At 73.4% G+C, this 115,343-nt stretch carries 79 protein-coding genes and 2 pseudogenes (1 of these 81 running past the window's edge); 31 read left to right on the top strand and 50 right to left on the bottom strand.

Translation table 11 applies throughout. From position 1 onward, the window contains the following. The 3 genes in view from ACIOJE_RS17730 to ACIOJE_RS17720 are tightly spaced (at most 54 nt apart) and all read left to right on the top strand, a layout consistent with a single transcriptional unit that may run on beyond the window. A protein-coding gene (locus ACIOJE_RS17730; RefSeq protein WP_400777118.1) for an adenosylmethionine--8-amino-7-oxononanoate transaminase crosses the window boundary here: on the top strand, positions 1–586 show its 3' portion. Its footprint begins 719 nt before the window's first position; 586 of the gene's 1,305 nt are visible here — the last part of the coding sequence; its start codon lies beyond the left edge, outside the window; its stop codon occupies positions 584–586. Further along, the gene (bioD, locus tag ACIOJE_RS17725; protein WP_400777116.1) at positions 583–1,341 is read left to right on the top strand and encodes a dethiobiotin synthase; all 759 of its coding nucleotides are present in this window, start codon (positions 583–585) and stop codon (positions 1,339–1,341) included. The genes ACIOJE_RS17730 and bioD overlap by 4 nt, the downstream gene beginning before the upstream one ends. A gap of 54 nt (positions 1,342–1,395) precedes the next feature. Continuing rightward, positions 1,396–1,842: a hypothetical protein gene (locus ACIOJE_RS17720; protein WP_280684873.1), complete on the top strand. Its 447-nt coding sequence runs from the start codon at positions 1,396–1,398 to the stop codon at positions 1,840–1,842. Positions 1,843–1,975: 133 nt separating this feature from the next. On the opposite strand, the gene ACIOJE_RS17715 is transcribed toward ACIOJE_RS17720, so the two are convergent. From ACIOJE_RS17715 to ACIOJE_RS17685, 7 genes are all read right to left on the bottom strand, one after another. Beyond that, the gene (locus ACIOJE_RS17715) at positions 1,976–2,593 is read right to left on the bottom strand and encodes an XRE family transcriptional regulator (protein WP_280684872.1); all 618 of its coding nucleotides are present in this window, start codon (positions 2,591–2,593) and stop codon (positions 1,976–1,978) included. Between the two features lie 136 nt (positions 2,594–2,729). Further along, positions 2,730–3,866 carry an aminotransferase class I/II-fold pyridoxal phosphate-dependent enzyme gene (locus ACIOJE_RS17710; RefSeq protein WP_400777250.1) on the bottom strand — a complete coding sequence of 379 codons (1,137 nt, stop codon included), beginning with the start codon at positions 3,864–3,866 and terminating at the stop codon, positions 2,730–2,732. 21 nt (positions 3,867–3,887) lie between these two features. Further along, the gene (locus ACIOJE_RS17705) at positions 3,888–4,139 is read right to left on the bottom strand and encodes a hypothetical protein (RefSeq protein ID WP_400777114.1); all 252 of its coding nucleotides are present in this window, start codon (positions 4,137–4,139) and stop codon (positions 3,888–3,890) included. A gap of 136 nt (positions 4,140–4,275) precedes the next feature. Continuing rightward, positions 4,276–4,713, bottom strand: a complete 438-nt coding sequence (locus ACIOJE_RS17700; protein ID WP_280684792.1) for a GNAT family N-acetyltransferase — start codon at positions 4,711–4,713, stop codon at positions 4,276–4,278. Positions 4,714–4,808: 95 nt separating this feature from the next. Continuing rightward, positions 4,809–5,480, bottom strand: a complete 672-nt coding sequence (locus tag ACIOJE_RS17695; protein WP_280684791.1) for a methyltransferase — start codon at positions 5,478–5,480, stop codon at positions 4,809–4,811. Between the two features lie 188 nt (positions 5,481–5,668). Beyond that, positions 5,669–7,063 carry a sensor histidine kinase gene (locus ACIOJE_RS17690; RefSeq protein WP_400777111.1) on the bottom strand — a complete coding sequence of 465 codons (1,395 nt, stop codon included), beginning with the start codon at positions 7,061–7,063 and terminating at the stop codon, positions 5,669–5,671. A 1-nt stretch (position 7,064) separates the two neighbouring features. Next, positions 7,065–7,742 carry a response regulator transcription factor gene (locus tag ACIOJE_RS17685; RefSeq protein WP_280684789.1) on the bottom strand — a complete coding sequence of 226 codons (678 nt, stop codon included), beginning with the start codon at positions 7,740–7,742 and terminating at the stop codon, positions 7,065–7,067. 135 nt (positions 7,743–7,877) lie between these two features. Between ACIOJE_RS17685 and ACIOJE_RS17680 the strand changes: the two genes are divergently transcribed. Together ACIOJE_RS17680 and ACIOJE_RS17675 are read left to right on the top strand one after the other, a co-directional pair. After that, positions 7,878–8,567 carry a hypothetical protein gene (locus ACIOJE_RS17680; RefSeq protein WP_400777109.1) on the top strand — a complete coding sequence of 230 codons (690 nt, stop codon included), beginning with the start codon at positions 7,878–7,880 and terminating at the stop codon, positions 8,565–8,567. 121 nt (positions 8,568–8,688) lie between these two features. Next, a complete protein-coding gene (locus ACIOJE_RS17675) occupies positions 8,689–9,417 on the top strand; it encodes a hypothetical protein (RefSeq protein ID WP_400777108.1) in 729 nt (242 codons plus the stop codon). 82 nt (positions 9,418–9,499) lie between these two features. Here ACIOJE_RS17675 and paaK read toward each other — a convergent pair whose 3' ends face one another. After that, entirely contained in the window at positions 9,500–10,756 is a 1,257-nt protein-coding gene (gene paaK / locus ACIOJE_RS17670) for a phenylacetate--CoA ligase PaaK (RefSeq protein ID WP_280684892.1), read from the bottom strand. A gap of 417 nt (positions 10,757–11,173) precedes the next feature. On the opposite strand from paaK, the gene ACIOJE_RS17665 reads away from it, so the two are divergent. Both ACIOJE_RS17665 and ACIOJE_RS17660 read left to right on the top strand, forming a co-directional pair. Further along, positions 11,174–12,826 carry a hypothetical protein gene (locus tag ACIOJE_RS17665; protein ID WP_400777106.1) on the top strand — a complete coding sequence of 551 codons (1,653 nt, stop codon included), beginning with the start codon at positions 11,174–11,176 and terminating at the stop codon, positions 12,824–12,826. A gap of 406 nt (positions 12,827–13,232) precedes the next feature. After that, entirely contained in the window at positions 13,233–14,411 is a 1,179-nt protein-coding gene (locus tag ACIOJE_RS17660; protein ID WP_280684785.1) for an ROK family protein, read from the top strand. A 99-nt stretch (positions 14,412–14,510) separates the two neighbouring features. Here the strand turns inward: ACIOJE_RS17660 and ACIOJE_RS17655 are convergent, their stop codons facing one another. Further along, on the bottom strand, positions 14,511–15,284 hold the full coding sequence (locus ACIOJE_RS17655; protein ID WP_280684784.1) for a GntR family transcriptional regulator: 774 nt from the start codon (positions 15,282–15,284) through the stop codon (positions 14,511–14,513). 277 nt (positions 15,285–15,561) lie between these two features. Here ACIOJE_RS17655 and ACIOJE_RS17650 point away from each other — a divergent pair, with 277 nt between their 5' ends. Next, positions 15,562–16,365 carry an exodeoxyribonuclease III gene (locus ACIOJE_RS17650; RefSeq protein WP_280684783.1) on the top strand — a complete coding sequence of 268 codons (804 nt, stop codon included), beginning with the start codon at positions 15,562–15,564 and terminating at the stop codon, positions 16,363–16,365. A 3,249-nt stretch (positions 16,366–19,614) separates the two neighbouring features. Continuing rightward, complete coding sequence (locus ACIOJE_RS17645; RefSeq protein WP_400777104.1) at positions 19,615–20,454, top strand: IS5 family transposase; 840 nt, start codon at positions 19,615–19,617, stop codon at positions 20,452–20,454. A gap of 325 nt (positions 20,455–20,779) precedes the next feature. On the opposite strand, the gene ACIOJE_RS17640 is transcribed toward ACIOJE_RS17645, so the two are convergent. Together ACIOJE_RS17640 and ACIOJE_RS17635 are read right to left on the bottom strand one after the other, a co-directional pair. Continuing rightward, a complete protein-coding gene (locus tag ACIOJE_RS17640; protein WP_400777102.1) occupies positions 20,780–21,295 on the bottom strand; it encodes a hypothetical protein in 516 nt (171 codons plus the stop codon). 86 nt (positions 21,296–21,381) lie between these two features. Further along, on the bottom strand, positions 21,382–21,963 hold the full coding sequence (locus ACIOJE_RS17635; protein ID WP_400777100.1) for a DUF317 domain-containing protein: 582 nt from the start codon (positions 21,961–21,963) through the stop codon (positions 21,382–21,384). Positions 21,964–22,084: 121 nt separating this feature from the next. Between ACIOJE_RS17635 and ACIOJE_RS17630 the strand changes: the two genes are divergently transcribed. From ACIOJE_RS17630 to ACIOJE_RS17610, 5 genes are all read left to right on the top strand, one after another. Then, complete coding sequence (locus ACIOJE_RS17630; RefSeq protein WP_280684780.1) at positions 22,085–22,516, top strand: hypothetical protein; 432 nt, start codon at positions 22,085–22,087, stop codon at positions 22,514–22,516. Positions 22,517–22,783: 267 nt separating this feature from the next. Then, on the top strand, positions 22,784–23,797 hold the full coding sequence (locus tag ACIOJE_RS17625) for an IS110 family transposase (protein ID WP_400777098.1): 1,014 nt from the start codon (positions 22,784–22,786) through the stop codon (positions 23,795–23,797). A 690-nt stretch (positions 23,798–24,487) separates the two neighbouring features. Further along, entirely contained in the window at positions 24,488–24,898 is a 411-nt protein-coding gene (locus ACIOJE_RS17620; RefSeq protein WP_400777096.1) for a RidA family protein, read from the top strand. A gap of 108 nt (positions 24,899–25,006) precedes the next feature. Beyond that, entirely contained in the window at positions 25,007–25,603 is a 597-nt protein-coding gene (locus tag ACIOJE_RS17615) for a winged helix-turn-helix domain-containing protein (RefSeq protein ID WP_400777094.1), read from the top strand. Beyond that, a complete protein-coding gene (locus ACIOJE_RS17610) occupies positions 25,519–26,088 on the top strand; it encodes a transposase (protein ID WP_400777248.1) in 570 nt (189 codons plus the stop codon). Before ACIOJE_RS17615 ends, ACIOJE_RS17610 begins: the two co-directional genes overlap by 85 nt. A gap of 300 nt (positions 26,089–26,388) precedes the next feature. Here the strand turns inward: ACIOJE_RS17610 and ACIOJE_RS17605 are convergent, their stop codons facing one another. The 3 genes from ACIOJE_RS17605 to ACIOJE_RS17595 form a co-directional block, all read right to left on the bottom strand. Next, positions 26,389–26,910 (bottom strand): hypothetical protein, encoded by a 522-nt coding sequence (locus tag ACIOJE_RS17605; protein WP_280686455.1) that lies wholly within the window; start codon positions 26,908–26,910, stop codon positions 26,389–26,391. Positions 26,911–26,974: 64 nt separating this feature from the next. Then, the gene (locus tag ACIOJE_RS17600) at positions 26,975–27,397 is read right to left on the bottom strand and encodes a helix-turn-helix domain-containing protein (protein WP_400777092.1); all 423 of its coding nucleotides are present in this window, start codon (positions 27,395–27,397) and stop codon (positions 26,975–26,977) included. 210 nt (positions 27,398–27,607) lie between these two features. Next, positions 27,608–28,276, bottom strand: coding sequence for a class I SAM-dependent methyltransferase (locus ACIOJE_RS17595; RefSeq protein ID WP_280683031.1), 669 nt, complete (start codon positions 28,274–28,276; stop codon positions 27,608–27,610). A gap of 132 nt (positions 28,277–28,408) precedes the next feature. Here ACIOJE_RS17595 and ACIOJE_RS17590 point away from each other — a divergent pair, with 132 nt between their 5' ends. Continuing rightward, a complete protein-coding gene (locus tag ACIOJE_RS17590) occupies positions 28,409–28,981 on the top strand; it encodes a helix-turn-helix domain-containing protein (protein WP_400777090.1) in 573 nt (190 codons plus the stop codon). 438 nt (positions 28,982–29,419) lie between these two features. Here ACIOJE_RS17590 and ACIOJE_RS17585 read toward each other — a convergent pair whose 3' ends face one another. Then, entirely contained in the window at positions 29,420–32,593 is a 3,174-nt protein-coding gene (locus ACIOJE_RS17585) for a bifunctional cytochrome P450/NADPH--P450 reductase (protein WP_400777088.1), read from the bottom strand. A 197-nt stretch (positions 32,594–32,790) separates the two neighbouring features. Between ACIOJE_RS17585 and ACIOJE_RS17580 the strand changes: the two genes are divergently transcribed. After that, positions 32,791–33,477 (top strand): PAS domain-containing protein, encoded by a 687-nt coding sequence (locus ACIOJE_RS17580; RefSeq protein WP_400675177.1) that lies wholly within the window; start codon positions 32,791–32,793, stop codon positions 33,475–33,477. Between the two features lie 290 nt (positions 33,478–33,767). Continuing rightward, positions 33,768–33,866, top strand: a pseudogene (locus tag ACIOJE_RS17575) (exodeoxyribonuclease III); the annotation flags it as partial. A 253-nt stretch (positions 33,867–34,119) separates the two neighbouring features. Here the strand turns inward: ACIOJE_RS17575 and ACIOJE_RS17570 are convergent. Next, positions 34,120–34,839, bottom strand: coding sequence for a dienelactone hydrolase family protein (locus ACIOJE_RS17570; RefSeq protein WP_400777087.1), 720 nt, complete (start codon positions 34,837–34,839; stop codon positions 34,120–34,122). A gap of 395 nt (positions 34,840–35,234) precedes the next feature. Here ACIOJE_RS17570 and ACIOJE_RS17565 point away from each other — a divergent pair, with 395 nt between their 5' ends. Next, positions 35,235–35,966 (top strand): SDR family oxidoreductase, encoded by a 732-nt coding sequence (locus ACIOJE_RS17565; RefSeq protein ID WP_400777086.1) that lies wholly within the window; start codon positions 35,235–35,237, stop codon positions 35,964–35,966. 347 nt (positions 35,967–36,313) lie between these two features. On the opposite strand, the gene ACIOJE_RS17560 is transcribed toward ACIOJE_RS17565, so the two are convergent. From ACIOJE_RS17560 to ACIOJE_RS17535, 6 genes are all read right to left on the bottom strand, one after another. Next, the gene (locus ACIOJE_RS17560; RefSeq protein ID WP_400777084.1) at positions 36,314–36,760 is read right to left on the bottom strand and encodes a GNAT family N-acetyltransferase; all 447 of its coding nucleotides are present in this window, start codon (positions 36,758–36,760) and stop codon (positions 36,314–36,316) included. A gap of 150 nt (positions 36,761–36,910) precedes the next feature. Beyond that, complete coding sequence (locus tag ACIOJE_RS17555) at positions 36,911–39,109, bottom strand: NEW3 domain-containing protein (RefSeq protein ID WP_400777082.1); 2,199 nt, start codon at positions 39,107–39,109, stop codon at positions 36,911–36,913. A gap of 187 nt (positions 39,110–39,296) precedes the next feature. After that, positions 39,297–40,211, bottom strand: coding sequence for a glutathione synthase (locus ACIOJE_RS17550; protein WP_280683045.1), 915 nt, complete (start codon positions 40,209–40,211; stop codon positions 39,297–39,299). Next, entirely contained in the window at positions 40,208–40,942 is a 735-nt protein-coding gene (locus ACIOJE_RS17545; protein ID WP_280683048.1) for a hypothetical protein, read from the bottom strand. The genes ACIOJE_RS17550 and ACIOJE_RS17545 overlap by 4 nt, the downstream gene beginning before the upstream one ends. A gap of 189 nt (positions 40,943–41,131) precedes the next feature. After that, entirely contained in the window at positions 41,132–41,881 is a 750-nt protein-coding gene (locus ACIOJE_RS17540) for a DUF4232 domain-containing protein (RefSeq protein WP_400777080.1), read from the bottom strand. 363 nt (positions 41,882–42,244) lie between these two features. Continuing rightward, a complete protein-coding gene (locus tag ACIOJE_RS17535; RefSeq protein ID WP_280683051.1) occupies positions 42,245–42,607 on the bottom strand; it encodes a hypothetical protein in 363 nt (120 codons plus the stop codon). A 389-nt stretch (positions 42,608–42,996) separates the two neighbouring features. Here ACIOJE_RS17535 and ACIOJE_RS17530 point away from each other — a divergent pair, with 389 nt between their 5' ends. The 3 genes from ACIOJE_RS17530 to ACIOJE_RS17520 all read left to right on the top strand — a co-directional run bounded on the left by ACIOJE_RS17530 (position 42,997) and on the right by ACIOJE_RS17520 (position 46,418). Further along, positions 42,997–43,764 (top strand): serine/threonine protein kinase, encoded by a 768-nt coding sequence (locus ACIOJE_RS17530; RefSeq protein WP_280683052.1) that lies wholly within the window; start codon positions 42,997–42,999, stop codon positions 43,762–43,764. Between the two features lie 12 nt (positions 43,765–43,776). After that, the gene (locus tag ACIOJE_RS17525) at positions 43,777–45,129 is read left to right on the top strand and encodes a serine/threonine-protein kinase (protein WP_400777078.1); all 1,353 of its coding nucleotides are present in this window, start codon (positions 43,777–43,779) and stop codon (positions 45,127–45,129) included. Between the two features lie 218 nt (positions 45,130–45,347). Further along, a complete protein-coding gene (locus tag ACIOJE_RS17520; protein WP_400777076.1) occupies positions 45,348–46,418 on the top strand; it encodes a BTAD domain-containing putative transcriptional regulator in 1,071 nt (356 codons plus the stop codon). Between the two features lie 234 nt (positions 46,419–46,652). Here the strand turns inward: ACIOJE_RS17520 and ACIOJE_RS17515 are convergent, their stop codons facing one another. Continuing rightward, positions 46,653–47,321: a cutinase family protein gene (locus ACIOJE_RS17515; RefSeq protein ID WP_280683057.1), complete on the bottom strand. Its 669-nt coding sequence runs from the start codon at positions 47,319–47,321 to the stop codon at positions 46,653–46,655. Between the two features lie 261 nt (positions 47,322–47,582). Between ACIOJE_RS17515 and ACIOJE_RS17510 the strand changes: the two genes are divergently transcribed. After that, on the top strand, positions 47,583–48,830 hold the full coding sequence (locus ACIOJE_RS17510; protein WP_400777073.1) for an alpha/beta hydrolase family protein: 1,248 nt from the start codon (positions 47,583–47,585) through the stop codon (positions 48,828–48,830). Positions 48,831–48,875: 45 nt separating this feature from the next. Here the strand turns inward: ACIOJE_RS17510 and ACIOJE_RS17505 are convergent, their stop codons facing one another. Both ACIOJE_RS17505 and ACIOJE_RS17500 read right to left on the bottom strand, forming a co-directional pair. Beyond that, entirely contained in the window at positions 48,876–49,457 is a 582-nt protein-coding gene (locus ACIOJE_RS17505; RefSeq protein ID WP_400777072.1) for a TetR/AcrR family transcriptional regulator, read from the bottom strand. After that, positions 49,454–49,612, bottom strand: a pseudogene (locus ACIOJE_RS17500) (DUF1304 family protein); the annotation flags it as partial. The gene ACIOJE_RS17505 and the pseudogene ACIOJE_RS17500, both read right to left, overlap by 4 nt. Before the next feature lie 51 nt (positions 49,613–49,663). Between ACIOJE_RS17500 and ACIOJE_RS17495 the strand changes: the two are divergent. Then, a complete protein-coding gene (locus tag ACIOJE_RS17495) occupies positions 49,664–52,426 on the top strand; it encodes a BTAD domain-containing putative transcriptional regulator (RefSeq protein ID WP_400777070.1) in 2,763 nt (920 codons plus the stop codon). Here ACIOJE_RS17495 and ACIOJE_RS17490 read toward each other — a convergent pair. Beyond that, positions 52,423–53,004: a hypothetical protein gene (locus ACIOJE_RS17490; protein WP_280683063.1), complete on the bottom strand. Its 582-nt coding sequence runs from the start codon at positions 53,002–53,004 to the stop codon at positions 52,423–52,425. The two genes, ACIOJE_RS17495 and ACIOJE_RS17490, sit on opposite strands and share 4 nt — an antisense overlap. A gap of 209 nt (positions 53,005–53,213) precedes the next feature. Here ACIOJE_RS17490 and ACIOJE_RS17485 point away from each other — a divergent pair, with 209 nt between their 5' ends. Beyond that, complete coding sequence (locus ACIOJE_RS17485; RefSeq protein ID WP_400777069.1) at positions 53,214–53,495, top strand: hypothetical protein; 282 nt, start codon at positions 53,214–53,216, stop codon at positions 53,493–53,495. Positions 53,496–53,566: 71 nt separating this feature from the next. Next, positions 53,567–54,727, top strand: coding sequence for a hypothetical protein (locus ACIOJE_RS17480; RefSeq protein ID WP_400777067.1), 1,161 nt, complete (start codon positions 53,567–53,569; stop codon positions 54,725–54,727). Between the two features lie 281 nt (positions 54,728–55,008). Here ACIOJE_RS17480 and ACIOJE_RS17475 read toward each other — a convergent pair whose 3' ends face one another. Continuing rightward, a complete protein-coding gene (locus ACIOJE_RS17475) occupies positions 55,009–56,952 on the bottom strand; it encodes a chitinase (protein ID WP_400777066.1) in 1,944 nt (647 codons plus the stop codon). Between the two features lie 295 nt (positions 56,953–57,247). Next, positions 57,248–59,557, bottom strand: coding sequence for a BTAD domain-containing putative transcriptional regulator (locus tag ACIOJE_RS17470; protein ID WP_400777065.1), 2,310 nt, complete (start codon positions 59,555–59,557; stop codon positions 57,248–57,250). A gap of 376 nt (positions 59,558–59,933) precedes the next feature. On the opposite strand from ACIOJE_RS17470, the gene ACIOJE_RS17465 reads away from it, so the two are divergent. After that, positions 59,934–62,864: a BTAD domain-containing putative transcriptional regulator gene (locus ACIOJE_RS17465; protein WP_400777063.1), complete on the top strand. Its 2,931-nt coding sequence runs from the start codon at positions 59,934–59,936 to the stop codon at positions 62,862–62,864. Here the strand turns inward: ACIOJE_RS17465 and ACIOJE_RS17460 are convergent. The 5 genes from ACIOJE_RS17460 to ACIOJE_RS17440 form a co-directional block, all read right to left on the bottom strand. Next, positions 62,804–63,391, bottom strand: coding sequence for a sigma-70 family RNA polymerase sigma factor (locus ACIOJE_RS17460; RefSeq protein WP_280683074.1), 588 nt, complete (start codon positions 63,389–63,391; stop codon positions 62,804–62,806). The two genes, ACIOJE_RS17465 and ACIOJE_RS17460, sit on opposite strands and share 61 nt — an antisense overlap. A 274-nt stretch (positions 63,392–63,665) precedes the next feature. Then, complete coding sequence (locus ACIOJE_RS17455; RefSeq protein WP_280683076.1) at positions 63,666–64,121, bottom strand: hypothetical protein; 456 nt, start codon at positions 64,119–64,121, stop codon at positions 63,666–63,668. A 170-nt stretch (positions 64,122–64,291) separates the two neighbouring features. Next, on the bottom strand, positions 64,292–65,554 hold the full coding sequence (locus ACIOJE_RS17450; RefSeq protein WP_400777061.1) for a S8 family serine peptidase: 1,263 nt from the start codon (positions 65,552–65,554) through the stop codon (positions 64,292–64,294). Further along, complete coding sequence (locus ACIOJE_RS17445; RefSeq protein ID WP_400777060.1) at positions 65,551–68,898, bottom strand: right-handed parallel beta-helix repeat-containing protein; 3,348 nt, start codon at positions 68,896–68,898, stop codon at positions 65,551–65,553. The genes ACIOJE_RS17450 and ACIOJE_RS17445 overlap by 4 nt, the downstream gene beginning before the upstream one ends. Before the next feature lie 62 nt (positions 68,899–68,960). Then, positions 68,961–70,313 carry a hypothetical protein gene (locus ACIOJE_RS17440; protein WP_400777058.1) on the bottom strand — a complete coding sequence of 451 codons (1,353 nt, stop codon included), beginning with the start codon at positions 70,311–70,313 and terminating at the stop codon, positions 68,961–68,963. A 235-nt stretch (positions 70,314–70,548) separates the two neighbouring features. Here ACIOJE_RS17440 and ACIOJE_RS17435 point away from each other — a divergent pair, with 235 nt between their 5' ends. After that, a complete protein-coding gene (locus tag ACIOJE_RS17435) occupies positions 70,549–72,537 on the top strand; it encodes a hypothetical protein (protein ID WP_400777057.1) in 1,989 nt (662 codons plus the stop codon). An 83-nt stretch (positions 72,538–72,620) separates the two neighbouring features. Here ACIOJE_RS17435 and ACIOJE_RS17430 read toward each other — a convergent pair whose 3' ends face one another. From ACIOJE_RS17430 to eccD, 10 genes are all read right to left on the bottom strand, one after another. Continuing rightward, on the bottom strand, positions 72,621–73,058 hold the full coding sequence (locus ACIOJE_RS17430) for a hypothetical protein (protein ID WP_280683085.1): 438 nt from the start codon (positions 73,056–73,058) through the stop codon (positions 72,621–72,623). Next, on the bottom strand, positions 73,055–89,365 hold the full coding sequence (locus ACIOJE_RS17425; protein WP_400777055.1) for a toxin glutamine deamidase domain-containing protein: 16,311 nt from the start codon (positions 89,363–89,365) through the stop codon (positions 73,055–73,057). Before ACIOJE_RS17425 ends, ACIOJE_RS17430 begins: the two co-directional genes overlap by 4 nt. A gap of 11 nt (positions 89,366–89,376) precedes the next feature. After that, positions 89,377–89,694, bottom strand: a complete 318-nt coding sequence (locus tag ACIOJE_RS17420) for a hypothetical protein (protein WP_280683090.1) — start codon at positions 89,692–89,694, stop codon at positions 89,377–89,379. Continuing rightward, positions 89,687–90,169 carry a YbaB/EbfC family nucleoid-associated protein gene (locus ACIOJE_RS17415; RefSeq protein ID WP_280683092.1) on the bottom strand — a complete coding sequence of 161 codons (483 nt, stop codon included), beginning with the start codon at positions 90,167–90,169 and terminating at the stop codon, positions 89,687–89,689. The genes ACIOJE_RS17420 and ACIOJE_RS17415 overlap by 8 nt, the downstream gene beginning before the upstream one ends. Positions 90,170–90,223: 54 nt before the next feature. Further along, on the bottom strand, positions 90,224–92,398 hold the full coding sequence (locus tag ACIOJE_RS17410; protein ID WP_400777054.1) for a hypothetical protein: 2,175 nt from the start codon (positions 92,396–92,398) through the stop codon (positions 90,224–90,226). 126 nt (positions 92,399–92,524) lie between these two features. Continuing rightward, entirely contained in the window at positions 92,525–93,034 is a 510-nt protein-coding gene (locus ACIOJE_RS17405) for a hypothetical protein (RefSeq protein WP_280683096.1), read from the bottom strand. 16 nt (positions 93,035–93,050) lie between these two features. Continuing rightward, positions 93,051–93,350 (bottom strand): hypothetical protein, encoded by a 300-nt coding sequence (locus ACIOJE_RS17400; RefSeq protein WP_280683098.1) that lies wholly within the window; start codon positions 93,348–93,350, stop codon positions 93,051–93,053. An 84-nt stretch (positions 93,351–93,434) separates the two neighbouring features. Then, complete coding sequence (locus ACIOJE_RS17395) at positions 93,435–93,767, bottom strand: WXG100 family type VII secretion target (RefSeq protein WP_280683100.1); 333 nt, start codon at positions 93,765–93,767, stop codon at positions 93,435–93,437. Between the two features lie 104 nt (positions 93,768–93,871). Further along, entirely contained in the window at positions 93,872–95,368 is a 1,497-nt protein-coding gene (gene eccB, locus ACIOJE_RS17390) for a type VII secretion protein EccB (protein WP_400777053.1), read from the bottom strand. 52 nt (positions 95,369–95,420) lie between these two features. After that, complete coding sequence (gene eccD, locus ACIOJE_RS17385; RefSeq protein WP_400777052.1) at positions 95,421–96,788, bottom strand: type VII secretion integral membrane protein EccD; 1,368 nt, start codon at positions 96,786–96,788, stop codon at positions 95,421–95,423. Between the two features lie 202 nt (positions 96,789–96,990). Here eccD and eccCa point away from each other — a divergent pair, with 202 nt between their 5' ends. The 3 genes from eccCa (at position 96,991) to ACIOJE_RS17370 (ending at position 105,136) form a co-directional block, all read left to right on the top strand. Next, complete coding sequence (gene eccCa, locus ACIOJE_RS17380; protein WP_400777246.1) at positions 96,991–101,007, top strand: type VII secretion protein EccCa; 4,017 nt, start codon at positions 96,991–96,993, stop codon at positions 101,005–101,007. Positions 101,008–101,205: 198 nt separating this feature from the next. After that, the gene (locus tag ACIOJE_RS17375; protein ID WP_400777051.1) at positions 101,206–104,151 is read left to right on the top strand and encodes a hypothetical protein; all 2,946 of its coding nucleotides are present in this window, start codon (positions 101,206–101,208) and stop codon (positions 104,149–104,151) included. Positions 104,152–104,251: 100 nt separating this feature from the next. Further along, positions 104,252–105,136, top strand: coding sequence for a chitosanase (locus tag ACIOJE_RS17370; protein ID WP_400777049.1), 885 nt, complete (start codon positions 104,252–104,254; stop codon positions 105,134–105,136). A 72-nt stretch (positions 105,137–105,208) separates the two neighbouring features. Here ACIOJE_RS17370 and ACIOJE_RS17365 read toward each other — a convergent pair whose 3' ends face one another. The 3 genes from ACIOJE_RS17365 to ACIOJE_RS17355 form a co-directional block, all read right to left on the bottom strand. Further along, entirely contained in the window at positions 105,209–105,748 is a 540-nt protein-coding gene (locus ACIOJE_RS17365; RefSeq protein WP_400777047.1) for a hypothetical protein, read from the bottom strand. Positions 105,749–105,820: 72 nt separating this feature from the next. Continuing rightward, positions 105,821–106,516 carry an LPXTG cell wall anchor domain-containing protein gene (locus ACIOJE_RS17360; RefSeq protein WP_400777046.1) on the bottom strand — a complete coding sequence of 232 codons (696 nt, stop codon included), beginning with the start codon at positions 106,514–106,516 and terminating at the stop codon, positions 105,821–105,823. A gap of 362 nt (positions 106,517–106,878) precedes the next feature. Next, on the bottom strand, positions 106,879–107,961 hold the full coding sequence (locus tag ACIOJE_RS17355; protein WP_400777044.1) for a hypothetical protein: 1,083 nt from the start codon (positions 107,959–107,961) through the stop codon (positions 106,879–106,881). A 258-nt stretch (positions 107,962–108,219) separates the two neighbouring features. Here ACIOJE_RS17355 and ACIOJE_RS17350 point away from each other — a divergent pair, with 258 nt between their 5' ends. Next, on the top strand, positions 108,220–111,393 hold the full coding sequence (locus tag ACIOJE_RS17350; RefSeq protein WP_400777043.1) for an AfsR/SARP family transcriptional regulator: 3,174 nt from the start codon (positions 108,220–108,222) through the stop codon (positions 111,391–111,393). Positions 111,394–111,462: 69 nt separating this feature from the next. Here the strand turns inward: ACIOJE_RS17350 and ACIOJE_RS17345 are convergent, their stop codons facing one another. From ACIOJE_RS17345 to ACIOJE_RS17330, 4 genes are all read right to left on the bottom strand, one after another. Beyond that, complete coding sequence (locus tag ACIOJE_RS17345; RefSeq protein ID WP_400777041.1) at positions 111,463–111,678, bottom strand: hypothetical protein; 216 nt, start codon at positions 111,676–111,678, stop codon at positions 111,463–111,465. A gap of 123 nt (positions 111,679–111,801) precedes the next feature. After that, entirely contained in the window at positions 111,802–112,614 is an 813-nt protein-coding gene (gene ddaH, locus ACIOJE_RS17340) for a dimethylargininase (RefSeq protein ID WP_280683122.1), read from the bottom strand. 60 nt (positions 112,615–112,674) lie between these two features. Then, complete coding sequence (locus tag ACIOJE_RS17335; RefSeq protein WP_400777039.1) at positions 112,675–113,997, bottom strand: MFS transporter; 1,323 nt, start codon at positions 113,995–113,997, stop codon at positions 112,675–112,677. Between the two features lie 5 nt (positions 113,998–114,002). Further along, a partial coding sequence (locus ACIOJE_RS17330; RefSeq protein ID WP_400777038.1) for a thioesterase domain-containing protein occupies positions 114,003–115,343 on the bottom strand: 1,341 nt, incomplete at its 5' end.

Here is a 115,343-nt window from a genome sequence, read left to right as displayed (position 1 = left end):
GCTGCGCGAACTCTGCGACCGGTACGGGGTGTTGCTCGTCTTCGACGAGATCGCCACCGGCTTCGGCCGCAGCGGCGCACTGTTCGCCGCCGACCACGCGGACGTCTCACCGGACGTGATGTGCCTGGGCAAGGCGCTCACTGGTGGCTACCTGACGCTCGCCGCCACGCTGTGCACCGCCGAGATCGCCGACGGCATCAGCCGCGGCGAGATGCCGGTACTCGCGCACGGGCCGACCTTCATGGGCAACCCGCTGGCCTGCGCGGTCGCCAACGCCTCGCTGGGCCTGCTGCTCGGGCAGGACTGGGCGGTCGAGGTCAAGCGCATCGAGGCGGGGCTGACCGACGGGCTCGCGGCCGCCGTGGACGTCCCCGGGGTCCGGGACGTCCGGGTGCGGGGCGCGATCGGCGTTGTCCAGCTCGACCACCCGGTGGACGTCCCGGCGGCCACGGAGGCGGCCGCGCGTGCCGGCGTCTGGCTGCGGCCCTTCCGGGACCTGATCTACACCATGCCCCCCTATGTGACGGAGGACGAGGACGTGGCACGCATCGCCGCCGCCGTGACCGCCGCGGCGGTGGCGGCATGAGCGCGCGGATCCTGTTCGTGACGGGCACCAACACCGAGGTCGGCAAGACGGTCGCCACGGCGGCCGTCGCCTCGGCCGCGCTGCAGGGCGGCCTGCGGGTCGCGGTGCTCAAGCCCGGCCAGACCGGCGTCGCCCCCGACGAGCCCGGCGACGCCGCCGAAGTCGCGCGCCTGGCAGGCGAACTGACGGTGCGTGAGCTGGTCCGGTACCCGGAGCCGCTGGCGCCCGACACCGCCGCCCGGCGGGCCGGACTGCCGTTCCTCTCCCCCGCCGAGGTGGCCACCGCCGTCGCCGAGCTCGCCACCGCGCACGACCTGGTCCTGGTCGAGGGCGCGGGCGGGCTGCTCGTCCGCTACGACGACGAGGGCCGCACCCTGGCCGACCAGGCCCGGGCCGTCCGCGACGCCGGGCTGCCGGCCGAGGTGCTGCTCGTCGCCTCGGCCGGGCTGGGCACGCTGAACATCGTCGCGCTCTCGGCGGAGGCCCTGGCGGCGCGCCGGCTGCCGCTGACGGGCGTGCTCGTCGGCTCCTGGCCCACCGCCCCCGGGCTCGCCGAGCGGTGCAACCTCGCCGACCTGCCGCGCTCGGCCGGCGCCCCGCTGCTCGGCGCCCTGCCGGAACGCGCCGGCACCGCCGCGGACTTCGCCGCCCTCGCCCTCGCCTCGCTGGCCCCCGAGCTGGGCGGCACCTGGGACGCGGAGCACTTCGCGCACGCCCACCGCCCGGAACAGGCTCGGCTTCGCTCGAAGGTGTGATCTCGGCGCCCGAACCGTGGGCCGAGGCGGTACGGGCTCAATACCGTTCCTCCCATGACAGACGGGATGACGGTAGACGAGTCTCTTCGGGCCCTGGCCACCCTGGAGGCTGCGTGGAAGGACGACGACGAGGCGCTGTCCGCCCTCGCCGCGGGCGGTGCGGACGAGCGCTCGCTCCCGGCGCTGGTCGCCGCGTACGGCGAGCACGCGATGGACACCCTGCTGGCCCTGGCCTTCGGGCTGCGGTCGAGCATGAGCGACGAGGAGATCGCCGAACTCTCCGACGCGGTGAGCTCCAACATCGGCGCCCGGATGAGCGCCCTGCTCACCCAGGCCCTGAAGACCTGGGGCGCCCTCGCGGCCCCGGACGACCTGGCGGTGACCAAGGCCATCGCCCACGCGGTCATCGACGCCATGCGCGCCGTGACCGAGGACCCGAGCCGGACCGAGGTCCTGCCCCTGCTGGCGACCTTCCGCACCTACGCCCTGAACAACCCCTGAGGCGTTGGGGGCGGGGGAGTGGGGGCCTCGGGAACACCGAAGCCCACTCCTGCCCCCGCCCCCCGCCCAGGGGAGTGGGGGCCGGGGCGTATCCACCACCGGAGTTCGGTGGACCGAACGGTCGGCCCACCCGTCAGTGGCCGGGCCGCGGCGCGGCCACCTTCCGCCGCTGCGCGAGGTGCAGCCGCTGCTCCGCCCGCTGGTGCAGGAGCAGCACCGAGCGCACCGGCTCGCCGCCCAGCGCGGTGTACGCGTGCGGCAGCGAGGCGTCGAAGCCGACGTAGTCCCCCGGGCCCAGCTCCGTCTCGTACCCGTTCACCCGCACGCCCAGCCGGCCCGCCTGGACGATGGTGTGCTCGGTGCCGACGTGGCCACCGGAGTCCTGGGTACCGCCGGCACGCACCTGCTGGTCGTAGACCTCGAACACCGAGTCGCCGGACTCGATCCGGCGCAGCGGGCGCAGGTCCACGCCCTCGCCGCTGAACGACTCGACGTCGGCGGCGCGGACCACGGTCAGCTCGCCGGAGGGCCGCCCGTCGACCAGGTCGGAGATCGGCACGCCGAGGATCCGGGAGAGTCCGAAGACCGTCTCCAGGGTCGGGTTGCCGCCGCCGGACTCCAGTTGGGAGAGCGTCGCCTTGCCGACCCCGGCCTGCCGGGACAGTTCGGAGAGCGACAGCCCGCGCTGGGCCCGGACGCGCTTGAGGTTGGCGGCGAGGACGCCCCGGACGGATCCCTCGGAGACGCTCACGCTCTTCCCCTTCTCTCCGGACATTGTTCGATAAACCGTACGGTACGCATGCCAAGCAGACAGGTCAGCGTAGCGAAGCAGGTCGATACCCCGGGCCGGTCCGACCCGAACCGGCCCTCCCCACCCACGGGTCCGGCTACTTCAACCGCGCCAGCGCCGTGGCCACCCGCTTGACCGCGTCGACGACGTCCTCGGGCTGGCGGGCGGTGAAGCAGAGGCGGAAGAAGCCGGGCACCGGGTTGTGCATCACGCCACCGGGCAGCAGGGTGACCTCGGTCGGCTCGGCCATGAGGTACTTGAACAGCCACTCCTCCTTCGGGTCGAGTCCGCCCGGGCCGGCGAGCGGCAGTCCGGCCGCCTCCTCGTGGGCGTGATCGGAACGCTTGCCGAGGTACTTGGTGAGGTCGAGCCAGAAGAACTGGGCGGCGTTGTCACCGGGGCGGTGCACATAGTCGATCTTCGCGGCGTCCAGGGCGGCCTTGACCTTGTCGAAGCTCGTCTTGAGCAGTGTGCGGTACTCCCGCATCGCGTAGGTGGTGTAGAGCTCGCTGCACGGGCCGTCGGCGGGGGCGCTCAGCAGCTCCTGCATGACGTAGGTCTTCAGCGAGTCGAAGGGGCTGAACCAGGGCAGCGGATGGGTCGGCTCGGCCGGGTCGTTGTTGCCGAGCATGGTGTCGCGCACGGCGAGGTTCCGGGAGACCACGAAGCCGGTGCGGAAGCCGGACAGGCCGAAGTCCTTGGCGAAGCCCCAGACGACGTGGATCCGGTCGGCGTGCTTCCGGTAGGCATCCAGGGCCAACGCGCTGGTGAACTTAGTGGTGCCGCCTTCGAGTTGGGAGTGGCAGTAGATCTCGTCCGAGATGATGTGCATGTCGGTGTCGTTGAGCGCCCACCCGTAGATCTCGTCCTGCAGGGCCCGCGAGTAGTTGACGCCCAGCGGGTTGTGCGGGTTGGTGAGGACGAGCAGGCGCGGCGTGTGGCCCGCCGCCTTCCGGTCCTTGTAGGCCTTCTTGAGCAGGGCCAGGGTGAGCCGGTACCGCTCCTCCCCCTCGGTCGGCAGGTTCACCGGGACGCACGTGAGCCTGGGCCGTTCCTGGAAGGACCAGTTGAAGCCCTGCCAGTACGGCGCGGGGATCAGCACCTCGTCGCCGTCCTTGAGCGGCCGGCCGACCGGGTCGCTCCCCTTGAGCGCGAAGGCGATGCACTCCAGCGCGGAGGAGACCCCGGCGACGCCGTACACGTGGTCCTTGTCGACCTCGGCGCCGAGCGCCAGGGTGAGCAGCTTGGCGACCGGCTAGCGCACCTTCTCGGTGCCGGCCGAGTCGATGTACTGGATGTACCGCTCGGGGAGCAGGTGGATGTCGTTGAAGACCTTCTCCATCGAGTGGTGGTACAGCAGCACGTTCTCGGCGACGGACAGGTTGACCGCCCTGGGGGTCGCGACGTGCTGGTGGAAGTAGGCGAGGGCCTGCTCCAGGTCGGGCTGGCGGGCGAGGATGTCGGCGGCCGTCTCGGGTGAGGCCAGGGTGCGGGTGTCGTCGGTCATGGCGGTCCTTCTCCGGGTGTCGCGGGGTGGGCTGGGCGGCGTGCCGGAACCAGTCGTTCGGGCACGCACCGGCCCCAGCGGACCACGCACCGGAGACGGCCGCCAGTGCTCGGCGGCCGTCCGGACGGGGGTGGACTCAGGCGGTCAGCAGCTTGACCCAGCGGCTCCACCGCGGTTCGGGGCGGTAGCCGGCGGCCTGCCAGGTGCGGTGGCCGAGGGCGTTGTCGTCCAGCACCATGGCGTCGGCTCGGCGGCCGCCGAGCGCGGCGAAGCGCTCCTCCGCGGCGGCCAGCAGGGCGGCGCCGATGCCCTGGCGGCGGTGGTCGGGGTCGACGGCGAGGCGGTAGAGGTGGCAGCGCCAGCCGTCCCAGCCGGCGATCACCGTGCCGACGACCGTTGCCGGGTCTCCCACCGGGGTGGCGACGATCAGGCACTCCGGGTCCCGGGCGAGCAGCGCGGCCACGCCCGCCGCGTCGTCCGTGATGCTGGTGCCCTTCGCCGCCCGGGCCCAGAGGGCGAGCAGGGCGGGGATCTCGTCGGAGGTGGCGGCGCGCAGGGTGATCGTGTCGGTCATGCGGCCTGTCCAGCGGGCGCTTTCGCCCCGCCGCCGGGAATTCCGCGACGCGGACGGACGCCGCCGGCCGGCCTGCACCGCGGGCGGACGGGCCGTCAGCCCAGGCGCCACACCGTGGTGGTCTTGACCGCGGTGTCCTCCAGGTCGGCGACGACCGGCACCTGGTAGGCGGCCACCGCGGTGAACCGCTCCCGGGGCAGGTAGGCCCGGCCGGGGTCGCCGACGATGACGGTGGCGCCGCGCGCGGCGGCCCGTTCCAGGAAGGGCAGGAAGCGGGCGGCCATGGCCCGTTCGTAGAACACGTCGCCCGCGAGCACCACGTCGGCCGGGGCACCGTCGCCGTCCACCAGGTCCACCAGAGCGGCCTCCACCCGGACACCGTTGGCCTCGGCGTTGAGGTCGATGGCGGCCACCGCGTAGGCGTCGATCTCGGCCGCGCGGACGGCCGCCGCACCGCTCAGCGCGGCCGCGACGCCGACCACCCCGGACCCGGCGGCGACGTCCAGCACCGTCCGCCCGGCGACCAGCTCGGGGTGGTCCAGCACGTAGCGGGCGACGGCCACCCCGCCGGCCCAGGCGAACGCCCAGAACGGCGGCGGCAGCCCGACCTCCCCGCGCACCCGCTCGGTGGTCTCCCAGAGGGTGATCGCGTCCTCGGCCATGTGCAGGCCGACCTCGGGGACGAACGGGACGGGCTTCAGCTCGGTCTCGCGCCGGACGAAGGCGAGGTCGGTCTCCGGCTGAAGAGTGCGCAGCTCACTCGGCATCCCCGCAGCATAGGGCCTCACCGCCGGGACGGGCCTTCCCCGATCCGGCGGGGGCGCTCGCGACCGCCACCACAGCCACCGCCGCTGCTTCCGCCAGGACCTCGCGGGGCCTGGGCAGGACCGGGCCCGGTCCTGCCACCGGCCGCGCGACCGTCGTCCCGGCGGCGCCGACCGGGTCTCCGGCGCCGTCAGCCGTCGGCCGCCAAGGGGACGGTCGCCGTGAGGCGGGCCCCGGACGGCGTCGGGGTGACGACCAGGGTGCCGCCGTGGTGGCGGGCGATGTCGCGGGCGATCGGCAGGCCCAGGCCGCTGCCGCCCTCGTCCCGGCTGCGGGCGTCGTCGAGGCGGGTGAAGCGTTCGAAGACGCGCTCGCGGTCGGCGGGCGGGATGCCGGGGCCGTCGTCCTCGACGTCCAGGACGGCCAGGCCCCGGGCGCGGTCGGCGGTGAGCCGGACGTGGACGGCGCCCGCGGCGTGCCGGTCGGCGTTGTCGAGCAGGTTGGTGAGCAGTCGGCCGAGCCAGAGCGGGATGCCGTCGACGGCCACCGCGGGGGCGAGGTCCGTGGTGCGCCGGTGCGGGCCGGCGGGGCGGCCGAGCACGGTGGCGGCGACCAGCCCGGTGAGGTCCACCCGCTGCCGGGGCCGGTCCTCGGCGCCGCCGCCCGCGTCGAGGCGGGCGAGCAGCAGCAGGTCGGTGGCGAGGCTCTGCAGCCGGTCGGTGTCCTGGAGCGCGCCGTGCACCAGTTCGGCCCGGACGGACGGGTCGGGGTGGGTGTCGGCGACCTCCAGCTGGGTGCGCAACACCGCGAGCGGGCTGCGCAGTTCGTGCGAGGCGTCGGCGATGAACTGCCGCTGGCGCCGCCCGGAGGCCTCCAGCCGGTCGAGCATCGCGTTCATGGTGGCGGCGAGGCGGGCGATCTCGTCGGCGGTGCCGGGTTCGGGGACACGGCGGTGCAGATCCTGCCCGGTGATCGCGTCCACCTCGGCGCGGATGGCCTCCACCGGCCGCAGCGCGTGCCCGGTCACCCGCCAGGTGACGACCACCCCGGTGAGCAGCAGCAGCGGGCAGGCGACGGCGAGCGCGGCCTGGGTGATGTCGAGCGCCTCGTCGGCGGCGCGCAGCGAGGCGCCCGCGTAGACGGTGACCGGCCCGCTCGGGGTGTCGGCGGTGACGGCGGTGAGGCGCTGGCGGTGGTGGTCGTACAGCGGGTCGACGTCGTCGGTGGTGTGCGAGCCGGTGCGGTGGGCGGCGGTGAGGGCGGGCCGGCCGGTCAGGTTGGGGCTGGCGGCGAGGACGGTGCCGTGGGCGTCGACGGCCTGCAGGAAGTCGGTGCCGTGGCCGGCGTGCAGGACGGGCGTGAGCCGCCCCTGGACGGCGAGTTGGGCGACCGAGTCGGCCTGCTGCCTGGTGGCGGAGGCGGCGGAGGCGACCAGGTCGGCGTGCAGGGCGGCGAGCAGCCCGGCGCCGGCCAGGGCGAGGGCGGCGGCGAGCACCGTACCGGCGGCGGCGGTGGCCCGGGCGCGCACCGACCGGGGGACGAACCGCCCGAGCGGGCCGGGGAGTCGGGGAAGGCGCGGGCGCATCTCAGCCGCCGTCGGGGGCGAGCCGGTAGCCGGCGCCGCGCATGGTCTGCAGGGCGGCGCGGCCGAACGGGGCGTCGATCTTGCGCCGCAGTGCGTGGATGTGGACCTCGACGATGCTGGGGTCGGGGTCGTGGTCGGCGTCCCAGACATGGTCGAGGATCTCGCGCTTGGAGACCACCGTCCCGGCGCGCGCGGCCAGGTACTCCAGGATCGCGAACTCGCGGGCGGTCAGCTGGGTGGGGCTGCCGGCCCGGGCGCAGGTGCGGGCGTTGGCGTCGAGGACCAGGTCGCCGAGGGTGTGCAGGCGCGGGCGCTGCTGGTCGATCCGGCGGTGCAGGGCGCGCAGCCGCGCGAGCAGGACGACGAAGGAGAAGGGCTTGGACAGGTAGTCGTCGGCGCCGGTGTCCAGGGCCTCCGCCTCGTCCCATTCGCCGTCCTTGGCGGTGAGCATCAGGATTCCGGCCCGGCAGCCGTTGGCGCGCAGCCGGGCGCAGACCCGGTAGCCGTTGAGGCCGGGCAGCATGATGTCGAGGACGATCACGTCGTAGGGGTGCCGGTCGGCGAGGGCGAGGCCTTCGGGCCCGTTGTGGGCGGTGTCGACGGTGTGGCCGTCGGCCTCCAGGCCGCGGCGCAGCGCGGTGGCCATCCGGTGTTCGTCCTCGACGACGAGTAGGTGCATCCGTTCAGGGTGCCAGGTGATGCCTGGTGGTCCGTCGGCGGCTTAAGCGGAGGTTCAGGAACGGTCCGCCATGATCGCCGGGCGCGCCCCGGGGGTTCCGGGCGCGGTGAGCAGCCGAGGCAAGGAGAACGCCCGATGACCGACGCCACGTCGTCCACCCTTCCGCTCCCGGAGGGCCCGAACGGACCGGACGGCCTGCACGGACCGGACGGCCTGCACGACGCTGCGCAGGATCCGCAGCGGGCGCCGAAGCGGCCCCGGGCGGCGCGACTGCGCGGCTGGGCGGGCGGCCGGGAGCGCCGGATCGCCGCCGGGGTGGCCGCCGTCGCGCTGATCGGCGCGGGCGGGCTGGCACTGGCGGCCGCCCACGAGGAGCACGGACGCGAGGGCCACCGCGCGATGAGCCGGGCCGAGGGCGGCTCGTCCGACGAGCACGGCGAGCACGGCGGGAACAGCGAGCGCGGCGGATACGGCGAGCAGGGCGGGAACGCCCCGGGCGAGGGGCGCGCCAAGGACGGCCGCCACCACGGCGGCGGGCAGGGGCGGGACAACGGGCAGGGGAAGAACGGCGGCCAGGCCGGGGCCGACGCCCGCCTCGCCCCGGCCCCGCTCCCCTCCCTCGCCGCCTCGGCCGCGTTGGAGAAGGCCCAGGGCGCCGTCCCCGGCGGGCGGGCCGAGTCGCTGCGCCGCGTCACCCAGCAGGGCGGCGCCGCCGCCTGGGCCGTGGTGGTCGTGGGCCCGGACGGCGTGCGCCACCTGGTGACCGTCGACGGCACGAGCGGCGAGCTGACCGGGAACACCGTCGTCGACGGGTCCGGGCGCTGACATGGCCCGGCACACGACGATGCCCCGGGCCGCGGCCCGCCCCAGCACCCCGGTCGAGGCGGGAGCGGCCAGGGCCGGAACGCCCGGAGCCGGAACGCCCGGGGCAAGCAAGGTCCCGGCCGTGGACGCCTGGTTCTGGCTGGTGAAGGTGCTGACCACCGGCATGGGCGAGACCCTGTCGGACTTCCTGGCGCACACCGTCGGCCCGGTGCCGGCGGTCGCGGCGGCCGGACTGCTGCTCGCCGTGGCGCTGCTCGTCCAGCTGCGGCTGCGCCGCTGCGTGCCTGGCATGTACTGGGCGGTGGTGGTGCTGGTCAGCGTGTTCGGCACGATGGTCGCCGATGTGGCGCACGTCGCGCTGGGCGTGCCGTACGCGGTGTCGGCGGGTGGACTGGCGGTGGCGCTGGCCGCGCTGTTCCTGCTCTGGCACCGGGTGGAGGGCTCGCTGGCGATCGACCGGGTGACCGGGCTGCGCCGGGAGCTGTTCTACTGGGCAGCGGTGCTGCTGACCTTCGCGCTGGGCACCGCGCTGGGCGATCTGACGGCGGCCACGCTGCACGCCGGGTATCTGCTGGCCGGTCTGGGTTTCGCCGTGCTGATCACCGTCCCGGCGGTGGCGGCGCGGGCCCGGTGGGTCGGCCCGGTGGCCGGGTTCTGGTGGGCGTACGTGTTGACCCGCCCGCTGGGCGCTTCGTTCGCGGACTGGCTGGGCGTGGGCGCCGACCGGGGCGGCCTCGCGCTCGGCACCGGCCCGGTGAGCCTGGCCCTGGCGGTGCTGATGGCGGCCGCCCTCGTCCTGTCGACCCGGGCACACCGGCGACGGACGGCGAGTGGACGTTCCACCGCCTAAGCGTCTACATTGCTGTAGACGTCGGAGGCGTACGGCATCACCCCCCGGACAGCCGTGCGCCTCCGGCCTCCAGGCCTCACCCCTACCCCCGCTCGTCGACCACCCGCCGGATCTTCCCCACCGACCGCTCCAGCGCGTACGGCTCGACCACCTCGACCGCGACCGTCACCCCCACGCCGTCCTTCACCGCCCGGACGATCGCCGCCCGCGCCGCCACCCGCCGCTCGGCCGGAGCGTCCGGGCGCGCCTCGACCCGGACGGTCATGTGGTCCAGCCGCCCCTGCCGGGTGAGCCGTAGCTGGAAGTGCGGCGCGACGCCCGGAGTGCGCAGCAGGATCTCCTCGATCTGGGTCGGGAAGACGTTCACCCCGCGCAGGATGATCATGTCGTCGCTGCGCCCGGTGACCTTCTCCATCCGCCGGAAGGCCGGCCGCGCGGTGCCGGGCAGCAACCGGCTGAGGTCGCGGGTGCGGTAGCGGATCACCGGCAGCGCCTCCTTGGTGAGCGAGGTGAAGACCAGTTCGCCGCTCTCACTCTCGGGCAGCACCTCGTCGGTGAACGGGTCCACGACCTCCGGGTAGAAGTGGTCCTCCCAGATGTGCAGCCCGTCCTTGGTCTCCACGCACTCCTGCGCGACGCCGGGGCCGACCACCTCGGACAGACCGTAGATGTCGACGGCGTGCAGGTCGAGCCGGTCCTCGATCTCGCGCCGCATCTCCTCCGTCCACGGCTCGGCGCCGAAGATCCCGATGCGCAGCGAGGTGCTGCGCGGGTCGACGCCCTGTCGCTCGAACTCGTCCAGCAGGGTGAGCAGGTAGGAGGGAGTGACCATGATGATCTCGGGCCGGAAGTCCTGGATGATCTGCACCTGCCGGGCCGTCATGCCGCCGGAGGCCGGGATGACGGTGCAGCCGGCCCGCTCGGCGCCGTAGTGCGCGCCCAGCCCGCCGGTGAACAGCCCGTAGCCGTAGGCGATGTGCACCTTGTGCCCGGGCCTGCCGCCGGCCGCGCGGATCGACCGGGCGACCACGTCGGCCCACATCGACAGGTCGTTCTCGGTGTAGCCGACGACGGTCGGGCGCCCGGTGGTGCCGCTGGAGGCGTGGATCCGGCGGACCTGCTCCATCGGGACGGCGAACATGCCGAACGGGTAGTCCTCGCGCAGGTCGGTCTTGGTGGTGAAGGGGAAGCGGGCGAGGTCGGCGAGGGTGCGGCAGTCCTCGGGGCGGACGCCGGCCGCGTCGAACCTGCGGCGGTACAGCTCGACGTTGTCGTACGCGTGCCGCAGGGTGGCCCGGAGCCGGGTGAGCTGATGGGCGCGCAGTTCGTCGACACCCATCCGCTCGCCGGCGTCCAGCAGCGCGGACGGGATCGGCTCCCCGAGGCGCCGACCGGACTCCCCGAGCCGTCGCCCGGGCTCCCCCGGATACCGACCGGACTCCCCGGGGTGTCGGCGCGGGGCGGGTGCGCTGCCGGTCATCGTCGCTCCTTCGCAGGTCGGCCGATACGGGACGCCTACCGATCGTTCGGTCAGGGCGGGCCCACGGCCAAGTAACCCAGTGCCCGAACCACCTGTCAAGGGGTGTGCAGCGGATCCGGAATGTGAGGTTCCATCCGTTTCAGGCGGAGATCGGACGGCCACCTTGGCTGGCCGATATGAAAATCATTACGGAATTTTGACCCGTGCACGGCATCCGCCGGCCCAGCCGCATGGTTCAGTAGTGCGGTTTCTCCCCCGCACCCCGGAGTGATCACCGTGTCCACGACTCCCGCCCTGGTCAGCGCGCTGCGCGAACTCGGCGACCGACCCGCCGTCGTCGCCGACGGGCGCGCGATCAGCGGCATCGGCCTGCTGCTCGGCGTCTCCCCACCGGGCGGCCTGCCCCGGGTCCTCGCCCAACGCGTCGCGGCCCACGCCGCGCTGCCGCCCTCCGCCGCCCGCACCGCCGAACAACGGCTGCAGCACTGGGCGGGCGTCCTCGGCCCGCCGCCCATCCGGCACACCGTGCTCCACCCCGCCACCGACCTCGCCGTCGAACTCGCCCTCGCCACCCTGCTCGCCGGTGGCACCGTCCACTGCGGCGACCCCCAGCAGGACCCCGACCAGCAGCTCGCCGCCCTCGCCGCCGACGCCACCACCCACCTCAGCCTGCCCTCCGCCCTGCTCTGGCGCCTCAGCCGCCGCCCCGGCCTGGCCGCCCACGACCTCGGCGCACTGCGGCTCGTCCTGCACGTCGGTCCCGAACCCCAGCAGGAGGACGTGTACGCCGCCGTCGACGCGCTCGGCGCCGTCCTCGCCCACGTCCGCGCCCCGCACACCCACGCCGAGGCCGCCGACCACCGGCTGCGCGCCGCCGTCGACGCCGCCTCGGCCACCGCCTGGAAGCACACCATCGGCGTCACCGCCGACCAGGTCCAGGCCTTCGGCGCCCACCTCGACCAGGCCGTGCTGGCCTCGCTGCTGCTCACCCTCCAGCAGAGCGGCGTCCTCACCGACCCCGGGCGCGGGCACACCGAGGCCGAGGTCCTCGCCGCCGCCCTCGTCACCCCCGCCCAGCGGACCCGGGTCGGCCGCTGGCTCGACGCGCTCACCCGGCACGGCCTGATCACCCGGCACGAGGGCGTCCACCACGGGCGGACCGAACTCGCCGCGGCCGAGGTCCGGGAGGCCTGGCGGCCCGCCGTCGAGGCCTGGACGGACGGGCTCGGCCCGCTCGCCGCCCTGGACCGGGTCCGGCGCGGCGCACTGCGGCTGCCCCGGCTGATCACCGGCGAGGAGGCGCCCCGGCCGGCCGCCACCCCGATCCGCTGGACGGCCGCCCGCGGCTACCTCGGCGCCGCCCTCGGCGCGCTGGTCCGCGGCCTCGCCGAGACCCACCACGGGCCGGTACCGCTGCGCGTCCTCGAACTCGGCCACGACGGCGCCGACTCCGCGATCACCCGCGCCCTCGCCACCCGGCCCCGGCAGCACGCCGACCACCACCACCTGCCCGACGGCGGCCGCTACGACATCGTCGTCGCCACCGCGACCGGCCGTCCGGACCGCGCCGTCCAGGAGTTGGTCGACCAGCTCGCGCCCGGCGGGCACCTGCTGCTGCTCGCGCCCACCGGCGAACAGCTCGACCTGCTGATCACGGGCGAGGCCGAGGCCGAGGCCGACGTGCTCCCGGCCCTCGCCTGCATCGCTACTGCCGTCCGGGCCTGCCCCGTTCCCCCTGCGCCCCCGGCATCCCCGATATCCGCGACGTCCCCGGCGTCCCCGATGTCCCCAGCCTCCACGGCCTTCGCCGCCGAGCACTGGCGGGCCGCGCTCACCGCCGCCGGCTGCCCGACCGTCCTCGCGCTGCCCGAGGACGGGCACCCGATGGGGCTGCTCGGGCAACGCCTGTTCGCGGCCCGGATACCCTGAGCCACCGCGACGATCGGGCCGTGCCCGCCTCCCCGCGCTCAGCGCCCTGTCGGCCGGCTCCTGGCTCCTGGCTCAGCCTCGGCTCGGCGCTCTCCGCCCGTTTCCGCTGGTCGGTGCGGTCCCGGCGGCGCGGTCGTGGGCCTTCTGTGGCCGGGCGGTGAAGCCCGGATCACCCACCGCCACCCGATCCGTACCATTTCGATACCGAAGCCTGGATGAGCTGCAAGGATTCTCGCCCACCGGGCCCACGCCCGGGTAGGCTCCGCATGTCCTCCGGCCCTGGCGCAGGCGGCCCCGCGCCGCCGTGCCGCGTTCCGGGTGGCACACCCCCGCGGGCCACTCGGTGGGCACCGCGCACTCGACACCGCGCGCCAGGGCAGTCGCGCGAACGGCGAAGGGCATCGCATTGGCGGATCGGCTCACCGGAGGAGACTCCTCGCTGCTGCGGCGGATCAACGCGGCGGTCACGCTTCGGGCGCTGCGGACCGGCCACTCCGTGACCCTCACTCAGCTCGTCGGCGAGACCGGGCTCTCCCGCCCGACCGTCGAGGGCGTCATCGAGGGCCTGGTCGAGACCGGGCTGGTCGCCGAGGTCGACCAGCCCAAGGAGGACGGCCAGCCCGGCACCGGCCGCCGCGGCCGACCGGCCCGCTGGTTCCGCTTCCGCGCCGAGGCCGGGCACATCCTCGGCATCGAGGTCGGCGTGCACGACATCCGGGTCATCCTCGCCGACCTCACCGGCGAGGTGGTGGGCAGTCACTTCAAGCCGGTCGACGAGACCCTGGATGCCGAGGACCGGCTCGCCGCCGTCCGCACCGCCGTCGCCGAGGTGCTGCGCAAGGCCGGCGTCTCCCGTGACAACCTGTGGGCCGTCGGCATCGGCACCCCCGGCATCGTCGACCGCGACGGCACCGTCCGGCTCGGCACCGCGATGCCCGGCTGGACCGGCCTCGACCTCGGCGCCCGGCTGCGCCGCTCCTTCCGCTGCCCCGTCCTGATCGAGAACGACGCCAACCTCGCCGCCATCGCCGAACACTGGCAGGGAGCGGCCGTCGGCGCCGGCGACGTCGTCTTCGTCATGGCCGGCCTCAGCCCCGGCGCCGGCTCCCTCATCGACGGCAGGCTCCACCGCGGCTTCGGAGGCGCGGCCGGCGAGATCGGCGCCCTCCACCTGCTCGGCCAGGAGGTCACCCCCGAACGCCTCCTCTCCACCACCGGCAAGCCGCTCAACCCGCTCGACGAGGCCGCCGTCGCCCGCGTGCTACGGCTCGCGCGGGAGGGCGACGAGGTCGCGAAGGTCGCCATGGACCGCTTCCTCACCCGCCTCGTCCAGGGTGTCGCCGCGCTCGTCCTCGCCATCGACCCGCAACTCGTCGTGATCGGCGGCTGGGCGGCCGGCCTCGACGGCGTCTTGGAACCGCTGCGCGAACGCCTGGCCCAGTTCACCCTCCGCGCCCCCGAGGTGGCCCTCGCCGCGCTCGGATCCGAGGTCGTGGCGATGGGCGCGCTGCGCGTCGCCCTCGACCAGGTCGAGGACCAGCTGTTCGCCGTCGACCCGCCGACCACCGGCAACGGTCGGGCCTGACGGGGCCGGGCGGGCCGCTCACCACCCACCACACAACGGCCGAGGCCCGGACGCCACTCGGGCGTCCGGGCCTCGGCCTGAGGGTGTCGGAAAGATGGTTCAGGAGGCGGTGCGGACCTCGGCCGCAGCGCCGACCGGGGTGACCTCGACCAGGCCGGTCTCGCCGAAGGTCAGCTTGCAGGTGTCGGCCCGGTAGGTGGAGACGGCGACCGCCACCAGGCGCCCGGCCGCGGCGTACTGGGTGGTCATCACCAGCACCGGCGAACCGGGCGGGCGCTCCAGCAGGGCGGCCTCGTCGGCCTCGGCGACACCCAGCTCGACCGCGCGGGACTCGCCGTCCACCTCCAGCCGCTCCAGCTGGCGCAGCACCGAGCGGGCCCGGTCGCTCTCGGCCCGGAAACCGGGCAGGTGCGGCAGCGCCGCGGCCGGGACGTGCAACGACTCGGTGGCCATCGCCCGACCCTCCACCAGGCGGACCCGGCGGACGATGTGCACGGTGGCGCCCTCGGCGATGCCGAGGCTCTTGGCCAGCTGGGCCGACGCGGGGGCGGTGGTGCAGTCGATTGTCCGCCAGGCCTGGCTGCGGACGGCGCCGGGCCAGCCCTCCTCCTGCCGGTTGACCGGGACGCCGACCCGCGGGGCCGCAATCAGGGTGCCGATCCCCCGCCGACGCACCAGGCGCCCCTCCAGCTCCAGCTGGTCGAGGGCCTGCCGCAGGGTCGCGCGGGCGACACCGAAGCGGGCGGAGAGCTCGCGCTCGTTGGGCAGGACCTGACCGATGGAGAACTCCGAGTCGATCGCCCGGAGCAGCACCGTGCGCAGGTGCCAGTACTTCGGCTCCGGCACCGCCGAGAGCTGTCCTGTCGTCCCCACCTTGTCCTCCACCCTGTCGTCTCCGCCCTGCGGTAAGGAGGGCGGATGCCGGGCCCGCTGTCCGCTGATGCGGCAGGTGGGAGAGCGGGCTTTTATCCGTCCTTCTTTATTAAAGGTCTTTGCAGTAAGCGACCCTAGGTGCTTCATCCGAAGATGGTCAAGACCAATGGCGCGGCTTGGTGCGACCGTCGCACACATTCATGCCACGTTCACGTCATCCGGCGGGCGGTGCGCGTCACGCTTCGGACCGGCCTGCCGCACTCGGTAGGCTGCTCGGGTGATCGTGGTGACGAGTGTGAACGTGAACGGAATCCGGGCGGCGGCCAAGAAGGGCTTCATCGAGTGGCTGGCCGCCACCGAGGCGGACGTGATCTGCCTGCAGGAGGTGCGCTCCGAGCCCGGGCAACTGCCCGTCGAACTGCGCGACCTCGACGGCTGGCACGCGGTCTGGGCCCCCTCCGTCGCCAAGGGCCGGGCCGGCGTCGCCGTACTGTCCCGCCAGGAGCCGCAGCGGACCGCCATCGGATTCGGGTCGGATGAATTCGACGATTCGGGCAGGTATGTCGAAATCGACCTGCCGGGGCTGACCGTCGCCAGCCTCTACCTCCCCTCCGGCGAGGTCGGCACCGAGCGCCAGGACGAGAAGGAACGCTTCATGGCGGAATTCCTCGTCCACCTCACTGCCCTGCGCACCCGCGCCGCCGCCGACGGCCGCGAGGTCGTCGTCTGCGGCGACTGGAACATCGCCCACCGCCCCGAAGACCTCAAGAACTGGAAGGCCAACCAGAAGTCCGCCGGCTTCCTCCCCGAGGAACGCGCCTGGCTCTCCCGCGTCTACGACGAGGCCGGCTACGTCGACGTCGTCCGCAGCCTCCACCCCGACCGCACCGGCCCCTACTCCTGGTGGTCCTACCGCGGCCGCGCCTTCGACAACGACTCCGGCTGGCGAATCGACCTGCATTGTACAACGCCTGGTATCGCCGCCAAGGCGGTCGAAGCCTATGTCGAACGTGTCGCCACCCACGCGGAACGCTGGTCCGACCACGCCCCCGTCACCGTGGTCTATGACCTGGAGAGTTGAGACCAGCAGGCCGGGCTGCCCCCTCGTGGATCGGCAACCCGGCTACCGACACGGTCCACAACGACCCGCAACAGCGCCTCGCGGAGCCATACCGAGCTCGTGACCATGAAGACGCCGGACCTCACCCACGGCACGTTCACTACGATGCCCGGACCGCGCCGAGCTAGCGGGCACGGGAAGGGGAGCGGCGCGATTGCGTGACGGATTGCCTCGCTGACGATGACGCTGCGACGGTGGCCCGTCCAGGCGGGTGCGGGATTGGCGCCAGTCCGGCTGCCCAGGCCACAGCAATCCGGCGGCTGTTGCGGTGCTGCACGTTCGGGTACTGAGGTAGGACCATCCTCGTCGAACTGTGGCGGGACCGTGAGACGCTGCAACGGTGCCACACCTCGACCGCGTACGTGCTGCGATGGTGCTGTACCTCATGGGTGTGGGGACAGCGCGGTCCGGGCGCCTGGAACGCCGTCCGTGGGTACGCTGCGATGGTGCCGCACCCCGTGGGTGTGGGGACGGCGCTGCGCTGGACGCCGTCGAGCTCGTGGCCGGAAAAGCTGCGCCGGTGCCGCACCTCGCGGGCGTGGGGACGGCAGCAGGATGCGGTACACCGAGCCGAACATTCCGCGGCTGCGGCGGTACCTCATCTCGCGGGTGTGGGACAGGCGGCGTTCTCTGGCGTTGCTGGAGCTGGTGGCGGTGCTGCGACGGTGCCGCACTCACGAGTACGGGAACCGCCTGGCCGGGACCAACTCCCTACTGATCGCCGGGACGCTGCGACGGTGCCACACCTCGCAGGTACGGGGACAACCGTCCCCGCTGCCCGTCGACTTCTTGGTCAAGCTGCTGCGATGGTGCCGCACCTCGCGGGCGTGGAGACGGACCGGGCGAGGTCCTCCTGGCCCGCGTAGAGGTCCGGGCTGCGACGGTGCCACACCTCGTGAGCATGGAGATGGCAACTTGGCCGGTGGCAGCGGGCTTCCCGAGGCGATGCTGCGACAGTGCCCCACCTCGCAGGTGCAGAGACGGCTGAACGACCACCACGGAGCCGAGCAGCATGGTGGCGGTACTACGACCGCGCCACGCGTCGTGGGTGTGGAGACGGGGGCGACCTGGGCGACGAAGTGGTCGCGATGCTGCTGCGATGGTGCCGCACTTCGTGAGTGTGGAGTCGGCGCCGATTCAGCCGCAGGCCCGCCCACTCGATCAGGGCGCTGCGACGGTGCCGGACCCCGCGGGTGCGGAGACAGTCACTCCCCCGAGCCGAAGACGGTCATCTCCTCTGGGCTGCGACGGTGCCGCACCTCGCGGCTGTGGAAACGGCGTACGGCTTGGGTCCCATGACCGCCAGGTCAGCGCTGCGACGGTTGCCGCACCTCACGGGTGTGGAGAGAGGCTACTGCCTGCGTTCACCGAGATTGGCGTGAGAAGGAGCTACGACGGTGCCGCGCCTCGAGCAGTAGAGAAGGGGCGGGCAGCCTCCAGGACGGGGAGCTTGAAGTCGGAGCTACGACGGTGCCACACCTCGTGGGAGCGGAGACGGCCGCAGGCGCTCACGGTCACCAGAATCCGTGGCCCGCTGCGACGGTGCCTCACCCCGTGGGTGAGGGAGACGATCTGGGCGCGCCAGCAGGATGTCGGCGGCGGAGGAAATGCTGCGACGGTGCCGCACCTCACGGGTGTGGGGACGGGGTCCGGAGGAGCCCCGCGGGAGGCTCGCGCGTGGCGCTGCGACGGTGCCGCACCCGTGGGTGTGGGGACGGCGCCCTCGACCAGACCGCGCTGCGGGCGGACCAGCAGCCGCGATGGTGCTACACCTCCTGAGTGTGGAGACGGCTGTTCACCGCCAATCTCATCATCGCCCCCTACTTGCTGCGACGGTGCCGCACCTAGCGGGTGCGGAGACGGGGCGAGGTCCTCGGCGACGAGGTGGTGGCGATGTTGCTGCGACGGTGCCGCTCCTCGCGGGCAAGAAGGCCGGTGTCGCATGCCATCGACCACGCGGCCAGCATCACGCTGCGACGGTGCCGCACTCACGGGTACGGGAATTGCCTGGCCGGAAACGACTCCCTACTGACCGCCGGGACGCTGCGACAGTGCCACACTTCGCAGGTACGGGGAAACCACCCCCCGCTGCCCGTCGACGTTATGGTCAAGCTGCTGCGACGGTGCCACACCTCGTGGGTATGGAGACGGGCGACGACATGGGCCATCTCGCCTAAGCCCATAGTGCTACGACGGTGTCGCACGTCGTGGGTGCGTAGACGGGGCGGTTCAGAAGCCCCAGATCCTCGATGTCCACCTTATCGCTGCGACGGTGCCACACCTGGTAAGTGCTGGGACGGCCCGGATCTTCGGGGCGCGGAAAAGCTGCGACGGTGCCGCACCTCGCAGGTGCGGAGACCGCCCGCGGACTGCGGTCGGGGTTTCGGCGACCTCCGGGCTGCGGCGGCGCCGCACCTCGCGGTATGCAGACCGCAGCTGGGTGAGGTGGCCGAGATTCGGAGGGGTGTCGCTGCGACGGTACCGCACCTCGCGGGTGTGGAGACCACAGCTCGGACGTCTCCTCGTTGCGGCCGGCGATCGCACTGCGACGGTGCCGCACCTCGCGGGTGTGGAGACCGCGGCAACCTGTCCGGCATCGGCGACACGGTGATCCAGCTGCGACGGTGCCGCACCTCGCGGGCGGGGAGACCGGCGGGGTGAAGCCGGTGTTCAGAGGGGGCCCCTGAGCGCTGCGACGGTGCCGTCCCTCGCGGACGCGGGAACGGCATGCCGCAGGGCTTCGCGGCGTTTGAAAATCACCACCTGCGACGGTGCCGCACCCCACACCTCGCGGATGCGGGGACGGAGCAGGTGAGCTGGATATCTGCAGTCACTTCCCGCCTGTCTTCCTGCCCGTTGTCACGCACATAAGAGATGCTTCGGGCCTTCTACTTCGGTGCGGCCGGGCGTTTCGTGGTGTGCTTGGGATTCCGAACTTATCGGCTTGTGGGCGACCAGACGTTGACGGCAGCGCTGTGGAGTTCTCAGTGGGCTTTTAGAGGGCTCTTTTCCGTCATGCGGCTTTCATCCATGACCGCGTTCGTGGCGATCTACCCGATGCAGGAAGTCTGTCCCCGCCTTGGCCGCCAGCATGCCTGGCGGTCTCGTCCGCTTCTGCGCCTGGAAGTCCGTCTGATTTGAAAAAGTCATAGAACCGCCCATGGGACAGCGGAACAGAGTCTTCCGCCACGTTCATGCAGACGCTGTGTCGTGAGCCAGCGGAAGCCATACCCCAGCGACCTGTCCGACGCCCGATGGGCCCTGATCGAGCCGAAACTGACGGCCTGGAGGAAAGCTCGGCTCGACCGCAGGCCCACCGGACAGCCGGCAAAGGTCGAACTGCGCGACGTGTTCAATGCGATCCTCTACGTCAACCGAACGGGAATCCCCTGGAAGTACCTCCCACACGACTTCCCGAACCACGGCACCGTCTACGCCTACTACGCCGCCTGGCGCGACGAGGGAATCTTTGCCCAGCTCAACTACGACCTGACCGGCCTGGCCCGCGTGAGGGAGGGACGCAACCCCGAGCCGACAGCATCCGTCATCGACACCCAGAGTGTGAAGACCTCCACCAACGTGCCCCTGACCAGCCAAGGAACCGACGCAGCGAAGAAAATCGTCGGCCGCAAACGCGGCATCCTCACCGACACCCTCGAGCTGATCCTCGCCGTGATCGTCACCGCCGCGAGCCTGTCCGAGAACGCCGTGGGAATACACCTCATCAACCAAGCCAAGAAGACCTACCCGAGCATCTCCAAAAGCTGGGTCGACACCGGCTTCAAGAACGCCATGATCGAGCACGGAGCCAGCCTGGGAGTCGACGTCGAGGTCGTCCACCGCAAATCCGACGCCCCTGGATTTCACGTGGTGAAAAGGCGGTGGGTGGTCGAACGAAGCCTGGGGTGGATCATGCTAAGACGGCGCCTCGCCCGCGACCACGAGACCCTGCCGACCAGCTCCGAAGCCATGATCCACATCGCCTCGATCGACAACCTCGCCAAGCGCATAACGGACGAGACCACACCAACCTGGCGAGGGACTTACTAGGGCATAGAGGGCAATCCGTTCACATCAAACGCCCTCTGAGTTCGCAAGAAGCCTCACCCCAGCGACTGGGCCAGCTCGCCAGGTCACAGTGGATCATCGAGAACCGGCTGCACTTCGTCCGCGACAGCACCTTCGGCGAGGACGCCTCGAGGATCCACATCGGCCACGGACCCGAGAACATGGCGACCCTCCGCAACTTGGCGATCAACACGCTGCGGCAGCACGGATACCGCAACATCGCTGCCGGCCTCCGCCACTCCTCCTACGAACCCTTCACCCGCCCGCTCGACCTCTTGGGTATCGCTTGACCAGCCAGTCTGCCTGATCACCGGGACTTTATAACAGCCCTGCCATCCTGCCCGATCGCATCGCGCACGGCCCTCCAGCCTGCAAGGCAAGCATCGAAGTCCACTGCGACTTCCCGGACCTCCTTGGTCGCGTAGTCGCACCACAGCAGGCGGGCGCCGGTTGCGCCCGAGCGCACGAGATAGGCCTCCTCAGCATCGAAGAGCTCGGTAGCCTCGGGCAACGCGAAGTAGCTGCGCGGATTGGCGTCGGCTGCGGCGAACGCCGGCCGCAGGCCTTCGCTGTGCCATGCGTGCAAGCCGGCGAACAGCGTTGCGACGCCCATGCCGGCCGCGGCGTGCAGCACCGGCTGCAACGCCAGCTTCTTCAGCATGTCGTCGATCGCGCCCTGAACCAGCCCGACGACCGCCCAGGCGTCCGGATCGCCGATCTCGCCGGGCGGCGCGGTTACACGAATCCCGCAGAAGCGATGCGCGCCGTCGCTCGACGTCTCGGCGGTCCAGCGCCACGCGAGGGAAACGACTTGCTCGGTCATGAACCACAGGGTATCTGCACGACTTGATCGGTCACCGGCACTCAACCGGAGCTTCGTTGTGTACGGACCGGGTACATCATGCCTCGTCATACCGCCGTGACCAGCACCTTCACCAGCTCACCCGGACTTTGAAATCGCCCTGCCAGGACGATGCGGTCCTGCGATGCATGCACGGAGGTCACCGTCTCCTGTCCTGTCCAGGCGTCCCAGTGGGCGGTCCACTGCGGGGGCTGGAACAGCTCGCGCCACTCACGGTCGCGGGCCGACCCGTGCAGGCGGTCGCCGGTGCGCAGCCTGGAGGCGAGGTCGCTGGTGATGGCCTCGACGATCTCGACGGGTGTCTGGTCGGTGAGGCACACGGTCCACTGGGGCGGCTCGAACGGCGAGTTGTGAACGGCGATCTTCCACATCGCGTCGGTGCCATTCTCGGGCTCGAAGCCGAGCCGGACCCTGCCGTCGGTGGAGACGATGAACTGGTTGCCGCGGCCGTCGTCGATGCGCACGGCGCCAGCGTCGACGAGGGGGCGGATCGCGCGCTCGGTGTCCAGGACGGGGCCTGCGTACGTGGCCGGGGTGACGCTCAGCTGCAGCCACGGCTGTTCGTGCGCCTTCCTGGTCCAGTAGGGGTTAGTCGCAATAACAACGCGAAATGACGCAATCAGGATCACGAGACACTAGAGGGCCCGTCCGGCCCTGATCCACCGTCAGAACGATCATTGCTCTGCTCCGCCCCCGTATTCCATACTGAGTGCCGCCGCCGGAAATCCTGGCGGTGTTCAGGGGGTAGTCATGCGTATTGCTCGTAAGGCAGGCGTCGCGCTGACCAGTCTCGTGATGGCCGGGGGCCTCGCCACCGCGACATCCGGCTCGGCTTCCGCCGCGACGGACGAGATCTGCGCGTACCCGTCCGCCGAGGTCTACAACGACGCCGGCAAGTGGGCCGGCGGCGCCCAGTGGAGTGCGAACCCCGGCTGTGGCGTGACGGGAGACACCCTCGGCGCCTTCGACGCCACCGCCGACGGATATGGCGTCGTCGCCCATCTGAGCGCGCCCGACGGCAGCATCCCCGAACGTGTGGTCAGCACCTCCGGCCACAATTCGCCTTACACCGCGTGGAAGAGCGGCAACCTGCCCGAGGGCCATCAGTACATCATGTGGGCCTGCCTGACGAAGGGCGGCGTCACGTCCCACTGCTCGAAGACCAAGATCGTGACCTCCTGACGCTCGCGTCCGATGACGGCTTACGTCTGACGGCTTACGTCTGACGGGTCGCGTCTCCCTCGCCGGGTGAGCCCCGGCCGCCGCAGTGGATTCCGCGGCGGCCGGGGCTTTCGGCTGGGACGCCGGTGGTCTAGCCCCAATGCTAGTGACTTAACAACGATCGCGAGCCGCTGACCTGACCATATGAGGGCCGGGCCCCCCTTCCCTGCTCATCCGGGCGGTGCCTATCGTCCGGGTATGTACACGGGCTCGGAAAGGAGGCCCTCAATGTCTGTCTACGTCGGTATCGACGTGCACCGCAAGAGGTCCCAGATCGCCGTGATCGACGAGGACGGTGCGGTGCGGGTCAACCGCAACGTCCCCAACGGCGTGGAGACGGTGCTCGGGGTCATCGGGGACCTGCCGATCGGCACCCCGGTCGCGTTCGAGGCCACCTACGGCTGGGGCTGGCTGGTCGGACTCCTGGAGGACTACGGATACCAGCCGCACCTGGTCCACCCGCTGCGGTGCAAGGCGATCGCCTCGGCCAGGCTGAAGAACGACAAGGTCGACGCCGCGATCCTGGGCCGGCCGCTGCGGGCCGACCTCCTGCCGGAGGCGTGGATCGCCCCGCTGGAGGTACGCCAGCAGCGGGCCCTGCTCCGCCACCGCTTCCAGCTGGTGCGGTTGCGGACGCTCATGCGCAACCGCGTCCACGCGGTCCTGGCCGACCTCGGCCACGACCGGCCCGGCAGCTGTTTCACCGGACCCGGCCGCAACCGGCTCGCGTCATTGGAGCTCCCGGACGCCTCCCGTCGCGTGGTGGACGACCTGTTGCAGGTCATGGACGCCCTGCAGGTGCCGATCGACGCCCTCGACAAGCAGCTCGCCGCGCACGCCAGGGGCGACCCGCGGGTGAAGGCCCTCATGGAGCTGCCCGGTGTCGGCGCGCTCACCGCGCTGGTGATCCTCGCCGAGGTCGGCGACGTCACCCGCTTCCCCTCCGCCCGCAAGCTCGCCGCCTGGGCCGGCCTCACCCCCACCGTCCGCGCCTCGGACCTCACCGTCCACCAGGGGCACATCTCCAAACAGGGCTCCGCCTGGCTGCGCTGGATCCTGTGCGAGGCCGCCCAGACCGCCAAGCGCAGCCCCGTCTTCGCCGACACCTACCAGGCCATCGCCGCCAGGCGCGGCAAGAAGATCGCCACCACCGCCATCGCCCGCAAGCTCCTCACCCGCGCCTACCACCTCCTGCGCGACCCTCGTTTTGAGCGGGACCAGCGCAAGCGACCAGCCCGATGAAACCGCCACCGTGCGGATCGCCCGCAGACCCCGGGTGCGCTCGCAATTTCGCATGAGACGGCTCCGCCGCGCTCGATGACCTGACTGAGCAGCCCGGTCCCCGGACCACGGTCATGGCGCCGGCCACACCGGCCAGACGCCGGATGGGTGCATGTGACACCACACGCGGACCACCTGCCGGGGACGCAACGATCCACATCCCAGAAGAACTTCACGCTTCATCGGCTGTCCATTGTCTGCCGCCGCGCATCGGTGTCCAGCTCGTTCGTCCTCGCCCGCTCGTCCCTCGTCGGGCTCCGGGCGCTCCAACTGGACTCCTCCCGCGCGGCGGCAGCACCAGCGACTACGAGGAAGCCCCGAAGACCACGCAGCCCCGGCAACAACAGGACGAAACCCGAGGCCAGGAACCTACGCGCGCTTGACAGGCCCGGCCCTCATGGGTGCGGCAATGCTTCGGCCAGAGGGCCGTGAAAGACCGCAAAGTCACCTGCATTGGGGTTAGGGCCTGTCCTGCGGATCACGCCTGGAATGCGGCACGCTCGCGTAGGTGGGCGACCATCACCCGAGCTGTGCCGAGGCGGACTTGCAAGCCCTCGGGAATGAATCTCAGGATCTCGTGGCTGTCGATCAAGCCGGGGTGATCACAGCTGCCCGGCTCCGCTTGTGCAGTTTTGAGGGAGTGTCAGCAATATGCCCGTCACACAGCCTGCCGCCGAGCGCGTGCGCGTCTCCGCGGAACCCGACTGGTACGAGTCGGCCGGTATCTCGCTCGGCGTCCGGGTCGGGAACTTGGTCTTCACATCAGGGCAGGCGCCGATCGATGCCCAGGGAGCCACGGTCGGCGCCGGGGACTTCGAGACGCAAGCCCGTCAGGCGCTCGCGAATCTGTCGACGGTCCTCACAAACGCGGGCTCCAGCCTCGCCGACGTAGTCAAGGCGACCGTGTTCGTCACGGACATAGCGCAGCAGGACATCTTTGCCAAGTTGCGCGCGGAACACTTCCCGGACAAGCCTCACCTCGCGGAGTCGTTCGTAGAGGTCTCCTCACTCGCCAACCCTGAGTGGATGATCGAGATTGAGGCCATCGGACTCGTCCGGTGATGCCGGGTACTCACAGGCTCTTCGGCGGGTTTACTGACCTCGGCGCTTCAAGGTGATTGGCCTGTTTGTGTAGCTGACTGATGGTCATTTGCGAGCTATGCCGTTGGTATGCGCTATGTGGATGGGGGCGGGCTGACGGCGAAGGCACGTCAGCGCCGCGAGGCGGTGCGGCTGGAGGCCGCCACGTTGTTCGACGAAGGTGTCCCGCCGAGGGAGGTTGCCCGCAGGCTGCGGGTGACCGCGAAATCGGCCTACCAGTGGCACCAGGCCTGGCGGGAGGACGGGATCGGGGCACTGGCCTCACGGGGACCGGGTGGGCAGCGATGCAAGCTGTCGGCGCGGTGCCGGGAGAAGCTCGCCGAATACCTCGAGCAGGGGCCGGCCGCCCACGGCTGGGATCAGGACCAGGTCTGGACCGGCGCGCGGGTGGCCACGCTGATCGGCCGCAAGTTCCACGTGTCCTACAGCGTCTCGGGCGCCACCCGCCTGATGCACCGGCTCGGTTTCACCCCGCAGGTCCCCGTGCGGGGTGAAACCGAACGCGACGAACAGGCCGTCGCCGCCTGGAGGGAGGCGACCTGGGAGGAGGTAAAAGCACCAGGGCGGCCTGCGACGGATGGATCTGCTTCGAGGACGAAGCAGGCTTCACCCGCAGGCCGCCCAAAGGACGCACATGGGGACGCCGCGGCATCACCCCGGTCGTGAAGGCGAGCGGCCGCCGCTCCGGACGGGTCTCGGTCGCCGGACTGCTCGCGATGCGCCCGGGCTCGCGCACCCGGCTGTGCCACCGGCTGCGGCGCCACACCGGACGCAAGGGCGAACGCCGCAGCCTGTCCGAGCGCGACTACATCGGCCTGATCGACGGAATCCACCAGCTGGTCAGGGCACCGATCGTGCTGGTCTGGGACCGGCTCAACACCCACGTCTCCCATGCCATGCGCGACCTGATCAGCGCGCGGGGCTGGCTGACGGTGTTCATCCTGCCCGCATACGCACCCGAGCTGAACGCGGTCGAGTACCTGTGGGCTCACGTCAAGCACAGCCTCGCGAACCTCGCCACCGTCGCCCTCGACCGGCTCGAAGCCCTCGTCCGCAACCGACTCAAACGACTGCAGTACCGCTCCGACATCCTCAACGGCTTCCTCACCGGGACCGGACTCTCCCTCGACCTCCCACCGCCATCACCTTGAAACGCCGAAGTCAGTAACGGCGCCCCAACCTCCGTCACCACCCGGCCGACACCCGACCCCACAGCCCTACCGGCCACGAACACCCAGGGATCGCCTCGTAGGCCGACCGGGCTGTCCGCCCCCACGCCATTGCCTGGGGAATGACAGCCACCACCGGTTCCGCACCCGGCCCGGTACCGTCACCGCAACCCTCTACCCGGCCGGGGCCGGCCTGTGCCGGGCCGGGGCCGGGCCCCCGCGAGCAGAGCGGCGGCCCGCCGCTCGGCTTCCTCCGGCCGGCGGACTTTCCAACCGGCCCGCTCAGCGGTGCACCAGGACCGCGGTGGGCCGACCTGCCGCGTCCAGAACGGGGACCAGGCGGTACCCGTCGGTGTCGACCAGCATCACCAGCGCGGGACCACCCGCCGCCCGGTCGGGCAGCATCAGCCAACCGTCCGCGAACTCGGCGTCCTCGGCGGACCGGGCGGCCATCGCCCGGTCGAGCAGGGCAGCCCGTTCGGCTGCCGGAAGGGCGTGCAGCATCAGGACGCCCGAGTCGGTGGCCACCCGGTCACCGTCCTCGCCCGCCGCCACCGGCGGAGTTTCACCGTGGTGCAGCAGCAGGGCGATCACCGACGGGCTCTGCGGGTCCCCGTCCAGCACCAGGTAGGCGACGCTGGCGCCGATGCCGAACGCGTCGCCGCCCTCCGCGTCCTCCAGCCAGCACTCACCGGTGGCGGAGAGATCGAGCGTCCCGGCCCGGCGTAGCCGCCAGGGACCGGCCACCTCCTCCCGCCGGTCGAGGGCGGGCAGGGCGGCGAGCAGCGCGGGCAGGTAGTCCATACCGTGCTGGACGCGGCCAACTGCCCGTTCGGTTCGCGTTCCCTGCCCTTACTGACTTCGGCTTTCAGGGTGGTAGGTCGAGGGAGAGTCCGGTTCCGGCGAGGAAGCCGTCGAGGACGTCGGGGCGGTACTGGAGTCGTTTGAGTCGGTTGCGGACGAGCGTGGCGAGTCGGTCCAAGGCGATGATCTGGTCCTCGTCCCAGCCGTGAGCGGCCGGCCCCTGCTCGAGGTAGGCGGCCAGCTTCTCCTGGCAGCGCGCGGACAGCTTGCAACGCCGGCCGCTCGCGCCTCGTGAGGCCAGGGCCGCCGCTCCGTCCTTCGTCCACGCCTGGTGCCACTGGTAGGCCGACTTCGAGCTCACCCGCAGCCTGCGGGCGACCTCCGGCGGCCCCAGCCCATCGGCGAACAACCCGGCGGCCTCCAGTCGCACCGCCTCGCGGCGCTGCCGACCTTTCGCCGTCAGCCCGCCCTCATCCGCATAGCGCATACCAACGGCATAGCGCGCAGATGACCGTCAGTCAGCTACACGGACAGGCCAATCACCCCGAAGCGCCGAAGTCAGTAGTGGTCGCCTCCGGAAGTCCTTCGGGGGTTGACTCCGGAGGCGGCGTCGGGTGGAGCTAGTCAGATGTCGGGGGCTGCGAGGTAGAGGGAGCAGACGCAGTCCAGGGCGTGCCGCCTCGGGGGCCTGGGGTCCTCAGACGGGGCGCTTGGCCATGACGACCACGCCCGGCCCGGTCTGCTCATCCGCAGGGAGCCGGAGTTCGGCGACCGGGTGTAGTCCGGCCTGCTCGATCAGGTCCACGAGCTGTTCCGGCCGCCACTTGTGCGTGGTCCAACGAACGGGCACTCCTCCGTAGGCCTCGGTGCGCACCACATCCTCGTCACCGACGTGTGTGGCGGCGATGAAGTGCCCGCCCGGCTTCAGGGCGTGCGCGAAATGGGCGAGGACCTGTGGAAGGACATCGCGGGGGAGGTTGAACAGTGACCACCACCCGAGCACGCCGCCGAGGGAGGCTTCACCGAGGTCGAGCTCGGTGGCGGAGGCGACGCTGAAGCGGCATTGCGGATGAAGACGGCGCGCGTTCTCGATCATGCGGGGAGAGAGGTCCACCCCGGATACGTCGAGCCCGCGTTCGGCGAGGTAACCGGTCACCGTGCCGGGGCCGCAACCGACGTCGAGGACGGGCCCGAGCTCGCCCACGCTGTCGGCGAAGGCGTCGATCGACGCCTTGAGCCAGGGATGGCGACGGATGTCACCCATGCCCGTCGTCACCACCATGTGGGCGTAGTTGTCAGCCACCTGGTCATAGGACTCACGGACGACGTCGAGATCGGCTGGGCGGTCAATATGGTGTGCGCGCATCAGTCAACAATAGGACGGTGGCCTTGTGGCATCCGGGCGTGGGTATGACGGTCATCCTGCCCGACGAGTCCCGGCACGGGCACGGCAGACTGCGGTCCCGGTGATCCACTTCTCCCGATCGGCCTGCTTGCCATGCCTGTTGCCCTCGCCCGTCCGATCGTCCTGACCAACGCTGAACGTGAGCGGTTGAAGAAGGCGGCCTACGGCCACAAGACCGCGTACCAGGTCCGGCAGCGGGCCGCGATCGTGCTGCACACAGCCCGCGGGCGCCCCAATGCGCACATCGCCCGCGAGACGGGCCTGCATCTGGACACCGTACGGACTTGGCGCAACCGCTTCGCCGACGGCCGGCTGCCAGCCCTGGCCGACCGCAGGCGCTCGGGGCGCCCGGCCCGTTTCACCCCCGTGCAGGTCGCCGAGGCCAAGGCCCTGGCCTGCCAGCTCCCGGCCGAGACCGGGGTCCCGTGGTCGCGCTGGTCTTGCCCTGAGCTGGCCGCAGAGCTGACCGCGCACCAGATCACCGACAGCATCTCCGCGTCCACGGTTCGCCGCTGGTTGCGCCAGGACGCGCTCAAGCCCTGGCAGTACCGGTCCTGGATCTTCATCCGCGACCCGGACTTCGGCTCCGACCACGGCCGACTCACCCCGACACAAACAGTCACGCTCATCCGCGAAGCCATCCCACCCCTCAGCTCCTGGTACTGACCCCCGTCCACGGCGCTGTTTCGGCAGATGGACGGCGATCTACAAGGAGCACGGGACTGCCTGGAGGAGGCCGTCCGGCTGGAAGAGTAGCTGTGACCCACCGCCGCGCGCCACTGGCCTGCTGACACAGTGTGACGTCGTCAGGTGGCCGGCTGGGGGCATGTGCTTCCCTATCAAGTCAGCATGTTGGGCCGAGCTTGTCCCGAGCGGCTGGCCCAAACCGTGATCAGCAGGCATCTATGGAGCGGAGCCGCCCTCTGAACCTGCGGAGATGGTGCCCCAGTGTCGCCTTGCGACCGACCCGTACCTACTCGTCGGGCAGTTCGCCGGCGATAAGGGCTTGGCCCGACCATGCATGCGGGTGCCCTGGCCGACCCGGCCAGGGCACCCGGTTTCAGGGACCCGGGGCTCTGTCCTCGAACCCCTGAGCATCGGCCGTCAGCCGGCGTAAACGTCCTCGACGTACTTGCCCTGCCGGACCAGTTCTTGAAGCCACTTCCCAGCGGCAGCCTCGTCCGTGGCAGGCATGTGGTCCAGGTAGAGTGCCTGGAAGGCACCGCGCACGCCGGGTGCCATCCGTGCGCCGTCCCCGCAGACGTACACCTCGGCCCCGGCCTGCAGCAGCTGCCACAGCTCCGCGCCCTCGGCCGCGATCCGGTGCTGCACGAAGCGCAGCCCGTTCACCGGGACCTCGCTGAACACCGGGCGCATCGAGACCGCCCCCGTCAGCTCGGCGGCGCGCAGCTCGTCCGCGTGCAGGTAGTCGGCGTCCGGGCGGTCGCAGCCGAAGTAGCACAGGGCGGGGGCCAGTTCCGCGCCGGAGGCGAGCAGTGCGCGGCGGTCCGCGATGGCGCCCCGGAACGGGGCCAGACCGGTGCCGGCGGCAATCATGATCACCGGGGTGCGGTGGTCGATCCGGGACGCCTCGCGGCACGGCTGGATCCGGGCGAAGACGGTGTCGCCGGGCCGGATCCGCCCGAGGTGGCCGGAGCCGGTACCCCGGTACGTGCCCCGGCCCGAGCGGGCGGGAGCCTCGAGCAGCGAGACCATCAGGTCGATCCGGCGCGGGGCGGTGGCCGGCGAGGATGACACCGAGTAGTGGCGCGGCCGGATCGGGGGCAGCAGTTCCAGAAGCACGGGCCAGGTCAGCGTCTCGCGCAGGGCGGGGTGGTCCTCGATGAGGTCGAGCAGTGTCCGGGGATCGTCGGCGGGGACGGCCCGCAGCGCGGCCCGCTCGGGCGGACAGGGGTTGAGCTCGGCCAGGGCGGCCAGCTGGTCGGCGGTCGGGCGGTCCTGCAGCTCGACGTGGTGGGTGAGCAACTCCCGTACGGTGAGCGGCCGGTCGACGGCCAGGCCGGTACTGCGGGGCGCGACGATGTTGAGCACGGTGCCCGGGTCGACGCCCAGCACCCGGGCGGCGCGTGCGACCAGAACGGGGTCGTTGGCGGGGAGCACGGTGAGGTGGTCGGCGGTGCGGTAGGTCTGGCCGTCCGGCAGCGTCAGCCGGACCAGGCGCTTGACCCTCGGGTAGGCCGGGTCGGTCAGGCTGTCGACCGAGCTGACGGTCATCGCGGTCATGCCGTGCCGGGCCGCCAGCGCGTCCAGCGGGCCGCCGGTGATCTCGGTGACCCGGTACCCTTCGGCCTCGGGTACGGCGGCGGTGCTGCCCGGCTCGCCGTGGCGCTCCAGCAGGACGGTGCGCAGCGCGGCGGTGAACGCCTTCACCGTGCCCGCCAGGTCGCCGGAGGCGTCCGCCTGGGCCCGCTCCAGCAGCCGGGTGCCGCCGAGGGCGGCCAACCGCTCGTCGATCAGGGTGGGGATGCGCTGGTAGGTGGCGGCCCAGTTGCGGTCGCCGACGCCGAGCACCGCGTAGCTCACCCCGTCCGTGGCGCCCTCGCCCGCGGTCTCCAGCCACCGGACGAAGTCCGCCGCGTCGTCGGTGGGCTGGCCGTTGTACGAGGCCGCGGTGATCACCACGGTCCGGTCGGTGGGCAGCGTGCCCGTGTGCGCGTCGAGCGGGGCGACGGCGGTGTCGCAGCCGAGTTCGGTGGCCGCGTCGGCGAGTTGCCGGGTGAACTCTCGGCAGGTGCCGTAGTTGGAGCCGTGCAGGAGCAGCAGTCCGGTGCCCTGGCGGACCCGGGCGGGCAGCGCGCCGTCGGTCGGTCCGGCCTGGGCGCTTGTGAGAGGGCGTACCACGGGCGTGCGTCGGGCCAGGGTGAGGGTGAAGTCGTCGGGCTTGATGGTGAGGGTCTGCTTGATGCTGAGCTGGTAGTCGGTGTGGTCGATCAGCCGGTAGCGGTGGGCCAGCATGGCGAGCAGCATGGTGGCCTCGTGCAGGGCGAACTGCCGTCCGATGCAGGCGCGTTCGCCGGTGCCGAAGGGCTTGAAGGCATGCAGGGAGCGGGCCGCTTCGACCTCCGGGTCGAACCGGGCGGGGTCGAACAGTTCCGGGTTGTCGCCCCAGACCGGGTCGCGGTGCAGCATCGGGGTCACCACCATCACGGGCTGTCCGGCGCGCAGCGGGATCCGGCCGCCGAGCAGGGTGTCTTCGTGGGCCCCCCGGTTGAACCCCGGAGCGGTCGGCCACAGGCGCAGCGACTCGAGGAGCACCTGGCGGGTGTAGCGCAGGCGGCCGATGTCCTCGTACGACGGTTCCGGATCGGCCTGGTCGCCCCACAGCCCGTCCACCTCCTGCTGGAGCAGCCGGAGCGCGGCCGGGTGCTTGGCCAGGTGGTACAGGGCGAAGGCGAGCATGCCGGAGGTGGTCTCATGGCCGGCGATCAGGAAGGTGATCACCTGCTTGCGGATGTTCTCCGCGTCCAGCGTGGTGTCGTCCACCGGGTGGGTGGCTTCGAGCATCAGACCAAGCAGGTCCTCGGCCCGGCCCCGCCCCTCCCCCTCGGCCCGGCCCCGCCCCTCCCCCTTGGTCCGGGCGGCGATCACCTCGTCGACCACCGAGGCGAGATAGTCGGCGTCGGCCCGGAACGCCTCGTCCCGCTCGGAGTAGTCGACGCCGGGGATCCGGACCATCCGGGTCATCGCCCATTCCAGGCAGCGCACCATGGCCTCGACGAACGGGTGCGGCTCGGCGCGCTCGAAGGAGCCGAAGTCGAAGCCGAACCCGGCCAGTCCGATGGTGTCCAGGGTCATTCGGGTCATGTCGCCGGACACGTCCACGGCCTCACCGGCGGCTGCCTGGCGGTCCCAGGACTCGATCAGGCGGCGGGCGACCCGCAGCATCACCGGGTGGTAGGTGCGCATCGAGCCGAGGGCGAAGGCCGGCATCAGGATGTCGTGGGCCTTGCGCCAGTTGGGCTCGTGGTTGTAGGCGGTGAACAGGCCGTCCCCGGTGAACTCCCGAACGTTCTGCTGGCCCAGCCCCACCGCCTTGGCGAACCGCTCCTCATCCGCCAGCTCGGTGACCAGGTCCAGGCTGCTGACCATCAGGACGTCGATCCCGTGCACGCGCAGGACGAAGGCCGGCCCGTACTGCCGGGCCAGCTCCATGGCGCGCAGCGTCGACATGGCGGCCGGGCCGGCCTCGGAGAGGTCCACCACGGGGATTGGGCCGTCGGTGCTGACGGCATGCGGGGGTAGCAGTGTCTCGGTCATGACGCGGGTTGCCTTCCGCAGTAGTGAATCGCCGGTGCCGCACGGACGGGTGGATCCGTCGGCGGCCGCTCTCCACTCTGGGCCTCCCAGGGCGGCTCTCCGACCCGCCGAACTATAAGATTGTCTAGTATCGGCAGCGGCTGCGATCTTGCCTTCACGACGTCAGATGTGGCATGCGCCACGGAGCGGAGTGCGTTGTGGATCACGATCTGACACCCAGGGCGGCGCTCCCGGACGACCCGCGCGAGCTCGCGATCCTCTGGCGCAACCGGTTCCTGCAGTTGTTCGACCACCTGCCGCTGCCGATCGCGGTGTGCGAGGCGGCCGGACACATCATGGTCGTCAATCGGGCAATGGGCACCGAACTGGGCGTACTGCCCGGGCAATTGAGCGGACGCAAGATCCTGGATCTGCTCCGGCCGCAGGGCAACAGGCCACTGCGCCCGGTGGTGGAGGCCGTCCGGCTGCACCGCCGCTCCCAGTACCCGATCGAGGTGCTGTGGACCGCCGCCGACGGCGCCGAACGCCAGGGCGAGCTGACCATCGAGCCGGTCAGCGACCTGCCGGACGAGGGACCGAAACTGCTGCTCTGGCTGCGCGTCCTGGAACGATCGACCGCCGCGCCGACCGCCCGTCCACCCGAGCGGGTCAGCCCGATCGAAGCACGCATCCTCGCCGCGGCGGCCCGGGGTGCCACCACGGCCCAGATCGCCGGGGAGGTCGGCCTGACCGCCGCCGGCGTCAACTACCACCTGACCAGCCTGACCCGCCGCTGGCACGTCCCCAACCGCACCGCCCTGGTGGCCCGCGCGTACATCACAGGTGTGCTCGCCCCGGACGTCTGGCCACCCAGCCCAAGTTCGGCCGACCTACCATCAGGATGACCGCGGACCCAAGGAACCCGGGCCGCACACGGCTGAGGTTCCGCTCCACCGGCAGCAGTGGCGCCTCGACTCGCCCGCACTGGTAGCTGTCGCCACGGCGGTAGCTGCGGAAGCGGAGCGGTGGCTTCGTCCACGGGATGCGACGGAACTTGAGCACGTCTTCGGGGCGCCTGAGAGGGCGTTAAGTCCGTTTCTGGTAGCGGCCTCGGCTGGGCTGGGTGAGGAAGCCTTGGCGGGTGAGGCGTCCCAGGCGGCTGCGGGTGACGTTCAGGGCCGGGGCGTCGGTGGGGGGCCAGGCCGTCGAAGCCTACGTCGAGCGCGCCGCCACCCACGCCGAACGCTGGAGCGACCACGCGCCCGTCACCGCGGCGTACGACCACGAGTCCTGACAGGACCTCCACTCACGGAGCCCCCGGCGCACGCCGGGGGCCCTGCTCTCGGCGTCTCGGTGTCCATCCGCTTCCCGGGCTGCACTCGAAGCTCGGCCGCAGTCGAACAGTTCATGGCGTCGGGCAGGGCGGGCCCCTGCCGAGTGGCAGGGGCCCGCGGTGTGAAGGGCCGCGGAGGGCCGAGACCTGTCCTCGACGGGCAGCATCCTGGCCGGCATCACCTACCGTCTGCTGACGGCCTGACGGCCCGGCCTCACTTCAGGTGCCGGTCGTAGAAGCGGCCCCCGTCCTCCAGCTCGAACCACGGGGTGCCGACGTGCCCGCCCATGTTGGCGTGCAGCGTCTTCTCCTTGCTGCCGAAGGCGTCGAACAGGTCCAGGGCTCGCTGCCGGGGGTTCCCTTCGTCGTCCCACTGCAGCAGGAACAGCAGCGGAATGGTGACCTGCCGGGCCTCCTCGCGCTGGGCACGGGGCACGTAACCCCCGGCGAAGAAGCCGGCGGCCGCGATGCGCGGCTCGACCACGGCCAGCCGAATGCCGACGGCGGTCCACCCCGAGTACCCCACCGGGCCGCCGATCTCGGGCAGCGAAAGGAGGGCGTCCAGGGTGGTCCGCCATTCCGGGACCGCCTTCTCGACCAGCGGGCCGATGAAGGACTCGAAGATCTCGTCGACCGGCTCGCCGGCCTGCATCGCCCGGCGGAGGTCCGCGCGGGCCTGTTCGGCGGCGGCGGAACGGGGCCGGTCACCGCCCCCGGGGGCGTCGATGGCGGCCACCGCGTAGCCGTTCGCCGCGCAGTGCCGGGCCCGGGCGACCAGCCGGGGTTCCCCCTTGGGCAGGCCGTTGTTGTGGGCCATCAGGATCAGCGGAGCCGGTGCGGATCCAGGCGTCCACAGGGTGCCCGGGATCTCGCCGAGGGTGAATTCGCGTTCGAGAACGCCGTCATCGAGGCGTTGCTCGGAAGTGAACTGCATGGTCGTGCCTTTCGGGAGGGCTCTGGAACGGCGCTCCCGGACGACCTATCGCCCGACCGTGACCCCGGAGGGGAGCACCCATGTCGATACTGCGTTCACGGGTACCACCTCCTCGTTCTCTCGCACGGCCTCCGGAAACGTAGCAGTGGTCGCCGTGGTCCGCCAAACGGATTCCTGCGCGGGCTCCGTGGCCGGACGCCCCGGAGCCGGGAGCCGGAACACCACGCAGAGCCGCTCGGGGCAACCGACCGAACCACGCCGCCGGCGGTGCTGGATCCCGTACGGGCCGGGCACCGCTCGCCGAGACGGTCACGTTCGTCGAGGGTTGGCACTACAAGAGGGATAGCGCTGCAAGGCACATATTGGACACCAGTCGTCGAAAGAAGGTGCATGCCATGAAGGTCGCAGTCATCGGCGGAACCGGGCTGATCGGGTCACGGGTCGTGAAGAACCTGAACGCTGCCGGGCACCAGGCCGTACCGCACTCCCTGTCCACGGGCGTGGACATCATCACGGGCCGGGGGCTGGAGGCGGCCGTGGCGGGCGCCGACGTCGTCGTCAACCTGACGAATTCCCCGACCTTCGACGACGCCTCGCCCGCCTTCTTCCGGACCTCGATGGACAACCTGCTCGCCGCGAGCCGGAAGGGCGGGGTCGGGCACTTCGTCATCCTCTCGATCGTCGGCGTGGACCAGGTGCCCGATCTGGACTACTACCGGGCGAAGGTGCTTCAGGAGGAGATCCTCAAGGCCGGACCGATCCCGTACTCCATCGTCCGCGCCACGCAGTTCATGGAGTTCATGGACGCGACCCTGTCCATGACCGCCGACGGCGACACCATCCGCCTGCCGCGCACGCCGATCCAGCCGATCGCCGCCTCGGATGTGGCCGGCGCGGTCGCCGAAGTCGCCGCAGGCAGCCCGCTGAACGGCGTCGTCGACATCGCGGGTCCCGACGTCTACCCCCTCGACGAACTCGGCCGGCTCACCCTGACCGCCAAGGGCGACGGACGCCGGGTCGTCACCGATGACACCGCCGGCATGTTCGCCACCGCCCACGGCGACGTCCTCACCGCCCCGACCGATGCCCGCATCGCCCCCACCCACTACACCGACTGGCTCTCCTGAACCAGCCCCCTCCACCGCAGCCGCCGAGTCGGGGGCGGATCGGACGGACCAGGACCGACACCGCCGGGACGCCGTCAGAACTACGCCAACCAGGCAACGGCCGAACACGTGAACCTGCAACCCCGCCAACCCCATCCGGCCGGCCCCGGCGGCGCGCCGACGCTTCCCGCCCCGCCGCCGGTGCAAGGCCGACTCGCACCGGGCCTGCCACGGATCGGCCGACTCCTCCGTCAGAACGCCGAGATGTGCACGCGAGGCGCCCGTGAAGGCGGGACAGGGCCAGGCCGCACGGGCCCACTCCTCGGTCACACCCGAGGAACCCGTGCGGCCGCTGTTGCGTCACGCGATCACAGCGACAGTTTGAATCCGTCGTGGCTCGCGGTGAAGCCGAGCGAGCCGTAGAAACGGTGGGCCTGGGTGCGCCGCTTGTTGCTGGTGAGCTGCACCAGTGTGCAGCCGCGGGCGCGTGCCCGGTCGATGGCCCAGGTCAGCAGCTCGCGGCCCAGGCCGACCCCGCGCCGGTCGGCGCGTACCCGCACGCCCTCGATCAGCGCACGCTCCTGGCCATGACGCCCCAGGCCAGGGATGTAGGTGAGCTGCAGACAGCCGAGAACCGTACCGTCGCCCTCGTCCAGGACCACCAGCTCGTTGCGCGCGTCGCCGTCCACGGCCTCGAAGGCTCGCGCATACGCCTCATCGACCTCGACGGTCCGGGGATCGACCACGGCTTCCTCGTCGGAGAGGAGCGCGATGATCGCGGGCAGGTCCTGCCGGGTCGCAGTACGGAAGATCACGCTGAGAGCATGCCAGCCGACCCGGCGGGCCCGAGGGCCGGCCCCGCCCCGGACCGCCGGACCCGATCAGGGGGAGGCCGACCAGCGGCGGACGGTGGCGATCAGCCGACGGGCGCGGCCGGCCCGGCCGGGCCGGCCGCTGGTGGGGTGTCAGGGCTTGAAGGAGAGCGCGAAGAGGTGGATCGCCGGTGCGTTGGGCAGCGTGACGCTCTGCACGCTCTTGCCCGGGGTCAGCGGGACGGTGTTGGAGAACACCTTGTAGCTGATGCCGTAGTTGGCCGGTCCGCCCGGGGTGTTGCGGTGGTCGGTGGTGATCGCGGTCTGCGCGCCGTACGCGTTGTCGGGGGTGCAGCACCAGTTGGGGAAGCCCAGGGTGTCCGTGGAGGTGGTTCCGTCGGTGTAGGTCACGGTGACGGGCCCGGAGGTCGCGCCGGTCTCCGCGCCGAGGAAGGCCAGTGCGCTGCCCTGGCCGGTGAGGGTGACGGCCTGGCCCGAGGCGCTCACGTTGTCGGGGGTGCCGGGCGCCGAGGCGGGCCAGGTGAAGCTCAGGCCGTTGGCGGTGACGGTGGATCCGGGGCTCACCCCGACCTTGGCCAGCGCGTCGGCGGAGTAACTGTCACCGGTGGAGTCGAAGTCGCCCGGGGCGGGGTCGCTCTCCTTCGTCACGCCGACGTTGTTGAAGGCTGCCGCGAGGCCGGGGTAGGGGACGGTGGTGGTGAGCGTCAGCGGGCCGCTGGCCGATCCCGCGCCGGCCGCGCCCGCGCGGTAGGTGGCGGTGGCGGTGATCGTGGAGACGGTGGTGCCGGGCGCGGCCTTGGGCGCGGTCACGGTGACGGTGGCCGAGGCGCTGGCGCCGGGACGCACCCGCTTCAGGTCCGCGCTCGCGGGAGAGACCCGCCAGCCCTGGGGCGCCGTCACGGACAGCCGGGTGTCGGACAGGCCGGTGGAACCGAGGTCGGTGAGGCTGACCTGGTAGGTGCCGGGCGCAGCGGGAGTGCTGACGTCCTTCCAGGTGATCGCGGTGGCGGGCTGCACCTGGTCGGTGCCTCCGGCGCGGACCCGGTACAGCACCGTGGCGTGCGGCGGGACGTCGGCGGAGATGGTGCCGGTGCTCTGGGTGACGTTCTTGGTCACCAGGTCCTGGAGCCGGTACGAGGAGGCGTGGGCCAGGCCCGCGGCGGCGGCCGTGGTGGTGATCGTCTGCGCGGAGTCGGAGGAGTTGAACAGCGCCACGGCCCGGTCGCCGTTGGCCAGCGGCCGGGACAGGACGTGGTAGCCGCTGCCCTGCTGGACGATGCGGCCCTGGACGCCCAGCGCATCCTGGTCCACGGCGATCACGTCCGCGTTGCCGAGCACCGCCAGCGCGTCGGCGGACAGGTGGCTCAGGTCGGTGCTGGAGATCAGCGGCGCCGCCATCACCGACCACAGCGACATCTGGCTCTGGATCTCGTCACGGGTCAGGCCCGCGTCACCGGCGAGCAGGAAGTCGGGGTCGTTCCAGCGCCCGGGGCTCTGCAGGTCGGCCAGGCCGACGTTGTAGCCGTAGTTGTAGGTGATCGCGTTCCACTTCGCCGCGCCGCTCTCCTGGCCGAGCGCGGTGTCCGCGCCCTCGCGCCACAGGTTGCCGACCTGCGCCGACCAGCCGATGACGGTGCGCCAGTCGGCCCCGCCCTCGAAGTAGGCCGGGGCGGACACCGAGTAGACCATCGGGCGGCCGGTGTTCAGCATCGCCCGGCTCATCGCCGCGTAGGCGTCGTGGTAGGTCTGCTCGCTGGTCTGTCCCGCGATGTCGGGCACGTTGCAGCCGTCGAGTTTCACGTAGTCCACGCCCCAGGCGGCGAAGAGGTCGGCGTCCTGCTGCCAGTGGTTCAGGGAGCCGGGGTAACCGCCGCAGGTGGCGGTGCCGGCGTCCTCGTAGATCCCGAACTTCAGCCCGAGCGCGTGGATCTGGGCGCCGACGTAGTCCATGCCGTGCGGGAACTTGACGGGGTCGGAGACCAGTGTGCCGGAGGCGTCGCGGCTGTGGGCCATCCAGCAGTCGTCGGTGGTGACGGTGTCGTAGCCCTTGGCGGCCAGACCGCTGCTGACCAGCGCGCGGGCGTTGTCGAGGATCACCTTCTCGTCGATGCCGCACTGGTAGTAGGACCAGTCGTTCCAGCCCATGGGCGGCGTCGGGGCGTAGTTCGGGTACTGGGCCGCCGCGCCGGCCGAGCCCGCGCTGGAGGCGACGGCTGGGGCAGGGGCGGCGGTGGCGGTGGGGGCCGTCACTAGCAGTCCTGCGGACGCGGTGGCGAGCGCGCAGGTGCCGGCGAGAGCAGCACGCAGTCGCCGGGCGATGGGGGGAGCCATGGGCAACCTCATAGTGTCGGTTGAGCCTCGGATGGAGCGGCCGGTCCGGACAGCCGAGAGCGTTTCTACGCTCTGCTGCTCACAGTTGACAATAGGTCAGTCAAAATAAGCAGAAATGAACATCCATGGACGGGCAAACACGCAGCCGAGCGCCGCGCGGTGACGCGGCTCGGGCTCAGCGACGGGCTCAGCGACGGGCGAGGGAGAGGGCGATGGCGCGGGCGATCGGCTGGCCCGTGCAGGACTCGAAGTAGCTGAAGGCCGGGCTGGGGTTGACCTCGAAGCAGTAGACCTCGCCGTCGTCGGCCAGCAACAGGTCGATGCCGGCGAGGGCCAGCCCGAGCCGTTCGGCCAGGAGCAGGCAGCGCTCGGCCAGGTCGTCGGGCAGCTGCCACGGGGAGAGGTCGGCCCGGCCGCCGTCGCGGTGGGCGTAGCGGTAGTCGACGCGGTCGGTCTCGATCCGGGTGGCGAACACCTCGCCGGGGACGGTGTGCACCCGGATGTCGGCGCCCTTGACGTACCGCTGGAACTGCACCGGGCAGGCGCGGATGAGCGGCAGCCGGTCGATCGCGGCGGCGTCGAGGGGCTGGACGATGGAGCGCAGGCAGCTGATCGACTCGTAGACCAGTTCGCCGTGGCGCGCCCGGAACTCGTGGACGAGCTCGGGGTCGTTGGTGACCAGGGTCTCCGGCACCCGGAATCCGGCCTCCCGGATGAGCTGCGCCTGATAGGGCTTGGACAGGTTCGACGCCATCGCCTCCGCCCGGTTCATCACGCACCCCGGGGCGAGGTCGATCCACATGCTCAGGGCCGCGTGCCAGGACCGGCAGTGCCGCTCGACGTCCCCGCCCGCGTCGCGCAGTTCGGGCAGGCGGCGCCAGTCCATCAGCCGGGAGTAGATGCCGGTCACCTCGGCGCAGTCGACGGATCGGCCGTTCAGGCCCAGCCGACCCCGGATCCCGGTGCCGCTGACCTCGATCTCGAACGGCAGGTCCGCGAAGCGTCGTTGGTGGAGGACGGTGTAGGGCAGTGCGAGGCCGTCGAGTTCGGCGGTGACCCGGGCGATCGGCGACTCGCTCGCGATGCCGCAGACGGTGATCACCGGAAGGCCGCCGGCAGCGCGGTGAGGCGGTCGAGCAGGCGGTCCAGGAACGCGTCACCGCCGAGGCGGAGGTCGGGCATCGGGTCCGCTCCCCCGAAGACCGTCCGGTGGCCGCCGTCGCGACGCAGGTCGATCCCCAGCAGGTCGGTCCCGGCGAGCCGCGCGAGCCGGACGCACGCCTGCGCGTACTCGTCCGGAACCCGCGCACCGAAGACCTGCTCGCCGAGCACCAGCACGCGGCCTTCGTCGGGCCCCGGCGGTGGCGGCTCCCGTTCCGAGCGGTTCGACAGTCGCACCGGCGCCGCCGGCAGCCCCGCCCGAGCCGCGAGCACGGTCCACTCCGCGGGCGGCCGCCACGCGCCCGAAAGTCCGGTCGCACAGGGGCGGTTGACCGCGACCGGGGCGAGGCACCCGAGCAGGCTGAGCAGGAGCGCGCCCAACTCCTCCCGCGCGTAGCCGGCGTCGGCCTCGGTGGCGAACGCGAGCGCCCCGACCCGGGCGTAGCCCGCCCGGTTGAGCACGCCGTCGACGTCGCGGCTGGCCAGGACGCGCCCGTCCGGCAGGTCGACCTCGAAGCTCGCGCCGGACTCGTCGACGCGGTGCACCGACCGTGCCGAGAAGAGCAGGTCCCCGGGGGAGAGCAGTTCCAGCGGGGCCAGTCCGCGCCGCCGCAGCCCCGCGTACGCCCACATCCCCGCGAGGTCGCCGGGGTCACAGAGCACGAGCCACATGGGGCGCCTACTCCCCGCTCGTCCGCTCGTCGGGGTCCTCGTCGCGCAGGGCGCTGTCCGACGGATCCCGGGTCCAGGACGCGCTCGCGACCTGCTGCCCGTTCTCGTCCGCGATGGCCGCCGTGGCCGGGCTCTGCGGGACGAGGGTGATCGGCCCCGTGCCCGCCCGGAGTTCGGCGGCCGGCGGGGCTACTTGCCGGCGGCCGCCATGGAGGCGACCGCTTCCGCCACGCTGGCCCGGTAGATGCCCATCTGGGGGTTCAGGACCCGCGCGTCGCCGTTGAGCGGGAAGTTCCGGGTGTTCGCGAGGGGCATGTTGGTGCCCTCGTCGTCGACCAGCACGTTGAGCTCGTTGATGCCGGGGGCGGTGCCGGTGGTGGCGCCGCTCGGGTCGAGGTCGATCACGGCGTAGGCGCTCTGGCCCGCCGGGACGGGGAACCGCAAGGTGCCGCTGGCGAGTATCGGCTTGATGTTGTTGCTCTGGTCGCGGGCGGTGGAGTTGCCCAGGTCGACCCCCGGGGTGGAGCTCAGACTGCAGGCGGTCGCACCGGTGTTGTGCACCTCGATCACCCGCTGGCTGGGTGCCCCGGCGCGTGCCGTCACGTGGATCGAGAGGTTGCCGATGTCGCACGGGTGGGCGCCGGCCGCGGCACTCCCGCCGTCGGGCCGGGCGCTGCTCGACGGGCTCGCGCCGGACGGCGTACGCGCCGCGTGCGGAGCGGTGGGCGATGCCGCTCCCGTGGCCGGTGCGCCCGCTGCGGGAGCACCGGCGGTCGGGCTGCCCGCCCGCGACGGCGCGGCGGCCACCGTGGCGGGCGAGGCGGCCGTCGTGCCGCCGGCCGAGTCGGCGTTGTCGGGCCCGCAGGCGGTCAATGCGAGCCCCGCCCCGGCCACGAGGACGGCGGAGACGAGCAGCGGGCGACGACGGCGGACGGACATGGTGGCTCCTCGGTGGCGGTGTGTGCTGACTGCGTGGACACACCAGAGGACGGTCGGCCGACGGCTTTCGGTGGCAGGCGTGGCGTCACAATCGTCAGGACAACATGAGGATCGGACTGTGACATTCAGTCAGGTGCTGCGGGGTTGACACGGCGCACTCCGGGCTCGCCACCCTGCCTCCGGCTCTAGGGGCTGTCCCGGACGGGCGGTTGCGCTCGACCGGGCTCTGCGGCGGGAGGGTTCCCGCGGGGAAGACGGGCGCCCCGTGGCGGCTCGGGCGAACCCGGAGCCGCCACGGGGCGGGCCCTGCCGATCGTCACCGGACCGGCGCGGTCCCCGGCCGGTGCGACCGGAGAGCGGTGCTCAGTTGAGGACCAGGACGTCGGTGCGCATCCGCAGCGGGCTGCTCCAGCCGATGTTGATCTTGAACGTCACCACGCCGTTGCCGGGGGCGATGCTCGACACCTGGAAGGGCGCCGCGCCGACGAACCGGTTCCCGTTGCCGTCGATCTCGGAGGCCGTGATGACGACCGTCGAGTCGATCCCGATGGCGTTCCAGGCGATCTGGAGGTTGAACGTCCCGTTCCCCGGGGTCCACGTCCACCAACCCCGCCACACGGCGCCGACGTTGCCGCCGATCGCCGCGAGGCTCTGGTCCCGTTCGGCGGCCTGCGAACTGTTCGCGATCCGCGGCACCTCGGTGCTGGAAGATTCGGCTGCAGTCATGACGACTCCCCTCGCCCCGGGAGAGCTCCCACGAACTCCCCGAATACGTTGAGTGTCCGACAATGTGCGCAGAGTAACAATCACTCGTTCGAGTGAACTCCGGCGCGTCGCCACGCCATCCACGCGACCACCGACCACGGTGCCCGAGCCGGCCATCGCCGCTGAAGGACCGGGCCGGTACCGCGCGGTCCCGCACCCCCTGCTTCGGCCCCTGTTGACGGCGCATCGGCTCCCACTGCCGGCACGCCCCGCGCGACCGCGCCCCGGTTTCCCCGTCAAGTGGCCTGCGCCACCGTACGGTTTATCGTCATGCGCAAAGAGGTAGCGTTCGTCCGTCTGGCAACGGTCGGCACGCGAAACGGGGGAGCGGTGCGCGGGACGGAGGAACGGTGAGCGGGATTCTCGTCCACCTGCCGGAGGGGAACGGCGAGGACGCGGTGACCTTGCGGCTCGGCCCGGGAGAGCGGGCGCGCTTCGGCCGCGGCTCCGCCGGCACGCCGGTGGAGCTCCGACTCGGCGACGAGACGGTCTCCCGGCTCGCCGGCGAGATCCACGCGACCGACGACCACTGGCAGTTGAGCAACCTCAGCAGCACCCACGCCTACCTGGTGGAGAACCCGGAGGGTGCCGGCGAGTACCTGCGGGTGCCGCCGCGGCGGATCGGCGCACCGATCCCGTTCGAGTTCTCCCGGGTGGTGCTGCCCTCGCGGCGTGAAACGCCGCTGTCCTTCCAGGTGTTCGCACCCGACCACGTCTACCTGGACCCGCACGCCCGCGGCGCCGGCTCCTGGGAGAGCCGCACCATGACGGCGTACTCGCTGGACGAGACCGCCACCTACTTCCTGGTCCTGGTCGCGCTCTGCGAACCGTGGCTGCGCGACCGGTCCCCCGCCGCCGTGCCCACCACCCCCCAGGTGGTCGCGCGGCTGCGTGGCCACCCCGCCTGCGCCCGGCTCACCGCCCGCGCGGTCAGCTCGCACCTCGACTACCTCGCCGACGAGAAACTCCGTATCGACATGCCCGGCGACGCGGGCCGCGCGGACCGCCGCAACGGCAAACGCGAGGCCGTCGTCGGAATCGCCCTGAAGTTCGGCATCGTCCGCGAGGAGCACCTCGCGCTCCTGCCGCGCCCCGAAGCCGCCGAGCCCGGACGATAGGGAGAGGCTCCGATGGTGCACGATCTGGCCTTCTGTGGGGACGGCGAGGAGCTGCTGCCGCCCGGCCACCGGGTCGGCGAGTGGACCGTCACCGGGCCCATCGGCGAGGGCGGTTGGGCGACCGTCTACGCCGCCCGCCGGGCCGAGGGCACTGCTGGTTCGGACGGCGCCGACGGGGTGGACGACACGATCGCCCTCAAGGTGCTGCCGACCGCCGGACTCGCCCCCCGCCAGGCCCGCCAGGTCGCCGAAGCCGCCCACCGTGAAGCCGAGTTGGCCCGCACCGCCCCGCACCCCCGGCTGGTCCGCCTGCTCGACACCCTCACCCTGGCCGCCCCCGACCGCCCCGCGCTCGACGGCGCGATCGTCCTGGTCATGGAGCGTGCCCGGTGCACCCTGCGCGACCTGCTCGCCACCGGCGTCGACGAGGCCCGGGGCGCCCGGATCATCGCCGGCATCTGCGAGGGCCTGGCCCACCTGCACCGCTCCGGCTGGGTCCACACCGACCTCAAACCCGAGAACGTCCTCATCGGCCGGGACGGCGAGGTCCGCCTCTCCGACTTCGGCCTCGCCATCGAACTCACCGGCACCCACGGCCACTGCGCGCCCATGGGCACCCCCGACTACCTCCCGCCGGAGCGCTGGAAGGCACCGCTCGGCGAACACGGCGTCAAGATCCGCACCACCGCCGACATCTGGGCGCTCGGCATCGTGATCCACGAGGTGTTCGCCGCCGGCGTCCCGCCCTTCCCCGGCGCCACCCCCACCGCCCGCAACGCCGCCGCCCAGCAGTACGCCGAAGGCCGCGCCGCCCTGCGCCTGGCCCCCGCCGTCCCCCCGTTCTGGCGCGCCCTCGCCGCCGACTGCCTCGCCCCCACCCACGCCGCCCGCGCCCCGCACACCGCCGAAAGCCTGCTCGCCCGGATCCGCGCCCACCAGTCCGGCCGCCGCCCACGCCGGCCACGGCCGCGCACCGCCCTGCTCGCCCTCGCCGCCTGCGCCACGGCCGCCGTCACCGCCACCGCCCTCTGGCCGCGCCCCGACCCGGCCGCACACCCCGCCCGCATCCGGGTCTTCAACGCCGAACGCGGCTGCCAGGACCGCACCGACCGCGATCCCCGGTGCAGCCTCGGTCTCGCCGTCGACCCCCTGCGTCCCTACACCGCCGAGAACGTCATCCCCACGCGCGTCTGGAACAACGACACCCTCGACGCCGACTGCCAACTCCCCACCGGCCTGCCCGTCATCAACGAGGAAGACCTCACCTCCACCGTCTGGTACCGCATCCACCTCCCCGGCCCCACCACCGCCTGGCTCCCCGCCGTCCGCACCAAGGACCGCCCCACCCTCCTCCGCTGCCCCTGACCTGCACGGGGAACTCCCGGGTGGACCGGAGTCAGTGGACCGTCCGGGGGCGAGGATCACAGCGTCGTACCGGGTGTTGCTCACAGGCGCGCGCCGGTCCATCGGGGACCGTCGCGCGTGCTACTCCGGATCGTTCCGGATTCCCTGCCCGGCGCTCCCCTCACTACCTTGTCGACGGCGTCCGCCAGACCGGCCGGCCCAGAGCACAGGGAGCAGCGATGCCGACGACCGCCACCACCAGCCGGCCGAGCGTCGCCGTGCTCGGGCATCAAGAGCGCAAGGTGCTCCACGCGGTCGGCTGCGGCCTGCGGGACGACGAGATCGCCGCCGCCCTTGCCGTCTCCGAGGACGCCGTCGCCGGACACCTCGCGCGAATCCTCGTGAAACTCGGGCTGCGCGACCGGGCCGCCGCCATCGTCCACGCCTTCGACTGCGGACTGGTCTCCCCCGGCTGCGGCCCCCGTACGCAGGTGGCGAGCCCGGTGCCGCGCAGCGCCGCCGACCGAGCGGCCGGACCGAAGGTGCAGATCTCCGTGCTCGGACCGCTGCGGGCATGGCAGGACGGGCGGTCCCTGGACCTGGGGCATCTGCGCCAGCAGGCCGTACTGGCGGTGCTGGCGCTGCGCGGGGGGCGCACCGTCAGCCAGCAGGAACTGCTCGACGGGGCATGGGGGTTGGAGCAGCCGGTCACGAACGTGGTGCCGGTCCACATCTACCGGCTGCGCAAGATCCTGCGCATCGGGGACAGCCCGGACTCGGTGATCGAGCACGACCGGTGTGGCTACCGGCTGGTCTCCGGCGCGGCCGAAGTGGACCTGGCGCGCATGGAGAACCTGGTCGCCGACGCCGGAACGGCCCATCGGGCGGGCGACCCGACCGAGGCGGTCCGCCTCTGTTCCCAGGCGCTGGACCTGTTTCGCGGGGAGCTCCTGGCCGGCCTGCCCGGCCCGCTCGCCGAGCTGGAGCGGCTGCGGCTCGCCGAGCGCAGGATCGCCGTCGCACAACGGAAGGTGGAATGGCAGCTGCGGCTGGGCCAGTACTCCGAGGCGATCGCCGAGTTGTTCGCCCTGTCCGCGGAGCACCCCCTGAACGAGCTGGTGGCCGCGCTGCTGATGCGTGCGCTGTACCGCAGCGGCCGACAGGCGGACGCCTTGGCCGTGTTCGACCGCGCCCGCCGCCGTCTGGCCGACGACCTGGGGGTTCCTCCGAGTCGGATGCTGCGGCGGACGCACCAGATGATTCTGCGCGGGGACGAAGCCGGCCTCGGCCTCACCGGAGCCACCCGGTGACCGGGCCGACAGCCGTCGGGGCACGCCGGAGACCATGGTCGGAGTTCCGGCGTGCCCGCACGTTGAACGCGGTCACATGAGGGAGGGCCGACGACACCCCGATGAAGAGACCGCGATCACACGTCATCCCGAGCGGCGCAAACAGATCACCACCTGTCGGTGGCCGGATGGTCCCGGCCACCGACAGGTGGTGAAGGGGTTCGGCCACGGACTCGGCCGACCGGCGTTCCGTGGTTACCAGGGGTACCAGGCGCCGTTGTACCACTGCTCGTTGGCACTGTCGTTGTGGTGATCCATGTTGAAGTCTTCGGGGTAGTTCTTGACGTGGTTGTTCGGGTAGGTCCAGATACCGGCGGACTCGTCGCAGACGTAGTCCCAGTGGCAGATCGTCTTGACGGGCACGTTGCCGAAGAACCTGTCGGCACCGGCGAGCGGAGCGCCGATGATGCCGCCGAACGGCACCGCTCCGCCATTGGCACCGGGAGGGCCCTGGCGCTTGGGGTCCGCGACGAGGATGGCGTTGACGTTGTCGAAGGTCTGCCAGTTCTCGGTGACCCAGACGTGCACCACCCCGGCCCCCAGGGAGTACCCGGCCATCTTGACGTGCTGGCCGGGGCACGCGGCGCGCTGGTCGCGGACCAGCCGGTTCAGCTCGTTGACGCCTGCCCGCGTGCTCGCACCGTTGGGAATCTGGGTGGGATAGCCGACGTGCTGCTGGATGTTGCCGTAGAAGCCGTCGTTGTTCCACGAGCTGCCGGTGCCCCCGACAACGATCGTGTAGGTGCCCTCGCACGGAGCAGCCACGCGTGTGGTGGCCCCCTGTGCCGTGGCCCCCTGTGCCGCTGTCAGCCCGACCGTCAGCAGAAGTCCGGCTGACGCGGCCGCGATCCTTCGTGCTCGCATTCGATCCTCCCCACGCAGTTGGCCCACGCGTCCGCGCTCCGATGCGGTACGCGGTCGGCCAAGGTCACAGGACGACAGTGACAGCGACCGATGACAACCCGATGAAGTCCACCGTCCAGGCCGGCCGGCTGCACGACGCCGTCGCCTGGCGCGGCGACGGCATCATCCCGGGGATGTAAACCCCTGGGCCAATGCGCGCGACCGGGAGATCAATCGGTGGGCCGATGCGTCCGACTGACGGTGCGTGACACCGTTCCGGGCATGGACACCACCACGTTCACCACCCCGTCCGCCGGACTGAGCCGTCGTCACATGCTGGGCTCCGCACTGGCCTTGGGCGTCGCCACCCCGCTCGGCCTGGCCACCACCGCCCGGGCGGCGGCGCCGACCGCACCCTCCGCCGGGGACGGAGGCACCGCTCCCGCCCCCGGGCGGCTCACCCTGCCCGAACCCACCGGGCCGCACCCGGTCGGCACCGTCGCCCTGCACCTGCGCGACACCTCCCGCCCGGACCCGATCGCCGGCGCCGGCCACTACCGCGAGCTGATGGCGAGCGTCTGGTACCCCGCCCGGAACGCCGATGACCGCCCGCTCGCCCCCTGGATGGCCGACGGCGCCCTGCGCGCCTTCCTGGACGACGCCGGCTTCCCGCTCCCGCTCTCCCTCGCCCCGCTCACCTCGGGCCACCTGAGCGCGCCCGTCCACCGCTTCGGCCACCGCCTGCCCGTCGTCGTCTACTCGCACGGTGCGGGCAGCCACCGGGGCGACCACACGATCGTCGTCCAGGAACTCGCCAGCCGCGGCTACGTCGTGGTCACCGTCGACCACACCTACGACGGCGTCACCCAGTTCCCCGACGGCCGCGTCGTCACCCGGGCCGACGTGGACCGCGACCACATCCTCTCCCCGCACGACTACGCCGCCGACCTGCTCTTCATACTCGACCGCGTCCAGGACCTCGCTGCCGGGCGCAACCCCGACGTCGACGGCCAGGCCCTCCCCGACGGCCTGCTCGGCGCCCTGGACCCGCTCGACATCGGCATGTTCGGCTGGTCGAAGGGCGGCACCGCCACCGCCCTCACCATGGTCGCCGACCCCCGGGTCCGCGCCGGACTGAGCCTCGACGGCCCGATGCAGTGCCGGCCGGCCATCACCACCGACCTGGACCGGCCGTTCCTGATGATGACCGCCGTCTTCACCCGGGCCCAGGACCCGGCGGCCGCCGAGTTCTGGACCCACCTGCGCGGCTGGCGGCGCACCATCCAGGCCGACGGCGCCGTCCACTCCTCGTACGGCGACAACATGACGCTGATCCCGCAGGCGGCGAAGCTGCTCGGGATCAGCGACCAGCAGGTCCAGCAGATGGTCGGCACCCTCGACCCGGCCCGCGGCGTGCTCATCCAGCAGGCCTACCCGGCAGCCTTCTTCGACCTCCACCTGCGCCACCGCCGCGGGAACCTCCTCGACGGGCCGTCACCCCGGTTCCCCGAGGTCGCGTTCCTGCCGTGAGCCCGCCGGGCGGCCGCCACGGGGGTGCGGCCGCCCACCCGGCGCTCAGAGCTGCGGCGTGCGGTGAAAGGAGATCAGCAGCCGCCAGACCTGGTGGGCGATCCGCTCCGGGCCCGCCTCGATCCGGCCGTGCAGCCAGTCCCCGAGCCCGCCGGTGAAGGCGCCGGCCACGGCGGCGGCCACCAGATCCGGTTCCGGGGCCCCCGCGAGAGCCCGCTCGGTACGGCTGCGCTCGCGCAGGTCGCGGGTGAGCACCAGGCCCAGCGGGCCTCCGCCGCCCGGGGCCAGCAGGGCACGGTAGAGCGGGGCGTGCGGGGCCAGTTCGGCGAAGAACCCGGTGAGCGCGGGCGGCGGGACGGCCGGGTCGGGCACGCCGCGCCAGGCGTGCAGGGCGTCCACGGCCGCGCGGACGACGTCGGCGCAGGCGTCCACCGCGAGCGCCTCCGGGTCGGCGTAGTGCACGTAGAAGGTGGCCCGGCCGACCCCGGCCCGGCGCACCAGCGCGGCCACGTTGACCTCCGCCAACGGGCGCTCGGCGCACTCGTCCAGCAGCGTCCGGCGCAGCGCGGCCCGGGTGCGTTCGGCCCTCGGGTCCTGGGCAGCCCTGGGCTCCCGGGCGGCGCTCATCCGGCGAGCAGGACGGCGCCGAGCGCGAGCGCCCCGGGCAGCGCCTGGGCCACCAGGATGCGGCAGTTCGCGGTCGCGCCGCCGTACAGGCCGGCCACGACCACGCAGACCAGGAAGAAGAGCTGCGCCTGGTGGCCGGTCGAGCCGCCGGCGACCGGTAAGGTGCACGCCCGGGGGCCGAGAACGGATCAGACCACAGGAGCGCCGTGCGGATTCTGCTGCTGGGACCGTTGGAGCTGCGGACCCCCGGGGGCACCACCGTCCACATCGGAGGCGCCCGGCGCCGCGCCGTTCTGACGGCGCTCGCCCTGGACGCCAACCGCGTCGTCCCGGTCGAGCGGCTGCTCGACCTGGCCTGGGACCACGCCCCACCGCCCACCGCGCGCGCCGCGCTGCAGGGCCACATCGCCAAGCTGCGCACCCTGCTCGACGACGGCCTGCTCCTGGAGACCCGTGCCCCGGGCTACGTGCTGCGCGCCGATCCGGACCTGATCGACGCCCACCGGCTGAGACGCCTGCTCGACCGCGCCCGCACCGAGCCCGTCGACGGGACGGCCGTACCGCTGCTGCGCGAGGCCGTCGCGCTCCGACGGGGCCCCGCACTCGACGACTGCGGGTCCACCGCGCTGCGCGACGGCGCCGCGGCCCGGCTGGAGACCCTGCGGGTCGAGGCCCTGGAGCAGCTCGCCGAACGGCTGCTGCGCACCGGGCAGGGCGGGACGGTGACCGCCGCGCTCACCGAGGCGGTGGCCGAGCATCCGCTGCGCGAGTCGCTGGTCCGGCTCGCCATGCTCTGCCTGCACCAGGAGGGCCGGCCCGCCGAGGCCGTCGCCGTGTTCGAGGCGACCCGCCGGCGGCTGGCCGAGGAGACCGGGATCGACCCCGGCACCGGCCTCCGGGAGGCGCTCGACCGGATCCGGTCCGACGCCGCGGCCCGGCCCCCGGCCGCCCCGGCCCGGCTGCCGCGCGAGCCCGGCCGATTCGTCGGACGGGAGGTCGAACTCGCCTGGCTGGGCGAGCAGAGCGGCACGCGGGGCAACCTGGGCACCGCTGCCGGCGGCGATCGGCGGCTGCTCCTGGTGACCGGCCCGGCCGGGGTCGGCAAGACGGCGCTCGTGCTGCGCTGGGCGCACCGGAACGCCGCCGCGTTCCCGGACGGACGGATCGGCGTCAACCTCCGGGGCTTCGACGAGACCGAGCCGCTGAGTCCGGAGCAGGCGCTCGCCGAACTGCTGCGGGCGCTCGGCACCGAGGACGCCGCCCTCCCGGCCCGCTGGGAGGAGCTGACCGAGGCGTACCGGACGCTGTTGGCCGGCCGCCGGGTGCTGCTCGTGCTGGAGAACGCGCGGGACACCGAACAGGTGCTCCCGCTGCTGCCGACCGAGCCGGGCTGCGTCGTCGTGGTGACCAGCCGACACCGGCTCACCGGGTTGCTGGAGGTCGGGGGTGCGCGGGCGCTGTCCCTGGAGTCGCTCGACGCGCAGGAGGCCTTCGGTGTGCTGGCCGGGGTCACCGGCCGACCGCGACTGGAGGCCGAACGGGAGGCGGCGGAGCGGGTGGTCGAGCTGTGCGAGGGGCTGCCGCTCGCGCTGCGGATCGCCGGCTCGCGACTGGCGACCCGGCCGCACTGGCGGGTCGCCACCCTGGCCGGCGAGCTCTCCGACGAGCGCTCCCGACTGGCCGCGCTGGCCACCCAGGGCGCACTGAGCGTCGCGGCGGCCCTGGAACTGACGGTCCGCACGCTGCCGGAGCCGGCCGTCGAGCTGTTCCGGTTGCTCGGCGTCCACCCGGGCCAACAGGTCGACACCGCCGCGGCGGCCTCGCTGGCCGGGACCGACCGACGGGCGGCCGCCGCCTGGCTGGAGCTGCTGCACCTGGCGCACCTGATCGAGGAGAGCGCACCGGGCCGCTTCGAACGCCATGACCTGATCCGGCTGCACGCCCGGCACGCCGCCGAGGAACTCCCGGCCGCCACCCGGGCGGCAGCCCTGACCAGGCTCGTCGACCACTACCTCGCCGCGACCGCCGCCGGGCTCGTCCTCGCCCGGCCGGAGGCCCGCCACCACCGGCCCGCCCACCGGCCGACCGGGGGCGCGCCCGGGTTCGGGACCTCCGCGGACGCGCTGGCCTGGTTCCGGACCGAGGAGCCGACCGTCCGCGCCCTGATCTCGCTGGCCCACCGGTGGGGAGCCCACGAACACGGCTGCCGAATGGTCGAGAACGCCGGCTACCTCTACCTCGACGCCGGCCTGTTCCACGCCTGGGAGGAGGCGGCGCGGCAGGCGCTCACCGCCGCCGAGGCCGCCGGCACCGCCTCGAACTGGCCGCACCTGTACTCCAACCACAGCCTGTCGCTGGGCTGGCTGGGCCGACGGTCGGAGGCCCTGGAACAGTCCGAGCGCGCCGTCGCCGCCGCCGACCCGGAGAGCCTCCCGGTCCTGAGACACCGCTACCTCAGCATGCGGACGAGCTTCGCGGACGACTACGCCGAGCCCGGGAGGGCCCTGGAGGGAGTCACCGAGGCGGTGGCCCACGCTCGGGCCCACGGCGACCCCCGGCTGCTGTCCCAGGCACTCAACAACCTGGCGCACACCCTGTTCAGGGCGGACCGGGCCGCAGAGGCGCTGGATCCGATCGAGGAGTCGCTGGCCCTGCTGGCCGGGCGCGAGTCGGATCCGTACCTGGTGATCTCGACCAAGACCCACGCCCAGGTCCTGCGTGCGCTGGGGCGGTCGGACGAGGCCGTGGCGCAGATCCACCGGGTGCTGGAACTCGGCCGGGCCCAGGGCAACCAGGCCCACGCGGAGTTCGACTTCGCCGACTTCATCGGGCAGGTGATGTACGACCGGGGGCTCCGGGCCGAGGCACGCCGGCACTGGGAGCGGGCCCTGGAACTGGCCGCCGAGCAGGGCCGGATGACCCGCCAGGTGGAACGGGTGCAGACCCGGCTGGCGCGCTGCTTCCCCTAGCGGCTCCACGAGGTGGTCGCACGGCTCGCGCCTCCCGTGCCGGTGACCCGGCCACCCGGGGCGGCGGGCCGCAGGAAGTCGGACTCGGAGCCCGAGGTGCTCGTCCGCACGCCCGGGGTCGTGGCACCGCTCGCCGGTCCGGCCGTCGTACGCGGCGCGGCCGGGCCGGCCGACCTCGCCGGCGTCTGGTGCGCGGCGGTGGTCCGGCGCGCGGTGGGGGCGGCGGTCGAGGCCGAGGGCTTGTCACCGTCCGGCGCGACCCGCTCGATCCGCAGCTCCAGGTTGCGGCCCTGGCGGTCGCCGGCCCGGTCGCGGTTGCGGCTGTGCACGACCTGCGTCGACACGCCCCTGATCTCCTGCCACCGGCCCTGGACGGCACGGATGTTGGGGCACCACTCACCCTGGAGGTGGTGCTCCAGTTCGAGCTGCCAGCTCTGCGCGTCGACGAGGTGGACGGCGCCGACCTCGCCGGGGATCTCCACCGGAGCGGCGCCCCGGACGGTCACCACCGCCCGCTGCGGATACTGCCCCTCCACCGCCGTCACCGTGATCCGGCTCGGCCCCTGGTACCAGGCCATCGCTGTCCTCCCGCGTCCGTCCTCGTGCCGGCTGCCGACCGGCCTCAGCCAGTAGCACGGACGGCGCACCCTCCGGGGTTCGACCTGCCCCGATCCGGTCTGAACCCGTGACACACGGCATCCGTTCAACGGGGCGAATCCCGGCCCGCACACCGTTGCGGCCGTCCGCATCCGGCCCGAACCGGCATCAGCTCCTGGGAGAGACGATCGTGACCAGTACGGCGACACGGCGGCGGACCACCCTGCTCTGCGCCGCGGCGACCCTCGGCCTCGTCACGGCCGGGGCCCTCGCGGTGCGCGTCCCACCGCCCACGCGCGACCCGGTGCGGGCGCACCAGTCGCACCAGGCGGAGCCGGCGCGGCCGGCGGTGGCGTACGACCCCGACCTGCGGCCGTCGGACACCTCGCGCAGCGGGGTCCGGCTGTTCCTGCCCGGGGCCGGTGCCCCGGCCGACCTCACGCTCCTGGCCGACGGGCAGGGCCTCCGGTGACCGAGCGGCAGGGCGGCTCGCCCGACACTCCCCCGCCTTCCCTCCCTGGCCCGGGCCTCCAACTGCCCTGGATGAGCGCCGAACCGGTCGTGCCCTCGGGTCCGAGCGCCGCCGAGCGGCTGCGGGCCGCCCTGCGGCAGGCGCGCCGGCGCGCCGCCGTACTCGGCGCGGCCGCCGCAGGCGCGGCCTCCCGACGGGTCGCCGCCCGGCCGGCGTTCCCGCGCGGCCGCATCCGGCTCCCGGCCCTCCGCCGGCTCGGGCCGGGCCCCCGCCGGCCCTGGGACGCCCGGCGGATCACCATGGTGGCGGCGATGGGCTGTGGCGCGGTCCTCCTGCTGCTCGCGCCGTTCCTGCGGCAGGACGCCCCCTCCGGTGGCCCCGCCGCCGCGGCGGCGCCCGACGACCGTTCGCCCCTGGGGACGCACGGCCGGCACCGTCCCTCCGCCACGGACTCGCCCACCGACCAGCCGTCCCCGGCGAGCCCCACGCCGTCGGAGTCCTCCAGCGCCACGGCTGCGGCCACCGGGTCGACGACGCCCTCCCCTTCGGCCGAGCACGTCACGACCACGCCCACGGCCGCCCGTTCCACCGCCGCCGCACCGGCCGCCCCGGCCCCGGCGGCGCCTGCGACCGCGCCGCCCGCCGTACCGGCCCCGCCGCCCGTCGCACCGCCCGCCGCACCGGCGCAGCCGGCGCCCGTTCCGCCGGCCGCGCAGCCCGTCTTCCAGGCGGTGGCCGGGTTCGGTTGTTCGGGCCCGGGCGGCCACTTCCAGGAGGTCGGGGCGTTCCGCCAGGGCACGGACGGCTGGGTGACCGTCAACAGCGGCGGCCTCGCCGGCGACTCCTGCGACGGGCGCTACGAGGCGGTGCCGATGTCCGGCGACAAGAACAAGGACGACAACAGCACCTACGCCCTGTGGACCTTCGACGTCGGCGCGGGCTCGGCGAGTTGCGACGTCTCGGTGTACGTGCCGTCCTCCGGCTCGGTCCAGCAGGTCGGCGGCGCACCCGCGTACTACACGGTGGCCGGGGCGTCCGGCGCCGATCTGGGCCCGTTCACCGTCGACCAGGTGGGCCACCGCGGCGGCTGGGTCGACGCCGGCACCTTCCGCCCGACGGGCGGCTCGCTGGTCGTCCGCCTCCACAACCGCGGCCAGGACTGGACCGGCTCCGGCCAGCCCACCCACGCCCACATCGCGGCCGCCCCCATCCGCCTCACCTGCAAGCCCTGACCCTCCCTCCCCCGCCCCGGCCGGCCCGTCACCTCTCCCCACGGGCCGGCCGGGGCCCTTCTCCTTGCTCGGACGGTGCCGAGCCCACCGGCTCGGACCGCAGGGACGAACGGGGCCCGGGCCTCGGCCGGGAGGTTCGGGGCCGGAGCCCCGGGATCCTTCGCGTCATGCCCGCGGGGGCCCGGTGACCGGCCCTCGGCGCACACCGACGTACGCCGCGGCCCCGCCCTGCGACGCGCAGGACGGGGCCGCGTTCCTGGTGCCCGGACGACGGCCAGGAGTTACTGCGTCTCCTCCGTACCGCGACGGCGGCGGGTGCCGACCATCCCGAAGGCGCCACCGATCAGCAGCAGCGCGCCGGCCCCGGCGACGACCACGCTGGTGGCGCCACCGCCCCCGGTGGAGGCGAGGGGCTGGCCGTGGGCCTCGCCGGGCGGCGTGGTCGCGGGCGCGGCGGCGGCCACGGGGGCGGTCGGTGTCGCGGTGGGGCTCGCCGTCGGCGCCGGGGTGGCGGACGCGGTCGCCGTGGGCGTCGTGGTGGGGGTGACCACCGGGGCCGGGGCCTGCGTGGTGGGCCCCGGGGCCGGGGGGCGGGTCGGGGTGGGCTGCTCGGTGGGGCGCGTCGTGGTCGGCCGGCCGGTCGGCTGACTGCTGGGCTGACCGGTCGGCGCCGAGGTGGCCGTGGTGCTCGGGGTCGCGGCCGGGGTGGTCGGGGTGGTGGTCGGGGTGACCACCGGGTCGGCCGTCGGGGAACAGTCCGCGCTGGGGGCCTGGGTGCCGGTGGCGGGCGCGCCGGTCGTGGTCGCCGTCGGCGAGGCCGGCGGGGTCGTGGGCTTGGGGGTCTTCTTCTTCGGCTTGGCCGGCGCCGGGCTCTCGGAGGGGTCGGCGGGCTGGGCGGTGGTGACCTTCGGGTCCGGGGTGTCGTCGCCGGAGTCATCGGAGTCGTCCGCCTGCGGCGTGCCCTTCACGCGCTTGGCCTCCGTCGCCGCCAGGCGCCGGCTCTGCGAGGCGCTGGCCCGCGGGGAGTAGGGCGTGCCCGAGATCGGCGTGCGCGTCTCGGCGTCGTGCCGCGGGGTGGCCGACGGCGAGGCGGTGTCCTCGGCGTCGTCCGTGGGCTTGGTGGTCGGGCCGGTCCGGGTGGCGGTGACCTCCGGCGACGGGCTGCCGACCGGGCCGGGGCAGTGCGCGGCGCCGTCCGACGGCTTGGAGTCGACGTGGTAGCCGGCCACGATCTTGGTGAACTCGTACGGGCTCTGCTGGATCCCGCCGCACTTCGACGCGGTGTCCTTGGAGAACGTCCCGGCGCAGGAGCGGTCCCGGTTGACGGCCCAGAAGGTGAAGCGGGCGAGGTGGTGGGCGGCGGCGAAGTCCCGCATGGCCTGGAAATCGGCCGGGGAGACCACTTCGTCCGGGGAGTCACTGTGCCCGTTGATGGAGGACAGGCCGGCGTGGCGCCAGGCGGTGTCCTGGTCGTAGCCGTAGGCCTTGACGAGGGCCTGCTGGAGCCCGGAGAGGGCGGACTTGGTGGCGTCCACCATGGAGCCGCTGTGGCGGTCGAAGTCGAACGGCATGACGACCCAGCCGTCCACCTCCAGGCCCGCCTTGGCCGCCTTGGTGATGAGGTCGGTGCCGTCGGCGTCGGGACCGTTCTCCTCGGTGCTGAAGGTGACGTAGACCCGCAGGCCGGGGTTCTTCGCCTTGCCCGCCTTGAGCGCGTCGACCACCCGCTGGCGGGATTCGGCGCCGGTCAGCTCGGTGCTCTCGATGTCGATGTCGATCGCCTTCAGCTGGTAGGCGTCGATCACCTTCTGGTAGGCGGCGGCGAGTTGGGTCGCGTCGGTGCACTTCTCCCCGAGCTTGGCGCCGTCCCAGCCGCCGAAGGAGGCCACGACGTCGCCGCCGGCGGCGCGGATCGCCTTGATCTTCGCCTCCTCGTCGCTGCCGGTCAGCGCGCGCTCGCCGTCCCAGGCCGGCTCGCAGCCCTGGCCGGCGAGCAGGAAGGCCAGGGTGAACTGCCGGATGCCGGTCGCCTTCATCACCTCGACCGGGTCCTGGGCGGCACCCGACTCGCCCCAGCCCAGGTACTCGTAGACGGCGTTGAGGCCGACCGGATCGGTGGCGGCGGCCGGCGCGTCGTTCTGCGCGACGATCAGGACGCCGCCGGCCGCGAGCGCGGTGGCGGCAGCGGCGATCCGCCGACGGCGGCTGAGCCGGTGTTTGGACATGGCAGAGGATCTCCTGGGCTGGGAAGTGGACGGGGTCGCCCCTGCCGCCGCGGCGCCCGGTCGCCCTGGTGCGGGCGGACTCGGGGCACCGGCCCCGGTCCCGCCGGGGCCGCGGGAACGGGGCCGGTTCGAGGTGCCACCGGGTACGGCGACGGGCTCACGGCCCTCGGGCTCACCGCCGCACGGAGGGGGTCCTCAGCGAGGGACACGGAACGACACCCGTGCCCGGTTCACCGCCGACGCGACCCGCCTGGCCGGCCGTCAACTGCCGGGTGCCCGACCGGCCCCGGCCCGGTCATTCGGTCGCCGCCGGCTGCAGCCCGGACGGCGCGCCGGGCCCGGCGGGCGACGGAGCGGCGGGTGGTGGGACGACGGACAGCGGAACAGCGGGCGGCGGAACAGCCGGCGGCGGAGCGGCGCGGGCGTCCGCGGCGACCCGGCGGCGGGTTCCGTCCGGCCGCCCCGGTGGCAGCTCCACGGGTGCGCCGCGCACCAGTTCGTCCAGCAGCCGGTCCAGGGGGTCCGGCGCGGCGCCGTCGATCGCCGTGTCCGCCGGGAGCGCGGGTCCGGGAGCGGGCCGCTCCCCCACCCCGTGCTCCGGCACCGCACGGTCGGAAACCTCCGTACCGTCGCCCGGGCTCGCGCCCGCGGTCTCGCCGCGGACGCCTTCGAGCGTCCGGCTCAGCCGGTCCACCAGCCGGGCCCGCCCGGAGTCCGCGGCCCGCTCCGGAACGGTCGGCTCGGGCACCTGACGGACCAGCTCGCCGACGAGCCGGCGGGCCAGCTCCAGTGCCTGCGCGGCGGTCTCCAGCGCGCGGGCGGAGACGCCGTGCGCCGGGACGGGACCCGTCACGCTCTCCAGCGCGGCGCCCGCCGCCCGCACCGCGTGGTCGAGCAGCCGCCGGGTGGCGGCCACCCGTTCCGGGCACGGCAGTTCGGCAGCCAGCTCCACGGCGTAGAGGCGGGCCAGGCGGTCGACCTGGAACAGCCCGGGCAGGGCCTCCAGCACGAGGTGCGCCGCGTCCAGCTCCGCGAGCAGTTCGCGGGCCCGGGCCGGCGAGGCGCCCGTCAGTGCCGCGGCGTCCCCGCTGTCGAGGGTCTCGCCGGGGTGCAGCCCGGACAGCGCGAACAGGCGTCGCGCCTCCTCGGGCAGCACCCGGACGCTCCGGCCGAGCGCCGTCGCCATGCCGAGTGCGCCACCGGTGGCGAGTGTGGCCAGGCCGGTCCGCTGATCGGACATCTCCTCCGCGAGGTCGCTCAGCGACCAGGCGGGCCTGGAGGCGAGTCGGGCGCCGGTCACCCGGAGGGCCAGCGGCAGCCGGTCGCAGAGCTCCACCAGCCGCCGGGCCGCACCCGGCTCGGCCGCTGTCCGCTCCGGTCCCGCCACCCGGGCGAGGAGTTCGACGGCTTCCGCTTCCGGCAGGCCGGCGACGGGCAGCGGGATGGCGGCCTCGCGCACCACCAGGTCGGTCAGTCGGGAGCGGCTGGTGACGACGACCACCGGCTCGGGCGCGGCGGGCAGCAGCGGTTCGACCTGCTCGGCGCTGCGCGCGCCGTCCAGGACGAGCAGCAGCCGGCGGCCTTCGGTGCGGGCGCGGAAGAGTTCGACGGCCCGGGCGAGGTCGGCGGGTACCTCACCGGCCGGGACGCCGAGCCATCCGAGCACCGCGGCGAGTGCCTCCGCGGGAGTGAGCGGTTCCTCCTCGCCGAAGCCCCGCAGGTTCAGGTGGATCCGGCCGTCGGGGAAGCGGTCGGCGTGGGCGTGCGCCCAGTGCAGGACCAGGCTGCTCTTGCCGGCCCCGGCGACCCCGGTGACCAGCACCGGCCGGCCCTCGGCGCGCAGCGTCGCGTCGTCCAACAGTTGCAGTTCGGCCGCGCGGCCGACCAGGTCCACGCCCATCCTCGGCAGCGCGCCGCGGCCGGCCGGAGCGGTCGCGGCGCTCGCCTCGGCGGGGTTCAGGGCTTCGCCGGCCTCGCACAGCAGCCGCCCCGGGGTCCGGCCGTGGGCGGCGAGCCGCGCCAGGGCCCGCTCATGGGCGAGCCTGGCGTCGGCGGTCCGCCCGGCCTGGTGGAGGCCGCGGGTCAGCAGGGCCGCCGCGGACTCCCGCAGCGGGTCCGCGGTGACGGCCGTCTGCAGGTCGCCGATGGCCTCGGCGCCGCGTCCCACCGCCAGCAGTCGCTCGGCGAGTTGTTCGGCGGCCAGGCTCCGCGCGGTGTCCAGGCTCCGGCCCGTGGTCTCGGTGAGGGTCCGTGAGCCGCAGTCCGTCAGGGCCGGTCCGTCCCACAGGTCGAGGGCCTCGCGCAGCAGGGCGACGGCGTGCTCGGTGTCGGCGGCCTCCTCGGCGGCGGCCGTCAGCCGTTCGAAGCGCTTGGCGTCGACCAGGTCCGGGTCTCCGACCAGGACGTAGCCCTCGGGGCGGGTCAGCAGGGTCAGGCCGTCGCCCAGTCCGCGCCGGACGGCGGAGACGTGGCCCTGGAGGGCCGCCCGTGCGGTCGGGGGCGGGGCCCCGTCCCAGACCGTGTCGAGCAGTCGCTCGACCGGGACGGGACGGTTCAACTCGCTTGCGAGCAGGGCGAGCACCGCCCGGCGACGGGCTCCGGCCACGACGACGGGGCGCCCTTGGTCACCGCGGACTTCGACTCGGCCCAGCAGCCGGACGCGCACTCTCTCTCCTGCTTGTCTGAGGACGGGACGGGACGGGCTGAGGATATGAAGGTGTTCGATCTTCGTCCAAGCCCCCGCCGGGAATGGTAAGGAAACCCAACTGGCCGGTGTCACTTGCGGGTTGGAACCGTCAGCCGCCAATTTTCTACACTCAAGCTTCGTACGGAGTTCACCATCCGGCCATCATGGACACGACGCCTCCGCCATCCCGAAGGCAGGCGGCCACCTCGAAGTGACGCGCGTAGACTCACCGGCCGTAAGGGATGATTGAATACGTGCCCGGCACCTTCGCCGGAGCCGAACCCCTGGGGAGTACATGCGCATCCGGCTGCTCGGGCCGACCGAGCTCAGGGCCGCCGATGGCCGGAGCATTCCGGTGCCGGGGGCCAAACGCCGGGGCGTACTGGCCCTGCTGGCCCTGGAGTTCGGCCGCTGCGTGCGGGTCGATCGCTTCTACGACCTGCTGTGGGACGAGGCGCCGCCGGCCCAGGCCAAGGCCGTCCTCCAAGGTCACGTCGCCGCGCTGCGCAAGCACCTGAACGGGACCGCCCTCACCCTGGCGACCCACTCCTCGGGCTACCTCCTCAACGGCGATGCCGAGTCGGTCGACGTCCACCGCTTCGGTGCGCTCACCGCCCGCGCCGGCGAGGAGCCGGACAGCGAGGCAGCCGCCGCCCTGTTCGGCGAAGCCCTCCGCCTCTGGGAGGGCGCCCCGCTCGCCGACCTGCCCGACACCGAGCAGCGCCGCGACCTGGCGGACCGGCTGGACCGCGCCCACGAGCAGGCCGTGCACGACTGGACCGAACGGCTGCTGCACATCGGTCAGGGGGGCACGGCCCTCCCGGTGCTCGAACGGCGCCTGCACACCGAATGGCTCCAGGAGCCGACCGCCGCCCTGCTGGTGCGCTGCCTGCACCAGGCCGGGCGCCCGGCCGAGGCCCTGCGGCTCTACCACCGCGCGCGCAGCGGGCTCGCCGCCGAGCTCGGCGTGCGCCCGGGCCCGGCGCTGCAGGCCGCCCTGGCGGCGGTGCTCGCCGACGATCGCGCCCCGGCCGACCCCGGTGGTGCCCCGGCCCGGCCGGAGCCCGTCGACGTGCGGGCCCGGCCGTCGGTCCTCCCCCACCCGGCCGTCGGCGCGGCCCGGCCCGCCACCGGCGTCCTGCCCCGCCGCACGCCCGGCTTCGTCGGCCGGGCCGCCGAGTTGGGCTGGCTCGACCAGGCCTGCGGCGCCGATCGCCCCGACCACGCGCTGGCCGTCGTGGTGGGCGCGGCCGGCGCCGGCAAGACCGCGACCGTGGTGCGCTGGGCCCACACCGCCGCCGGCGGCTTCCGCGACGGCCACCTCCACCACGACCTACGGGGCTTCGACCCGGCCCGGCCCAGCGACCCGGCGGAGGTGCTGGGACGCTTCCTGCGGGCGCTCGGGCTCGCCGAGGCCGAGATCCCCGAGGACCGCGCCCGCCTCGGCGCGCTCTACCGGACGCTCACCGCCGAGCGCGAGCTGCTGGTGCTGCTCGACAACGTGCGCAGCGCCGCCGACGTCACCGAGTTGCTGCCCGCCGGGCCGCGCAGCGCGACCGTGGTCACCAGTCGCAACACGCTGGAGGACCTGGTCGTCTCCGAGGGGGCGGCACTGCTCCGCCTGGAGGCGCTGCCCGAGGCCGACGCGCTCGGCCTGCTCGCCCAGATCCTCGGCGGGGAACGGCTCGCCGCCGAACCGGCCGCCGCCCGCCGGCTGGCCGAGCTGTGCGACCACCTCCCGCTCGCCCTGCGGATCGCCGCGGCCCGGCTCGCCGCCCAACCGGCCTGGACCGTCGGCCACCTGGTCGCCGAGGTCGAGGACGAGCGCACCCGGCTGCCCGCCCTCGACGCCCACGGTGGCGTGAGCGTGCGCTCGGCACTCAACCTGACGCTGCGCCGCCTGCCGTCGACCGCGGTACGGCTGGTCGCCCTGCTGGCGGTGCCCCCCGGGCCGGAGGTCGACGTGCCGACCGCGGCCGCGCTGCTCGAAGCACCACCGGGCGAGGCCCGGCGGGCACTCGGTGCGCTGACGGCCCACCACCTGCTGACCGAGACGACCCCGGGCCGCTACGGCCGCCACGACCTGATCCGGCTCTACGGCCGGGAGTTGCTCGACGCCGATCCGCCCGCGCGGCGGCACCTGGCACTGGTCCGGCTGCTCGACTACTACCTCGCCGCCGCCATGGCGGGCGCCGGCCTGCTCCAGCCGCACCTCACCGAGTTCGAGCGGCCGGTGGAGTTCCCGCCGCCCGTGCTGCCCGACCTGCCGGACGTGCGCTCCGCGCTGGAGTGGTTCCGCGCCGAGGAGCCCGCCGTCCGTACCCTGGTGGCCGCCGGCACCGAGGCCGGCGAGCACGACCGGTCCTGGCAGCTGGCCTTCCTGGCCAACTGCCTCTACTTCGGGGCCGGGCGGCTCACCGACCGGCTCGACTGCCTGCGGTACGGGCTCTCCGCGGCCACCCGGACCGGGGACCCGGTGGCGACGGCCCTGCTGGAGGCCGCCACCGCGCGGGCGCTCAGCGGCAAGCGGCGCCCGGCGGAGGCGCTGGTCCTCGCCCGCCGGGCCGACGACCGCACGCGCGGCCACGACGGCCCCGCGCAGATCTACACCATGGCCGTGCTGGCGGTGGCGCTCGCCGACCACGGCGACCTGGCCGAGGCCCGACGGCTCTCCGACGCGACCGTGCGCCGGCTGGACGAGCTCGGCCTGCACCAGGCCGGCGCGACGGTGCTGAGCAACGCGGCGACCCTGGCGAACCTCAGCGGCGACGGGCCGACGGCACTGCGCCATGCCCGCGAGGCCCGCCGGCTGCTGGCCCCGCACCCCCACGCCACCTTCCACCTCCTCGCCCTGGCCGACGAGGCCCACGCACGGCAACTCCTCGGCCAGGTCGAGGAGTCGGAGCGCACCTGGGAGGAGACGGTGGCACGCTGCCGGGCCAGCGCGGCGCGCCACCTCGAAGCGGCCGTCCAGCAGCGCTACGCCGACTTCCTGCTGAGCACCGACCGGCCGGCCGCGGCCTCGGCGCGGCTGCGCACGGCGCTCCGGCTCCACGAGGAGCTCGGCGACACCGGCAGCGTCGCCGAGCTCGGAGCACGGATCGCCACGATCGACGGGGAGCTCGCGGTTCAGACCGCTCGGAGTGCTCGGAGCACGCAGGGCGCTCAGACCGCGACCGGTATCCCCCGGGCCGCCAGGATCGGGCGCAGCGCCCGCACCGCATAGAAGTTGCGGGACTTCACCGTCCCCACCGGTACGCCGAGCGTCGACGCGGCCTCCGCCGTCGAGCGGCCCTTCAGGTGCAGTTCCACCAGCACGTCGCGGTGGTGCGGCTGGAGTTCGGCCATGGCCGTCGCCAGGTCGCGGGCGGTGAGCACCTCGTCGTAGGGGTCGTAGGTCCCGGCGTAGTACTCGTGCGCGTCGTCGGCGACCTCCCGGGCCCGGGAGGAGGCGGTCCGGAAGTGGTCGATGGCTATCCGGCGGGCCACCGTGAACAGCCAGGGGCGGCTCTCCTCGATGCCGCGCTCGATGGCGGCCGGGTTCTGCCAGGCCCGCAGGAAGGTCTCCTGCAGGATGTCCTCGGCCTTGCCCCGGTCACCGCTGGTGACCCGGAGCATGGCGCGCAGCAGGCCCGGACCGTGCACGCGGTACAGCTCCGCCAGGGTGTCCTGGTCCAGGGTCGCGCGGCCCCGGGCGGAGTGTTCGGCGCGCTGCTGGGCGCCATCGGGTGAAGCGGCGGCTTCCTCGGCCACGGCTCTGTCCTTCGCTCTGGTACAACGGCATCGGCGGGCAGCCGCGGGGGGTCTTCGTGGTGAGCCCCGGTGCCTCGCCCTGACGGAAAGACCGTCCCAGCCGCCGCCAATGTCCGCCCAACGGTCCGGTCGGCCTCCGCGTTGGCCGCCGTTGGAGCGCGTTGGGGCCCGTTGGGGTCCGCGGGGGCGCCCCGCCGGACGGCCCCGGACCACCCGCCGGACAGGCCGGCGCGGTGCCACCGGCGGGCCGCTCGGAGCCGTGCCGGACGAGCCCTCAGCGCCGGGCCACGAGCGCGGCGGTGAGCCGCTGGACGCCGTCCTCTCCGAAGCGCCGCACGAGGAGGGCGATCCATGCGGCCAGGTCGGCGCGTTCGCGCTCGGTCCAGCTCGGGGCCGAGGGGTGCTCGTCGACCACCAGGACCCGGGCCAGCCGCAGCCGGTCGGGGCCGGGCGCCGGCCAGGCACGCCCTGCCAGCCCCTGGAGGGCCATCCTCCGGGCCGTGCTGACGACCTCCCGGGCGGCGGCCGGGGGCACGCTCCAACCGGCCGGGAGCGCCTTGGCGGGCCTCGCCGGGCCGGTGGACGGGGTGGCCGGCGGTTCGGCGTCACCGGTCAGCCAGTCGGCGATCAGCCGACGCGCCGTCGCCTCGTCTCCCGGCCCGTTCCCGTCCCGAGCGTCCGTCAAGACCGCCGGTCTGTCGCCGTCGCGGTACACCTCCGTGGTCGCCATCGGAGTCCACCTCACCCATCTGCCCAGCCCTGGACGCGGGCCGCTCGCCTGTTGTGCCTCGGCACCGTTATGTAGTTGAACGGAAAACGTGGTGGGTTGTGTTCACCGTGGCGTCGGTGCATCGGTCGTCGGTACGGCGCGGTGCGCGCGGCCTGCCCCGCGTCGGGCCGTCAGTCGGCGGCGCGTCCCGCCCGGCGGCGGCCGAGCCGTGCGGTCAGGCCGCCGAAGCCCACCAGCAGGATCACGCCGGCGCTGCCGCCTGCCACCGCGAGGGCCCGCCAGGCCTTCGAGCGGTCCGGCCCCGGGTCGACCCGGACCGGGGCGCCGGGGGCCGCCGCCGGGGCCGCGGCGGGCCAGGAGGCGGTGACGGCGGCGACCGGGTCGAGGACGCCGAACCCCACCGCGGCGTCCGGCAGCCGGGTGCCGGGGTGGTACGCGGTCGTCTCCAGGCGCCGGGTCAGCTGCTCCGGTGTCAGCTCGGGCCGCAGCGCGAGCACCAGGGCCGCCGCACCGGCCGCGTAGGCCGTCGCGCAGCCCGGTCCGGAGGCGGTGAACAGGCCGCCGCCGGGCCCGGTGCCGGTCACGCCCTCGCCGGGGGCGGCCAGGTCCACCCGTCCTTCGAGGCCGGCTCCGGCCGGACCGTTCGGCCCGGTGGAGGCCACCGCGAGCACTCCCGGATAGGAGGCGGGGAACACCGGCGAGCTGCTGCTGCGGCCGTCCGGGGCCGCCGGGGCGAGGATCAGGGCGCCGTGCGCCGCCGCGTACTTCACCGCGTCACTGAGGGCGTCGCTCGGCCCGGGGACGGGCACCACGACCGCGATCACCCGGGCGCCCCTGTCGACGGCCGCGCGGATCCCGCTGCCCAGCAGGTCGGGGGTGGTGGCCCCGGCGTCGTCGGTGACCGCGACCGCCAGGACGCGGGCCTCGGGGGCGAGGCCGGCGGGGCCGCCGTCGCCGGTGCGGCGGCCGGCCACCAGGGCGGCCGTGAAGGTGCCGTACCCGACGCAGTCCCGGCCCGCGTCGCCCGTGCCGTAGACCCGCGGCCCGAGTTGCAGCCGCCCCGCCAGGGATGGCAGCGCCGCGTCCACCCCGGAGCCGACCACCGCGACCGAGACGCCGGCGCCCCGGCTCAGCGGCCAGGCGTCCTCGGGGCGCAGCGCGGCCTGGGCCCAACCCGCCGTGTCGGCCGGGCGCTCGGAAGGCTTCAGGCAGCCGTTCTTCTGCACGTCCTGCCGGGTCTGCGCGAGCGACGGCGGGGGCTCCGCAGTGGCCGAGGCGGCCGGCGCCGACGGCACCGCTGCGGCAGCCGGGGCGGCCGGAGCTGCCGGGGCGGCCGGGGCGGCCGGGGCGGCCGGAGCAACCGGAGCAGCGACGGCCGCCGGGGCCAGCAGCGCGCCGGCGAGCGCGACGCCCACCCAACGCCCCCCGGTCATACCGGGCTGCCCGACCGCTGCGGGGTGATGTCCTGCGGCAGCAGCAGGCTGAGCTCGGCCAGGTCGGAGACGTCGAGTCGGCTCAGGCGGCCCGCCTGACGGGTGATCATGCCCTCCAGGGTCTGCCGGGCGGTGCGGCCGTTGCCGAAGGTGCGGTCGCGGGGCATCGTGGCGAAGGCCCCGCCGAGCGCCTCGACGGTCTCCGGGGTCAGGACGTAGCCGGCCTTCTCGGCGTGCAGGCCGACGATGGTGACCAGTTCCTCGTCCGTGTAGTGCCCGAACTCGATCTGCCGGGAGAAGCGCGAGGCCAGGCCCGGGTTGGAGGCGAGGAAGCCGCGCATCTCGTCCTCGTAGCCGGCCACGATCACCACGACCTCGTCGCGGTGGTCCTCCATCAGCTTCATCAGGGTGTCGACGGCCTCCTGGCCGAAGTCGTTGCCGGCCCCGCCGCGCGGCGTGAGGGTGTAGGCCTCGTCGATGAAGAGCACCCCGCCCCGGGCCCGGTCGAAGGCCTCCTTGGTGAGCTGCGCGGTGTGGCCGACGTAGCGGCCGACCAGGTCGGCCCGGGCGGTCTCGACCAGCTGCCCGCCGGGCAGCACGCCCAGCTCGGCCAGCAGCCGCCCGTACAGCCGGGCGACGGTGGTCTTGCCGGTGCCGGGCGGACCGGCGAAGACCAGGTGGTGGCTGATGGCGGCGGTCGGCAGCCCGGCCTCCTCGCGGCGGCGCACCTGGCGGATCAGGTTGACCAGGTCCTCGACCTGCTCCTTGGCGGCCGGCAGGCCGACCATCGCGCGCAGTTCCTCCAGGATGGCGGTGCTGTCCGTGGCCTGGCGCGGCCCGGCGGCCTCCTGCCCGGTGTCCTCGGCGACCAGCACCGCGAGGTCGGCGTCGGTGATCTCCGGCAGCCGGGCCAGTCTGGTGGCCTGACGGTCCACCATCTCCTCGAAGACCTTGCGGGCGGCGCGGCCGTTGCCGAAGTCGGCACCCTTGGGCATCCGGTCGAACAGCGCGGTCAGCGCCTCCGGGGTGCCGTCGGCGAGCTCGTAGCCGTGGCCGACGGCCGCCCGCTCGACGATGGTGACCAGCTCGTCCACCGCGTAGTTGGCGAACTCCACCGTCCGGCTGAACCGCGAGGCCAGGCCGGGGTTGCTGGCCAGGAAGTCGGTCATCTCGCCGGAGTAGCCGGCCACGATCACCACGATGTCGTCGCGGTGGTCCTCCATCAGCTTGACCAGGGTGTCGATCGCCTCCCGGCCGAAGTCCGGGCCGTTGCCCCCGGAGCCGGCGGACAGGGTGTAGGCCTCGTCGATGAAGAGCACCCCGCCGAGCGCCGACTGGAACACCTCGGTGGTCTTGATGGCGGTGCCGCCGATGATCGAGGCGACCAGGTCGGCCCGGGCCACCTCGGTCAGGTGGCCGCTGCGCAGCACACCCAGCTCGGCCAGGATGCTGCCGTAGAGCCGGGCGACGGTGGTCTTGCCGGTGCCGGGCGGACCGGCGAAGATCAGGTGCCGGCTCATCGGCAGGGCGGGCATGCCGGCCAGTTCGCGGCGCCGGGCCAGCTTGTTGAGGTTGACCAGGGTGGCGACCTGCTCCTTGACGGCGGCAAGGCCGACCAGCGATTCCAGCACCTCCAGCGGCCCCTGCGCCGCGGACTCGACCGGCGCGGCGGGGTCGGCGGCCTCGCCCGGCTGCGGTGCGACGGCCCCCGCCGCCCGGGGTGCGGCGTCGGCGCTCGCCGAGCCGTGCGCGTCGGGGTTGCGATTCTCCCGGCTCTGCAGGTTCTCCACCGAGAGCCGGGTACTGGGGACGGTCTGGCGCAGGCCGGAGCCCTGGTTTCCGGTGACCGTGCACCCGGTGACCCGGACCGCCTCGGACGAGTCGACACGGATCCCGTCACCGGTGTTGTCCAGCGCCTCCAGCCGGGTCAGGGCGGCGCGTGCGCCGGCCCCGATCCGGGCCCCGTGCCGGCGGTTGCCGCGCGTCCGCACACCGGTGCAGGTCAGGTCGCCGCCGTCGTCGACGGCCAGGCCGTCCGAGGCCGAGTCGACCACCTCGCAGTCCCGCAGCACGGCCACCCCGCTCTGACCGACGTGGACGCCCGGGCCCCGGGCGTCCCGCACGGTGGTGCCCCCGACGAAGGTGTTGGCGCCGTCCGCGATCAGGACGCCGGCCAGGCCCGCGGCCAGGACCTCGGAGTTCTCCAGCCGCCCGCGGCCGTCCCGGACGGCCTCCACGCCGTTGCCCCGCGCGTCGGTGACGGTGGCCCGGCGCAGCAGCGGGTTGGCGCCCTCGCTGATCCGCACCCCGGCGCCGCCGACGTCGCGGACCTCCAGCCGGTCCAGCTCGGCGGTGGTCTCCCCGGTGAGCTCGACCCCGGTGTCACCGCAGTCGCGTACGACCAGCCTGGTCATGACCGGACCGGCGAAGTCGGCCACGTGCACGCCGACCGTCTCCGCGCCGCTGACCTCGCACTCCTCGAAGGTGCCGCGTGAGCGTGCGATGACGTGGATGCCGTGGCCGCGGGTGCGCACGGTACGGCAGCGGCGCAGCAGCGGGTCGGTGCCGCCGCCCAGCACGATGCCGTGGCCGGCGGTGGCGGTGAACGTGCAGTCCTCCAGCAGCACCCGGGAGGCGGAGCTGACGTAGACCCCGACGGGCGCGTCACGGACGGTGGTGCGCAGCACCCGGGTGGTGCTGTGTTCCTCCAGGGCGATCGCGGGCTTGTCGGTGGTGGAGATCTCACAGCCCTCGATGGTGCCCCGGGCCTCGCCGTTGGCGCACACCCCGTTGCCCCGGGCGTCGCGCATGACGCAGTTGCGGACGACGGGGTTGGCGCTCTCGCCGATCACCAGCGCGGAGGTGCCGAGGTGCTCGATGACGCAGTCCTCGATGACGCTGGCCCCGGTGGACGTCTCCACGATGCCCGCGCCCGCGGAGTTGACGACGCGGCAGCCGCGCATCGCCAGCGCCCCCTGCTGCCGGGTCAGCACGGCCGTCCAGGAGTTGCCGACCACCTCGCAGTCCTGGAGGGCGGCCTGGCCGCGGGGGACGTCCACGGCGGGCAGTTCGTCGTCCTGGCCGTGCAGGACCAGGCCGGTGAGCTGGACGGCCTCGGCGACCACCTGGACCACGCAGCCGCGCCGCGGGGTGATCTGTACGGTGCCACGGGCGTCCTCGGCGGCGATGGTCACCATCTTGGTGATCACCAGGTTCTCCTCGTACCGCCCGGGGCGGACGGAGATCACCGCCCCGCTGCGGGCCGCCTCCAGGGCCTCGCCGATGGTGCGGTAGGTGCCGCCGGCCTTCTCTTCCTGGCACACCGTCAGCACGTGGCGCGACATGGCTCGTGTTCCCTTCGTTCTGCTTGCGTGTCACTCGGTCCCGGTCCGCCGCGGGGGGCGGGTCATCCGGTGCAGTCGGCCTTCACGGTCGAGGCGGCCAGGTGGGCACCGGCGGTGCCGCCCCAGTCGATGCCGCGGGTGTGGAGCACGACCGCGATCCGGCTGCCGCTCACGGGGTAGGTGCCGGCGCTCACCCACTGCCCGAGGTTCTGCGGCTGGTTGATCGAGAACGAGCCGAGGGTGCCGCCGCCGTCGTTCTGCACGGTGTAGTAGGCGGGGGCGCCGCCGACCGCCTTGAGGTCGCCGTTGTTCGGGATGTAGACGGACAGCCGGCAGCTGCCCGAGGAGACCTGGCCGGTGGTGAAGGTCCACACCACCGAGTTCTCGTCGTCCTTGCTCCGGTCCCCGGACATCGGCACCGAGGTGAACCGGCCGCCGCAGCCCCCGCCGCCGTCGGAGCGGGTGACCCAGTCCTTCGAACCGGAGGACCGGCCCTTCTCGGAGTAGCCGGTGCCGGCCGCGTCACAGCCCGGTCCGGCGTACCCGGCGTAGGAGGGCTTGGCCGGCGGCGGGACCACCGCGGGCGGCTGAGGAGCCGGTGGCTGGGGAGCCGGCGGCTGGTCCGGGGCGGGCGGGGCGGCGGGGGCGGCGGGCTGGGCTGCGGCGGCGGGCGCGGCGGGCTGGGCCGGGGCCTGCGGCGCGCGGCCGGCGGCGGAGCGGGCTGCCGTCCCCGCCCCGGCGGGGACGACGGGCGCCGGGCCGGCGGGCTGGCTGAGCGGCGCCCCGCCGACCGGGGCGGGGGCGGCGGGCTGCTGGCCGGGCGTGCCGGGGGCCGCAGCCTGGTCGGTCGGGGTCCCGGTGGCGGCCGGGTCCGTCGGAGTCCCGGTGGGGGCGGCGGTCGGGGCGGCATCGGCCGACGGCGTCCCGGCGGGGGTTTCGGCGGGCGTACCGGACACCTCGGGCTCCGGAGCCGGCGCGTCGGCGCGGCTCATCCCGGTGGCGCCGGTCGCCTCGACCGGGTCGGCCCCGCCCTCGCCCCGGCCGAGGACCAGTGGCAGGCCCATCAGCACCACGCCCACGGCGGCGGCCGCGACCGCCGGACGGGGCAGGCGGCGCAGTCGGCGCAGTCGGCCGCTCCGCTCCTCCGCGGCGGGCTCGGACGCGGCGGGCTCGGGCTTCGCGCGCTGAGCCCTCGCGGCCTCGGCGGCGACGGGCTGGGCGACGACGGGCTCCGCCACGGCGCCGACCGGAGCGGACGGGAACCGAGTACGCCGCGCGGGCGCCACCGGGCCCGGCTCGGGACCGACGGCGGCCTCCGCCGCGCCGGCCTCGTCCCCCTCCTCCATCAACCAGGCGACCGCCGGCAGCTGATACCCGGTCGATTCGCCGCCGTTCACGTTCTGGCCCGTGCCCACCACAGCTCCTGGGTCCCTTGATTGTCCGCTTCCACGGGCGCCCGACGGCATACCGCCGGATCCGCCCGCACCCTGTACGGACGGGCACCGGCGCAGGGTTCACCGTTCCGGCCGAAATCCTCGGACGGGTGCACCCCGGCCACCGCGCCGTGCTGCACCGTCGACGATGAACCACCGGAGCGGATCGGGGCGTACTCACTGTCGAGCCTTTTCAGGTCCCGACCGAGGAGAGTCCATGTCCCACCCCCGCGCCGGTCGGCGCAGCGCCCTGCGAGCCGCCGTCGCCGTGTCGGCACTGGCCGGACTCGGCGCCGTCTGGGCAGCGCCGACGGCCCTCGCCGCCGACCCGCAGTCGAACCCCGGCAAGACCGCCCCCGACGCGACGGACTGGCTGAAGTTCGCCAACGGGCGCCTGGTGTACGGCCAGGACGCCCAGGGCAACCGGATCCCCGACTTCAGCTACGCCGGCTACCGCAACGGCGCCCAGCCGCTGCCGACCGCCAAGGTCGCCGTCACCCTGGACCCGGCCGCGAACGGCGATGACAGCGACCGCGTCCAGCAGGCGCTCGACAAGGTCGCCGCCCTGCCGCAGGGGTCGGACGGCCTGCGCGGGGCCGTGCTGCTGACCGCCGGCACGTACCGGCTCGGTAAGCCGCTGCGGATCAAGGCCTCCGGGGTGGTGCTGCGGGGCGCGGGCAGCGGCGCCAACGGCACCAGGCTGGTGGCGTCGGGCGAGCCCCGCCCGCTGGTCGAGATCGCCGGCGAGGGCGGGCCGCAGAAGAGCGGTGCCGAGCACGCCGTCACCGACGCCTACGTCCCGGTGGGCGCGACCACGCTGACCCTCGACTCGGCCGCCGGGCTGAAGGTCGGCCAGAACGTCGTCGTCCAGCGGCCCCAGGAGGACGCCTGGATCAAGGCCATCGGCATGGACCACATCCCCGACCGCGACAGCGGCACGGCCTCGAAGCCCTGGACCCCCAACGACGGCCTGCAGTTCCAGCGCACCGTCACGGCGATCGACGGCAACAAGGTCACCCTGGACATCCCGCTGACCAACGCCCTGGAGAAGGAGTACACCCACGCCAAGGTGTGGGCGTACGACTTCCCGGGCCGGATCAGCCAGGTCGGCGTCGAGGGCTTCAGCGCCGACGGCTCGGCCTTCACCTCGGCCGCCGGGTACGAGGAGCACGGCTACTTCGCCAGCCGCTTCGTGGACTTCGCCGCCGTCCAGGACGCCTGGGCCCGCGACATCGCCGCCGACCGGTTCGGCGCGGGCGTCGGCTCGATCGGCGGCACCGCCTCCCGGGTCACCGTCACCGACACCTCCGCCACCGGCATGGAGAAGGCCATCCCGCAGCGTGCGCCGTTCGCCCAGCCCGGCGCGTACAGCATCGACGGTCAGCAGAGCCTGGTCGTCAACTGCAAGGTGTCCGGCAGCAACGTGCACGCCTGGCTGACCGGACCGCGGGTGCCCGGGCCGAACGTCTTCTCGCACTGCACGTCGGACAACGTCGGCGGCTTCCGGCTGGACGCCGGCCCGCACCAGCGGTGGGCCACCGGCACCCTGTACGACGACATCACCATGCTCCACTCGCGGGGCCCCAACGACGACCTCGCGCTGACCAACCGCTCGAACGCCGGCTCCGGGCAGGGCTGGGCCGGCGCCAACCAGGTCATGTGGAACGCCAACGTCGGCTACTACGGCGTGGAGAATCCGCCCACCGCGCACAACTGGGCGTTCGGCACCGTCGGCAAACCCGTCGAGGGCAAGCAGAACGGCGTGCAGGTCTCGACCGGCACCCCGGTGCAGCCCGAGAGCCTGTACGCCCAGCAGCTCGCCGAGCGCGGCGGCGCCGCCCCGGCCCCCAGGCCGACGACCACCCCGACCACGACCCCGACCACCCCGACCACCGCGCCGGCCACGACTCCGGCGACGACCCCGGCCGGCAGCCCGACGGCCAAGCCGACCGCGAGCGCCTCGGCGCCCACGACCGCGCCCACCACCGCCCCGGGCAACGGGTCGGCCACGGCCACGCCGTCCGCGACCCACAGTAGCGCGGCCGCCGTCGCGGCCACCGGGACGGAGCCGCCCGGTACCAGCCTGGCCTCGACCGGCGCCGGCGACCTTTCCACCGCGCTGACGGTGGCCGGCGGCACGATGGTCGTCGGCGGTCTGGCCCTCGGGCTGGCCCGCGAGCGCCGCCGCGGCCGGCACGCGGGCTGACGCCCACCCGGGCCCGACGACGGCCCCCGGCCGGTGGAGCTCCCACCGGCCGGGGGCCGTCCGCCGACGTGGCCGCAGTGGCCTCAGAGGCCTTCCTCGACCTCCCAGACCGTCTCCTGACCCGCCGCCGGCGGGGCCAGCAGGAACGCCACGGCCCGCTCCTGCACGTCCGGGGCCGGCGGCTCGGGCGCGGCGCCCGCCGCCGTCCGCTCGCGCAGGTGCGCGAGCAGGCCCGGCTCCGGGGCCAGGCCGTACCGGTCGAGGTAGTAGGTCACGGTGTCGGTCCAGATCCACCGGCCGTCGCAGCGGTAGTTCATCGGCACACCGCCCGGCCGCTCCGGGTCCAGGACGTCGTCCATCAGGCTCGGGGTCATCAGCACGGTGGTGGCCGAGGCCAGGTACTCGACCAGCGCCTCCCGCTCGTCGCCGTCCTCGATCACGGGGTGGTCCTCGTGGAAGTCCGGCCCGGTCAGCGGGTCGACCAGGTCGAAGACGGCGGCAAGGGTGAACTCCGCGGTCACTTGATCAGCTCCTGGAAAATCTGCTCCGCCAGCGCGTCCGGCTGGTCGGTGTCGAACGGGATGGCGCCCCTGATCGGCGCCTCGTACTGGTCGTCGTGGTCGACGCGGAGGTAGTTCTCGGGCCGGGGCTGCGAGTCGCCGCCGGGCGGGAGGTGGGCACCGAGCTTCTCGACGACCGGGACGAGCGTACCGTCGGTCGGGCGGTCGAAGCGGTACCAGTTCCCGCCGGCGGAGATGCCGGGCCGACCGGTCTTCGTCATGCCCACCCGGTGCGCCACCACCAGGTCCCCGCGCCTGCCGAGGTCCGGCACGCCGTTCTCGTCGACCTTCGGGACGAACCAGACCGGCCCGTCGCCGGCGTAGGCCGACCCCGTGATCGTGGGATCGAGCGCCCACAGCTTGGTCATCACCTGCGCCACGTAGCTCGTCTCGATCCCGGAACCCAGGTTGCAGGCCACGAACTGCAGCGGCTTCTCGCCGTCCCAGGTCTTGTCCGTGAACGCCTGGTGCAGCCCCGTCGCCACCTGGTCGGGCGAGAGGAGCTGGTTCACGTGGACCGGGTATCCGGAGTCGGTGTGCATCGCCACCGTGAAGAAGCGGTCGTCGAGCGGGAACCTCTGCATCGCCGCCTGCTTCTGGACGTGCGTCTCCAGGTTCGGTGCCGCGCCGATGACCGTGACGGGCTGCCGCCGCGGGTCCCCGGGCGGGTTGTGTCCGCCGGGCTGGGCGGCCTGGTGCCCGGTCGGCGTCTGCGGGGTGTCGGGCGTGTTCGGGGTGTTCGGCGTGGCCGGCGTCAGGTGGCCGCCGCCCGGGGTGCGGGGAGTTCGGGGGGTGCCGGGTGCCTGGAGGGCCGTCCAGTTCTTCTCGACCTCGGACGCGGAGACGTGCGCCCCCTGCTTCTTGAGCGAGTTGACCACCTTCAGCAGCCGGTGGCGGTCCAGCGGCACGACCGGCAGTGAGGCGTCCTCGACCTTGTTCAGACGCTTCAGGTAGGTGTCCACTTCCTCCTTGGTCACGGGGTTCTCGTGGGACAGTTTGAGCCCTTCCCGCACCACGTCCGTCATCCGGCGCACGCTCCGCAGCCGGTCGATGTCGACGTGGTTCGGACCGCCGTGGAGCTCCGCCGCGAGATTGCCGATGTACCAGGTCTTCAGCCCCATGGCCTCCTTGGTCTTGACGTTGGGGAAGGCGTGCGCCGCGGACCAGGCGCCGAGACCGTCCGCGTTCGTGACGCCGATCTCCTTGCCCAGGGCCCAGAGGTCCCCGTGCTCCTTGATCCCCCGGACGCCGGACATCCCGGCCAGGTGGGACTGCAGCTCCTCCTTGGCCTGGCGGACGGTCGCCGAAGCCGGCGTTCCCGGCGTACCCAGTGGGGGGAAGGAGGAGCGCGAGTTGGCCTCCTTCACGTCGATGAAGAGCTTGCCGCCCGCCTTCCGCCGCTCCTGCACCGTGTAGGTGCTCCCCGGCTTGCCCAGCACCTCGTGCTCCTGCATCTCCACCGAGAAGGCGGAGATGTCCTTGGCCGCCCCGCCACCGGTCAGCTCCATGGTGACCAGCAGCGGCTCGGTGCCGAAGACGGTCCTGCGGGTGTCCCGGAACCTGATCGCGACGGACTCCCGGCGGCTGGTGCTGGTGAAGTCACCGTGCTTGACGTGCGAGCCGCCGTAGGCCGGGGACAGCCCCGTGAAGCCCTTGAACGAGATGGCGGCGGCGCCACGGTAGACCTTGCCCTCGGCCGGCGGCAGCTGTTCCAGCGCCGACTCCAGCATCCGCGTGTGTTCGCGCAGCTCCGCCTTGAGCCCCGGCAGGACGTCCGTCCTCACGAGCTCCATGATCTTCTTGCGGTTCGCGTTCTCCACGGACTCGATGGCGGAATGCTGCCGGAGCAGGTCCTTGATGGCGGGGTGGGAGGCCAGCGAGAGGGGTGTCGGGCCCGAACCCCAGAGCAGGTGCTTGATCTGGACCAGCATGGCCCGGTCGAGCGAGTCGCCGAACCTCATCATCACGTTGATCAGCGGGAAGACCGGTCCGGTGTAGGCCGCCAGGGCGTAGAAGTGGGCCTTGGTGAGCTTGCTCAGGACCTCCTGAGGCGTCATGTGGTTGGTGTTCAGCCAGTTCCTGACGCCCTCGACCACCTCTTCGGGCGCGTTGATGTCGTCGTCGGGCTTGCCCGCGGCCATCTCCTCGAAGATCTCGAACCGCTTCTCGACCACGTTCCGGTGCGGGCCGCCCGGTTCCCCGAAGCCGCCGTCCTGCTGCGTGATCTTCGAGACGTAGACCTGCTCGTGCGGCAGCATGTGGTCCGTGCCCGCGTGCCCGCGCACCTGGTCGAGCGAGATGCCCGGCAGGTTGCGGTACATGTTCTCGGCGGACGTCAGCGTGTCCTCGCCCAGCGGCTTCGTCACGCCGGTCAGCTCGACCCCCTTGAGGATCTCGTAGACCGAGTGGTCGCTGGTGGGCAGCATCCAGCCGAACAGCGCCTTGACCATGTGGTCGGGGTCGACCCCGGCGACGTCGAGCAGCTTGAACGCCGTCATCAGCTTGGCCGAGGTGGCCGAGATGCCGGCGACCAGCCGCATGCCCATCCCGCCGTTGGCCTCCTTGTACCAGGGGGAGTCCGGGCTGAGCTTGTGGACGGACGCCCCGGTGCGCCAGCTGAGCGGCGTGTCGGGGCCGATCTCACCGGGGCCGAGATCGACGTCGGCGCGATGCTCGACCAGCTTGTACAGGACCTGGGCGCCGTGGGCCCCCCGCTCGACGATCACGTCGTGGACGCCGGGCTGTGCCTTGAGCGCGTCGAGGTCGTACGAACCGTCCGCCTTCAGCGGGACGTTCTCCCACAGCACCTCCTCCAGACGGAGCCCGACCACGTCCCAGGCCAGCGGGTTGACCTTGAGGAAGGCCACCTCGCGCTCGCTCAACTTGACGCCGGTGACGTCCAGTTGCAAGGCCGAGGGCCCCGGCACCTCGTTCGCCGGCCGCGGGCGGCGGGCGGTCAGGCTGGCCAGGTAGCTCTTGCCGTCGGAGAACCAGGTCTCCGACTGGGCCAGCACGTTGCCGGTGCCGAACACGTCGTGCTCGAACATGGTCGCGTGCTTGGGGCTGACCTTGCTCAGGCTCTCGTACAGGCCCTTGCGGACCGGGCCCTCCAGGAACACGTGGTGCTCCTTCAGCGCCGCCACGTTCAGACCGAGCTGCTCGGCCCGGGTCCAGTCCTGCTTCTCGATGATGGTGTTGAGCAGCTTCTTGAGGCTGAACTCGGAGTCGTTGAAGTAGGCCCCGTTGAAGAACGCCGTCATCAGCTCGCGGGTGTTGCCCGTCTTGGCACCGGGCTTGAGGAACTCGCCGATCTGCTCCGGGGTGAGCTGGGTGCCGATCTGCCCCGCGGACGTGGGGTCGTCCTTGAAGATCGTCTGCATGCGCTCCGCCGCCGGCGCCTCGGGGAAGGCCTGCCGGAGCACGTTCAGCAGCTTGACCACCGTTCTGCGCGCGGCGTCCTCCGCCTCCGGCAGGTTGTGGCAGTACGCCCCGAGCTTGGTCTCGAAGTCCCGGGTCGCCGTGGCGTACTCGGGCGCGTCGTAGACCGCGCGCTTCCCGAAGGGGGTCGCACCCGGCATCTCGTGCGCGACCGTCGGGGAGTCCGACCAGTGGAGACCCTCCGGGAGACCGGTGTGCGGGGCCGGCACGGAGAGGTCCGGTGGCAGGTGCGGGCCGAGCTCCTCGACCTGCGGCTCGGCCGGGTGCTGCGGGTGCTCCGAGTGCTCCAGGTCTTCCGGCTGGGCCGCGTGCCCGGGCCGGCCCGCGTGCTCGGCGGCGTTCTCCGGTACCGAGACCTTCAGCCACTGGCCGCCCGGCACCACGACCGGCAGGCCGTTGGAGTCGAAGCCGACGGTCTTGGCCACGACGAGGTGGCCCGGGCCGTCCGACTCGACGGTGAAGGCGGCCCCGGTGGGCTTCGGCACGAACCAGAGCTTGCCCTCCGGGACGTACGCCTCCAGCGGGCCGCTCACCTTGCCCCGCAGGGCGGTCAGCACCTCACTCGCGTACGAGGAGGCCTTGCCCGTGCCGAACTCGCAGGCGGGGAACTGCAGCGGCCTGCCCTCCGCCCAGATCCCCCGGGCCCGCAGCTCCGCCAGGACGTTCGCCAGCTCCTCCGGGCCGACCCGCTCGCCGTGCCAGGTCGGGGCGCCGTCGGCGTGCTCCGAGTGGAAGGCGACGGAGAAGAACCGCGGGTCCTTGGGGAAGCGGGCGACGGCCGTGCCGGTCTCGTGCAGCTGGGCGGCCGGGCTGTCGGGGTCGGCGAGCCAGCGCACGTCCGAGCCCTCGTGGGCGTGGACGAGGGCGTCCACGATCTCGTGCACCCGCTCGGGACGCGGCGCGTGCTCGGCGGTGCCCGGGTGCTCGGGCTGCACGTGCTCGGCAGTGCCCGGGTGCTCGGGCTGCACGTGCTGGGGCTGCGGGTTCGACGGCGGCTCCGCGACCGGGTGCTCCGGCTGCGGGTACTCCGGCTGAGGGTGCTGCCCGGGCGTGGCGCCGCCGGCCGGGTGGTCGACCTGGAGGGTCGTGTGCTCGTAGGGGAAGCCCTCGTGGTTGAAGCGGGTCAGACGCACCCCACCGTCCGGCTCGGCCAGCAGCAGGTCGACCGGCGCCATGAAGGTGTCCGCCACCCGCCGCGCCGCCGCGTTCGGATCCGTCAGCAGCCCGTCCTCCACCCGCAGCACGATCCGGAACGACCCCATGTCCTTCGACAGCAGCCGGGGCATCAGAGCCTCCTCCAGCCCCGCCGGGTCCAGCGGGCCGTCACCGGACAGCTCGCGGACGTCGAACGGGGTCGGGTCCAGCCCGTCCTGCGGGGACTCGTAGGGCACGGAGTCCCAGGAGAGCTTCACCGCGGCAGGGCCGGTGGGGGCCGGGGCGGTCTGCGGCTCGTCGGCGAGCCCGTGCCACAGCTTCCGGTCCGCGTCGGTCAGCCCCTCGGCCTCGATGCCGGGCAGGTGGGCACGGATGTTGGCCTCGGTGAGCGGCAGGCCCGCCCCGGTCGTCCGCTCGATCGCGTCGGCGGTGCCACGCAGGTGCTCCCAGCTCACGCCGTCCTCGCCGGGCTCGTAGAGGTGGTCCGCATAGCTCGCCACGGCCGTCTCCGTCGGATGGCCCGGGAACATCGCGTGGGCGAGGTCCGACAGGTCCCGGGCCGTCCTGAGGTGTGCCACGCCGGACGCGTCGAGGGAGGGCACACCGGTGCCGTAGAGCGAACGCCCGAGCCGGACCAGGTCGAGCACCTGGTGGTGGTGGACCGCCGCGTCGCCCGGTCCGGTGCCGGCGTGCAGGCCGATCGCATCGCCGATCTGGGTGATCAGGGTGTGGTCGGCGGGGCCGGCGGCCGTGTTGAACTGGTCGCCGAGCGAACCGGCGACGTACTGGTCGAAACGGTCCATGCCCTCGACCAGGTGGTCGGCGATCTCGTGCGTGGTGTAGCCGCCGAGGAAGAGCTCGAAGGAGTTGGTCAGCACGGAGGGCCGGAAACCCTGCTCCAGCAGGAACTTCTGCATCAGCACGCTGACGTTCACGCGACTGTTGGCGTCGGAGAACGGCTGGATGATCTGCAGGGCCCGGGTCACCTTGGCGATCGCGAGCAACTTCGCATGGTCGTCGGTGGCCGCGGCGACCTCGGTGTAGTAGCGGTCCAGGACCGCTTGGACGTGGCCGGGCGCCTCACCGTGGGCGTAGCTGATCGAGATCATGCCCTCGCCCTTCTGCCCACGGGAGAAGGCCACCAGCGGCAGCCCGAGACCCTTCGTGGAGCCGGGCTTGGCCGTGATGTCCCCGAGCAGCTGACGACCGTTGACGAGGTCGTCGGCGAGGTCGGACGCCGCGGTGGTCCGGCCGGTGCCGCGCATGGTGGTGTGCAGGCGGTCGCCCTTGGTGCCGGACCACTCCGTGGCGACGTTCCGGCCGGAGCCCTCGACCAGGTGCTGGGTGGCGAGCTTGTGCAGCTCCTCGTAGGCGTGGACGTCGATCCGCGACCAGTCACGGCCGGACCCGGACGTCCCGTCCAGCACCTCACGGAACAGCTCGGTCATGCTCTGCCGGAAACCCGGGTACTTCGTCCGGTCCAGGTGGTTCGCGGCGTCGGACGGCGAGTTGATGAGCGCGTCCTGGTGGACGTTGGCGTCGATGAACAGCCGCCACCACGAGGACTCGGGGATGAGGTCCGCGAGCCTCGGGCCGCTGTGCGCGGGCGGTGCCGGGTCGGGGTGCGCGGGCGGTGCCGGGTCGGGGTGCGGGCCGGGCTCGGGCTCGGGGTTCCCGACCGGGTCGGGTACCGGCGGGGCCTCCGTCCGCTCGTCGGCCGTCGGCTTCGGGTGGCCGGCCGGGGGCGTCACCGGATCGGGCGCGGTCGCGGGGTCCGGCTTCGGCTGCGGGTGCTTCGGCGTCGCGAGACCGTCCGGGTTGTTCTCGCTGAAGGTCAGGTAGTGGTCGCTCATCACCTTGGCGTCGACCGTCTCCCGCTCCGGGATGTCGACCGTGATCGGGATGACGCCCTTCTCGACCAGCTTCTCCTTGCCCTTGAAGAAGACGACCTCGACCTCCGCGAAGCCGTCGTACCGCGCCATCGGCGTGTTGAACTTCGCGTGCGAGACGACCTGACCCGCGTTGCCGACCGACAGGCCCTCGCGCGTTCGGTGCGACCCGCCGACGATGGCCTGGAAGGTGCCCTCGGCCACGCCGACGTCCGTCTTGACGCCGCCCTGGATCTGGCCGCCCCAGAGCGACCAGTCGAGCCTGGTCTTGGTGGAGCTGGTCGAGGTCGCGTTGGAGGGGCTGAGTTCGACCTTGCCGTCGGTGCGGTCGTACTCCAGCTGCAGGACCTTCAGGTTCACCTGCACGCCGCCGTCCGTCACCAGCAGCCGCCGCCCGGGCGAGGGCGTGCTCAGCGGCTCGCCCCGGGTGGACGCGCCGAAGTTGCTGGCGAGCTGGGTGTGGTCGGCGGTGTTGCGCGCGAGGCCCTCCAGCCGGTCCCAGGTGCGGCTGCCGAAGAACGTGCGGCCCTTCACCCGCAGCAGGTCCTGCACACCGCCGGAGTCGCCGAGCCAGCGCATGACGTCGATGTCGCGCAGGCCCTCGGTCCAGACCCGGGCGGGCGGCGCCTTGACGACCGTCTCGACCGGCGGCTCGGCGGGCGCCGGCGGCCGGGCGGGCGCGGTGCGGTGCTCCGGTGCCTCGAACGGCGTGGGCTTGGGACCCTTCGACGGGCGCCCCTCCCCCGCCTCGATCGCCGCCTCGAAACCGACCTTCGCGGTGTCGATGCTGTGCACGACCCTGCCGAGCTGCCGCATTCCCCGCCAGGCCTGCCCGGCGGCCGACTTGACGTGCTCGAAGGCCGTCCCGGGGGTGGTCGTGGAGGAGTCCGGCCGGACCAGCCGGTCCGGGCCGCCGAACTGGACCAGCGGCCGGCGTTCCATCCGGAAGTACAGGGTCGCCTCGCCGGTGTAGACGCTGCCGGCGAGCTTGGTCTTGGTGGCGGCGCCCGCGGTGGTGCGCTGCGCCTGGACGTCGAGCTGGTCGTGCCCCCAGGAGTGGGTGACGGACCCACCGGCGGTGACGGCCGGTCCGACCGGCAGCGGGCTGCTGGTGCCCTGGGCGGAGACGGTCACGGTGTTGCCGCGCCCGGCGCCGTAGCTGGTGACGCCGTCGGAACTGGCGAAGGACTTCTGCACCTGGGTACCGGTGTTGAACTCGGTCTGCGCGGTCTCCCCGGTGTGCTCCAGGCGGGAGACGCCGGCCGTGATCCGGACGGTGCTGCGGCCGTGCTTCACCACGATCTCGTGGCCGGACATCATCGACTTCAGCTGCGGCTGGAGCTTGGTGACGTCGAGTTCGGCGAGGATCTTCTCCTTCATGCCGGCCCAGTCCGAGCCGAGCACCTTGGCGCCGCGGCGGTCGATGCCGTCCACGGCGGTCTCGCCGACCGACCGGTGGTCCTCCCCACCCGCCGGGTGCGGGCCGCCTCCGCCGCGGGGGCGCAGCGGGTAGACGTCGGTGACGACGTCGGAGGAGCCGAGCCGGTGGGTCCGCTCGACGCGGGCGGGCGGGTCGAGCGGCTTCTTCAGCGGCGCGGTCTCGGTGGAGCCGTGCGGCGGCGCGTCGCGCAGCGGGACGGCGACGGTGGTGTGGACCGGCACGGTGAGGTCGGGCGCGGTGACCTTCTCGCCGAGCTTCCTCGCCTCGATGTGGACGGTGAAGTCGGCGGTGCCGCTGAACAGGCCGGCCGGTTCGACCGTCTTGCCCTTGGAGACGGTGGCGCCGGTGGTGTCCACGGTGGAGCCGTGCACGAAGTCGCTACGGCGGGAGAGGTTGAGGCCGAGGTCGACGTGCGGCAGCTTGAAGCGGAACGGGGCCGAGAAGACGTCGCGGACGCGCCGGTCCTTGCTGACGCCCGTGGACACCCGGGTCTGGGTGCCCAGTTCGAACTCGAACTTCTCGACCGTGTCCGTGTGCTTGAAGTCCTTGGTGAGGCCTGCCTTGACGGTGACGGTGGTGTCCCAGCCGTGGATGGAGACGTGCTCGGTGAGCTTGCCGCCGCGGGACAGCTTGGACAGCTGCGGCTTGAGGGCGAAGGGGTCGAACCGGTTCTTGAGCTTCACCAGGACGTCGTCGGGGACGGAGCCGAACTGCTTCCGCAGGGTCTTCTCGACACCGTCGATGACGGCGGTGTCGCCGTTGCCGAGGCTGTGCACGACGTCGGAGGCGCTCAGCGCGCCGCGTTCGGTGATCCGGTGCGGGGGGTCGTGCGGCTCGGCGGGCCCCTGGTGGGTGACCGGGGTGCCGGTGCCGGGGCCGGTGAACAGCGCGTGCCCGTCCGCGCCGACGGTGTAGCGGCCGGTCTCCTTGGCGTCGAGGCTGACCTCGGCCCGGATCGGGACGGTGACGGTGTGCTCCTTGCCGTCGACCGTCAGCTTGACCTCGACGCCGATCCCGGCGTCGTAGATCTCCTGCGGGCGGGCGTACTTGCCGTTGGCGTAGACCTTCTGGGAGCTGCCGTCCCGCCAGCCGTCGCGGTCGCGGACCTGGCGGGAGTAGCCGCCGCTGGTCTCCATCGCGTTCTTGTCGGGCAGCGGGACGGTGCCACCGGCGGCGCCCTGGCCAGACTTGGTGTCCGACAGGAGGCGGCGGCCGGACTTGAAGGAGGTGGTCTCGTCAACCGGGTTGAGCTCGGCCTTGGCGTTGGGCCGCTGGTACGCCAGCTCGGTGATGTGGGCGGTGGCGGAGACCTTGACGCCGTGCTTGAGCAGGTTGGCGGCCGTCCGCTCGGGTGCCTCCAGCGGGGTCTGCCGGGTCATCGACGTCAGGTGGGAGGCAACCATCGGGTGGCTGAAGAGCTGCTGGACCTCGTTCTTGACGTCCTTCCAGGCGCCGCCGAGGACCTCCTTGCCGAGCCGGTCGAGCTCGTCGTGCAGGGGTTTGACGGTGGGCAGGTCACGGACGGTGCTGGTGTCCCCGAAGCCGCCCCCGGTGCCGTCCGGGCGCCGCCAGACGTCGTCGGGCGGGCTGGGGACGGTGCTCCCGGGCTCGAAGGTCTTCGGCTGGTGGGGCTGCGGCGACTCGGTCGCGACGAAGAGGGTGGGGTCTCCGGCGCCGGTGTCCTTGACGCCTCGGGCCTCGCTCTGCTCGATCAGGGCCCGGAAGTCGACGGTGGTCTTCGCGGTGTCGACGGTCGTCCCGAGCGGGGTCTTCCGCTCGAAGGTCAGGATCAGCTCGCTGCGGCCGTCGTAGACCACGCCGGCGCCCTTGGTCTTCGTGGTGAGCAGGACCTCCTGGCTGCTGCCGGAGATCCGCACCGTGTCCTTGATGAGCTGGAGGCCGCCGCCGGCGGAGCCGAACGACTTGTCGGTCCCGCTGCCGGAGAGGACGCCGGGCAGCGGCAGTTGGAGTCCGTCGCCGGTGCTGTCCAGGACCGAGCGGACGCGCTGGACGCCGGTGCCGACGTTGAACTCGGTCTGCGGGGTCGATCCGCTCTGCCACATCGCCTTGACGGCGGCGGTGATCTCCACCGATCCGGTCACCAGGCCGGTTGCGTCGACCACCTCGATCCGGGTCGGCTCGCCGGACATCATGCTCTTGAGGTCCTGCTGGAGCCGGGAGAGGTCGAGCTCGGCGGACATCTTCTCGCGCAGCTGCGGCCACAGGCCGCCGAGTACCTCCTTGGCGGTCTCCTCGACGCCGTCGAGCACCTCCTGGATCGGGTGGTCGGAGTCCGGACGGCCGTGCCGGTGGGTGGAGACGTCGAGCACGATGTCGGAACCGCCGAGGCGGTGGCCCTCGACCACGCGCTGGGGCGGGGCGAAGAGCTTGTCCTTGGGCAGCGGCACCGGGGCGCCGTGGGCGTCCAGGGTGTCGCGGACCGGGATACCGACGGTGGCGCCGATGTCCAGCCGCTGCACCCGGTCACCGGGCTCGGCGATCACGGGCTTGCCGTGGTGGGTGAGTTCGGTGAAGTCGATGGCCAGGTGGAGCTTGCCCGCGAACAGGGCGCCGGGTTCGACGGTCTTGCCGCGGGCGATGGAGCGGCCGACCTCCACCGAGGTGTCGCCCTTCAGCGAGTCGTGCTGGTAGCCGAGGGTCTCGGTGATGTCGGCCCGGCCGATCTTGAACTTGGCCTGCAGGCCGGCGTTGAACCGGTTCACGGTGTCGCTCTGGAGGCCGATCGAGGCGTGCCGGTCGGAGCCGTTCTCGAACTCGACGCTCGGGGCGGTGTCCTGGTGCACCAGGCTGTCGACGTCCACCCGGACGGAGATCCTGCCCGACCAGCCGTTGGTCTCGAACGGCGCCTCCCAGACGTCGCCGCGGGAGAGCGCGGTCAGCTTGGGGCGCAGCGTCGCGGGGTCGAAGAAGTCCTTGGCGAGCGTGTTCGCGGCGGCCAGGTCCTTCGGGAAGCCGGCCTCGAAGAGCTTCACGATCTGCTGGTGGACGGCCGTGTCGCCGCCGTGCAGGCCGACCACGAGGTCGGAGGCCGACAGGCGCCGGTGGTTGGTGACCCGGGCCGGCGGCAGGCGCAGCTCGTCCGGGCCGAGCGGCTTCCTGGGTGCGAAGGCGGGGTCGTCGTGGTGGTCCTGGCTGCCGCCGGACTCCGTCGAGAAGACGGACATGGCGAGCACCGAGACCGGCGGGGAGGGCGGCGCGGGGTGGACGAGCGGGTCGTGCTCCGCCTCGGTGATGACGATGCTCGGTGTGTCCGTACGGTGGGATGCGCGCTCGGGTGCCTTGGGGTCGGTGGCGGGCTCGGGCTTCGGGGTGGGGTCGGGCTTCGGGGTGGGGTCGGGCTTCGGCGCGCGCTCGTGCGCCTTGGGGTCGGTGGCGGGCTCGGGCTTCGGGGCGGGCTCGGGGCTCGGGTCCGCCTTCTGGGCGGCCTCGCCCGTGGTGCCGGTCGTCGTCGTGGGCGCCGGGTCCGGCTCGTGCTTCGGCGCCGGGGAGGGTCCGGTCTCGGTCTTCGGCCGGCCCCCGGGCACCGGCACGGTGAGCGTGGACGACGGGTCCGCCACCGGCTTCGGGGCAGTCTTCGGGGCCGCCGTCACCAGGTCGGGCCGGTCCGTGCTGCCGACGGTCGGCACACTGTGCGGCACGGGCGGCAGCACCGGGCCGTCGTGCGCGTCCGGGTGCTTCGGCGTGGGGGTGCTGACCGGGGGCGCCGGGACGGGCGGACGGCTGGCGTCGTAGTGGTCGGTGCCGTTGTAGTAGACCGTCACCTGGTGGCCGTCCGGGCGGCCGTAGCGCGCGTACTCGCTGAAGCCGCCGTGGCCGTCCGGGCCGAGGATGCGCAGCCGCAGGCCGAGGGCGTCGGCCAGCAGCGGCGGGAAGGTCTCGCCGAACCCCTTCCACCAGGAGCTCTCCCAGAACTCCACCGCGTGCCTCAGGCCGGCGAACTCCTTCGGCGAGAGCGGGAAGTCGGAGGCGGTCAGGTGCCAGATCTGGAGGTCCGCGAGCTGGGCGTCGGTGAGGTCGTGCAGTCCGATCTGCTCGGGCTTGCCGACCAGGTGCTCGAACTGCTGCCGGGGACTGGTGGCGCCGTCGGCGAGGTTCCAGCCGACCTCCGCCTCGACGGTCGGCCGGTCCTCGCCCCGGGCGACCCGCTCGTCGATGTACTGCTGGCGCAGCGCGTGCGGGTCCGCGGCGGGCTCCTGGCCCAGCCCGCGCAGGTAGTCCTCGGCCTTCGCCTGCTCGGCCGGGCTCTTGAACTTCCACGCGGCGCTCTGTTCGGCCTGCTGCCCGGCCGCCACGGGGTCGAGGCCCGCGGCGGTCAACTCGTCGGTGAGCACGGTGACGTAACGGTCGCGCAGCAGCCGGGCGGGCACCACCTCGTGGGTGGAGACGCCGGCGACGCCGAGGTCCAGCAGGCCGTCGAGCAACTGGGTGCGGTCCGGCCGGCCGAGGCGGTCGACGAGGTCCCGGGTGGCGGCCTTGCGGTAGGTGTGGATGACCTCGGGCGGCAGCTTGTCCGGGCCCTGCGCGGTCAGGTGGTCGAGGACGGCGCGCTTCATCGCCTCGGGCGTCGAGGGCGCCGGGCGGAGTGCGCTGGAGCGCGTCGCGCCGCGCTCGGTGAGCACCTGGTGCACGGCGTCCGGGCGGCTGGTGGCCACGGAGTTGAGCAGGCAGAGGCCGTCGCCGGCCACCCGGACGCGCTCGCCGGGCGACGGGAAGGCCGGTTCGGTGACGGGCTCGGTGGTGTGCGAAGTGGTGTGCGAAGTGGTGCGGGGGGCGGGGTGCGAGGGGCCGTCCGTGCCGGTGAAGGTCTCCGCCGGGGTCGGCCGGGCCGACTTCTCCTCCGGGTGCAGGGCGGCCGCGTTGAAGCCGCCCTCGCCGTGGATCGGCCGGTTCTCCGGGTCGAGCGTGATCGCCCAGACCCGGGTGACGTCCTGCGGGAGCGGGCGGTCGCCCGGGGAGTGCAGGCCCTGCTGGGCGTCGACCCAGACCAGGCCCTCGCCGGGGACGTTCACCAGGTTCCAGGCGTGGCCCCTGCCGTCCTCGGTCCAGGCGAAGACCATCGCGGCCGAGCCGGGGCCGCCCTCGGTGACCCGGCGGGCGACCTCGTCCAGGCCGGTGGTGCCCAGGCCGAGGTACTCGGCCGGGTAGCCGGTCCAGTGCTGGGCGTCGGTGACCGCGCCGAGGTGGCGCTCCGACAGGGTGAGGGCGACCTGCGGGTCCCCGTGGAAGCCGGCGTGGAAGGCCATGGTGGCCGCCACGCAGTTGACGTCGGCGAGCAGGCTGCCGTCGCCGTCCTTGGGGTTGACCAGCTCGACGAACTCCTGCGGGTGGGCGAACTTCTTCGGGCCGTCGGGGCCGGCCAGCGCCTGCTCCAGGGCGTGCCGGGCCGCCGGGCCGGGTGTGCCGTAGTCGCCGTCGGAGAACTCGTGCAGGAAGGAGTCCAGCGGGCGCAGCGGGCGCGGGGCGTTCCCGTCCGGGTCGAACGGCGGGCGGCCGTCCCAGGTCGGTGCCTGGTCGGGCCGGGGGCGCTTGACGGCCGGTTCCGGGGTGGTCGGGCCGGACGGGGTGTCCTGGCCGGTGTCGCCGTGGTCGTTCTCGTACTCGTCCCGGCCGCGGCGGCGGGAGGGCTGCTGCGGCTGGTCGGTGGAGCCGTGGTCGGGTTCCGGCCGCTGGGTGGGGGCGTCCGGGATGGGGGCGTCCGGGGTGGGGCCGTCCTGCCGGTGGGCAGGCGGGGTGCCGTGGTCCGGGCGGGGGGTGTCGGCGCCGCCGAGGTAGCGGATCTGCCAGACCCGGCCGTCCTCGACACCGATCACCAGCCGGACGCCGTCGACCTCGCCCTCGTGCAGGGTCAGGGCGCCGCTGGGGCGTTCGGGGTCGGGGTAGCTGCGGTCGGGGCGCTGGAGGATCCGGTGGGCGGCGGCGGTGAAGTCGGTGTCCGTCCAGTGGGGCAGCGCGCCCTCGGGGAAGTCGGCCTTGATCCACCAGGGCGCCAGCCACTCGTCCGGGTGGGCGGGGTCGAACCCGCTGGGGCGGGTCGGCTCGGGGTGGGCGGGGCCGGTGTGGCCGGGCTCGGGGCGGGGCCCGGTGGGCTGGTCCGGGGTTGCGCCGGAGGTGCGGGTCGGGGTCGGCGGCTTGGGGTCCGGGCCGGCCGGACCGGTGGCGACGGCGTGCTTCGTCTCCTCGGTGCCGCCGCTCGCGCCCCCGCCGACGGTCCGGCCCGGGCGGGCGGGGCTCACCGGGTCGTCGACGAGGGTGGTGCCGCTCCAGCTGGTGTCCGTCCGGGTGGGCGGGCGCCCCGGCCCGGACTTGGCCCCGCCGTCGCCCTCGGTCCGGCCCGGGGTCGGGCGGTCGGCCTTTCCGGTGCCGGAACCGGCGGACGGGTCCTGCTTCCCGGAGCCCGTGCCTGGGCCGGCCGGGTCGGGCTTGCCGGAGGACGCGGCGGGACCACTGCCGGTGGAGGTGGTCACCACGGGCTTCGGTGCGGAGCCGGCGAACAGCGTCTCCAGGTCCGCCTGGCCGAAGGCCTTGGCGAACAGCGCCGCGTACTCGACGTCCGGTGCCTCGTTCAGCCCGCGCGAGTAGCCGAGGACGTGACCGGCCGTCACCTCCTCGTGGCCCGGGCCGAGCCGGGGCACCGGGAAGGGCGCCGGGTGGCCGGCGAGGTTGCTCGCCAGGGCCAGGATGGAGATCGGGTGGTAGGGCGGGAAGTAGGCGCCCTGGCCCTCCCCGATCGCCTTGAACTGGGTGCTCTGGATCAGGTTGGTCCACGCGTGGCCGATGCCCGTCACGGCGAAGCCGTGGTGCAGGGCCTTCCCGAGCAGGCCCATCGCCAGGCCCGAGCCGAAGGTGGCCGCGCTGGTCGTGAACTGGTGCTTGTCGTCGAAGATGAGGTTGTAGAAGCCCTCGGAGAGGTTGCCCTGCGCGCCCTCCACCAGCTGGGAGCCGAGCGCGAAACCGAGCTGGAAGAACTTGCTGCCCTCGCCCATGTGGGCGGCCAGGTTGGGCAGGTGCTCGGCCAGCGCGGAGATGCCGTGCTCGCCGATCTCCGACCCGCCGTGCTCCAGGATGGAGCGCAGCACGACGCCCAGCGACTCGTTGCCCGCCCCGTGCTTGGTCCACCCGGCGACGAAGGCCTCGGCGTACTCCTGCCCGAGCTTCTTGGCGGCGTCCTTGCCCAGCGCCGATCCGAGGTGCTTCTCGAAGGTGCCGGCCAGGTTCTCGCTGAAGCGCTCGGCGACCGAGCCGGCGCCGGCCTTGCCGAAGCCCTCCTTCAGCCACGGTTCGACGCTCTGCATCTGCTGGCCGAGCGACTTGGCGAAGGCCTTGGACTCCTCGTCGGAGAGCAGCTTGCCGCCCGTCCTGGCGCCGCTCTTGCCGGCCCCCTCCAGGGCCTCGCCACCGGCCTTGCCGATCGTCTTGGCGCCGCTCTTGCCCGCCCCCTCCAGAGCCTCACCACCGGCCTTGCCGATCGACGTGGCGCCGGCCTTCTCCAGGTCCTTGAGCGCCGAGCCCTCCGCCTTCTTCGTGACGGTGTTCAGGAGGTGCTTGAGGGCCTCCTTGTCGCCGTTCTTCATGAGCGACGACAGTTCCTCGGACAGGACCGCTCCGGCGCTCTTGCCGATCAGGGAGCCGATCAGCTTGCCGAGGCCCATGCCGAGCAGGTTGATCGGGCCGGCCAGCACGCCGCCGACGAACCCGTTCAGGACGCCCTGCTTGAAGGAGTCCATGTCGTACGAGTGCCGGTCACCGTGCGAGAACTGGATGCCCTGGATGATCGAGTCCATCAGCATCGCGGTCACGATGCCCGAGAAGGAGTGCATCAGGATCGACTTGAGCAGGAACTTCAGCAGCATCGACAGCGCCTGGCGCGTGAAGAAGTACTTCAGCGACAGGCCGGCGAAGCTCTCCCCGAAGGTGAACGGCGCCCACAGGGTCGCCATGGCGATCTCGAACATCAGCTGGACGAGCTGGGCGATCGCCATCCACTTGGTGTACTCGACCGAGTTGGCGACGTCGCCCGCGCAGTCCGCGAGCTGTTTGGCGACGTCGGCCGCCGACCCGACGTAGTCCGAGCCGCCGCCCACGCCGATGAACTCGTTCATCGCGATGCTGAAGGACTTGGCGGCCTCGCCCTCGAACTCCTGCCGGGCCTTGACCGCCACCGTGGCGATGAGCTCCTTGAGCCTGGGGAGCTCCTCCGCCAGCCTCTCGTACGCGTCCCGGACCTCCCGTAGGTCCCCCTCCTTGATCTCGGGCCAGGGCATGCCCGAGACCACGGTGAAGAACTGGGCACCTTCCTTGCCGGGGTCGATGGACGGGTACGACACGGTCGGTTCTCCTACAGGCTGTTCATGATGTCGTGGGCGGAGTCCTCCGCGTAGTCGAGCTCGGCGACCAGGTTGATGCCGTTCTCGCCCGCCTTGTCCACGGTTTCCTTGATCTTCTTGATCAGGTCGTCCAGGTCCTTGGTGGCCTGGTCCACCTGGCTGTGGTACTGCTTGCCGATCTCGTCGTCGCCGCCGACCTTCGTGTTGGCGTCGTTGATGCCCTTGACGTCCTGGTTGATCTTCTCGATCAGGGCCGCCAGTTCGGGGAACTCCGCGAACCGGCGCTTGAGGTCCTGGGTCTTCGCGAAGACGTCGATCTTTTCACTCATGGAACTCCTCCTGCCGGCCGGCCCGGCGGCGCTCAGCCTCGGCGTCGTCGTCGTAGCCGGGCTTCATCGCGCGCAGCGGCTCCAGCAGTTGGTCCAGGGTGCTGCCGCCGCTGAGCGAGAGCCGGAGCATGTCGCCGACGCCCTCGAAGCTCTTCATCGCCTGGATCACCTGCTCGCCCATCGCGGCCCGGGCCTCGTTGAGCAGGTCGGTGAGCAGCTTGCCGAGCTGGGCGGGCGCCATCTCCTGGTAGCCGGTGGTGTGGAAGGTCAACGCCAGGACCTGGCCCTGCGGGCCGACCTTGGCGGTGACCATCCGGTCCTTGGAGGTCACCGTCGCGGAGGACTTGGCGAGTTCGGCCTGGACGGCCTCGGCCTTCGCCTGGTGCTCGCGCATGGCCTCCATCGCCTGCCCGATCTCCTCACTCATCGAGGCGAACAGGTCGTCGGGGCCGAAGCGGTCGGTGGCAGCTGACATGGTCGTTCCTTGTCTCCGGCCGGGGCCGGCTCTCACGGGGGGGCGAGGCGGGGGTCAGCGTCCGATGACGCCGCTGACCGCGGTGCTCTCGGTGCCCCACACCTCTTCCTCCTCCGCCAGCCAGGTGGTGCGCTGGCGGTCCTTGTCCTTCTGGTTGGGCGCGCCGGCGCCCGCGCCGGGCGGCATCATCGGCGGCATGCCGCCGGTGGTGGGGACGTTCTTGCCGGTCAGCGCGTTCTTCTCGGCCTCGGCCGCCGCCTTGGCCGCGGCGGCCTTCTCGGCGGCGTCGGCGGCCTCCGCCGCGGCCCGGGCCTGGGCGGTGTTCGGGTCGCCGCCGGCGGCCATCGCCTTGGAACTCATGCCGCTGCGGCCGCCGGGCAGCAGCCCGGTGCCGGGGAACCCGCCCACGCCGAGGCCGTCCGAGTCGCCGGAGGAGCCGCCGAACGGCGAGCCGCTCGGGTGGTAGGTGCCGGAGCGGAACCCGTCGCCGCCGAGCAGGCCGTCACCGCCGCCGCCGTCGATTCCGGCGTTGACGGCGTGCCGCTGGTCGGCCAGCAGCTGGGAGAGCTCGGAGATCGGCTTGCCGTCCGGGTCCAGCAGGGTGCCGTCGGAGTCGATCCGGGAGCCGGGATCGACGACGACCGGGTTGCCGTTGCCGTCCAGCACCGGCTTGCCGTCCGGGCCGATCACCCGTCCGCTCTCGTCGATGTGCGAGCCCGGCGGGACCTTCATGTGGTCGCCCGGGCCGGTGCCGACGGTCGCCCCGTCGGGGACGGTGATCGGCTTGCCGTCCGGGCCGAGCACCGGTCGCCCGTCCGGACCGATCACCTGGTGGGTGGTCGGGTCGATGTGGCTGCCCGGCGGCACGTTGACCGGGTTGCCGTTGGCGTCGAAGATCTGCTTGCCGTTCTGGTCGAGCACCGGGACGCCCGAGCCGCCACCGCCGCCGAGCCCGGGAAAGCCCGAACCGCCACCACCGACCCCGCCGCCGAGCCCGGGAAAGCCCGAGCCGCCACCACCCACCCCGGAGGAACCGCCACCGAGGCTGCCCGGGCCGCCGCCGAGGGTGTCCTTCAGGTTCTTGTCGAGGCCGCCGGCCATGGTGTTGAAGTTGTCGTTCATCCCCTTGTTGAGGCTGTTGAGCGAGTCGTTCATGTTCTTGTTCATGTCGGACAGCTGCTTGTTGACGTCCGACGTGGGGTCGTTGACGCCCGGCGGGGTGTCGGCCGGCGGCGTGTACGGCCGCCTCATCTGCACCGTCTTGACCGGGTCGTTCAGCGCCTTGATGGCCGGGACGTACCCCTTGTCGAGACTGTCGAACGCCGTCTTGACGCCCGGGTCCAGGATGTCGGCGACGTTCTTCAGCCAGATCTCCTTGGCCCGCTGCTCGGCCTTCTTCCAGAAGTCGTCGCCGTGCGGGTCGCCCCAGGCCGTCGTGACCACGAAGTCCGGGACGCCGTAGGTGGTGGCGCCGCCGTCGAGGTTGGGCACCAGGGTGGGGGTGGCGGTGACCTTCGCCGTGGACATGCCCTCCAGCAGTGCGTCGTGGAGCGGGTTGACCGGCCAGGCGTTCCTGCTGTTGCGGTAGTTCTCCTGGGCGTTCCACATGGCCAGGACCGCCGTCCCGACCGACTCCCGGGCCGCCTTGAGCTTGCCGGCGGCGTCCCTGTCGTGGACGTCCTTGGCGAGGTCCTCCAGCTCGGCACCGAACATGGACAGCATGGTCTTGAACTGGCCCGCCGCGGTGCCCGTCCAGTCGGCACCCGGCGCCGCGATGTCGCCCGCCCACTGGTTGACCATGGGCGCCCAGGTGTGCAGCAGCTGCTCGGCGCCGTGCAGCATGTCGACGGCGGCGTCGAAGCTCCACACGCTCATGACGTCGTTCTCGTACGGCGAGTGGGCGAGCGGCATGAGCACGTCGTAGCCCTGCCGGATCCACTTCCCCAGATCGGTCGTCTCGGCCTCGAACTGCGGCCAGTTGAGGGTGCAGCCGATCACGTGGCTGTACTGCTGCCCGTCCGGGTTGATGTAGTTGAACGACCACCAGCAGTCGTAGCCCTCGCCCTTGCCGTCCGGGCTGGGCATCTTGAAGTACGCCAGGGTCTCGTACTTGTGGCTGGCGATCCACTTGACCTTGTCGTCGCCGCTGACGGAGCTGCGCTGCGTGAAGGTCGTCCGGTCGGAGCTCGAGAACACCGGCAGCGAGGATTCCCAGTTGGTGGTGGCCATCGGTGTCACAGCTCCTGGGTCGTCGGGGGCGCGGGGCGGGCCGGGGGGGGGTCCGGCCCGCCCCGCGGGTGGAGGTGACGGCGCGGGGGCCGTCGGTCGGGGCGGGTGCGGGGTACTCGGTGGGGCCTACTTGAGGCTGCTGCCGGTACCGAGGACGTCGCTGATCAGGTACATCATCTGAGCGGCCGACAGGGCGTCGTCCGCTCCGTTCTTCAGGTCCCGCTGCGCGCGTTCCAGGTCGTCGATCATCTTCTTGACCTGGTCCTCCAGCGTCTTGAACTGCTGCTCCAGGGACTTGCAGTAGTTCGTGAACGTGTCCTTGATCTTCTGGACGCTGGGCTGCACCGTGCCGGCGCCGGGGAAGAGGTGGGAGTAGTCGCCGGGTGCCGTTCCGCCGCCGATCCCCAGGACGAACTGCTGGAGCGCCACCCGGGTCGGGTGGGTCTGCAGGTCCTGCAGCATCGTGGTCAGCTTGGTGTGGGCGAAGTCGATCAGCCAGGAATCGGTGACCTTGAAGGTGTTGGCGTCATCCTTCTCCTTCTGGTCCTGCTTGTCCCGGTAGTCCTTCTCCTGCTGCTTCTTCTTCTCCTCCTCCTTCTTCTTCCACGCCTCGTCGGCCTTCTCGTCGTCGGTCATCGCGACTCACCCGGGCCTAGCTCTGGAAGTTGGAACCGGCCCGGTTGTCCGAGTCGCGGATGAGGCCGTGCACCTCGTCGAGGGCCGCGGCGGCCTTGGTGATGTCCTCGCCCATGACGGTGTCGGCGCTGGACAGCACATCGGCGTACGCCTGGCCGCCGTCGGCGTAGGTGCCGTGCAGTTCGTGACCCAGCCCCTGAGTCAGGAAGGTGCGCGTCTGCTCCATCATCTGGTGCATGAGTTCACCCTGCTGGCGCAGCAGCGCGGCGGCTTCCTCGATCTGGTGGTGGTGGAGTTCGATCCTGCCGTCGGACATCGTTGCTCTCCTTCGAAGGGCGGTGGTGGTCCCGGCCCTGACCCGGCCGGTGGGTGCGCCGGCGGTCCTGCCCGCCGGCCTGCGTCAGCTCAGGCCCTTGACGATGTCGTCGCCGACCCCGAGGCCCGAGACGACCTGGACCGAGTCCTGGCCGGCGCCCTGGATCAGGCCCGCACCGCTGGTGAGGAGTTCGTGGAACTTGCCGTACTGCGCGCGGACCTCGTCGTACTTGCGCTGCCACTCCTCCATCTTCTGGCAGAAGACGGTGCTGGCGGCGGCCTGGAAGTGCGCGTTGACCTCCTCCACGATGGCGTTGATCTGGCGCTGGGTGTCCTGCATGTGCTGGTCCTGCGACTCCACGGTCGTCAGCACGTGCTGGACGACCAACGGGTCATTGAGCATGTTGTTGCCGGCCATGCGACATCCCTTCTCTGCTGCGGGCACCGGCCGGTCGCCGGCGCCTCCGGGTGGGTCAGGGGTCCGCGGCCCGGCATAGTGAACGGACGCGCGGGCCCTCGGGTTCAGCCCCCGCAGGGGTTCGTGTCGGGGGGCGTCTCGACCACTCCGCCGCTGGTGAGAGCGGCCGGGTCGAGGCTCGGCCCGGTGGGCAGCAGGCCGAGCAGCCGGGTGGGGACGGCCGCCGGGGCGGCCTTGGTGTAGCCGAGTTGCCTGGCGGTCGCGGGTGAGGGCAGCGGGTACTTCACCCCCGCGTCCGTGACCAGGTAGAGGGTCGAGCCGGCGCCGGATCCGGTGACGGCCCGCGCCAGGGCGCCGCCGCCCGGCCGGACCACGATCCGGTCGGCCCCGTTGCAGGCCGGGGTGACGCCGGGCTGGGCGGCCGGAGGCTGTCCGGCCACCGCGGCGGCGTCCAGCAGGCCGACCGTGACCGCCGCCGGGCCGGCGGTGGGGCGCAGGTCGGCGCAGGGCACCTGCCCGCGCCCCACCGTCGCCAACTGGGGTGGACGGTTCGGCAGTTCGGCTCCCACCCAGGCGGCCGCGGCGGCGGCGGGGGCGCTGTGCGCCGCGAGGTCGGCCGGGCCGACCGGCCCGAGGGTGACGGGCGCACCGCCGTAGGCCTCCTGCTGGATGCGCGGATCGCCCTGGACGAGCCGGAACAGCGTCTCTCCGAGCGGGACGAGCCCGTCCTCGGTGAGCAGGTAGTTCTCGCCGCCCGGGCCGGTGAACAACTGGCCGATCCTGGTGGGCCGGCCGGCCAGCGCGGGGCCGGCCGCGCCCCGGCCGGGCAGTTCGGGCGCCCTGACGTCCGGGCCGACCGGAAGGGTGTCGAGGAAGCCTGCGGTCACCGGATACGGCGTGGCGCTGCCGTAGCCGAGGGCGCGCAGCCCGCCGTTGGTGGCATCCACCCGCAACCTCCGTCCCCGCCAGACGAGTTGGGGCGAACCGTCGGGTCCGGCCACCAGCACGGCCTGCTCGTCGGTGAGCGGCCGGGCGCCGCGGCGCAGGCCGATCGCCAGGGACAGCTGCGGCGCGGGCCGTGCGCCCTGCGCGGTCTGGCCGCTCTGAGCGGCCTGGCCACCCTGAGCGATCTGGGCAGCCTGGACCGCGCAGGCGGACCAGTCGGCCTGGCCGAGGTCCCGGTCGGCCGGAAGGCCGTCGGGGGCGCCGACGATGCCGACCACCGCCCCGCGCGGAACGCCGTCGAGCGAGGCCGCGCTGACGGTCGCCGACCGGAACTGGTCCCCGGCCAGCAGGCGGGCGCTGGCCTGGTTGACCACCGGGCGCAGCTGACCGCCGGCGTACAGGTAGCGGGCACCGCTCTCCTCCACCACCACCAAGGTGCCGGGCTTCTGCCAGCCGGTCGCGCCGCCGGGTTTGACGAGCCCGTAGACCCCGGCGCCGACACCGATCAGCAGGCCGACGGCGAGCCCGACCACGGCGCCGCGGGTGGTCCGGGCGACGGGGGTGTCGGGCGCGTCCGGCTCGGCGCGCAGCATCCCGGAGGAGACCCGGCTCATCACGAACAGGTGGGCCTGCACCTGGTCGCGTCTGGACTGCATGGGACCTCTTCCGGGATCGGTGGTTCGGACGGTCGGGGCGGCGGGCGGGACGTCAGCCGGCCATGCCCCGCATCAGGTGGTAGAAGCCGAGGGTCTGCAGGGCGAGCGGCAGCAGGGCGACGGCGGCCAGGGAGTGCAGCAGATCGGCGGCACGCCCCCAATAGGGCAGCAGCCGGCGGCCGGGCACCGTCCAGGCGACGACCAGCATGACCGCGGCGGCGCCCAGCAGCGCGGCGAGCAGGGCAAGCCGGTCCTGCCACTCGCCCCCCAGTCCGAACCGGCCGGCCAGCAGCACCAGCCCGTACAGGCCGGGCAGCAGCACGGCGAGGCGCTGCCAGAGACTGCCGATCTCACGGGCGTGCAGCAGGAGCAGCACGGCGAGGTCGGCGGCCGTCGCGGCCGGGCCCCAGCCGTCGGCGTCGGTCAGCAGGGTCAGGCAGGCGACGCAGACCAGCCCGATGCTGGCGAGGAAGCCGGTCAGGTAGCCGTCCGCGACGTCGCCGCGGGCGAGGACGGACTCGGCCGGGAACGGCTCGATGTCCTCCTGGAGCTCCTCGGCGTTGCGCGGCAGCGCGGGCACCCTGAGCCCCGCGATCTTGAAGGAGAGGCCCGGGGCGAAGGCCCCGGAGAGCACCGCGGCGCAAGCCAGGATCGCCGCGGAGTGCCCCGGCGGCACGTCCTGCAGGGCCAGCACGCCGGCCCCCAGGGCGACCAGGCCGGTGAACAGGACGGCGAGGAAGAACGGCGCCGAGGCGCCGGCCACGGCGAGGGCGAGCACGGCGGCCCCGGCACCGGCGGACCCGCCGGACAGCAGCCGGTCCGTGCCGTCGAGGCCGGGCACCAGGGTGGCGCCGGCGACGGCGTAGCCGATCGCGGCGGCGCCCAGGGCCGTGCCCGCGGCGGCGTCGCCCACCGTGCGGGTGGCGCCGCCGGCGCCGACCAGCAGCAGTACGGCGATCACCGCGGCGCTCGCGCAGCGCAGTTGGGCGGGGCCGGGCAGGAACAGCAGCGCCAGGCCACCGGCCAGCGCGACCAGCGCGGCGGCCACCGCGAGGTGGTGGGTGAGCGCCGGGCGCCAGGAGTCGCGGCGCTCCAGCATGCCGCTGCGCACCCCGTCGACCAGGTCGTCGAAGTGGACCGGAGGCAGTTCGGCGGTGCGCGGGCGCAGGAAGAGCTCCTGGCCGTCGCGCAGCCCGAGCGCTTCCAGCGTCAGCTCCTCGTCGAGCGGCTCCTCGCCGATCCGCTGCAGGACCCAGCCGGAGTGCTCGGCACCGGCCTCCTCGGTCTCGGCGCCCGCGTGCCCGAGCACGGCCGGAAGGAGGTCCGCCAGGGCCACGTCGGACGGCACGGCCAGCTCGAACGCCGACTCGGGCGCACGGAACCTCAGTCTGCACAGGCCGGCCACGGCTCCACCACTCATGCGTTCCCTCCTCCGGTCTGCGGGCCTTCGCCCGGCTGCACGGAAACACCGGCGGCGGCGGTTCACCGGAATCCGCACCGATTCGCTGAACCTTCCGGGACCGCGCTCCGTGCCCTGGGGCGGAGAAGTCCACGCGTGTGTGAGGAGAGGCCCGTTGAGTCAGGTCGTGGTTGAGCGTCCACCCCGGCGCTCCGGGCCGGAGATGCCGGACGGCGACATCCAGCTGCAGGAGCCACCCGGTCTGCCCGAGCCGCAGAGCGGGCTGTCCACCATGCTCACCATGGCGCCGATGGCGCTGAGCTCGCTGTCGATGGTGTTCATCTTCCTCAACCCGAACTCCTCGGGCGGCCCGCTGACGTACGTCGCGATCGGCATGATGGGCCTGTCCGCCGTCGGCATGCTGCTCACCCAGATGATCCGGGGCGAGAGCGACCGCAAGCGGCAGCTGCGCGGGGAACGCCGGGACTACCTGCGCTACCTGTCGCAGATCCGCCGCCAGGTCCGGCGTCACACCGTCAAGCAGCAGCGGGCGCTGGCCTGGCGGCACCCGGAGCCCGCCGCGCTGGCCTCGATGGTGCGCACCTCACGGCTGTGGGAGCGCCGGGCGGCCCACCCTGACTTCGGCGACGTGCGGATCGCGGTGGGCTCGCAGCGGCTGGCCGTCCGGCTCGCCCCGCTGGCCACCAAGCCGGTCGAGGACCTGGAGCCGCTGAGCGCGCACGCGCTGCGGCGGTTCATCCACGCCTACGGCACGCTGCCCGAGCAGCCGATCGCGGTCCACGTCCGCGGGTACGCGCACGTGCTGCTGCGGGTCGGCGCGGGCGAGGAGGCCGCGGGCGCTCCCGGCGGCGGTGCGGCCGGGGCCGGTGCCCCCGGCGTCGAGGCGGCCGACGCCACCGAGCCCGCCCGCGCACTGGCCCGGGCGATGGTGGCGCAGCTGGCCTTCTTCCACGCCCCCGACGAGCTGCGGATCGGCGTGGTGGCGGCACCCGAGCGGCGTGCCGACTGGGACTGGCTGAAGTGGCTGCCGCACGCCCTGCACCCGAACGAGACCGACGGCGCCGGCCCCGTCCGGCTGGTGGCCGGTTCGATGGTGGAGCTGGAGCAGCTGCTCGGCGCCGAGTTCGCCGCCCGCGGCCCCTGGGAGCCGGACGCGCAGCCCGGCCGCGAGGAGCCGTACACGCTGATCGTGGTCGACGGAGTGCGCCTGCCCACCTCCGGCCGGGCCTCGCTCGCCGGCTACCGCAACGCGACCGTGCTGGACGTTCACGACGCGCTGGAGTGGAAGCACGCCAAGCACCGGCTGCGGCTGCGGATCACCGCGGACGGCGCGCTGGAGCTGGTCGGCTCGGACCGCGACCGCAAGGACAGCATCACCGCGCTCGGCCGCCCCGACGCGTTCACCGCGGCGGCGGCCCGACGCTACGCCGCCGTGCTGGCGCCCTACCGGCTCGACGACTCCACCGACGGCGCCGAGCCGCTGGCCACCGACTTCGACCTGACCTCGCTGCTGGGGATCAAGGACCTGCACCGGCACGACGTCCGCCAGGCCTGGTCCGGCCGGTCCAAGGAGCAGCGCCTGCGGGTGCCGCTGGGCCTGGGCTCGGACGGCACCCCGGTGGACCTGGACATCAAGGAGTCCGCGCAGGGCGGCATGGGCCCGCACGGACTCCTGATCGGCGCGACCGGCTCCGGCAAGTCCGAACTGCTGCGCACCCTCGTCCTGGCCCTCGCACTCACCCACTCCTCGGAGACGCTCAACTTCGTCCTGGTCGACTTCAAGGGCGGCGCGACCTTCCTGGGCCTGGATCAACTGCCGCACACCTCGGCGGTGATCACCAACCTGGCCGACGAGGCCGCCCTGGTCGACCGGATGCGCGACGCCCTGCACGGCGAGATGATGCGCCGCCAGGAGCTGCTGCGCTCAGCCGGCAACTACACCTCGCTGCTGGACTACGAGGCGGCCCGGGCCTCCGGCGTGAAGCTGGACCCGCTGCCCACGCTGTTCGTGGTGGTCGACGAGTTCTCCGAACTGCTCGCCGCCCACCGCGACTTCATGGAGCTGTTCATCATGATCGGCCGGCTCGGCCGCTCCCTCGGCGTCCACCTGCTGCTCGCCTCGCAACGCCTGGACGAGGGCCGGATGCACGCCCTGGAATCGCACCTGTCCTACCGGATCGGCCTGCGCACCTTCTCCGCGATGGAGAGCCGCGGCGTGCTCGGCGTCCCCGACGCCTACCACCTGCCCACGCAGCCCGGCAACGGCATCCTGCGCAGCGACATCTCCACCCTGACCCGGTTCAAGGCGGCCTACGTGTCCGGGCCGTACCGCCAGCAGAGGCCCACCGCGGCCCGGCAGGCGGCGGTGGCCGGGCAGATCGTGCCGTACGGCACCGCGTACGTGGCGCCCCGGCAGCAGCCGGTGGTGGAGGTCGAGGAGCCCGAGGTGCTGGAGGAGGAGGCCACCCACACCCTGCTGGAGCTGGCCGCCGAACGCATGACCGACGCGGGCCCGCCGGCCTACCGGGTCTGGCTGCCGCCGCTGGACGTGCCGCCGACCCTCGACGAGTTGCTGCCGCCGCTCTCCCCCCACCCCGAGCACGGCCTGACCACGGACGGGTGGCCACAGCGCGGCGGGCTGTCGGTACCGATCGGCGTCGTCGACCGGCCGTTCCAGCAGCTGCGCGACCTGCTGACCGCCGACCTGTCCGGGGCGGGCGGACACGTCGGCATCGCCGGCGGCCCGCAGAGCGGCAAGAGCACCCTGCTGCGCACCCTGATCACCGGCCTGGCGCTCACCCACACCCCGCGCGAGGCGCAGTTCTACTGCCTGGACTTCGGCGGCGGCGGTCTGTCGGCGCTGCGCGACCTGCCGCACGTCGGCGGGGTGACCGGCCGGCACGATCCGGAGCGGGTCAGCCGCACCATCGCCGAGATCAACGGCATCATCGCCCGCCGGGAGCAGAGCTTCGCCCGGCTGGGTATCGACTCGGCCGCCTCCTTCCGGCGTCGCCGGGCGGCGGGCGACCCGGAGCTGGCCGACGATCCGCACGGCGACGTGTTCCTGGTCGTGGACGGCTGGAACACGCTGCGCCAGGAGTTCGGCGAGCTGGTGCAGGTCTTCGGCCTGATCGCCGGCCGCGGCCTCAACTACGGCGTCCACCTCATCGTCACCGCGACCCGCTGGGCCGAGGTGACCAGCGCGCTGCGCGACCAGCTGGGCACCAAGTTCGAGCTGCGGCTGGGCGACAGCGTGGACTCCATGATCAACATGCGGGCCGCCGCCACCGTCCCCAAGGTGCCCGGCCGCGGACTCACCGACGAGCAGCTGCACTTCCTCACCGCGCTGCCGCGCATGGACGGCGTCGGCGACACGAGCGACCTCGCCGACGGCGTCGCCGGGCTGGTGGAGGCTGTGAACGACCACTGGACCGGCCCGCGCGCCCCGCAGGTCCGGATGCTCCCGCTGATGCTGGAGGCGGCCGCGCTACCCGCCGCCGAAGGACGGCTGAGGGTGCCCCTCGGCCTGGAGGACCGCCAGATCGCGCCGCTGTGGCACGACTTCGAGGAGACCCCGCACCTCACGGTGATCGGCGACAGCGAGTCCGGGAAGACCAACCTGCTGCGCCTGCTGATCAACGGCATCACCACCGGCTACTCCCCGGCCGAGGCCCGGATCATGCTGATCGACTTCCGGCGCGGCCTGTTCGACTCCGTCCCCGAGGAGTACCGGCTCGGCTACGCCGTCGCGGTGGACGTCCTCAAGCAGGTCGTCCAGGGCGCGGCCCGGGCCATGGAGGGACGGGTGCCCGGCGGGGACATCACCCCGGCCCGGCTGAAGCTGCGGGACTGGTGGACCGGCCCGGAGCTGTTCATCGTGGTCGACGACTACGACCTGATCACCGCTCCGATCACCGGCCACCCCTTCGCCCCGCTGCTCGACCACCTCGCCCAGGGCACCGAGCTCGGCCTGCACCTGATCGTGGCGCGCGGCGCCAACGGCGCCGGCCGCTCCCTGAGCGACCCGCTGATGCGCCGCCTCCAGGAGGTCAACACCCCCGCGGTGCTGCTGTCCTGCCCGCCGAGCGAGGGCGTGCTGTTCGGCAACGTCAAGCCCCGCGAGCTGCCGCCCGGCCGGGCGCTGCACGTCACCCGGCGGCGCACCGTCCAACTGCAGACCGCACGGGTTCCCGAGCCGGAGGGGACGGAGAGCGCCTGAGATCGCCGCCGCGGGGCGGCGGGATCGGCCGGGCATCCGATGAACCGGGTGCCCGGCGATCCCGTGTAGCTGGGCGAGGTCCGCCCGAGCGGGCCCTGACGACCGACCAGGGAGGCAGACGCCAATGGCCGAGGTGGAGCCTCGCCGGACAGCCGCCGGACAGCCGCCGGAGCCGTTCGCCGCCGTCCGGAGCCCGCGATGAGCGCGGCCGGCTCCGAGGCGACCGACAACGCACCGGCCCCACGGCGCTGGTTCGGCCGCCGCGGCACCCCGCCCACCACCGCACCCGCCCGACGCGGCAGCCGCTCGATCCTGCGCGGGCTCGGGCCGCACTTCGTCATCGCCCCGCCCGAGGTGACCGACGACGAGCTGTCGGCGGCCCTGGGCAACCTGCGGCCGGTCCCGAACGCCCTGGTCGTGGTGGCGGCGGCGACGGACGCCGCACCGGTGCTGCGCGAGCAGATGGCCGAGCTCGGGACGATCGCCCGGGCCCGCGGCGCCTCCAGCCTGATCCTGGCCGCCTCCGGTCTGGCCGCCGTCGGCCCGGGTGGCCGCCGCCCCGCCGAAGTCGTGGCCGACAAGGCGGGTATCACGGTCGTCGCCCCGGACGGCATGGTCGCCGTCCAGCCCGACGGCACCCTCAAGGTCACCGCCCCGAACGGCTCCACCGAGCCCGCGACCTGGTGGAGCTGCCCGCCCGGAGGCCGAGCCCGCCGACTGCGCGAGACCGCCGCCGCCACGGACCCGGTCGAGGCCGGGGCCGGGGCCGCCCGCGCGGTTCCCGGCCCATGGCCCGCACCGACCGCCGGACCGACCATCGGAGCGACCCCCGAACGGGCCGTCGCCCCCGCCCCGCCGGGCTCGCTGCCCGCCTCGGTGTCGGTCCACCGGCTGGCCTCCGGCTTCTGGCTCAACCACGTCACGGCCCGTCCCGAGGGGCCGATGCCCTTCCTCCAACAGCTCGCGGCACCCCCCGGAACGACCCCGCTGCTGGTCGGCACACCCGCCCGACCCGCGCTGGATCCGGAGGAGTTCACCGAGGCCGCGCTGTCCCTGCCGGTCGGCTCCGACCAGCTCCTGGTCAGCGCGCCGTGGGCCGACCCGGGCGCACTGGCCCTGCTGTCCGGCAGCCTGGCCGAGCGGCTGGGACGCCCCGTCCACAGCGCGGTCGGGCTGCCGGTCGCGGGCAGCGGCGGCTACACCACCGCCGTGCTCGACCACCGGGGCGTCGCCTCCTGGGAGCCGTACCTGCTCCGCCTCAGCTCGTCCGGTCGCCACGACACCGTCAGCTCCGCCTGGCGCCGGGCCGCCGCCGGCTGGGAGACGGTCGGGCCGGGGCTCTTCCGCGCCTTTCCGTTCTGGGGCCTGGAAGCCGTCCCAGCCGGGCTCTGGCTCCGACCGGAGCCGCCGTACGCCTGGGCTCCGCGGTTCCTGCGCCCGGACCCGGCCCGCCCGCTGATCGTCGTCGGCGAGCAGGCCCGACTGATCCCGCACCAGGTCTGGGAGGAACTCGGGGCCCTGCTCGACCAGCTGCCGGCCCCCGGCGCCCGCGGGTTCGGGCTGCTGCTGCACGGACTGGTCGACTCCGCGTCGGAGAGCAGCGCCCGGTTCTTCGCCCGGATGCACGGCCTGCTGTGGCTCAACCCGCCGGCCCGGCCCGCCACCGGGGATCCGGCCGGACCGGTCGGGTCCGGCGGCGCGGCCCACGCCTCCTACGCGCTCGGTGGTGGCTGGGCGGGGACCGTCCCGGCCCCGGCCGCCGAGCGGTTCGCCCTTCCCGCGCCGGGGGCGCGGGTGCAGCCGGCCGGGTTCGCCACGGAGACGACCGCGCCGGCTGGTGCGGCGGTCGGCGTCCCGACCGCGCCCGTGGGTCTGGCCACCAGCGGTGACGCGCCCGGATCGGGCGGCACGGCCGTGCGGTTCGCCGCCGAGCCGCCCCCGGAGCCGGGAGGAGCCCGTCGGCCCGCCACGAGCGGCGGAACACCTGAACCCGCCTCCGGCGGGGCCGGGTTCGTCACCGGGGCGCCGGTAGCGCAGGCGTCGGCCGGACTCACCGGCGAACCGCCCACCGGTCTCGGCGTCAACGGCGTCAACGGCGTCAACGGCGAAGTGTCACAACCAGCAGCCCCCGCAGGCGAGTTCGCCGCCGAGGAACCGGTGCCGACCACGACGGTCACGGCGGCGGACACCCCCGAGGAGCCCGGGACGCGGGCGGCGGAGCCCGTCGCCACACCGGCACCCTCGCCTCCGGCAGCCCGCCAACCCGAGCCCGAACCGGTACCCCCCGCCCTCGCCGCTCGGTACTTCACCCCCGAGGACGTCCTGCCACTGGCCCCGGTCAGCGCCGCGGAGGACAGGGACGCCTTCCGGCTGCTGCTCGGCGAGCACTACCACCGCTGCGCGGGGCGGGTGGAGCCGGCCGTCACCCGGTTGCCGGGCCTGCGGTCGACCGGCCGGGACGACTTCAAGGCCGACCTGGTGGCCGTTCTGCTGCACCACGAGGACTCCGGCGTCCCCGCCGACCGCGCCGCCCTCCTCGCCGAGGCGCGCGGCGGCGCCGTGGGGCCGCTGCACCCCTACCTCACCTGCCTGGGCTCGGGCCTGCGCCGGCTGCCGAGCCACCACGGCCCGGTGCTGCTGGGTGCCGACGTGGCGCCGGAGGCACTCGACGCCTTCCCGGTCGGCCTGGCGCTCGTCGAACCCGGGCCGATCGCGGGCCTGGCTTCGCCCGCGGCCGAGCTCGGTGCCCCGGTGGAGTTCGCCGTCTGGTCGACCACCGGACGGCGGACCGCCGTCTTCGGGGACGACCGGGAGGTGCCGCAGGTCGCCTTCCCACCGGGTACCGGCTTCGTGGTGGTCGACGTCGTCCCGGGGGACGGCGGGGCCCGGCCCGCCCGGGTGCTGCTGCGCGAGACCACCGGCCCGTCCACGACCGGCCCGGACGCCGAGCGGAACCGCAGCACGCGGGACCGGCTGCGGGCCTGGCTGGAACGCCGGGACACGGTGGCGCCGGCCGACCGCCGGACGGTCGCCCGCCCGGAACGCTTCCGTCTCACCCCGGGCGCCGTCCTCCCGAAACCGCCCGCCTCCCCCGCACCCGCCCCGTCCCCCGCACCCGACCTTGATCCGCCCGCCGAGGCCTGACCGGGCCGCCCCAGGCCCGAACGGACCGGCGGCGGTTCACGGGTGTCCGGAGTGCTCCGGACACCGGCCGCCCCTACCGCCCACCGAATCCGGAGAACGCATGCCGTCCGCACACGCCCGGCCGTCGCGGCCCAAGGCCCTGTACGTCGCCATGGCCGCGGTGCTGATCACCGCCATCACCGGCACGATCGCCAACGCCCGTCCGCACCGCACCACCCAGCCCCCCAAGCCGGGGGCCACCGCCACCACGACCGCCACCACCGCCACCACCGGGGACGGCCTCAACGATCCCCACCTGAAGGACATCGCCCAGCAGCTGGTCTCCAGCGCGGAGAACTCCTCACTCGACTGGAAGGCCCAGTTCGCCTACATCGAGGACATCAAGGACGGCCGCGGCTACACGGCCGGCATCGTCGGCTTCTGCTCCGGCACCGGCGACATGCTCGACCTGCTGGAGCACTACGAGAAGCTCAAGCCGGGCAACTCGCTCAGCACGTACCTGCCGGCGCTGCGCAAGCTCGACGGCTCCGCGTCGCACGCCGGCCTCGACCCGAGCTTCACGGCGGACTGGAAGAAGGCCGCCCAGGACCCGGTGTTCCAGCAGGCCCAGGTGGACGAGCGGGACCGGGTCTACTTCAGCCCCTCCGTGATGCAGGCCCAGACCGACGGACTGCACGCCCTCGGCCAGTTCATCTACTACGACGCCATCGTCATGCACGGCCCCGGCAACGAGCCGGTCAGCTTCGGCGGCATCCGCGCCGCCGCCATGAAGAAGGCCAAGACCCCCGCCCAGGGCGGCGATGAGAAGACCTACCTGGCCGCCTTCCTCGACGCCCGCCGGGCCGCGATGAAGACCGAGGCCGCCCACGAGGAGACCGACCGGGTGGACACCGAGCAGTTGGTCTTCCTGCGCGCGGGCAACCTCGACCTCAAGCCCCCGCTGGCGTGGAAGGTCTACGGCGAGTCTTTCAAGATCGACAGCTGACGGGGCGCGCCGGTACGACGGAGGGGCGGCTGCCCGGGCAGCCGCCCCTCCGTCGTCACGTCCCCGCGCACCTCACCAGCCGGTGGTGGCCCGCCGAGCGGTCCGGCCCGTCGGCTCGCCCAGAGCCGTCCGCTCCACCGGCGTCTCGCGCCACTCCGCCGCCCCACGCACGCCGACCCCGGGATCGGACCCGGTCCGGACGAGCGGCGTCGAGGCCGGGTCGATCGCCCCGGCCGTCCGCCGCCGTACGGACGGCACTTCGGCGTCAAGAGCGTCCAGAGCGCCGAGAGCGTCGAGGCACAGCACGAGGTTGCGCGGCCGGTCGTTGCCGGGAACACCCGGCCAGTGGCAGTCCCGGGCACGGACCTCCCGGCTCCGCCGGCCGCCCGCGGTGACCACCGGACCAGGCACCACCTCGACGTCCGGCCGCCAGCCGCGGCCCGGCCAGAGGTGTTCGAGCCGCAGCTCCCAGGAGTCCGCGTTGACCACGAGCGACTCCCCCACCCTGCCGGGCAGCACCAGCGTGCCGTACGGGGTGACCACCACCGCCCGCTGGTCGAAGTCGGCGTCCTTGCCGGACACCGTGATCCGCCAGGATCCGTCGACGAACATCTCACTCCCTTCCGATGGCACCGGCCGCGACCCCCACCGTCGAAGCCCGCGGGCACTCGATGTGACAGCCGGTCAGGCGCGGCGCTTGGCGGCGACCTTTCGGGCCGCGAGAACCAGGCCCGCACCGGCGGCCAGCACCGCGCCACCGGCCAGGGCGAGCGGGGTGTCGTCCCCGCCACCGGTCTGTGCCAGGGCCGGCGCCGCACTCGTCCCGGAGCCGGGCGTGGCGCCCGGCTTGGCGGCGGGCGAGGTCGGAGCTGCGGGCGAGGTCGGGGTGGTCGCCGAGGACGTGGCGCTCGGCGAGGCCGGGACCGACGTGGTCGGCGTCGGCCGCGGGGTCACCGGGACGGCCGGGGTGGTGGTCGGCGGGCCGGTCGGCGTCGGCGTGCCGGTCGGAGTCCCGGTCGGCGTCGGCGTGGCGGAGGGGCAGAGCGGGACGTCCGCCACCTTCTTGTCCACGTGGGTGTCAGCCAGGGTGTAGCGCCAGGTGTCGCCCTTGCCCGAGTAGCCGACGGTCACCTTGGCCGTGCCGTTCGCCTCGATCCTGCCGTGGTACTGCTCGGTCCCGCCGACCAGGCTGAGCGTGTAGTCGCCCGCGGCCTTGTACGTGTTCCCGAGGACGAGCTCGACATGACCGGCATCCGCCCGGCACCCGACCTCCAGGGAGGCGTCGCTCGGCTTCCAGGCGAAGGCGGTCCCGGTGCCGGCCAGCGCGAGGGCGGCGACCGCGCCCCCGGTGACCGCAGCCGCCCGTCGTACGTGCCTCATCAGTGTTCTTCTCCTCGGAAATGCGTAGACCGGTGAACCTCGTGCGCTCCCCTCGGGGATGGCAGGGGAGCACACGAGGCAGCGAGCCCTGACCGCCGTCGCAGGCCGTGGCGGCAGCGAGCGAAGGCAGCACAACCCGGGCCCTCGCCCCCTGCACGGATGGCATGCCACATCCGGTTCACCCCACCCCGGCTCCCGCCCAGCACGCCACCTCCACGCAGTCCCGGCCGACCGTGACCCCCTCGAACAAGCCCCTCGCGGCGGGCGGGGGCGCGGGCCCGGTGCGGCGTCGTCCGGACGGCGGCGGCCCTCGGCTGGTCGTCGACGACCGGCGGGCGGCGGGACCCGGGCGGGGGGTGTGGTCAGTGGTGGCGTGGGTCCAGCAGGCCGGAGCACGGGGCGGGGTGCGGGGTGCCGGGGGGCGTTGCGTCCCCGGCGTCGAGGGCGGCGAGGGCGGCGAGGGCGGCGGCGCGTTCGGGTTCCGTCGGCCGGGTGCCGTCCGGGGTGAGGAGGTAGTCGGCGACGGGGGTGAGGAGCAGGGTGGCGGCTCCGGCCGGGAGCAGGAGGGCCTCGTCCCACTGGTGCCGGACGACGGTGCGGCGCAGCAGGGTGCCGTGGCGGGACCGGAGCGGGCGGGTGCGGGTCCGGCGGCGGTGGAGCTCGGGGGCGACCTCGGCCTCCAGCACGGTGCGCACGCCCCGCAGGGAGCCCAGGGGCACGTGCTCGGCGGCGAGGTCGAGGAGGGCGACGGTCTCCGGGGCGAGCCGGTAGGCGGCGACCACCGCGGCGGTCTCGACGGGTTCGAAGGGCTGCCCGGCCAGGCGGGCCACGTCGATCACGTCGTCCGCGCCGAAGGTGCGTCCGAGCCCCTCCTCGGCGAGGGCGATCAGGCATTCGACGTGGTCGTCGGCGGCCAGGTAGGGGCGGACCGGGACGGCGGCGAGGTCGCCGGTGAGCGCGGCGGTGGCGAGCTGTACCTGGTACCACGGGTCGAGCAGCGGGTCCTCGGCCGGCCAGCGCAGGGTGACGGCGGTGTGCCGGGGCCGCTCGCCGAGCAGGGTGACCTCCACCGACTCCACCGGGTGGTCGGTGACCAGCCGGTTGACGGCCTGCCAGAGCGTGGCCTCGGTGGGGCTGACGAGGGAGAGCTCGCCGAGCGGCCGGGGCAGGTCGGGCGGGTAGTAGCCGGCCAGCGGGAGGTCGCGGATCGGGCGGACCCCGGTGGCGTCGACGAGGTCGCGGGCGATCCGGGCGTAACAGTCGACCCGGTCGCGGGCGCGCTGCAGCTCGGCCCGGGCGTGCTCGCCCATCCGGACGCCGTCCCGGGCCAGCGCGGCGAGCACCAGGTACGGGAGGTGGCGGGCGCCGCGGGCACGGTGGAGCAGTTCGACCGGTCCGGCGGCCGGGTCGACGTCGAGCAGCCGGTAGAGCAGGTCGGTGTTCATCGGCGTCCGCCTCCGAGGGCTGTGGGGGTCGCCCGGACGGCGGCAGGACGACCGGGGTGTGGCGGGTCCGGCGGTTCGCGCCGGGCCGACTGCGGGCGCCACACCAGTGATTGTGGTGACGAACGATCAACACGGAATCACCACCGGCTCTACAGTCTCTCGACATCCCGCCGGGCCCGTGGGTTGATAGGAGCTCATCGATCGGGGGCGGGCACGTGCGCGGGCGGGGGCGAGCACATGAAGCGGGCAGGTGCAGGAATGGGTGAATTCCGGTTCTCGGTGCTGGGACTGATGCGGGCTCAGCGCGGCACGACGATGCTGAAGGTCGGCAGTCCCCAGCAGCAGGCGATGCTGGCGGTGCTGCTGCTTCGGCCAGGGCACGGCGCGAGTGCCACGGACCTGATCGACGCCCTGTGGGGTGAGGAGCCGCCGGGCACCGCGATGACGACGGTGCGGACGTACGCCTGGCGGTGGCGCAAGATCCTCCGCAGTGAGGAGCCGGACGCGACGAACGTGCTGACCTCGGTCGGGGACGGCTACCGGCTGGTGCTGCCCAAGCACGCCGTGGACGCGGCGCAGGCGGAGGAACTGGCGGCGCAGGCCGAGCGCACGGCGGCCGCCGGAGAGCCGCAGCAGGCGCGTGACCTGCTGAACCAGGCGCTGGAGTTGTGGCAGGGCGAGCCGCTGACCGGTATCCCCGGTCCGTTCGCGCAGCGGCAGCGGCAGCGGTTGCAGGAGCTCTGGCTGACGCTCTTGGAGGAGCGGATCGCCCTGGACCTGACGCTGGGGCGCTTCTCCCGGTGCATTCCGGAGCTGACCTCGCTGACCACCGAGCACCCGCTGCACGAACGGGCGTACGGGCTGCTGATGCGTGCGCTGTACCAGGCCGGGCGGCAGGCGGACGCGCTGGCGGTCTACCGGAGCGCGCGGCAGCTGTTCCTGGCCGAGCTGGGGGTGGCGCCCGGGCCGGAGTTGGACCTGCTGCACCAGCGGATCCTGGAGGGCGACCCGTCGCTCGCCGCCCCGACGCCGTCCGCCGTGCTCCGCTCCGGGCCGGTGGAGCCGGCCGCGCCGCGGGTCGAGTCGCAGGACCCGCCCACCGGCCCTGCGGTGACGGTGGCGGATGCGCCCGCCGGGGCCGCCGCACCCGCCGGGGCCTCCGCACCGTCCCCCAGACCGGCCCAGTTGCCGCCCGACGCGGCGGACTTCACCGGTCGTACCGTCCTGGTCGAGCGGCTGGGCCGGGCCCTGGACGCCCCGGGCCAGCAGGCGCTGGTGATCGCGACCGTGGTCGGCATGGGCGGGGTCGGCAAGACGGCGCTGGCCCTGCACGTCGCCCACCGGGTCCGCGACGCCTACCCGGACGGGCAGCTCTACGCCGACCTGCGGGGCGCCGACGCCACCCCCGCCGACCCGGAGGCGGTGCTCAGCGGCTTCCTGGTGGCGCTCGGCGTGCCGGCCGACGCGGTGCCGGAGGGGCTGGACGCCCGCTCGGCGCTGTTCCGCTCGGCGGTCGACGGCCGGCGGCTGCTGCTGGTGCTCGACAACGTCCATGACAGCGCGCAGATCAGACCCCTGCTGCCGGGCGCGGTCGGCTGCGCCGTGCTCACCACCAGCCGCACCCGCCTGTCCGGCGTGCCCGCGACCGTCCAGGCCGACCTCGGCGTGTTCGAACCCGAGGAGGCGCTCGAACTGCTGGGCCGCACCATCGGCGCCGAGCGGCTGGCCGCCGAGTCGGAGGCCGCCCGGGAGCTGCTGCTGGTCTGCGGCCATCTTCCGCTCGCGGTACGGATCGTGGCGGCCCGGCTGGCCGCCCGGCCGAGCTGGACGGTGCAGACGCTGGGCCGCCGGCTGGCGGTCGAGCGCCGGCGGATCGACGAGCTGCGCATCGGCGACCTGGAGGTGGCGGCCGCCTTCGAACTGAGCTACCGCCAGTTGTCGCCCGCCCAGGCCCGGGCGTTCCGGCTGGTCGCCTCGGTGGACGGGCCGGACATCGGGCTGCACGCCGCGGCCGCCCTGCTGGACCTGGACGAGTACGACGCCGAGGACCTGCTGGAGGCCCTGGTGGACGTGGCGATGATGGAGTCGCCCTTCCCCGGCCGCTACCGCTTCCACGACCTGCTGCGCGCGTTCGCCCGGCGCCGTCCGGACGCTCCCGGCGCGGTCGTGGCGGCCCGCGACCGGATGCTGGACCACCTGCTGGCCACCGCGTGCACGGCTTTCCAGCACGCCGTCCCCGGGGATCCGGCGGCCGGCACGCTCGGGCCCGCCCGCGGCGCGGGCGTCGGCCTGGACGGCCCGGACGGTGCGCGGGCGTGGGCCGAGGCGGAGGGCTCCGGGGCGATCGCGCTGGCCGCGCAGGTGGCGGGCTGGACCGTCGCGGACGACACCGCGTCCGCGCCGCCGGCCCCGGCCGACGGTGCGGCACCGGACCCGCTGCGCGCCGCGATCGACCTGCTGATCGCGCTCACGCCGTTCGTCCTCGCCCCGCCCAGCCGCCAGCTGGCCACCACCGCGGAGGCGCTGGCCGCCGCCGCGGTCCATCGCGCCGACCACCGGGCAGCTGGTCGGGCGCACTTCCTCCGCGGCAACGTCGCCCTGGCCGCCACCCGGCTGGAGGAGGCGGAGGCGTCCTCCCGGCTGGCGGTGGCCGCCTCCCGCTCGGCCGGCGACACGGTGATCCTGCGCCAGGCGCTGAACGACCTCGGCCTGGTCTGCCAGTTCCTCAGCCGCTACGACGAGGCCGTCGAGCACTACGACGAGGCGCTGCTGCTGGCCCGCGAACTCGGCCACCGCTCCGGTGCGCTGGTGACGACGGTGAACGCCGCGCTGGCCCGGGTGCGCAGCGGGCGGGCCGCCGAGGCCGTGCCGATCTGTCACGAGGTGCTGGCCGAGTTGCGGACCCGGCACGACGATCCGGGCCGGGCGTACACGCTGTACGTGCTGGGGCTGGCGCTGCACGGGCTGGGGCGGCACGAGGAGGCGGTCACCTGGTTCGGCGAGTGCCTGGCGGTGGCCTCGGCGGCCGGTCTGGCGGCCCGGGCCGCGCACGCCCGCTACCGGATGGCGGACAGTCTGCGCTCGCTGGGCCGGACGGACGAGGCGCTGGAGCACGCCGGGCAGGCGCTGGTGCTGTGCGAGGAGCTGGGTGCCGAGCGGGACCAGGGCCAGGCGCTGGTGGTGCTGGGCCGGACGCTGGCGGACCTCGGGCGGGAGGCCGAGGCGTGGGACCGGCTGCGGGAGGCGCACCGGATCTTCGTCCGGCTGGGGCTGCCGGAGGCGGGGGAGGTGGCGGGGCTGCTGCCCCGGGAGGAGGGTTCGGCCGCTTCGGTCACTTCGGCCGGGTCCGTCCGGTCCGTGCCGGATGGGCGTCGGGGCGGTGGTCGGGGGGCGGCGGGCGCTTCGGTGACGAGCTGCGGGCCGGGCCGCTGACGGGCTGCCGACGGGCTGCTGGAGAATCGATCCTGCGCCAGTTCTGAGGTGCGCTGGAGCCCGGTGTGCTCAGGAGCCGGTGCTGTTCCAGTCGCCGGTGCTGCCGTGCACGGTGGGGGTGGGCGTCGGCGTAGCGTCGCCGCTCACCACCGTCACCGTCCCGGTGCCGGCGGTCTTCGCCACCACAGCCGTGGCGGAGAGGCCGGCGCCCAGGGCGACGACCACCCCGAGGCCGACCGTGAACAGGCGGAGGCGGGTGGGGGCGGTGGCCGGACGCTGCGTCATCTCTGGTGCTCCCTTGGCTCTCTTCCCTGGTGGGAAGGGGTTCCGTCGTGGTGTGGCACCAGTCTGGCCGGGAGCGTTCAACGGCGGATCTACGGTCGAGCACCGGTGATCACCCCGGCCCGCTCAGGCCGCCGCGCGGATCTCCAGGGTGCAGCACTTCACGCTGCCGCCGCCCTTGAGCAGCTCGCTGAGGTCCATCCCGATCGGTCGGAAGCCGCGCTCGCGCAGCCGCGCGGCCAGGCCGACGGCCGCCTCCGGCAGCACCACGTGCAGGCCGTCGCTCACCGCGTTGAGGCCGAACACCGCCGCGTCGGCGCCGTCCACCAGCAGTGCGTCCGGGAACAGCCGGCGCAGGACGGCACGGCTGCCGGCCGAGAAGGCCTCCGGGTGGTACATGATCTCGTCGCCGTCCAGCACGGCGAGCGCGGTGTCCAGGTGGTAGAAGCGCGGGTCGACCAGCTCCAGGCCGACCACCGGCCGGCCGAGGAACTCCTGGGCCTCCGCGTGCCCCTCGGCCACGCTGCGGAAGCCCCGTCCGGCCAGCACGAAGCCCGCGGTGAGCAGCAGGTCCCCCTCGCCCTCGTTGACGTGCTCCGGATCGCGCGTCTCGAAGCCCCGGGCGCGGAACCACTCCAGGTAGGCCGGGCCCTCGGCGGCCCGCTCGGCGTTGCGGAAGCGCGCGCCGAGCACCTTGCCGTCCACCACGGTGGCGCCGTTGGCCGCGTAGACCATGTCGGGCAGGCCGGGCAGCGGGTCGATCAGCTCCACCCGGTGACCGAGTTCGCCGTAGAGGGCGTACAGCCGCTCCCACTGGGCGACGGCGAGGCCGGTGTCCACCGGCTTGGCGGGGTCCATCCACGGGTTGATCGCGTAGGTGACCTCGAAGTGGGTCGGACGGCACATCAGGTAGTGGCGCGGGCGGGCGGTGCGGGTCATCGGATGCTCCAGGGGGCGCGAGCGGGCAGGGCAAGGCGGGGCAGGACGGGGCGTGCGGGGTCAGCCGGCGGGCTCGGGCCGCGCATCGTGGGCACGGTGCGCGTCGTGCTCGGGGCGCGCCGGGAAGTCGCGCATTCCGCGCAGCGGGCTCGCCAGGAGCACGGCGCCCGCGGACAGCAGCACGCCCGCCATGATCCAGATCGTGGTGCGCGGGCCCAGCACCTCGCCGAGCCAGCCGCCGAGCAGCGCGCCGAGGGGGATCGCGCTGTAGTTGACCGTCGAGGCGCTGGCCCTGATCCGCCCGATCATCGCGGGCGGGCAGTAGGACTGGTAGAAGCTGCCGGCCAACACGTTCCCGGCCACGACGCCGCAGACGGCCACCGACCACGCGCAGGCGCTGACCGCGAGCGGCAGCTGGTCGCCGGCCATCGGCAGCAGGAAGATGAAGGGCGCGACCACCAGCTCGCACAGCAGCAGCCCGCGGGCGCTGCCCAGCCGCCGGGCCACCCGCCCGGCCACCGCCGCGCCGGCCAGCCCGCCGACGCTCACCACCGCGAACACCAGGCCCACCTCGCCGGAATCGATGCCGACGCTGCGGACCAGGAACACCGTCTGGACGGCCTGGATGCCGTTCAGCCCGAAGTTCCCGACCGCCCCGAAGCAGGCCAGCGTCCGCAGGTACGGGTCACGGGCCAGAAAGCCCACGCCCTCGCCGATCTCCTTCAGGATGCCCCGCCGCTGCGACGGCGGCGGAGGCTGCTCGACCACGGTGATCCGGGCCACGCAGACCGCCGAGACCAGGTAGCTCACCGCGTCGGCGAACAGGCCGCTGGTCGCGCCGAAGACCTGTGCCAGCAGGCCGGCCGCACCGGGACCGGCGATCTCCACCGCCGACTCCCCGGAGCGCAGCTTGACGTTCGCCTCCAGCACGTCGTCCTTGGCCACCAGCGACGGGAGCACCGCCCCGTACGCGGTGGAGAAGAACACCTTCACCGCGCCGGTCAGCAGGGCCACCAGCACCAGTTGGGCCATGGTCAGCACACCGAGCCAGCCGGCCACCGGCACGCTGACGAACAGGACGAGCAGCAGCAGGTCGCAGACCAGCATCACCCGCAGCCTGGGCCAGCGGTCCACCCAGGCACCGGCCGGCAGGCCGAGGAAGAGCCAGGGCAGCCAGGCCGAGGCGGTCAGCAGGCCGACCGCGAGCGGGCTGGCGCCCAGGGTGACGACGGCCACCAGGGCCAGCGCCACGTTGCCGACCGCCGTACCGAGGCCGCTGGTGGTCTCACCGATCCAGAGCCGACGGAAGTCGGCCTGTGCCCACAGCCCCCAGCGGCTGCGGGACGGCTCCGGCGGAGCCGTGACGGGGGTGGTGACGGACATCGCGGTCACTCTCCAAGCTTCTCGGCGAGCACGGAGGCGATCCGTGCGATGGGTTCCGGACGGGTCAGCTCGCCGTGCGCGCAGGCGAGGCGGTGGGGCTCGATCCGGCCGTCCAGGTACGGCCGCCAGGACTGCTCGTAGGGCCAGTCGGCGGGCTTGTCGAGGGTCGCGCCGAAGAAGACGGCGTCGCCCCGGTAACGGCCGGGCACGTGCTCGGCCATGAGCTTGCGGTGCCGCTCGAACACGCCGGGCAGCTCGGCGGCGGTCTCCCCCAGGACGGCGGCCAGCTCGGCCTGGCCGCGCCCGGCCTCCGGGTCGTAGCCCAGGGACAGCAGCAACTCGGCCAGGGTGTCGACGGGTTCGTCCTGCCCCGGCCCGTCGGCGGCCTCCGGACCGTGGCCGGTGACCGGTGCGCCGTCGAGCAGGGCGAGCACACCGACCGGTGCGCCCTCGGCCTGGAGCCGGACGGCCATCTCCTGGGCGACGACCGCCCCGAAGGACCAGCCGAGCAGGTGGTACGGGCCGGCGGGCCACACCGCGCGGATCTGCCGCACGTAGTCCTCGGCGATCTCCGCGACGCTCGCCGGTGCTGCCCCGCGCAGGCCGCGGGCCTGCAGACCGTAGACCGGGCGTTCGGCCCCGAGGTGCGGCAGCAGGCCGGAGTAGACCCAGCTGATGCCGGCGGCCGGGTGGACGCAGAACAGCGGGGCCAGGCCGCCACCGGTGCGCAGCGGCAGCAGGACGTCCAGGGCGTCGGCGGCCGGCCCGGCACCGAGCCGGTCGGCCAGTCCCGCGACGGTCGGTGCCTCGAACAGTGCGCGCATCCCGAGGTCGGCGCCGAGGGCGGTGCGGATCCGGGCGAGCAGCTTCATCGCGAGCAGGGAGTGGCCGCCGAGTGCGAAGAAGTCGTCGTCGATGCCGACCCCGGCGATCCCCAGGACCTCGGCGAACAGCCCGCAGAGGACCCGCTCCTGTTCGGTGCGCGGTGCGCGGCCCCGGGCGAGTTCGGCGAAGTCCGGCGCGGGCAGGGCCCGGTGGTCGAGCTTGCCGCTGCCGGTGAGCGGCAGCGCGTCGAGCGGGACGACGGCGGCCGGCACCATGTAGCCGGGCAGGAGCCCGCCCGCGAAGGCCCGCAGGCCGGCCGGGTCCAGCCGGCCATCGGTCACCGCGTAGGCGACCAGACGGGTGCCCGCCGCGCGGTCCTCGACCGGGCGGACGACGGCCGCCGACACCTGGGGGTGCCGCCGCAGGACCTGTTCGATCTCGCCGAGTTCGATCCGGAAGCCGCGGATCTTGACCTGCTGGTCGGTACGGCCCAGGTACTCCAGTTCACCGTCCCGCGAGCG

Source organism: Kitasatospora sp. NPDC087861 (assembly GCF_044742585.1).
Lineage (GTDB): Bacteria > Actinomycetota > Actinomycetes > Streptomycetales > Streptomycetaceae > Kitasatospora.
The sequence above is the reverse complement of the archived record's forward strand: the minus strand, read 5'-3'. Positions and strand labels throughout refer to the sequence as shown.

Coding starts and splice junctions, on each gene's coding strand:
- ACIOJE_RS17600 (WP_400777092.1), bottom strand. CDS start 27,397: ATGCGCTATGCGGATGAGGGCGGGCTGACGGCGAAAGGTCGGCAGCGC.
- ACIOJE_RS17450 (WP_400777061.1), bottom strand. CDS start 65,554: ATGACCGGGGGGCGTTGGGTGGGCGTCGCGCTCGCCGGCGCGCTGCTG.
- ACIOJE_RS17350 (WP_400777043.1), top strand. CDS start 108,220: ATGGGTGAATTCCGGTTCTCGGTGCTGGGACTGATGCGGGCTCAGCGC.
- ACIOJE_RS17620 (WP_400777096.1), top strand. CDS start 24,488: ATGCCCGTCACACAGCCTGCCGCCGAGCGCGTGCGCGTCTCCGCGGAA.
- ACIOJE_RS17370 (WP_400777049.1), top strand. CDS start 104,252: ATGCCGTCCGCACACGCCCGGCCGTCGCGGCCCAAGGCCCTGTACGTC.
- eccCa (WP_400777246.1), top strand. CDS start 96,991: ATGCCGGACGGCGACATCCAGCTGCAGGAGCCACCCGGTCTGCCCGAG.
- ACIOJE_RS17505 (WP_400777072.1), bottom strand. CDS start 49,457: ATGAGCGCCGCCCGGGAGCCCAGGGCTGCCCAGGACCCGAGGGCCGAA.
- ACIOJE_RS17345 (WP_400777041.1), bottom strand. CDS start 111,678: ATGACGCAGCGTCCGGCCACCGCCCCCACCCGCCTCCGCCTGTTCACG.
- ACIOJE_RS17520 (WP_400777076.1), top strand. CDS start 45,348: ATGCCGACGACCGCCACCACCAGCCGGCCGAGCGTCGCCGTGCTCGGG.
- ACIOJE_RS17365 (WP_400777047.1), bottom strand. CDS start 105,748: ATGTTCGTCGACGGATCCTGGCGGATCACGGTGTCCGGCAAGGACGCC.
- eccD (WP_400777052.1), bottom strand. CDS start 96,788: ATGAGTGGTGGAGCCGTGGCCGGCCTGTGCAGACTGAGGTTCCGTGCG.
- ACIOJE_RS17625 (WP_400777098.1), top strand. CDS start 22,784: ATGTCTGTCTACGTCGGTATCGACGTGCACCGCAAGAGGTCCCAGATC.
- ACIOJE_RS17555 (WP_400777082.1), bottom strand. CDS start 39,109: ATGGCTCCCCCCATCGCCCGGCGACTGCGTGCTGCTCTCGCCGGCACC.
- ACIOJE_RS17680 (WP_400777109.1), top strand. CDS start 7,878: ATGACCGACGCCACGTCGTCCACCCTTCCGCTCCCGGAGGGCCCGAAC.
- ACIOJE_RS17535 (WP_280683051.1), bottom strand. CDS start 42,607: ATGACTGCAGCCGAATCTTCCAGCACCGAGGTGCCGCGGATCGCGAAC.
- ACIOJE_RS17695 (WP_280684791.1), bottom strand. CDS start 5,480: ATGCCGAGTGAGCTGCGCACTCTTCAGCCGGAGACCGACCTCGCCTTC.
- ACIOJE_RS17435 (WP_400777057.1), top strand. CDS start 70,549: ATGTCCCACCCCCGCGCCGGTCGGCGCAGCGCCCTGCGAGCCGCCGTC.
- ACIOJE_RS17720 (WP_280684873.1), top strand. CDS start 1,396: ATGACAGACGGGATGACGGTAGACGAGTCTCTTCGGGCCCTGGCCACC.
- ACIOJE_RS17605 (WP_280686455.1), bottom strand. CDS start 26,910: ATGGACTACCTGCCCGCGCTGCTCGCCGCCCTGCCCGCCCTCGACCGG.
- ACIOJE_RS17690 (WP_400777111.1), bottom strand. CDS start 7,063: ATGCGCCCGCGCCTTCCCCGACTCCCCGGCCCGCTCGGGCGGTTCGTC.
- ACIOJE_RS17585 (WP_400777088.1), bottom strand. CDS start 32,593: ATGACCGAGACACTGCTACCCCCGCATGCCGTCAGCACCGACGGCCCA.
- ACIOJE_RS17400 (WP_280683098.1), bottom strand. CDS start 93,350: ATGTCCGACGGCAGGATCGAACTCCACCACCACCAGATCGAGGAAGCC.
- ACIOJE_RS17355 (WP_400777044.1), bottom strand. CDS start 107,961: ATGAACACCGACCTGCTCTACCGGCTGCTCGACGTCGACCCGGCCGCC.
- ACIOJE_RS17465 (WP_400777063.1), top strand. CDS start 59,934: ATGCGCATCCGGCTGCTCGGGCCGACCGAGCTCAGGGCCGCCGATGGC.
- ACIOJE_RS17700 (WP_280684792.1), bottom strand. CDS start 4,713: ATGACCGACACGATCACCCTGCGCGCCGCCACCTCCGACGAGATCCCC.
- ACIOJE_RS17410 (WP_400777054.1), bottom strand. CDS start 92,398: ATGGCCACCACCAACTGGGAATCCTCGCTGCCGGTGTTCTCGAGCTCC.
- ACIOJE_RS17595 (WP_280683031.1), bottom strand. CDS start 28,276: ATGCGCGCACACCATATTGACCGCCCAGCCGATCTCGACGTCGTCCGT.
- ACIOJE_RS17455 (WP_280683076.1), bottom strand. CDS start 64,121: ATGGCGACCACGGAGGTGTACCGCGACGGCGACAGACCGGCGGTCTTG.
- ACIOJE_RS17640 (WP_400777102.1), bottom strand. CDS start 21,295: ATGACCGAGCAAGTCGTTTCCCTCGCGTGGCGCTGGACCGCCGAGACG.
- ACIOJE_RS17525 (WP_400777078.1), top strand. CDS start 43,777: ATGGTGCACGATCTGGCCTTCTGTGGGGACGGCGAGGAGCTGCTGCCG.
- ACIOJE_RS17480 (WP_400777067.1), top strand. CDS start 53,567: ATGAGCGCCGAACCGGTCGTGCCCTCGGGTCCGAGCGCCGCCGAGCGG.
- eccB (WP_400777053.1), bottom strand. CDS start 95,368: ATGCAGTCCAGACGCGACCAGGTGCAGGCCCACCTGTTCGTGATGAGC.
- ACIOJE_RS17375 (WP_400777051.1), top strand. CDS start 101,206: ATGAGCGCGGCCGGCTCCGAGGCGACCGACAACGCACCGGCCCCACGG.
- bioD (WP_400777116.1), top strand. CDS start 583: ATGAGCGCGCGGATCCTGTTCGTGACGGGCACCAACACCGAGGTCGGC.
- ACIOJE_RS17515 (WP_280683057.1), bottom strand. CDS start 47,321: ATGCGAGCACGAAGGATCGCGGCCGCGTCAGCCGGACTTCTGCTGACG.
- ACIOJE_RS17615 (WP_400777094.1), top strand. CDS start 25,007: ATGCGCTATGTGGATGGGGGCGGGCTGACGGCGAAGGCACGTCAGCGC.
- ACIOJE_RS17685 (WP_280684789.1), bottom strand. CDS start 7,742: ATGCACCTACTCGTCGTCGAGGACGAACACCGGATGGCCACCGCGCTG.
- ACIOJE_RS17420 (WP_280683090.1), bottom strand. CDS start 89,694: ATGAGTGAAAAGATCGACGTCTTCGCGAAGACCCAGGACCTCAAGCGC.
- paaK (WP_280684892.1), bottom strand. CDS start 10,756: ATGGGTGTCGACGAACTGCGCGCCCATCAGCTCACCCGGCTCCGGGCC.
- ACIOJE_RS17565 (WP_400777086.1), top strand. CDS start 35,235: ATGAAGGTCGCAGTCATCGGCGGAACCGGGCTGATCGGGTCACGGGTC.
- ACIOJE_RS17590 (WP_400777090.1), top strand. CDS start 28,409: ATGCCTGTTGCCCTCGCCCGTCCGATCGTCCTGACCAACGCTGAACGT.
- ACIOJE_RS17415 (WP_280683092.1), bottom strand. CDS start 90,169: ATGTCAGCTGCCACCGACCGCTTCGGCCCCGACGACCTGTTCGCCTCG.
- ACIOJE_RS17630 (WP_280684780.1), top strand. CDS start 22,085: ATGCGTATTGCTCGTAAGGCAGGCGTCGCGCTGACCAGTCTCGTGATG.
- ddaH (WP_280683122.1), bottom strand. CDS start 112,614: ATGACCCGCACCGCCCGCCCGCGCCACTACCTGATGTGCCGTCCGACC.
- ACIOJE_RS17395 (WP_280683100.1), bottom strand. CDS start 93,767: ATGGCCGGCAACAACATGCTCAATGACCCGTTGGTCGTCCAGCACGTG.
- ACIOJE_RS17545 (WP_280683048.1), bottom strand. CDS start 40,942: ATGTGGCTCGTGCTCTGTGACCCCGGCGACCTCGCGGGGATGTGGGCG.
- ACIOJE_RS17360 (WP_400777046.1), bottom strand. CDS start 106,516: ATGAGGCACGTACGACGGGCGGCTGCGGTCACCGGGGGCGCGGTCGCC.
- ACIOJE_RS17705 (WP_400777114.1), bottom strand. CDS start 4,139: ATGACCGACGACACCCGCACCCTGGCCTCACCCGAGACGGCCGCCGAC.
- ACIOJE_RS17405 (WP_280683096.1), bottom strand. CDS start 93,034: ATGACCGACGACGAGAAGGCCGACGAGGCGTGGAAGAAGAAGGAGGAG.
- ACIOJE_RS17490 (WP_280683063.1), bottom strand. CDS start 53,004: ATGGCCTGGTACCAGGGGCCGAGCCGGATCACGGTGACGGCGGTGGAG.
- ACIOJE_RS17475 (WP_400777066.1), bottom strand. CDS start 56,952: ATGTCCAAACACCGGCTCAGCCGCCGTCGGCGGATCGCCGCTGCCGCC.
- ACIOJE_RS17510 (WP_400777073.1), top strand. CDS start 47,583: ATGGACACCACCACGTTCACCACCCCGTCCGCCGGACTGAGCCGTCGT.
- ACIOJE_RS17335 (WP_400777039.1), bottom strand. CDS start 113,997: ATGTCCGTCACCACCCCCGTCACGGCTCCGCCGGAGCCGTCCCGCAGC.
- ACIOJE_RS17570 (WP_400777087.1), bottom strand. CDS start 34,839: ATGCAGTTCACTTCCGAGCAACGCCTCGATGACGGCGTTCTCGAACGC.
- ACIOJE_RS17540 (WP_400777080.1), bottom strand. CDS start 41,881: ATGTCCGTCCGCCGTCGTCGCCCGCTGCTCGTCTCCGCCGTCCTCGTG.
- ACIOJE_RS17445 (WP_400777060.1), bottom strand. CDS start 68,898: ATGTCGCGCCACGTGCTGACGGTGTGCCAGGAAGAGAAGGCCGGCGGC.